The sequence below is a fragment of the Chryseobacterium polytrichastri genome (assembly GCF_900142445.1).
Lineage (GTDB): Bacteria > Bacteroidota > Bacteroidia > Flavobacteriales > Weeksellaceae > Chryseobacterium > Chryseobacterium polytrichastri.
In genome coordinates, this window is record NZ_FRAV01000012.1 from 1 (window position 1) to 115,343 (window position 115,343).

Here is a 115,343-nt window from a genome sequence, read left to right on the forward strand (position 1 = left end):
CTTTATATCTCTACCAAATCTCCAATTATCAATGTAGATATAGAGGAAAAACCAAAAGTTCTGGATAACGGAAGAAGTCCGTGGAAGATGGAGAAAAGTGAGGTGGGGAAAGCTAGTTCTACTTGTATTTGCCAAGAACAGTATAAAGATTTAATTTGGGGAGCAAAAGTAAGTTGTGAGTTTAGGAAGAAAGTGGTTGAGATTTGTAAAGATTTATGGGGGGAAAGTCGAAAAATGGAAATGGCAAATAATTTAATGGCTGTTTTCGCTTGGGAAAGTGCGGGCACTTTTAAGCCAGATGCTCCTAATCAAACAAATTCAGGTGGTACAGGGTTAATTCAATTCATGCCAACAACAGCAAAAGCTCTTTTAGGAAAAGAAGTTACCGTTGAAACAGTAAAGAATTACTACGGAAAAAAATATAATAAAGAAACAAAGAAAAAAGAAGATTGGAATTTAAAAAGAGTAAAAGAATTTGCTGATATGACAGCTATTCAACAATTAGATTATGTAAAAAAACATTTTGAACCTTTAAGAGGAAAAAATGTTGAATTCATTGATTTTTATTTACAAGTCTTGTTTCCTGCATCATCTGGATTACCAGAGCATGTTGTTTTTGCTGATAGTTTACAAAAATTAGACAGACCCTTCGAAAGTGAAAAATTGAGAAAAAAAAGAGTTTCTGCCTATACAAACAATAAAGGAATGGACATTGTTAAAGATGGTAAATTAATGAAATCTGAAATCAAAACCTCTGTTCAAAAATACATAACTGAAGGTCTTCAATATAGAAAAATTGAAAAATGTGAAAATGAGATAGAAAATAAGCCTTCTAATATAACGGGAAAATGCACTGAAGGAAATGTAGTTGATGGATTTATTGAAAATCATCTAATAACTAAGAATAAGATTGAGAGTTGCAATAAAAGTTTAATGACAAGGAAAACGGAAATTATTGTTTTGCATAGAACAGCTGGTGGTAAGGCATCTGGCACATTAAGTCATATGGAAAAGGCTGGCTATGGTGCACATTTTGTAATTGATTATGATGGAACAGTTTATCAAACTATTGGCCTTAATAAAAGAGGATCACATATGGGAGTAGCACAATTTCAATCAACAAAAAATGCTGGATGGGGTAATAATAATAGTATCGGTATTGAAACCTCTGGATACTCTTTTGATAAAGATGGGAATAAAAGGATTGGGCCTAAATATGATAAAATACCACACCATCATTGGGAACCAGTTACTGATGCTCAAGCAAAATCTGTAGCTTGTTTATTGAAATTTTTACTTAATAATTTTAATTTAACAATTGATAATGTAAAAGTTCATGAAAAGCTTTGTAGTAAAGAACCCAAAGAAGGTCAAGATGTTTATGATGCAATGTTATCTTATTTTAATACTAAATAATTAATAATGAAAAATATTATAATTTTTATTCTGTTAATACAATTTTTTTCATGCTCAACAGGGGAAAAAAATGAAAAGACAAAGATAGAATCCAAAATAATAAAAAATAGCGAAAATATTATTGTCAAAAATATTAAAAAGACATGTTATAAAAATATCAACACTAATATTTATGACTATTTATTGTGTTCTCGTTGGTTAATAAATGAAAATGATATTAAAGAAATCCTTTCTAATGGTAAAAAAAATGAAAACTCAGAAATAATAAATTTAATATCTCCCGCCGTGGATTCTTGGACATCTGCAGATGTTAATATTAATAATAAATCTTACAAAGTTGAAATAAATGCGATGTCTTACTACTATCTTACAGACAATAAAGGATCTCGTGAATTATATACATTTCCAATAGAAAATGAAAAAAATATACAAAAATATTTTATCCGAAAGCTTTCTGAAGATGATGATGATAGTTATGACAAAAAAATATTAAATACAAAAAGAGAGCTAAATACAAAAAGCATTAATATTTCGGAATGGAAAGGCGTATACACTTTCGATAATAATAATTATGATCAACTTTACAAAAAGTATAATCTTAAACTAGATTCCGAAAAAATAACTTTTTATGAAGGTGATCTGCCTGCTTGTGAAATATATTGTCTACCATACATTAATGACAACCAATTATATCTATATTATGATGGTGAAATGACAAAATGTTCAGGATATGATACAAGAATGATAGATACATTAAAAGATGGAGATTTATTGTTTAAAATTATTAAAAAAAATAGTGAAAAATATATTCAATCATCACTATTAAAATATTGGGATGAAAAAACTACTCAGTTTAAACAAAATGTCCCTATAAAATTGACAAAATAAACGATCACTCATAGTGTGTTTCAAAATAAAGATTGGCAAGAACTAAAAAAGAATAATTAAATGGGAATAAGGGCATTAATATTATTATTTTAGTTAATAGGCTTCTAAAAAAAGTACAAAAAATACTTATGATCTTTTAATTATTATCTAAAAGACTATTAATGGATTTTAAAGAAATAAAGAATGATAAATAAGATCTTAATAATTTCATGTTCAACTATATTGTTTTCATGCAATGAAAATACTCGTAAAAAAAATATAGTGTTGCCAAAAAATAAGGAAAACACTGAAAATAGTAATATAAAAAATAATCTACCTTATAGTTCTGAACAAGTAAAAAAAATCTATAGATATGATAAAGAGACCTCAGAATACAGCATTAATATAAACGAAAAGGATTTATTAGAATTTAATCAAAATGAGGTGGGACTACCTATCAAGGAAAATGATTTTGATATTAATCCAAAAGCTAATACAAAATATTTTAATATTGAAACATTCAATTTTCCTAATAAAGCTTATTGTAAACTAATTACATACAATACTTATGGTGAAAATGACATTAATATTGTAAACATACAACTTAACAGTTATAAAAATGATAAATTAATTGATCAGTTATTGCTTGATTGTAGATTTACTTTTGAAATTGAATATTACAGAACATTTGTAATAAATAAAGATAAAACAATAAAACTTACTAAATATTCTGTTAATAATATTGAAATTAATGAAAATGGAGATATTATAGGTAAAAAGACAAAACCAGAAATTACCGAAACTGTTCTTAATTATAAAATTGACAATAATGGCAAATTTATTAAATTATAAAAATAATTTCATTACATACTTTTTTGGAATTTTTGTTGCATGCTTTTTAATTTCTTCCTGCAAAGAAAATAACAATAAAAATGTTCAAAATTTTGTTCAAAAAAATAAATATTCCTCAAAAATATCAAGGTGATTTTGAAGTATCTGCTGAAACTGAATCAACGACAACGGGAATGGCTTCCATCACATATTATTTTCATATTAATGATAAAGAAGCTTTTTTAGAAACAAATACTTATCATGAACCAATTAGATGTAATGGAAAATATTTAGCAAAAGAAAAAGACAATATGTTAGAGCTATATTTTAATGGGAAAGAAGCTAATTGCTCATCTGATTATCCCAATTTTATAATTAAGATAGTAAACAATAAATATTTCATACAAGGTGTAGGAAATGAAGCAAGGTCAATAGAATGGGTGAAAATTAAGAAAAAATGAAAAAACACCTTCTAATATTTTTCTGGATACTATTTTCATGTCAAGAGGGAAAAAAAGATCTTGATAATACGCTGGATAATAAATCTATCATGAATAATGAAGAAAGACTAATCGATAGAATCACTATAGATAATACGATCTTTAAAAAAGATGATATTGATCTTAAAAAATATCAATATGAAGGTCATTATATTGAAGATTTAAAAATTAAAGATCTTCTTGATAAAAACTATAGAAATAATTTCATCAAGTATCTAAAAGATATTAAAACAGAAGATGATGAATTTAAATCCTCCTTACTTTCTCAGCTATTACTTATTAGAATTGTTCAATTATCCGATAGCAATGCTTTCTATATTTTATCAGAAGTATCTAAAAATGAACTTATTTCTTATAATGGAATTGAGCTTTATGAAAGTACTCTTATTGAAGTTTTTTTGGAAAATCCATTTTTTTTCATTCAACAAAGTGTAAAGTATAACGACTCATCGTTGGTGGATTATGCTATTAAGATGTTTGAACAATACCTTATTGATCAAGATTTTTTAGATATGAATTTAGGATATATAAAAAATTCCGCAGATAAAAAATTGTTATTATTAGATCCCAAAAATCAATCGACATTAGGATATATTCCTTTAGTTAAAAAATTAGAGACGATGCCAAAAATTCAGATACAACTAGGTCCTTCATTCTATACAAATTTTAAAACACAGGAAAAAAAGTTCACAGATATTTCACCCATTTTAGGAGAGAACTTATTAAATAAACTTAATTCATCAGAGAAAAATTTTTATGCTAAAAATATATATTCAATTATATCAAAATATATAATTGAAAATAATTCCACTCCTAATTATAGCATCCAAGATCCGGATGGCTATACCAATCTCAGAAAAGACAAAAATGCCTCCTCAGAAATCTTACAACAAATAAAGTCGGGAGAATTGATTGATGTATTAGAAAATCAAGGAGATTGGTGGTTGGTGAAAACTAATGAAGGAAAGCAAGGATATGTTCATAAAAATAGAGTGAAAGCAAATTAGCAACTATGAAAAATTTCATAAGTCTTTATCTCTTAGCATTATTATCATTTTTGGATTGCAAAAAAACTGATTCCAAAACTAAAGATTATAATAGGGGAATAGTTAAAAATGATTTTTTTCAGAAAGTAAAAGACACCACCCTTTTTATAAATTCTTCAGAAGGAGAAAATGTTAAAGTATTAATAAATACAAAAACTCAGGATTCAATTATTGAAAGTGAAATATTGGGAGAAACAGGAAAGTCTACTTATAAATTCACTTTTAATAAAACTTTAAAAAATGGAGAATGTACAACATATAGATATTCAGAACCTATTTATGTAAACTCAAATCCCAAAATCAACATTGAGAAAAAAGAAAATTTATCATCTTCTAAAGAATCATCAAATAGATTAACTAATATTTTTAATAGCTATCTTAAAGTTTTTCTTTATCAGAAAAACACATATAAAAGTTCAAATAACAAATGGTTAGGTAAATACTCATTAGTTATAAATAAGAATGATGAAGATTGGCGAGATATACATGAAATTCATTTAAATATTTCTAAAGATTCTATTACATATCTAGCAAAAGGATTTCAATTATACCAATATTATTTACTATCCCCTATTAAAAAAGATAACTCTATAAAACTTAAATATGTAAAGTCTTTAGACAATACAGAAAGTTGGGCACTAAACAAAACCAAAGATTTCGGCACATTAATTTTTGATGGTCAAAACTATATATGGTCCTGCCCTTACATTGACATTAATTTTTCAAACGGAAAAAACAAAAAATATACTTTAAGAAAAATACAATGATAAATTAGCTATGAACCTACAATCATATTTAAAATGGCTTTACATTTTATCCTTTCTTTTCAATATAAGCTGTAATGGGCAGAAAAAAGAAAGTCCTACTTTAAGCACAAAACAAGTGAAAGATAAGATGGAAAAAATAAAATTCACAGATATGTTTAATGAAGGGACAAACATAAAATTTACCCCTGATGATTTAAATAAAACAGATTCTGAAATTGAAAATTTCAAAAAAAAGTTAATGTTATATAATGAGCAACATCCATTAATTGAAGATTTTGATATTTCAAATTTATCTTATTTACTAAACAACGAAACTTTCTTCGATCTCCAACATTATACCAATAGTAGTTGGCTTCAATATTTTATCACTAAATACAAAATTGAAGGTTCAAAATTAAATGATTTAATGCAACAAGCAATTCAACAAGAAGATTATAATGCAGTAAAAATATTACTTAATAACAATTATATTGTTTCACAAAAGGACTTAAACACACTTGCAAAAACTGAAAAAGAAATCAAAGATAAAGTACAAGAAAATAAAACAGATGGCTACGAAAGCTACATAATATCAAATTCTAAAATAAATTTAATTTCTAACGAAATAAATAAAAAACTTTATTCTTATAAAGTTTCTGATCCAGATGGCTATACTAATCTCAGAAAAGATAAAAATACTTCCTCAGAAATCTTACAACAAATAAAATCAGGAGAATCAATTGATGTATTAGAAAATCAAGGAGATTGGTGGTTGGTGAAAACAAGTGAAGGAAAGCAAGGATATGTTCATAAAAGTAGAGTGAAAGTAAATTAGTAGATCTAAAATAACACAAATGAAAATCAACCATGAACTTACAATTATATTTAAAATGGATTTACATCTTGATTATGATAATTACAATATCATGTAATAAACAAAAAAACAATAAAATGGAAGAGTTAATTTCAGCTCCATATAATATAGTTAATGAAGGTGATGGTAAAAAATTCAACTATGATTCTCTCTCAACTCATATTATTACCCAAGGGCTTAAAAGTTTACAGCAATTCAATTATAAATTTCCAGAAAAAGAAGTCTTTAATAGTAGAATTAAGGACGTTTTTAGTATTGATGTCACCAAATATAAAAATGATATTGTTGCATTGAGGATTTCTGATTTTCCTGAAATTGCAATAAAAAATCAAAATTATATTTTAATTCAAGATAGTGATTCTGATAATGAATTTTATATAAATCAAAATATCTTATATTATTACAACAAATATATTTTTAATAAAGATAATCTTTCACTGAATCTTTTAAAAATGCAAGCCCCTTATCTTATAAAGGATTTAGTTGTTCATTATGGATATAATAAAGATAAAGATTTAATGAAATTTGTTTTTAAAGATTTTCCTTTTGATAATGCAATCAGCTTTCATGATCTAATTTTCAGTAAAGGTATTAATAATCAGTTTATACTTAGAAAAGGAGTATTAGATGATATAGAGAATATTGTATATGAAGGAAAAACGCAAGAATTAATGTCTGAAGCTAAAGAAGGGACTGGATATAGTTCTCTTGGAGATATATTAGAAATGATTATGAAAAAGCCTAATGAATACTTTGAAAGCGAGCAAAGTATTGCTTTTTTATGTGAGAAATCACTAAATATTGCCGACCTTGGTACTGTTCAAAGCTTTCTACATAAATACCTTACAATTAAGAATAAATTAGAAAAAAATAATTATTACAATTTCGAAAGATTAAAATTATTCACTGAAAACCTTAGCATTTTTGATAAAGATACAAACAATACTGTTTCAAAATCATTTATAATCCAAGATCCAGACGGTTATACCAATCTCAGAAAAGATAAAAACGCCTCATCAGAAATTTTACAAAAAATAAAGTCAGGAGAATCAATTGATGTACTAGAAAATCAAGGAGATTGGTGGTTGGTGAAAACAAATGAAGGAAAGCAAGGATATGTTCATAAAAGCAGAGTAAAAGCAAATTAACCAATCTTTACATAACAAAATGAAAAATTGAATTAAACTCAAATATAAAATAAACCAGAATTTTTCCCGTTTTTGCCACAAAAACAAAGGCAATAAACTATAAAATATCCATATACAAAGTATCAAAGTTAATATATGCTTTAAAAATGTGGTAGCTAAATACATGCATTTTGAAATTTTGAAGCATAAAAACGATTAATATACTTTTTGTAAACCTGCATAAATAGGGAATAAATTACTTTTGAAATTCAGATTAGCAATATACTTTCAAAAACATTCAGGTGCCTTCAATAAATTTTTGTTCTTTTGCAAATAGTTTTAATTTTAAATAATTACATGTCGAAGTTCGATGAAATCAGGCCTTTTTACGATAATGAAGTCAATGACGCATTACGTGGAATAGCTCGTGATCCTATGATGAAAGCCTTAATGAGCTTTACTTTTCCTGATGTTGGAAGACAGGTTTGGTTGAGTAAATTTAAAAACACACACTCTATCAGTGATTTTCAGAGCAATTTTATCTCCTATACCATTCGTAAAATCCTTGAAAAGAGCTCTGAAGGTTTAACGATCTCAGGATTCGATCAATTGGATAAGAATACACCCTATCTTTTCGTTTCGAATCATAGAGATATTGTTTTGGACACCTCTCTTCTTAATCTGGTTCTGCTAGAGCAAGGTCACATTATGACTTCGTCAGCCATTGGTGATAATCTTGTTCAGAAATCATTTTTACATGTACTGGCTAAACTGAACCGTAATTTCTTAGTGCAAAGAGGATTACCTCTTCGTGAGCAACTAAAGAGCTCACAACTCATGTCTGAATATATTGATCAGCTTTTACATCACGAAAAACGCTCAGTATGGATCGCACAGCGTGAAGGCAGAACTAAAGATGGAAATGATGCTACGCAGCAGGGTGTTTTAAAAATGCTTGCAATGTCTGCAGGAGATTTGTCATTGATTGATTACTTTAAAAGCCTGAAAATTGTTCCGATATCTATTTCTTACGAATATGATCCTACCGATATGCTAAAGATGCCACAGCTTCTTGCAAAGCACAGAGATGAGGAATATATTAAAGACAAGGATGAAGACTTTACAACCATGCTAAGTGGAGTCTTGGGACAAAAGAAACGAATTCACATCAATGCAGGTAAAGTATTAGATACTGAACTGGATGATATTGCCACAAAGTTTGATAATAAAAATAAACAGTTGCAGGCAATTGCCCAGATTATTGATGATTCTATCATACAGAATTATAAACTTTGGCCTACCAAATATATAGCCTACGACTTGCTTCATAACTCGAATACGTATGCCGAGCAATACACAGAAAAGGAAAAGCAATTATTTATGAGAAGACTTGATATGCGCCTCGATTTATCTGATGCCGTTTCGAAAGAATATTTTTTGGCGATGTATGCGAACCCTTTAATTAATAAAATTAAATTTGAAAACAATCTTTCTGTTTAGCAGTCAATTAAAACTCTTATTTAATTCATTGATTTAAATAGAATATACACATAAAATCCCAACTTTTTAGTTGGGATTTATTTATTTTAATAATGTTCTTTACTATACATTTTTATTCTTTTTCTATACTTAAAATTATAAATGAACATTTTACATGAATGAATAAATCCTCCTGACTTCCAATTAATGTCAAACTTTTTTCCATCCTTAGCATACATCGGCATTGCTATTTTCGAATGAAACATCGGCTGATTATCTTTAATTGTCTCGAAAAATTCTTTATCTAAGCTAGATTTCCTATAATATTGAATTTCAATAATTGTATGAAACTTTTTCGCTTTAAAAATATAAAAATTAATATCATAAAGATCAGCATACTCTTTTTCTAACATTTCAGTGGCCAAGTTTAAATCTAGAAGAGCACTTTGCTTATTAGCATTTCCACCATCTTTCTTATGGTATTGAAAATCAGAATCTTTAATCTCAGAAAGTATAAATAAATAATTATCAGATATTTTATTCCAACAATGTATTTCCGCCAACTTTAACAGATTAGCAAGAGACTGTTCGATATCCGTATTTAAGATTTTATGAGCCATTGATTAATAAACCAAAGATAAATAATTACTTAATGACTAGGGGAAAATATTTAAAAGAATGGGGCAGCACGGAAATGATAAAAGCAAATATGAATCAAATTACTGATTGATCTCATTGATTTTGCTTGCCATGCTTATATAAGAATATACAAACCCGCCCTGTAAAACAAGACGGGTTTATACTTTTAAAGTCAAAGAAGCCTTATTGCACCGTAAACTTCCCTGAAATAGTTTGGGTAGTACTTTTAGCATTATAAAAATAGACTCCGCTTCTTAAACCTGAAGTAGATACTGATGCCTTCCCTCCTCTTACGTTTTGAGAGTTGATAGTTAATCCTTCAATATTCACAATTTTCAATTCATAAGAATCTTGTTCTGGAAGATTGATATACAAATTTTCTCCCTGTTTTACAGGATTGGGATATACCGTAGATAGTTGATTGTTCTCTGTTAAAACATTGGTTGTTTCCTTCATAGCATTCCCAGAAACAGCTTCAAGCACCCATTGATGATTCACGCCTGCAGCTCCGTTCATATCCTGATCCCAAATATTGATATTGGTCCCTGCAGTTTGTGAATTGGCCGGATTATCCATCGCTTTCATATTCGACAGTGCAGTTCCAATAACAATCGTGTTTGAAGTATAAGGTCTCAATACCCATTGCTGGTTATTGCCGCCATGTTTAGAATACTGAACCAAGCTTGTTCCATTTGTAACATTAGAAGCAGGAACATCAATCGCCAAGCCGGATGCACGGTTAATGATGATATAGTTATTTCCAGTTTTTTCTAATTTCCACTGTTGTTCCAAATTGCTGTTTAATGGTTGCTGAACCATTTTTGTATTCACTGCACTACTGTAATTGGCCGGAGTAATATATTGTCCGCTTCCTACACATTTAATTCTATAAAAAGCATTAGGATCAACAGTTACAGGTTGTACGATATTGCTTACCATTAAAGAATTATATCCAAAATTAGAAGTCTGTTTAAAGATATCTTCAAGTACCACGCTTACATAATATTTTCCGGGTTGAGAATTAGCAGGAAGTGGCACTGATGCACTTCTTTGATCGGGACGAATTCCTGTCACCACCGCAACAGGCGTATATCCACTTCCCCAACTGGCTTCCGTGTATAGAGAAACTTTGTAAGAAAGCTGTGGGCTTGTTGTTTCTGAACTTGCCCAAGACACATTCATCGAATTATTGCCTGCATTGTAAGAAGGTGTTACTGTAGTTACCGTAATCGGTAAAGCGGTACTAGGTTTTGTACCATCTTGTGTAATACTATTGAAAGTTACAGAACTCCCTACAGGAGCCGGAGTTGTTCCGCAAGACGTTACTTTGATAGCGGTATTGTTAAATGCTGTTTCTGCACCCCAAGAACCTGTTCCTGCCGCTGCAGTATATCTTGCGGGCTTTGACCAGTTTCCTTGTGCATTCATGCTCCAGAAGTTCCTGAAATAACCGCAACGGGTAGCTTTGCTTGCCGTCGCATTCCAATTCTCTACAAAACTTCCAAGTTTTGTTCCGGTAAATTTAGCATCATTTTCAGGAGTAATAATCGTTACATAATGTTTCCATTTTTGGGTCCCATAGTTGTACATGAAAAATCCTATTCTGGTTTTCCCATCACCGGTTGACCATCTTCTTACAACCGTTGCATACCAAGTTCCTGGCGTCCATGGCATTGGGTTATCGGTATGAAGACCTGTTCCCTCACCACCAAAACCATCCACATAAGTATTCGGAGCAACATATTCTGTAGTACATTGCGGAACATTAGAATCCTGAAGATCCCACATAGAGAAAATATTGTTATAAATTTCGTTAGGTTTATACTGAATTCCAGCATATCCGCCTCTCGGACCTAAAGAGAAATTGAGGGTAGAATAATACGTATTTACTTTTTTGCAGGTATTATCTGCCATCGCTTCCGAATACCAGAGCTCTCCGGAATTAGCCATGTCAAAACCTTCAAGGTAAGGCCCCCAACTTGGGCATGAAGCCGTTTGCGCTTTCATTGTTTGTAAAGAACTTACTGCCAAAAAAAGCAGTAGAAACAAGGTGTTAAATTTACTTTTCATTGTGTACTATTTTTGTGGTTAGCTCCTATGAAATTAAGAATATTTTAACATACTTTATGTTAAATAATTGAATATTTTTAAAGCTAAAATAAGTCAGGGGAATTAGGTGATTCATCTCAGAACGGTTTTAATTGATTTCTCGCTGATGAAGCTGATTACACCGATCAGTATTAAGACTGAACATTATATTTTAATCTAGATATTATGTAAGAAATACCTATTGACTACTTTTTGGTTCGTTTATGTTAAGATATAGAAACAACATTCACTTTGGTCATTCCGCAGGAATCTAAATACAGTAATTCAGCGTGATAAGCCAGAATCATATACTAACAAACTTAATGAAAATTACGCTTAATCAGTTTATTATAGATCCTTCGTGAACTACATTCGTAAACCTTCAGTTTATGCTCAGGATGACATCGCTAATACTACGTGTTTGGTTACAGGAGAATAATTTGTCTGCATTGTTTTGGGCAGAGTTGAATAGTTTCAAATCTGAAATAGTATCACCAAACAAGAACCTCTTTCAAATTGAAAAGAGGTCTATGGTTTTAAGTTTAAAAGATTTTATAATGATTTCAAATACTCTTTTTTATCGAGTTTAAAATCAAGGATCTTGCCTTCTCTTTTTACCTTTATCTCAATGGTTTTGTAGTCCTTCTCTACTCTATTGATCATATAATGGCAAGCAGATTCTTCATTCAGATGATCAAGATCTACATTATTAATGCTTAGAATAGCATCACCAATCTGAATAGGCAAACCACTGTCTTTAAAGACAAACACCACCACAGGTTTCGTATCAATGAAACGATAGCCAAAGCCGAAAGATTCAAATTTTGGTGGGCTTTTTTTGATGTGCTTCATGTAGATCTTATTATTTTTCCAATCCATGATGAAGATAAAATCTTTGAAAAAATCATTCCCGATCAGGCTTGTATTTCCGGTCATCACCATTTCGTTTGGAAAGGCTTTATCTCCTATGACCAATTCATCTGTCCTGAAAATATACCCGGAAACAGGTTTTCCGGCCCCAAATGCGCCAACAGAATTCGTTCCGAAGGTTTCTACTACTTGTGTTACTTTTTTAGGATTATAATAGCTGTCTGCGATTTTCAGTTTTCCTGTGAATCCTGTATCGAAAGTCAATTCTATTTTTTTATCTAATATTTTAGCAATTACGGTTGGCGTTTTCTGCGTTTTTGCATCAAATGGAATAACCGTTTCATAACTTTTCAAATCAAAATTTGCCAAATCGTTGGTTGTTTCAATAGAATTTTCTGAGTAATTGATTCTCCAAAACAGTTTTGCCATTTGGTTCGCACCTAAAATACCATCAATTTTAAAACAACCCAATTCTCCATTAAAATCCATCACAATCGCTCCGATATTTTTGAAAACTACATTGTCTACCGTCATTTCAGGCAGCTGTGTGAAGATTTGTTCGTGCTTATTTTTCTGTGAATCTTTTACTTTGCTTGAATGCTTTTTTTCAAGATTTAGTTCGTTGTAAATCGCTGTAGAAATCACAGTTGGTGCCCCGGAATCAAACAGGAAATTATACATCTTTCCATTGATATGAACTTTTACCAAAGGAAGATCCGCTGTATAGGTTAAATTGATTTTCTCAACCGGATTTTTTAATTGAACCTCTCCATCTTCAAAGAATCTTTTGCCTTGCCCCGAAATGAGGGCTACACAGAATAGGAAAACGAGTTGAGAAATCTTTTGCATTGATCTTATTTTGGGCTAAAGTAGGGAAAATTTAGTGTTTCATTGAAATATAAAAATACTCTTGTTAAATAATTTATAAATTAGTTTTGCTTGTTTTTAAATAACATTTTTATATTATTAATATTTTCACATAGGTTTTTTACCTAATTTTTCCATATATTTTCTTATTAGCTCCTCCCAATTTTCCTTATGTACAAATCTTTTTTCGTGTAATTTTTGATTTAACACAGTCTGTTTATTATTGATAATATTATTTTCAAAATTTTTCTTTGTAAAAACATAAGTTGCATTATCTGAATACATTGTTTCTAATATTACAATATCTAAGTCAGAAAAGCAAAAAACAATATATCCAAGGAAGCCATTTGGTCCTTTACCACGTATATCAGGCTTATATGACTTTAATATTTGTAATCTCTTTTGTACCGCTTGTTGTTTTTGCTCATTTTTATTAAACCTCTTACTTATCTCTATTAATTCATCAAAATTGTTTTGATCGTCTAATGTTCCTGATGGTAAAATTAATTCATCAAATTTTGTATTAAAATGAATTGCAGGGTTTAAATCTTTATCATATATCTCAAAATAATTGAAAATTTCACAAAAAACATTTGCTATATGTGTTAGCCTCATAGTATCTTTCTTATCATAGTTTAATTTTTCTGATATAAACAACTTTTCTCCATGCAGATTTAAATTAAAAAATAATTTTGATTTAAATTGATGTAGCAAAACCTTTTTATAAACTTCATATTTTCTATCATATTTTATTCTAACCCTATCTTTTTTTCTTACATAATCAATTCTTTTCATTATTACCTCAAACTCCTCAGGAACCTTTCTTACATACTTTCCATTAAGATTAGCTTTTGTAACTGAACCTTTTGCACTTGGCATTACATTAATAGAGTTATTAGGAAATGTTTTAGGCAAATTATATTTGTCTAATAATGAACTTTTCTGATATTCATCGAAAGGAAGTCCAAAATAAAAATTTTCATTCTCATTTAAAAAAAATTTCAAGTAATTATCAATGTTCCTGATTCTTTTAGAGTACGATTTTTCCATATTAACAGAGCTTTAAATATTATATTATAAATTATGGTGAAATTTATAAACATATACTCTCTACACCTTACGGGAATCCGTACTTCTACTTAATTTTCAAACACTTACCTGTATAAAACAAAAAAAGCCGCCCTTTCGGACGGCTTTCAATATCATAAAGCTTCAATTATGGAACTTTCACAAGCTCAACATCGAATACTAACCATGCGTTTGGTGGAATCACTCCTCCTGCTCCTCTTTCTCCATAACCCAATGTTGGTGGAATCAATAAAGTAGCAGTTTCACCTTGTTTCAATAATAGGATACCTTCATCCCATCCTTTGATTACTCTACCCATTCCGATTGGAATTTCGATTGGCTCATTTCTTTTGAATGAAGAATCAAACTCGGTTCCATCTACCAATTTTCCTGCATAATGTACAGAAATATTGTCACCCGATTTTGGAGCTTTTCCATCAGTCGTTTTAGTGATTTTGTAGTATAATCCTGATTCAGTTTTTTGCATTCCTGCCTGTAAATCCTCAACCATTTTCAACTGATTCGCTTTGAATTCTTCTTCTTTCTTCTTTCTGTCAGCCTCTTCTTTAGCAACATACGCTTTATTGTTTTCAGCGATCTTAGCCTTACCTTCAGTGAAAGTTTTTGCTGCATCGTAGTGCTTGTACTCGTCTCCTTTGCTGAAAATAGATACTTTTTCAAGTACAATATCAGTTTTAGGCTTATCCTGAGCTCCTTTATCTACATTAGCAATGGCATCAATAACATCGTTACCCTTTACTACTGCTCCGAAGATTGTGTGTTTTCCGTCTAACCAAGGCGTAGCTACTTCAGTAATGAAGAACTGAGAACCGTTGGTATTAGGTCCAGAATTCGCCATTGATAAAATACCTTTTCCTGTGTGGTGAAGATCATTTCTTTCGTCCTCGAATTTATATCCCGGATCTCCAGCTCCTGTTCCTTTAGGATCACCTCCCTGGATCATGAAATCTTTAATTACTCTGTGGAAAATAGTTCCGTCATAAAAAGGAACTCCTTTAGCCTTAGATTTGTTATCGATCTTTCCTTCTGCAAGACCAACAAAGTTAGCCACAGTTACAGGCGATTTTTTGTCTTCAAACTTTACAATAAGGTTTCCTTTAGTTGTTTGAAGATTAGCATAAAGTCCGTCTTTAAGCCCTTCGTAAGTTTCTTTGTCTACGTTCATTTTTTTATAAATTGGTGTACAACTCATCAGCGAGATACTAGCCGCTGCCAGAATTATATTCTTGTTAAACAATTTCATTTATAATGCTTTTAATTTTATGATCAATGGGATATCGTTATCTATTTTTTTCTCGTCTCCAAAGGTTCCATAAGCCAGTGCAGACGGCACCAAAAGGGTAACTTCTTCTCCATCATGTATAAAACGTAACGCATTTTCTACCGCTTTTAATTCATCAAAATGTCCAAATTTGGCATCTCTTCTTGCAACAGGTTCTTCATAGATCTTGGTATCATCAAAATCATACAGATCATAAGAGTAAGAAATAAGGGAATTATCTTGTCTTGCTTCTCTCTTATCAAAACCTTCGGCAGTTACCCAGTAATTAAGCTGTGTAGGATAAAATTTCACAGATTGCATCCCGATCCATTGCTGAATCTGGTTTCTTTCTATTGAATTAAGATTCTTCATTCTGTCTTTAGAGACATCCAGATCTTTTTTACTTAAAACTCCACCCACAGGAGGATGAGACTGTGTATTACTATGACAGCTCAACAGGCTTATTACTGATATGAAGAGTATTTTTTTCATAAACTTTTGCGAAAATACGCATTTCAGGAATCATTACAAAAACTTGAAGAAGATATTAAATAAAACTTTTTTATTTTTTCTTTGTTTTAAATTATTCAAATTTTAAAGAAGGTATGAATAGTTTCACTTTATATTGCAAGGATAAACAAAGATTAAAAAGTTTTTTAACGCAAAGATTTATTTTTAATTCTGTTATGTGTAAGGGAGCAAAGAATTGAATCAATCATATTGATTCTTATGAAGCTAGCTTAATCAGCGACTTTGTCGCAACTCTTTGCTTCCTAGAAACAAAACCTGTTTATCGTAAAACTTTGCGTTTAAAAATTAATTTTAAGGTTTACACCTTATTATCATCTGGAAGAATATAAACATAGTTAATAATAGAGGCTTCGCCTCCGCTCAGCCTGACAACGCTAATACTATTCACAATATTATCCACTGTCAGGCTGAGCGGAGGCGAAGCCTTCATTAAATATTTAAAAATTCTTGCACCTTAAACTTCAAAAAAACTAAGCACTTTTTGCTCCTTCGAGATTCACCAACAACATACATTAAAAGTTTAAACTAGCTTTTACATAACCATTATTAACACACTAAAAACAAGCACAAATAGAAAACAAAAAAAAGCCAAGAAAATCTTGGCTTTAGTATATTATATGGAGGTTGAATTAAACTGTTTCTAGAACATTTTTCTCAACCAATAATCTCCATCCGAAAGTATCCTCTGCATTGTTTGTCTGAATACTTACTAAATCATTTTTAAGGGTAGCTGCATAACTTTCATTATCAGAAAGTACAGGCAACTGTAGCTTTACTCCATTATAACCTAATGCTTGGAAAACAGTGGTTACAACTGCAGTTCCCACTCCCCAAACTTCTTTCAAAGTTCCGTTCTTTTGTGCTTCTACAACAGTCTTTACAGCAATTGGTTCAACCTTTACTTCAATTCCTCTTTTCTTAGCCAACTGAATGAAACTATCTCTTGTTACCCCATCTAAAATCTTCTCAGAAGTTGGCGGCGTATAGATTGTATCGTTAATTCTAACGAACACATTCATTGTTCCACTTTCTTCAAAATATTCGTGCGTAGCATCATCTGTCCAGATAATTTGCTCATATCCTTCTTCGATCGCCAACTGAGTCGGGTAAAAAGAAGCTGCATAGTTTCCTGCTGCTTTAGCAGAACCTACACCACCACTAGCCGCTCTTGAATAATGGTCTGAAATTTTTACAGAAACCGGTTCTGTATAGTAGCTTTTTGCAGGTGTTGCAACAATAGCGAACATATATTTGTTAGAAACTCTTGCTTTAAGAACTTCTTCTGTAGCGAAGATCAATGGTCTTAGATACAATGATGTTCCTTCTCCTGAAGGAATCCATCCTCTGTCTAAATCTACTAACGCTTTTAAACCATCCAGAAACATTTCTTCTGTAACTTCCGGCATTGCAAGACGTGTAGCTGATTTATTGATACGCTCAAAATTCTTTTCAGGCCTGAAAAGGAAAACCTGTCCATCCTTATCTTTATAGGCCTTCATACCTTCAAAGCAAGCCTGCCCGTAATTTACCCCCATCATAGCAGGCGTAAATAATAGCGGACCATAAGGAATTAATTTTACGTCACCCCATTTCCCATTCTCATACTCACAAATGATCATATGATCAATGAAAGTATCACCGAATGAAAAATTATTTGGGTCGAATGTAGAAATTCTTGAGTTTTCAGTTTTTTGAATTATCATTTCTAAAATTTTTTATGATGTTCTACAAATTTAACATAATTTTCTAAATATAAAAATTTTACGTTAAATTTGACAAAAAAAAGCTTGAAACGAGAAATTAAAACCACAAACGACGGTAGTAAAACTTTGTTTATCAACGATTTAAATGAAAACTACCATTCTCATCACGGAGCCCTGCAAGAAGCAGAACACGTGTTTATTAAAAACGGATTAAATTTAGTAAATGATTACGAAATTAATATTTTAGAACTCGGTTTTGGAACAGGTTTGAATGTTTTGGTTACAATTAATGAATATTTAAAAACTGACAAAAATCATATCATCAACTATTTTTCCCTCGAAAAGTATCCCATAAATGAATCAGAAATTGAAAGTTTAGCCTACTTTGAGCATTTTGATAACCCAGAATTAAAAGAAATTTATCAAAAAATTCATCAGGCAGAATGGGGAAAATCAGTTGAAATCATTAAAGGGTTTACTTTAAAAAAGATACAATGTGACTTCTTTGACCTGAAAGACATAGAGTTACCTAAAATTAATCTTGTTTACTACGACTGTTTCGGAGCGAGAGTTCAGCCTGATCTTTGGGAAATGCCATTATTTGAAATGGTTTCCAACAAAATGAGTATTAACGGCTTATTAACAACTTACTCTTCTAAAGGAAGCGTAAGACGAATTCTACAGGAGCTTAATTTTAAGGTAGAAAAAAAACAAGGCCCACCAGGGAAAAGAGAAATGATTAATGCGGTGAAACTGTAAACCAAGAACAGAAGTTAGAAGATGAAAGATTTACATCCTTATATATAGGAGTAAACTTCCTCCATCCATCTTCCAACTTCTCATCTATTTTTAATCAAATTTCCTTAATTTAGCTTTACAAATTATTATAATATGATAGATAAGATCAACGTTAGAGTGTACGCCTGTGCCGTTAAAGACAAAAAAGTTCTGACATTATTTGAAGAATACGTAGGTGAAGCTTTAATGAAATTTCCGGGAGGTGGCTTAGAATACGGAGAAGGGCTTATTGAATGTTTACACCGCGAGTTTGATGAAGAGCTCAATGTGAAAGTAGAAATCGTAGAACATCTTTATACCCAAGAAGATTTTCTGGTTTCGCGTTTCAGAAAAAACGAACAGCTGCTTACCATATATTATATCGTAAATATTACCAACGAAGAAGATTTCCTTATCATGGATCCATGCATCGAAAAAACAGAATGGGTTTCTATCGACAGACCAGACAATCCTTTTTCTTTGCCTATAGACAAAATAGTATTCGATAAACTAAAAGAAAAATACCTGTAAGTAATTACAGGTATTTTTTTTAGATATGTTAGTCATGAGAAAAAGTCATTAATAAAAAAAACTTACACATACTGAACACAATTGAAAACAAAAATCACCTAGGAAAGAGATAAAATATTTAATTTAGTTATCCAAATCATTAACTATGATAAATAAATTTAACATCAGAACTTATGCTTGTGTCATAAAGAAAAATTCGGTTTTAGGTCTATTTGAAAGATTTCGTGGAAATGTACTTTTAAAGTTCCCCGGAGGAGGTTTAGAATATGGCGAAGGTCTTATTGAATGTCTTACTCGAGAATTTGATGAAGAACTTAATGTAAAAATAGAGGTCACTGAACATTTATATACGCAGGAAAATTTAATCCCCTCTCATTTCCGAAATGATGAACAGCTTCTTACCATATACTATATAGCTAATATTTTAAATGAAGAAAATTTTAAAATACTTGATAGTGGTATCGAAAAAGCAGAATGGATCTCTATAAATACTGCCAATAATCCATTTTCATTACCATCTGATCAAATCGTATTCAATAAACTAAAAGAAAAATACCTGTAATCACTTACAGGTATTTTATTTATTTCGTTACTTTAAATGTGCTTGCTCCAGGATACGGCTGAAGGTAGCCGGAATTCCAATTGGATTGTAGAAGAGATTCTAAAAATTCGTCTGTTCTGTTTTTATGAGGATTGTATAGGTCTTTCAAATCTATATCTGCCATTTTACCTTTTAGATTCCACCAAAATGCGTTAAACCCTCCTCTTAATTCCTTAATAATTTCAAATACACTTTGGCCTGTTGCTCTGTTCATTAATTTTGCAAAAACCTGCCCTTCCGTTGTGGTAAGATCTCGCAGTTGCTTTTCATATTGATCAGCCAGCATACTCTGTCTGTCTCTCACATATTTTCTTTTCGCTTTACTATCCAAATCCGTCATTTCCTTTTGAATATCTCTATACTGCTGAAGTGCGGTTACAAATAAAGGATAAACTCTGTATAATTTTTTATTAAGAAAATAATAATAATTTTTATCTAGCTGATTATTGAATTTAGGTTTGTTCACTAATACCAACTCATCCATCGCTACTACCGTTTCACCGTTGATCTCATAGATCCTGGCTTTTTGACTTTCGTCGTAATAGTATTTGTTTCCAAATTCATCTACTTTCAATAGCTCTTGCGGATACTGACTCAAAGGCTTTGCAATCACGGAATCCTTTTGTCCGAAAACAAAGACGCCAAAAAAGAAAAGAAAAAGACAAACAATCTTACTAAAATTCATTATTTTTACAAGTATTATAACGAAAATTAAACGCAAAAATCATTCCTTTTTATGAAATTTGAGAAGAAATCTTTGAAATTTTTAGAAAAATACTTAAACACTTCATCACCAACCGGTTACGAACACAAAGGGCAAGAAGTCTGGATGGACTATATTAAACCTTATGTTGATAAAATTGAAGTAGATCATTACGGAACATGCTATGGGATAATTAATCCCCATGCCGAATTTAAAGTAGTGATTGAAGCACATGCTGATGAGATCTCTTGGTATGTAAATTACATCACCGATGACGGATTGATCTATGTAATCCGAAACGGAGGATCAGATCAAACGATTGCCCCTTCAAAAGTGGTACATATTCACGGAGAAAACGGAATTGTAAAAGGAGTTTTCGGATGGCCGGCCATTCACACAAGAGGAGCCAATCAGAACGAACCTATTCCTAAAATTGACAATATTTTTATCGACTGCGGGGCCGTTACTAAAAAAGAAGTTGAAGAAATGGGAGTCTATGTTGGGTGCATGATTACTTACCCTGACGAGTTCTTCGAAATGAATGACCGTTATTTTGTTTGTAGAGCTTTAGACAACAGAATTGGTGGTTTTATGATTGCGGAAGTAGCAAGACTTCTAAAAGAGAACAAAAAAACGATTCCTTTTGGATTATATATTACTAATTCTGTTCAGGAAGAAGTAGGTTTATATGGAGCTGATATGATTGCAGATACCATAAAGCCTAATATTGCTATCGTTACTGATGTTACCCATGACACAACGACTCCAATGATTGAAAAGAAAAAAGAAGGCGATCAGAAATGTGGTGACGGGCCTGTAGTTTTCTTTGCACCAAGTGTACATCATGTGATCAGAGAATTGATTATTGACACCGCAAAAACTAAAAAAATACCTTTCCAAAGAGCAGCAGCAAGCAGAGCTACAGGTACTGATACAGATGCTTTTGCACACTCTAACGGCGGAGTTCCAAGCGCATTAATTTCTTTACCTTTACGCTATATGCATACAACGGTAGAAATGGTTTCCAAAGAAGACGTAGCGAATGTCATTAAGTTGATCTACGAAACAATCTTGGAAATAAAACCTGAAATGAAGCTGAAATATCATTAAGATAAGACATTAGATATGAGACACTGGATATCAGACTAAATTGTTAAGTAAATTTTTAAATCTGAAATCTGATGTCTTGAATCTAAAATAAAAGTATAAAAAGTAAAAATGAAAACGAAGCTAATTGCTCCTTCCCTTTTATCTGCAGACTTTGGGAATCTGCAAAGAGACATTGAAATGCTGAACAATTCTCAAGCCGACTGGTTGCACGTGGATGTAATGGACGGTAGATTTGTACCCAACATTTCATTTGGTTTTCCTGTGATGAAAACAATTCAGCAGCATGCTAAGAAATTTGTAGACGTACATTTAATGATCGTGGAGCCTGAAAAGTATGTGGAAGAATTCATCAACCACGGTGCCGATCTTGTTTCTATTCATTACGAAGCGTGTACTCATCTTCACAGAACAATTCACCATATCCAAAATTTGGGAGCAAAAGCAGGAATTGTTTTAAACCCATCAACACCTGTTTTGATGCTGGAAGATATTATTGCAGATGTAGATCTTGTATTATTAATGAGTGTAAACCCAGGGTTTGGAGGACAAAAATTCATTGAAAACACTTACAAGAAGATTGCTGAAACTAAAGATATGATTCTAAGCAACAACTCTACTGCTCTTATTCAAATAGACGGAGGCGTAAATTTAGACAACGCTTCTAAACTTTTCGATGCCGGAGCAGATGTTTTAGTAGCAGGAAATGCAGTTTTCTCCACAGAAAATCCTGAAAGAACCATTGAGCTTTTAAAAATCTAAGTATTTTAAACGCTAAAAAAATAGAAAAGGGCAGCTCTTTATAGGGCTGCCTTTCTTCTTTCAGTAATTTGAACTTATGATGGTTATTAGTTTCTTTTTTAAGCCTTAGTGCTTAAATCCTTATGCTCCTAATGCTGATGTAAAGATCAGCATTAATTTCAAATAAAAAATCCGTAAAAACACTGAATTTTCATTACGTATTTTTACTTAATGAAAAATTTTAACGAAAAATATTTTCATTTCCACACCCCACACAACAAAACACAATCAACTGAATACAAACTTGTTAAAAATAGATAAATTTATATTTTTTCAAAAATTGACCTATTCTAAAAATTGATTTGCATTTAGCTTCATTATTACCAAAAAACAAGCCTATATTTTATTTCCTTTAATTATTTTTAACCCTTGAAAATTGTTACAATGAAACATAAAACCGCCAAGGCTTTCTCTTTAATATTAATGATCATAACATCTTCGTTTAATGCGCAAAATCAAGAACCTGAAACTAAAAAAATGGAATGGTTCCAGGATGCCAAACTGGGGATCTTTATTCATTGGGGAATTTATTCTGTAGACGGAATTTCAGAATCCTGGTCTTTTTTCAATAATTATATCAATCATGAAAATTATATGAAGCAGCTCAACGGGTTTTCTGCTTCACACTACAACCCTCAAGACTGGGTAAAATTAATTAAAGATTCAGGAGCAAAATATGCTGTGATCACCACAAAACACCACGACGGCGTTTCTCTTTGGGACTCTAAGGCTGAAAAAGCAATAACAATTTCTAAAAATTCATTGGCTCAAAAAGACGTCTTAACACCATTTGTTTCTGAGTTGAAAAAGTCAGGGCTGAAAACAGGGCTCTACTACTCTCTTCCCGATTGGAGCCATCCTTATTACGACAACAATACCAAAACAAAAAAGCGTTACGATATTAAACACGATTCTAAGCGTTGGGGAAATTTCATCAATTATTATCAAAGCCAGCTCAATGAGCTTTCTGATCAATTTAAGCCTGATCTTTTATGGTTTGATGGAGATTGGGAACATTCATCAGAGGAATGGCAAGCACCCAAAACTTTAGAAAATTTAAGAAAATACAATCCGAATATTATTATCAATTCAAGGTTAAATACCCATGGGGATTACGAAACTCCAGAACAGGGAATTCCGGTTGTTACCCCACAAAGTAAGTATTGGGAATTATGCTATACAATGAATGATTCTTGGGGATATCAACCCTTTGATAAGAATTACAAAACTCCAAATATGATTGTGAGAACATTCGCAGACGTTTTGAGCATGGGCGGAAATTTATTATTGGATATCGGTCCAAAATCAGACGGAACTATCCCTTCTGAACAAATTGAAATCTTAAAAAACCTAGGAAGATGGACATCAAAAAATAAAGAAGCCATCTATGGAACCACAAAAGGATTACCTTTTGAAAACTATAAAGGAAAATCTGCTCTGTCAAAAGATGGAAAAAAGTTATTTCTATATTTAGAAGAAGCAAAAGATTTCATAAAAATTGATGGTTTAAATTCAATACCCCAATCTGCAAAAATTATTGGAGATCATAATGCGAAAATAAATTTTAAAGCTGATAATTACGGAAATCTGATGGTAAATCTTTCAAATGTAAAATTTGATCAGGATGTAACAGTTATTGAATTGGACTTTAATGATAAAATAAACTTTTCAAATACCATCAAAAAAGATAAACCTTCTTTGGTTCAAATTTTGGAAAATCATAATTCTAAATTAACCACTTATCAAATTGCAGAAGAACTACATGACGGAAATAATATATTCAATACATCAGGATTAACAAGTGACGGACTTGACATGAAACTTCCAAAATCATCAAAAACCAACACTGAAACTATTAATTGGATCAGTAAAAATGCTGAAGCTCTTTTTGAAACGGAAAAAGGACTGCCAAACGGACATTATTCAGGAAACAGCGCACTTTCAAAAGACAAGCAAACGATTTACCTTTTCGTAGAAGGAACACCTAGCGGCCCTATTGCATTGAAAGGAATAAAAAATGGGATTGCGAGAATACGAATTGTTGGAGAGGGCTCAATGATTGATCATAAAATTTATAATAAATTATATTGGAGTGACAGACCCGGAATTATTTATATTGACATTCCAAAAGAAAGACTTGATAAGAGCATGACAATCATTGCAATACTACTCGACAAACCTATAGAATTATATCGGGAGAAAGTGGGTGCTATTGAAAATAATTTATAAATCTGCCATAAAACAGGACAACATGTCATGAAAAATAAAAAATCCAGAATTACTTCTGGATTTTTTTTTATCGTAAAAAAGAAAATTCTTATTAGAAAATCTCTCTTCCAGAAAAATGGAATTGAGCTTCGATAAGAGCATTCTCGTTAGAGTCTGAACCATGAACAGCATTCTCTCCGATGCTTCTTGCAAACATCTTTCTGATCGTTCCTTCTGCAGCTTCAGCTGGATTAGTAGCTCCGATTAAAGTTCTGAAATCTTCAACTGCATTGTCTTTTTCTAAAACAGCAGCAACAATTGGTCCTGAACTCATGAATTCTACCAATTCTCCGTAGAAAGGTCTTTCAGCGTGTACTTCGTAGAATTTTTTTGCATCAGCAACAGTAAGTTGAGTTAATTTCAAAGCTTTGATCTTAAAACCTCCTTCAGAAATTTTACCTAATATAGCACCGATATGTCCGTCTGCAACAGCATCAGGCTTAATCATAGTGAATGTAATGTTAGACATAAATGTATATTTTTTTTAATGCCGCAAAATTACAAAAAATATTTTTGATTTTAATTTTAATTTTTTTTTAACATAAAAATAACTTTTATTAAGATACATCAAAAAATGTTGGCACAGTAATTGTTTATTCTATTCCGATTCTCATGTTTAATTTGAGTTTTCATGGTTATTAGTTTTTACCCAGCTTCGGCTGGGTTTTTTATTTCCCCTATTTTCAGACAAGACTTATCATATTTATTACAAAAAAAATAATCGATTAAAAAATCTTTATCATTTAGCTTCTTTTTAAAGCAATGAGATAAAAATGATTCTGTGTCTAATTTTATTTTCAAGGAAAAATAACAGAATATTCTGCCTTATACCCTATTTTTTATGACAGCTATTACACATTCTGTCACAAATTATAACCAATTGTCATATTTTATGCCATCTCTTTCTTTTTATAATAGATTTTACATGCAAAGCCCATTGCTATTATTCCAAGTAAGATGCGGGTAATAATCATAGGCATGATTGATTTTGATTCTAAAAACCCCACCAATCCAGACATCAAGAAAGTAATCATTAACTGCGTAAAGCCCATTAATGCTGCTGCTGTACCTCGTCCTTCCTTAAAAGGTGACAAAGCATGACCTGTTGTAATGGGAAATAAAAGTCCTATTGCAATTAAGGATAGAAACAACATAGAGATTTCTAAACTTACCGGCAGATGATAAGCAGAAATAAAGAAATGCAGACCATTAGTAGAAACCAAAAGTACTGTGGCTGCCAATAATATTTTTGTATCTTTTATTCTACGTATTAATTTTGGAGTTATGAAAGCAGCAAATATTAAGGCTAATGAATTAAATGCAAATATAAAACTGAAAACCTCACTAGAAAAACCATGGATTTCCATAAATAATAAAGGAGCATTCGAGATATAAATAATCAGGGAAGCAAAAGCAATACTTCCAATCACTGTATTAGCAATAAAATCTTTATTAGAAATTATTTGTTTTAACTGATCTTTTAATTTTGTTTCGTCTACTGCGGTATCCGGAGAAGTAATTCTTGAATTCGTTTCCGGAATATATTTAATGACCAAAAGTAGCGTTAAAGCTCCTAAAATGCTTAAAAAACCAAAAGCACTATTCCATCCCCAGAATCTTAGAAAGACACTTCCCAACAAGGGAGCTACAATAGGCGCAATGCCGCTTATTTGGGATTGTTTAGAAAAAATAGTCACCGCTTTTTCTTTGTCATAAAGATCAATTACAATAGCCCTTCCAATTACAATTCCGGCACTTCCACCAAAAGCCTGTAAAAAGCGCATGCCCCACAAGACAAAAATATTAGTGGTGAAATAAATAGCTACAGCACCAATAATAAAAAGAATCAAACCAATATACAATATTGGCTTTCTTCCTTTTTTGTCAGATAAAGGCCCCCATAATAACTGGCCTATCGCAAAACCTGCAAAAAATATAGAAATTGATATTTGAATATGCCCTATATCAGTCTGGAAAATTTGCGCCATCAAAGGAAAGGCAGGCAAATATAGATCGATGCTCAACGATTCGAGGGTATTTAAAAGAGCAAGAATAAAAACAATAATACTTAAGTTTCTCATAAAGAATTTTTAAATCATTAACCAACTGCATGAAGGCTTTTCAGCTGGCAAAATTCCTTTAAAAAAGGATAGCTTTCCATACAAGAACTGAGGGAAGTAAAGCACAAACTGAGGATTATTTTTGAGTATTTTTAAACTTAAATAACAGAATTTTTAAACTGTTCAGGATTAATGCCAGTATGTTTTTTAAAGAAACGTGAAAAATAAGAAGCATCATTAAATCCTAATTTAAAAGCTACTTCTTTTACCGTTAAAGCTCCAAAGCTCAACTCTCTTTTAGCCTCAAGCAAAAGCCTTTGGCTAATCATTTTTTTCACTGTAGTACCTCTGGAAATACGAATAATGTCATTAAGATGATGTGCACTTACATTTAATCTTTCTGCATAAAATGCCGTGTCTTTCTGTACAGTATAATGTTCTTCAATAAGGGGAATAAGCTGCTGAATTCTTAACCTGTCATTATTCATATCCTCCGAGGTAATTAGCTGGTCGGTAATAATGATACAGAAAGCTTTCAAATAAGCTTTTATTACATTGATTCGTGAACTTTCTTGATATTCCTGTGTGATGAGTTCTGTAATAGTCTGGCAGGTTTCAGAACTTTTAGGATCTAATAAAAAAGGCTGCGTTCCGCTTTCTAGAATAACTTCAACTTCAGAAACTTCCTGAAAAATCTCTCTACTTATCGCAAAAACAAAACCTTTCTCGCCACGCAGTTTCATATTAAAAACTTGTCCTGGCGCAATAATACAAATATGATTATCCTTAATAGAATATTCCTTAAAGTCTAGCTCTAACCTAGTGTTTTCATGAGTCTTCTGAAACCAGATGATTTCAAAAAAATTGTGACGATGGACATCATGAAAATTTTCAGGATGACCATTATCTAAGGTCATCACTTTAAACTTCTCAAAGGTTAGATTATGGATAGGAATTTCTTTTCCTGAACTCATAAAGGGATTATTTTTGGGCTAATTCATCTGCCTCATCCATCAGCTTTATATAAGTAGAATATCTTGAATGCTGAATTTCACCTGTTTCCAATGCATCAAGAACAGCACATTTTGGTTCATTAATATGCATGCAATTATGAAACTTACATTCTTTTCTCTTTCTAAAGATTTCCGGAAAATAATGTTGTACTTCTTCTTTTTCAATATCAATCATTGCAAACTCACGAACTCCGGGAGTGTCAATAACATTTCCGCCAAAGTTCCAGAAATGCATCTGAGCAAAAGTAGTGGTATGTTTTCCTTTAAGGTGTGTATCTGAGATTTCAGAAGTCTTTAAATTCAATCCTGGTTGCAATGCATTTACCAAAGTAGATTTTCCACAACCCGAATGTCCGAAGAAAACAGAAGTTTTATCTTTTAGAAGTATTTGAAGATCATCTAAATTCAATTGAGAATAAGACGAAATTTCCAAAGAATTATATCCTATCTCCTGATAAAGAAACTCAATATCTTTTACCAATTCTATTTCCTCATCATGAAGCACGTCCATTTTATTGAATAAAATCAAAGGCTCGATATTGTATGCTTCACAACATGCTAAAAATCGATCTAAGAACCCAAGAGATGTTTCAGGATGTTTTAAGGTAAAAATAAAACACGCCACATCAATATTAGAGGCAATAATGTGGGCTTCTTTTGAAAGGTTGACAGATTTTCTGATTAGGTAATTTCTTCGTTGGTCTATTTTAGTGATCCAAGCAACATCATCCTGCTCCAGTTGAAACTCCACAAAATCTCCTACAGCAAGCGGATTGGTTAATCTTGTTTTGATTAATTTGAATTTGCCTCGAATTCTGGCCTCGAAAATTCTATCGGTTTCCATTTCTAAAACCTGATACCAACTTCCTGTAGATTTAATGATTTTTCCTTTCATATATTAAGATGGTGCAAATATAGGGAATTAGGGCCTAGAATTTAGTAAATAATAAAATATTACATTTTAAAGTTCCCTAAATTCTAAGCCCTAAAGTTTTATTTCCTGTATCTATTTTCTATCAATCATGATGCTATTCTGTACTTCAATAGACTCTTCGTGAATTGCTTTGAAAACTTTCTCAATAAACTCCTGAGACATTCCTGTTTCTTTTGCTTTTTGATTAGCGTATTCTGTGATTACTTTCCAACGTTCCGGTTGGAAAATAGCGATATCATTCTCTTTCTTAAGTTTACCAATTTTTTCAGAAATCTTCATTCTTTGAGAAAGAAGTTCAATCAATTGGAAATCCAGATCAGAAATCAATGTTCTGTGTCTTCCCATTTCACCATCAAATCCTGCCAATCCTGAATTTCTTACTTTAAGATTTCCAATTAATTCAGCTAATACTTCTGGCGTAATTTGTTGCGATGCATCGCTCCAAGCTTCATCAGGATTACAGTGAGACTCGATGATAGCACCTTGGTAACCAACGTTCATTGCCTCCTGTGTGATATCTGCCAATCCTGTTCTGTTTCCACAGATGTGAGAAGGGTCAATCAACATCGGGATATTCGGAAACTGACTCTTGAAATCTAATGCAATCTGCCAGTTTGGATTGTTTCTGTATTTTGTTTTTTGGTAAGTAGAAAAACCTCTGTGTATCGCTCCTAGGTTTTCAATACCCTGTCCTAATAATCTTTCTAATGCTCCGATCCATAATGCCAAATCTGGATTTACCGGATTTTTCACCAAAACTGTTTTATTTGTTCCTCTCAATGCCATTGCAATTTCCTGAACAGTAAATGGGTTAACTGTAGAACGTGCTCCGATCCAAAGGATATCAACATCAGCTTCCAATGCAGCGAAAACGTGATGAGCATTAGCAACTTCTGTCGCTGTTTTGAAACCGTATTCTTCTTTTACTTTCTTTAGCCAGTTAAGACCAATTACTCCAACTCCTTCAAATCCGTTCGGTTTTGTACGCGGCTTCCAAATTCCTGCACGGAAGATAGGAACCTGTGCACCTGTTTCTTTAATTCTCCTTGCTGTTTCCAACATTTGCGCTTCACTTTCTGCACTACATGGCCCTGCAATCATCATTGGTTGTGGGAACTCGTTAATCCAATCGTTTTTTAAATCACTTAAATTCATATTGTTAATTTATTTTATTGTTAATTTATTTCAGTATTATATACAAACAGGTCTTTCCTTATAAAGTTTTCTTTATAATTTCTTTCAAAAAATGCCGTTAAAAAAATTTAGTGGGAGAAGGAATGATGATAGAAAATCAAATTATTCCTTGTATTATTTTTTGAGAAAGAAATTTAGTTAGCTATACCAATAAAATCGATAATACTCTCTAAAATTTCTAAGATAGCTAAACGATAAACCAAAATAACTGCTAAAAAAATCAGCAGTTGCAAAACCAAAAAGGTTTTTAGAGTTAGGTTTATGTGAGATAATTTGTTCCACTTTTATGGTGTGAATCTTTTATTTCTAGCTATTAAATAATAATTTATTTGATGTCGAAAAGTTATTTTTAAACAAATTGACTTTGCAAATATATAAAATTATGACAAATCAAACTTCATTAAATCATCAAGATCTTTCAACAAAGGATTTTTCTCAATGAACTTTTCAAATATACTTTTTTTTGTAACAACCTCAATTTTAAGGCTTTCGAAGTCTCTTTTGTATTCAATTTCAATAGAATAATTATGTACTTTTCTTTTGAAATGATTAAAAAACTCTCCGCTTATCTTATCAAATTCTACTTTTGCAGAGTCTGAAGGATAAGAAACCTGAATATTATGCTCATCTATTTTAACTAATTTAAAAGCCTTAATAGCATTAAAAACAAATGTATTCTTGGATTGCATTTGTTTTAGTAGCAAATTCCATTCCATTTGTAAATCAGTTTCGGTAAAATGATTTTTTGGAAGATCGTCTGTTTTAATCGCAAGATTTTCATCTTCCTTTTTTTCTACCTTCTCTTCTTTGTTCATAAAAGAATTGATGCTGAAGCCGGAAGACGCACTTTGTCTTGATAATGGTTTGGAAGTTTTCTTAATAACAACTTCCTCTGGAGATTCTGGAGCAGTAGATTTTACAACTGGTTCTTCTTTCTTTTCCTGTGGTTTTTGCGGAATGGCTACTTCAATTTTTTCATGAAGGAATGGCGCCAGTATTAAGAACTTTTTTTTTTTGTAACGTCTACATTAGCCGTTAAAGAAGCCAATTGCATTAAAGCAATTTCAACTGTAAGTCTTGGATTTTTAGAATTTTTATAATTAATATCCGCATGGTTGCAAATCTCAATAGCGTCTATTAATTGTTGGGCATTCCATTTCCGGGCCTGCTCAACAAATTTGGCTTTTGTTTTCTCCCCTACTTCAATCAAATCTATTGTTGTAGTATTTTGAGCCATCATAAGATCTCTGAAATGATTTCCCAGTCCGGCAATAAAGATATGCGGATCAAAACCTTTTTTTACAATTTCATTAAAAGCAAAAAGTACCTCAGGTATTTTATTTTCTTTCGCAAAATCTACAATCGTAAGATACTGATCGTAATCTAAAATATTAAGCACTTCAGCAGCTTTTGCCAAGGTAATATTTTTCTGAGAAAATGTAGAAAGCCTGTCGAAAATAGAAAGAGCATCCCTCAAAGCACCGTCTGCTTTTTGAGCAATTAAATATAAAGCATCATCTTCATATTGAATATTCTCTTTCTGAGCAATAGTTCTAAGATGTGACTGAATATCTTCAATCACAATTCTTTTGAAATCATAAATCTGACAACGCGATAAAATTGTTGGAATAATTTTATGCTTTTCAGTTGTTGCCAAAATAAAAATTGCATGCGCAGGAGGTTCTTCCAGCGTCTTAAGGAAAGCATTGAAGGCTGCAGAAGACAACATATGTACCTCATCTATGATATATACTTTGTATTTACCAACCTGAGGTGCAAAACGTACCTGATCTATCAACTCTCTGATATCATCAACAGAGTTGTTGGATGCTGCATCCAATTCATAGATATTGTACGCAAAGCCATCTTCTGAAACGGAACCATCTTTCTCGTTGATCTTTCTTGCCAGAATTCTGGCACATGTAGTCTTACCAACGCCTCGAGGTCCACAAAACAGTAATGCTTGTGCCAACTGATTTTCTTCAATTGCATGTTCTAACGTATCTGTAATATGAGATTGCCCAACAACAGTATTAAACTCTTGAGGACGATATTTTCTTGCGGATACGATAAAATTTTCCATTGGTCAAAAATAAGAAATATAGTTCTAATCTGAAAATTTAAGTTTTCAAAATTTCGCCAAATTTAAGTTTTTCACAAATGGAAAATTTTTAACAATTTATTTTTTTGCGTATGCAAAGTCTATTAATTCAACAATTGCTTTTTCAATCTCGGCTCTACCTTCGTCAGTTTTCATATCAATTCCGCAAAACTTGTTTGCGTTGTAGCCTGTATAAAGATTTAAGTAATATGCGCCAGAAATAATTAAAGCCATAATTGCTCGGTACCTAGTAGCATCTTCACCAAAATGAGGATCTGTAATATGCTGAAACAACACATCTCCCACTTCTTCACGTTGCTCTACTAGTTTTCTAAGAATAGGTTTACTTTCTGAAAGTTCCCAAAGAATAATCTTCTGAAGTTCTTTGTTCTTTTTCAGATTTTCAAACTGGTTTAGTACCGCTATTTTAGATAGCTCTTGACCACCATCGGAAAGATCTACATCTTCAGTCTGATTGAATTTCGTCCAATAATCCTGAGATTTGATATATTCATCAATTAACTTATCAGTACTTCCAAAATATTCATAGATAAGTTTTTTGTCGAAACCTGCAACGGCTGCAATCTTACTTACTTTTAAACCTGAGTAACCTTTTACTCTTAAAATTTTACCAACTGCGGCAAGTAATTTTTGTTTAGTTTTTTCTTTGTCCCTGATAGGGCCTTGCACTACTTTTCTGGGCATAATACTCGTATTATTTTATTTTTTTGCAATATGCAATTTTTTGTTTATATCTTCAAACGCATTTAGCGTTTTATCAAGATGTTCTTTCTCATGTCTAGCCATTACACTCATTCTGATACGTGCATCTTTTCTTGGAACAGCAGGATATAAAATTGGGTTTGTATAAATTCCCCGTTCAATGAGTAGTCTTCCGACGTCTCCTGTTACATTAGGATCACCAATTTTTACAGGAACTATGGCAGAACGTGTAATTCCCGTGTCTAGCCCCAAGTCATCCAACCCTTTTTTGAAGTAATTTATATTCTCCCAAAGCTTCTGTCTCCATATAGGTTCTTCATCAATCAAATCAATAGCCTTAATGATTCCTGCTGAAGAAGGCGGTGCCGTTGCAGAAAAAATCTGTTGACGAGATTGGAATCTTAAAATTGCAGCTATTTTTTTATCTGCAATAACATATCCTCCCAAATTACCAAAAGTCTTACTAAAGGTTCCTGTGATAATATCCACTTCGTGTAATAAATCAGCCTCTTCCAATGTTCCTCTTCCTCTTTCCCCTAAAATTCCTACTCCATGTACATCATCAACCATTAAAAAAGCATTATACTTTTTTACCAACGCATAAATCTCTTTTACGTGAGAAGTATCTCCATCCTGTGAATATACTCCATCTATAACTACGAGTTTTGTGCGATAAAGGTTTTCAGAAGTCTTCAAAATGTGTTCCAAAGCTTCTAAATTGTTGTGAGGGAAGGTTTTTTTATTGGTATAAGCACATCCTTCATGCACACTTGCGTGTACCGCCATATCTAAAATAGCAATATCTTCTTTTTGCATCAGACATTGCAATGTAGCACTATTAGCGGTATATCCGGTAGTAAAAACTACAGCTTCTTCTTGATTTCTGCCAAAAAAAGAAGATATTTTTTTCTCAAGGTCATTATGATAGTCAAAATACCCACCAATAAGCGGCGTAGCCCCGGTTCCGGTTCCGTATTTCTCTATCCCTTCAATCGCTGCCTGCTTTACTTTGGGATGCTGTGTAAACCCTAAGTAATCACTAGAAACAAAACTTACATATTCTCTATCCTGATTGGCAATATTTACATGAACCAAAGAATTAGTTCCTGTTGTATTTTTCAATCTATAGTTCATATGACCGTTAGATTTCATGTACTCTAAAAATTCGTAAAAGATTTCTGCTCTTTGAGAGATGTTGTAATCTGGGATATTTTCAAAATCCCTAAAAGTGGCTGTTGTAAAGTTAATTTTCATCCTTAATTTCGTTAGCTGTTTAAATAACAAATATAGGATTATTTCACCTTGAAGACTTTTAATTTCCCATTAAATTTTGCTATGCATACAATATTTGAACCATATAATTTGAGAATCAACGCTTTCCACTTCTACCACAACGTTTTAGCATTAATTTTAACACTCAAAAATGAGGTATATTTCACTAAAAAAAGATTAAAAAAAAACAAAATAATTCAACAAAACAGGATAAAAAAAGACAACAATCTTCGTAATCATCTCACTTCGACTTGAAATATTTAATTATTTATAACAATATATGATTATTTAACAAAAATAAATCACCGAAATATTAAATTAATATTAAATTAACTATCATAATCCAGAAAAACTATCATTAAATGCTTTTATAGAATTCTTCACATTTAATTTCTCTAAAATGTTCTGACGATGACGGCTTACAGTGTTCACACTGATGAAAAGAAAATCAGCAATTTCTTTACTTGTAAAACCCTCTCCAACAAATTTTAAGACTTCCAATTCTCTTTGAGATAATATATTTTTGTAATTCAGTTTATCTTCTACTACCACTTCTCCTTTGGAAGAATCAATAATTAAAAAATCTGATGGTGAAAGAACAGACTGCTCCAGCGAAATGCTGTATAAACACAGTGCAAACCTCAGCTTGTTATTGTAAGGGGAATATGTATAAAACATACGATGTTGCACAAACCTGTATTCATCATTTTTATCCTTCATCCTAATTCGGGATACTACATTGTGATTGATGCGGTTTTCCGGCGTGAAAGAATCCATTAATTTAAAAAAACGTAATTCGTGGATGTATTTTTTCAGCTTATCATCAGGATGTATTTTCTTTAAAATTTCTTCTTCCCAAATTGAATCTATAACGGTAGGATTTTCTTTAAAATTCAAACCTAGCTCCAAAGCAGACTTCGAAGTAAAGACGTAACTTTTGTTAGCCTGCATATCACTCAACACCGAAACGATGTTTTCAATCTGAGCATACATTGAAGCTTGTTGAATGTAAATATCAATATCCAACAAACAATCACTCCCATTTTTGTTTAACAGAGTTTTATTAAGTGTATCTAAAATTTCCATAAATGGTTATTTTTAATCATTGATGATAAGACGGTAAACTTTTACTTTTGCTAAGTTAAAAATTTACATCCAGTTACACTGATAAAGAAAGATCATGAAGAGAATAATTTTAAGTTTTTGCGTGCTACTGCTGGTTCAGAAGAGTTTTGCTCAAACTTTAGAAAAGATGACATGGTTCAATGAACCTGAAAAATGGGAAATTAAAAACAACGCTTTATCAATGGTTGTCACGCCACAAAGTGATTACTGGAGAATTTCACATTATGGCTTCACTGTAGACGATGCTCCTTTCTATTATACGACTTACGGTGGAGAATTTGAAGCGAAAGTAAAAATCACAGGAAACTACAATGCAAGATTTGACCAAATGGGATTGATGTTGAGAATAGACAAAGATCATTATATTAAAGCGGGTGTTGAATTTGTGGATGGTAAATATAATTTGAGTACTGTTGTTACCCATACAACAAGTGACTGGAGTGTGATTACTTTAGACAAAACACCTTCTGCTGTATGGATAAAAGCCATAAGAAGACTTGATGCAGTTGAGATTTTTTATTCATTTGATGATAAAAACTATATCATGATGCGTAATGCTCATTTACAGGACAACGTTCCTGTCATGGTTGGCTTAATGGCTGCGTGCCCGGATGGAAATGGTTTTAATGCCACTTTTGAAAATTTCAAGGTAAAGCACCTTCCGGATGAACGACGCCTACAATGGCTTGAAAACCACAAATAACGATTGAATTAAATTCAATATACAGTCAATTTTTATTTAACCTCTCATTTTATGGGAGGTTTTATGCTATAGGCTACTATTAAATAACTACATATTCAGATAAGTGTAAAAAACAGTCATTGCTTTTTTTTCATAAGCATCTTTCAAAGAAATACGCATCGCAGTACGGATCATATTTTTCCCTTTTATCGGGATGGTAAGCAGATCATCTTTTTCGGTAACTGTTGTTTGTGCTAAAATGGTAAACCAATTCCCACTTTTCGTGAGTTCAAGCAAAGTAGGAATATCATTTATTTCAATGAGAATTTGAGGTGATAATTTGTTGCTTTCAAAAGCTTCCGTAACAAATTTAGTAGTACTATATCCTTTTGTAGGCAATGCCAAAGGTAATTCTGTGATTTCTTTTAATGTAATGCTTTCTTTATTTTTAAAATCAGATTTTTTTGAAGCTACCAATGTCATTGGCGAAGTAAAAAGAGGAATATAATTAAAAATCTTTTCTTGGGCTCCTGTTGCAAAAGTCAGAGCAAAATCAACTTCCAAATGGCTTAATTTTTCAATTAATTCAGAAGTAGTTCCAAAAACGATATTCACTCTTACCCCAGGGTACTGTATAGAAAAGCGAATGAGCGCTTCTATTAAAGTAGAGCGCATTCCGTAGGTAACTCCTATCGTAAGTTCGCCATTTTTTAATTCTTTCAAATCCCGTAAAGCCAAGAAACCTTCCTGCGATTTAAGCAAACTTTTTTCCGCATATTCTGAAAATACAGCACCTGCTTCCGTCAATACAATACGTTTTCCTATTCTGTTAAACAGAGGAATTCCCAATTCATCTTCAAGCTGTTTGATTTGCTGAGAAAGTGTACTTTGGCTTATATATAAATGGCTGGCAGCTTCCGTAAAATTAAGAAGCTCTTTAGCTTTAAGAAAATATCGAATTTGTCTGAGTTCCATTTTACAAATTTAGAAACTTTAGCATCTGCCAAAAACTTTATCTAACTTTATTTCAGAAACATTTTCGCCATTAAAAATAAGTGATAAAACAATTTTTCGTCTCCACCAAATGGTTCCTACTTCATAGGTCCAGATTTGATTATTAAAATAATTAAACCCATCCCCCATTTCTTTCTTTATTTCATTACGTGTTTTACCCAATAAGTGGGAGAAATTTTCTTTTTTCATCTTTTGTGTGTTTAGCTCTACGTATCAAAATGGAGACCAAAAAGAAATCTGCTCTTTTACCAGATAAAGAAAGATGAACATGCAGAAGAAGAAAAAAGGTGATCAGTAAATACATTAAAGATTATACTTTTCACCTTAATTCATATATCAAAAATAAAGATCTTCATTCAAAGCCAAAAAGCCATCAACTTTCTCCGGCTATCATTAATACAGTCTTTGTACCGATAAAAAGAGTTCTCTCGTATTATCTCCTGTATTCGTATCTGAAGTTGTTGCATTACTGCTTCCCGCGGTAGATTTATTATCCACCCTGAATGCATAATATACTCTATACCATCTTGGTTCCGGTTCCTGCATGGTGATGTCAAAAGTTACAGTTTCATTATGGGTTTGTGATAAATAGACTCCATCATCAAACTGGCGGTAAGCGCCTGGCGACAATTTGATATTTCCATTATCAGAATCTCCCGTATGGGTAGACATTTCCGAAACCCAAATTTTGATATCCGAATTGCCAACATTATAAAGACGCGGATTAAATGTAGTTATTGCTCCAGTTCCTGAAGAGTTCCCGTCAAACTGAGCATCAAGCCTTACAACACCGCCCAGCACCGGAATATCATTAAGATACGTGCTCGCCAAAATGTTGGCTCCAGAAGTATTCGCTGGAATACTACCGTGATAATACACCAACTCTCCAATCACAATGTCATCATTGGCACCTCCAAAAGCAAATTTCCATGTTTCTCCATTGTACATGTAATATCCGGCTTTATCAACTTTTGCTGTTTTTACAGAAGGTAAACTTACTGGCTGAGTAACATAGACTAAAGCTCCGGTTTGCGCGGTAAGATATACCAAATCCTTTGCTTTCAACTGATCTCCTGTCATTCGTGGAGCCATCACCCCGTCTGCTGAGGTTGCTATATCAGGTTTTCCAACTACATCCAAGGTTGCCTTAGGAGAAGCTGTATTAATGCCTACTTGCGAATATGCTCCCACTGAAAAAAAGCTCAACACCAAACTGCATACCGATAATTTAATTTTATTCATGTTTTTTTACTCTGTTTTTATTTATAATGATTACAATTTCAGATCTATTACATTATTTTATTAAGTCTTTTCTATCTTTGTATTAATAAAATTTTTCGATCTGGATTTAGTGCAAAGTTATCTGCTGCATTAAATCAATTTTTAAACACATGAATGAAAACCCGAAAACAACTTACAATTAATATCAATTTATAATTCAACACTTTACATCAATGAATTTCAAAATTTGACTGATATAAAAAGTAACTGGTAGCAGTGAAATAATATTTTTAAACAACAAATGATCATTACAGATTCTATAAAGCTTCAAAAAATAGAGAAACATAAAAGAGATCTCATTCATTATTATGTCATATTAATGTCTGCTATTCTTTCTATTTATGCGCTCATTTTTACATTTTTTATTCCGGATAAAGTGATTGCATGGTATCTGTATGGTGGATTGTTTTTTATGGTCTACTCTTATTTTATCATTCGCAAGAACTATAATATCAATGCTCTGATTCATTCCTACATGATTCTTGCATCGTTTTATAACTTCTATATTATGCTGGCTTTTTGGAATAACTCTGTCGCAAGTTTTGTATGGTTCATGCCTATTCCTTTGGCTGCTTATGTTTTTTTTTCAAGAAAATACGTTATCCTCTACAGTTCATTTATTCTTCTTACTATCATTTTAGGCTATCTTATTTCTAAAAATTTTAATTTTAATTTTCAGGAACACAGCAGGGATGATGTAAAAATGACGGATACTTTTGTGGTGATTTCCAATGTTGCCGTAATCTCGCTTATCATCTATTTTAAAGACAAAATAAGAAGAGAAGAAATCTATCATGAAATTGAAGAAAAACAACAATCAGAGCCGAGAATAACAGTGTCTATAGAAAAAGATACAGCATCTGCAGACGAACTGTTTGAGAAAATAGAACAGATCATGACAGAAAAACAAGCCTATAAAGACATTAATTTCAACATCTCAAAACTCTCTACAGAACTGGAAGCTAACAGCACTTATATTTCAAAAGCCATAAGACAGCACGGTTTTCCGAATTTTAATAATTACCTTAATACCCACAGAATCAATTGTGTTAAAGATCTATTGGCTGAAAATGATCTTGAGAAAGTAACCCTTATGTATATTTATACCGAAGCAGGGTTTTCTAACCAATCTACTTTCAATCGTGTTTTTAAACAAATTGAAAAAATTACCCCATCTGAATACCTTCAAACTATTCAACCCATCAAAACTCCGGAATAAAGCAGTTCATCCTAAATCGGTTTAAACGATGAATATTATCGAAATAAAGCGTTTTAACAATTAAAAAAATATCAGGAACTTTATTGAGTATAAAAACTCAGCAAAAGGAGGTATTCCAGAAGAGTTTTAATGATGAAATTTTTATTTAACCACAAAAGGTACAAAAGCTATTCGCAGATTCTTAAACATTGTTTAATTGTTAGAAAGCAAAAGCGACTCAAAAGAATAATATTTCGACTCCGCTCAATATGCAAAGATTTTTAAAACTTATGTGACCCTATTAGCGGTTTAATAATTAACTAAAAATACTAAAGTGTTAATCTTTTGCGGTTAAATTTAAAATTAGTTTAAACAGACTTGATAATAAATAATGAATATTCCTGAAAAAGCAGATAGAAAAAGTACCCGTTTCCGATATATAAAATTCTGTATTTTTCTTTCAGGACTTTCTGTTTTTGCCCAGCTATATCTTTTTCAACCTTTGCTTCCCATGGTGGCAGAGCAGTTTCATACTACAGTTGGAGACAGCTCTCTACTCGTTTCTTCTTCCACCATAGGAATGGCCATTGGTTTGTTTTTTTTCGCCTTCAAAGCAGATAGCTATTCCAGAAAAAAACTGATGATATTTTCACTGCTTTCTTCTGCGGTATTAACCATTATTTCTAGTTGGATTCAAAGTCTGCCATTATTGATTGCTATTGGCATCATCAAAGGTTTTGTTATTTCAGGCGTATCAGCAGTTGCTCTTGCTTATCTTACAGAGGAAGTTGAACTTTCGGTAGTAGCTTTAGCCATCAGCATGTATCTCAGCGGAAATACGATAGGTGGTATGAGCGGAAGAATCTCAGCAACCATTATTGCCGGCGAATTGGGGTGGAGAAATGCGGTACTCATCATCGGGATAGAAAGTTTGATACTAGGTTTACTCTTTTGGAAGTTTTTCCCTAATTCAAAATTTTTCCATCCTCAAAAAACAGATTATTCCCTGAAAATGAAGCAAATGAAAAGGTTTTTATCAGATCCTTATATGCTTCGTTTATTTGCTATAGCCTCGCTGCTCATGGGAAGCTTTGTAAGTGTTTATAATTACCTTACGTTTCGTTTAGAATCGGCTCCGTTTTCATTGAATCATTTTCTGATTGCCTTTATATTTCTAATGTACACATTTGGCGTTTTCGGAACTATGATCACGAGCAGACTGTCAAAGAGAATGGATCAGAAATACATTTTGAAAGGCTCTATTATTTTTATGATTATAGGAATTTCCCTTCTTCTTTCTTCTCATATTTATATTGTTATTTTCGGTCTCGGATTATTTACGCTATCCTTTTTCGCTGCCCATACAATGGCCAGCCAAATGACCGCTTTACGGGCTAAAGAAGGAAAATCATCTGCCACTTCTATATATTGGCTTTTTTATTATTTTGGTTCCAGCATTTTGGGAAGTGGCACGGGCTACATTCTGCATGCTACTTCATGGAGCTTTTTTATTATTTTTCTCATTCTTGCAATTGGTTTTGCTTTTTCGCTTACCATCAACAAAAGATCAATACAATAATCAAATACCACATAAGTACCACGTTTTATACTCCATAAAACACACCCTAATGATCGTTATCAACAACAAGCCAATTATTTAAGAAAAATATTAATAATAAATTAACGAAACTTTAAATTAATTTACCGTGCAAGGCATAATATTTGCAACTCTATCATTACCAATTACTCACTTCTAGTAGAGTTTAACCTTAAACAAAATATTATGAACGTTGTAGATCTTAAAATTAAAAATTTAGTGGAATACCGAAATCAGATATTTACGATTACGGAAATCTTCCAAGATGATGAAAAAGATTATTTTGTAAAAATAGAAAATGACATTCGCAGTGTTTCAGTTCCGGCGGATTCTATTAAACCTATTGATATCACTGAAGAATGGCTTGAAAAATTAGGGTTTTTAAAAACATATACTTCTGAGCAACGCATCAGATATGAAAGACCTGAAACTTTTATCAAGTATGATATTGATTTGAGCTCTAGAAAAATCGTAGAAGGCTTAAAAATTTACGGAAATTCTATAAAGTGCAAATACATCCATGAGTTCCAAAACATATTTTCATGTTTGTTCGGAAAAGAACCGAATTTAATGAACTATGGCTTACTAAAGACCGAATCTTAATTATAGTATATTATTACGTAAAATCCACAACTCTAGAAGTTGTGGATTTTTTTAGTTAAAATCTCCTTAAATTTCAAAATTATAAGTTAAATATCAATTTTGGAAATTTTTAAATAAGTAATTTAGCATAGCATTAAAAATGCGCTAATATCTTTATGAAAAATATATTCTTTTTATTGCTTATTTCAAGTGTACAACCTGTATTATCACAAACTAAACTAGAAAAAGCAATTACGAATCTTGAGAATAATTACGAACAAGAAAAAGTATATCTACTTACTGATAAATCACAGTATGTTGCAGGTGACCAAATCTGGTTTAAAAGCTTTGTATTTGATGGTTATAACCGAACAGCATTATCTACCACTCTATTTGTTGAACTGTATAATTCTGATAAAAAATTAATAGACTGGAAAACCATACTTCTAACCAATGGTGAAGGGAGCGGAGATTTTAAACTGAATGAAAATTTGCCGGAGCAAGTTTACTTCGTAAGGGCCTATACCCCTTATATGACTAATTTTAGTGAAGATTTTCAGATTGTTAAAATGATTCCTATTTACAATCCGAACGCCACCGAAACATTAGAAATTGCTAAAAATCCCAATTGGTCTGCTAAAGTTTTTCCAGAAGGAGGAAATTTCATCAACGGGATGCCTACCAAATTTGCAGTAAGATTATCTAGTGATACCTCTTTACCCGAAAACTGGACCGGAAAAATAATAGACGCACAAAATCCAAATGTATCCATCACAACGTTTACATCATTTGATAAAAATGTTGCTTCTTTTAAAATCACTCCAACCTTAGGAAAAAAATACCAAGCTATTATTCAAGATAATACCGGAAAAAAGCAAACAATAGATTTACCACAGGTTGCAAGTACCGGTCTCAATTTAGAAGTTTCCAGTTCTAATGAAGGTGTTAGATACAGTTTAAAAGGAGTCAACTTAAAACAACAGCTCCAAAATTATAAAATTGTTGGAACCATCAATAACCATCTTGCTTATAAAGCAAATATTACTCAACTAACTAATGATGCTTCAAGTCTTATTCCTACAAAAGTAAGTACTGGTGCCAATGCTGTTTTGCAACTAGCAATTTTTGATGAACAAGATAATTTAGTTGCACAAAGACTTTGCTTTATAAAGCCCAATAATCTAAAGATTGAGAAAGCAGATATTATCAGCCAAAATTTAAAACAAACGCCAAGATCATTCAATAGCATTGATCTTTCCCCAGAATCTTATTTTAAAAATTATACCGTTTTAGTAAGTGATGACAACGGTAATAACAATCCAGAAGAAGAAAATATATTGAGTAGCCTTTGGTTAACAGGAGATTTTACAACAAAAATAGATGCACCAGCTCAATATTTTTCTAAAAATGCTAATCCTGAAGCGTTAGACGCATTACTTATTTCTGAAAATTGGAAAAGATTTGACTGGAATTCCTTACTTAACGGAGCTGTACCTACTATTAAAACCAGTTCTCAAAAATTTCTTTCTTATAAAATAAAACCTATTAAAGACAATGCCATACTGAAAGATGCTCCTGTAACTTTAGCATTAAAATTAGGAGAAAACCCACCCTCTGTTAGCTTATTTAAAACTGATCAAAATGGGTATGTTTATTTAGATAACCTTAACTTTAATGAACCATTGGGGGTTTCATTATTTGTAAATTCAGAAAAAAATAAAGAATCAAGTACAGACAATTTATTCGTCACCGTAGAACCTCTAATAAATCCTACACAATTTAAAGGCAATTTCCCCAATACAAAATACAAATTGGTGAAAGCTACTGAGAATAAAAAACTTCCTATAGCAATCTCCAGAGCTATCAACAATCAGAAAAATAACAAAAAAGAGGAGAATATTGATGTACAAATTGAAGAAGTAAAAATAGTAGGAAAAAAGCAAGATCCAAAAGAAGAACTAAACAAACAACTGTCTAGCGGAATGTTTAATTCTATGAACTCTACTATATTTGACTTTGTAAATGAAGATCAGCATGCCGCTGGGTCCACTAATATATTAGATTGGTTACAAGGAAGAGCAGCCGGTTTAACCTTTCAAAGAAACAACTCGGGTGAGAATGTACCTTACATTCGTGGTAATCAAGCTAAGTTATATTTGGATGAAACTCCCGCTGATCCTTCTATGATTACAAGTCTTCCTATAAGCAACATTGCGATGGTGAAAATTATAAAAGCATCAGGATTAATAGGTGATGCCGTAGTAATCTATACTATGAAAGGTGGTTTGAAATCTAAAAATACTGGAAAAGAAACAAAGAAAAACAACTTAGCTATAGTAAAAGGCTATGATAAACCTTCAGAATTTCCTATTGAAATGCTAGACGATAATTCTGCAACGAAAATTGAAAATGATACTCGAGAAACATTATATTGGAATCCTAATTTATTTGAGAGTGATTATGTCCCTCCAAGGATTAAATTTTATAATAATGACAGTGCAAAACAATATAAAGTACTTATAATAAGTTTTGATGAAGACGACAATCTGCTTTATGATAATAGAATCTTAAAATAATCTATTGCTTTACAGCAAAAAAATCTGTCTCATAACTGAGACAGATTTTTTTGATAATTGTACTAAATATTAGCTATTACTCTACTTCTTCATACTTCCACACCCCTGCAATTTCTAATAAAGTTAAGCCCGGTTGTTTTTCTCCGTAATTAAATATGCAGATGTACTTTGAATGGCAAGATGTACAATCTGTTCCAAAATAAAGAGTGGGCAAATCATGGAATGTTAGCTCTCCAAAATGAAACATCCTATTTGAAGTTTCTGTAACCATGTTATTTTTTAATAATTCATTCTTAGACAATACTTTCTCTTCATTGTAAATTTGAAGGATAGGAAATCCCGATTCGTAAGGCTTTATCTCTATTGCATTGTCAGAACTACAATTACAGCAAGTAAATTTTGTTACTGCAGAAGGAATGGCTTCATCATTAATAAAATGATTCTTTACCACAAGAGCCTGCTGAAGAATGTTTATTTTTTTTGATATTGAATACATCTGAATTTATTTTTACTGAATAACTGTTCCTGCTAAGTTATTGTATTTTCCGCTTGGACTTTTTTTGATGGTTACTTTTATATATCCTTCTTGCGCCAACTTATTCCATGTTTTCTGAAATCCTGTTGCGGGATCAATAGAGATCTTCCACATCGTTTGCTTTCCGCCTCCTACTTGGCCAAACCAAGGAATTACATCAGCCGTTTGAGATTTGAAAGATAATAAATTATTCAGAACATCTATTTCATAGTAGAAATCATACTTATCTTCTGCTTGGTTTAAAGCTCTTTGACTAAAAGTATAGACATATCCGTTTACGATTGGGCTTGTAAAACTTCCTCCTAAATTAGGAATTCCGGTTCCATTATAGCTTCCGATAGCACCACTATATCTATCAAATTTTTGTCCGGCGGTAAGAGGAACTTCATCCACGATATTGTATCCACCGTTGGCAGGAGGCCATCCGCCATTTAGATTATTGCTTTTAAAAAGCAATTCAAGATCACTCCATTTACCTTGCTTGTATAAATCAAATGCTTGATTTCTAATTGTCTGACTTACCGTTCCTGCAGTATCATAGGTTAGTGCAAATTCGTTAGCATCCTTATAGAATACCGTTGTGATTCCCGTGGTTTGTTCAATAATCTCTTCTCTATCTGAGCTACAAGAAGCTGACAGTAAAGTGACTGATACAAAAAAGGCATACTTAAAAAGTTTTTTCATGATGATATATTAATTTTAATTGAATTCTAAAAAAACAGTCTTTAAATCATCGATTCAAAGACTGCTTAACTATTAACCTTAAATTATTGATAACTTCAGCTTTCTGAAGATATATTTGTTATATAAAGAGTGATTTTTCTTCCGTTAGCCTAAAAAAGTTTAATAAACTGTAATTAGGTATATTAAGTTCTATGATGGGTTACATCAACAAAGAGTTTCCGACCCTATTCAATTGAAAAACAAAACATTATTAATTTATTTTTCTATAAAAAATAGTAAAAAGTGAATACTATTCACCTCAATAAACTCTAGACAGACGGTACAATTAAAAGATTATTCTTTTCGGTTATAAAAATAAAATAAAAAACTCAAATAGTAGTGAATTTTTTACAAATAAATTATTACTGGATTTTTTAATTGAATAATAATTCCTAATGACTACAAAATTCACATCTGCTTATCATATTAACAATAAAGACTAACAAACTACAAACCCCTTTAAATCAAATATTTAAAGGGATTTGTAGTACAATATCAAATAAAATTAATCTAGCTTATTTTCCATGAGCTGCTGCTGAAACTTCTTTCCATTCTTCAAAGCCAGCCAAACGTTCTTCATATACTTTTTTAACTCCTGAATACGCAATTTTACCAAGCAATAATCTCAATGGAGGATTTTCAGCATCTACCAATTTTACAATTGCTGTTGCAGTTGCCTCAGGATCTCCAAAAATATCCGGTGTTGCACTTGCCTTGAATGCTTCTTTAATTGGATTATATACATCAATTGCTTCAGTTTGAGCCGCGGAAGCTCCTGACCAATCAGTGCTAAATCCATTCGGTTCCACTAAAGATACTTTAATTCCAAATCCTGCTACTTCTGTTGCCAATGTTTCACTAAACCCTTCTACAGCAAATTTAGAGGCATTATATAATCCTAAGACCGGTAACGTAATTAAGCCTAAATAACTTGAAACCTGAATAATATGACCTGATTTTTGAGCTCTCATAATGGGAAGAACTGCCTGTGTCATCCATAATGTTCCAAAGAAATTGGTTTCCATCTGGCCTCTTGCTTGTTGTTCCGTAGTTTCTTCTACCGCTCCAAAAAGTCCATACCCTGCGTTATTGATCAAGATATCAATTCTTCCAAAATGTTCATTCCCTTTCTTTACTGTTGTAAAGCACGCTTCACGATCTGTTACATCAAGTTGCAATGGAAATACATTCTCACCATATTGATCTACCAACTCTTTAAGATCGTCTGTATTTCTTGCGGTTGCAATTACTTTATCACCTCTTTTTAAAAATGTTTCTGCCCAGATTTTTCCAAATCCTCTTGATGCGCCTGTTATTAAAAATACTTTTGCCATGTTTTTACAATTTAATTGTTAATTATTTAATTCTAGTTGAGATACCATTTGCATGAATGCTTCCAAAAGCATAATTTTGTAGTTGCAAATTGCAAGTGCAAATATAAATACAATTACTTTCATTTTGCAAGTAATTTTTAATTGATTTTTTAAATGAAAGATATATCACAACGCTCAACCTGCCCTGTAAGCTTTTCACTGGATTTCTTTGGTGACAAATGGACCTTGCTTATTTTAAGAGACATGATCTTAAAAGGGTATACTACTTTCGGAGATTTTCAACAATCGGACGAAGGTATCGCTACGAATATATTGACTGACAGACTAAAAATGCTGGAGAAATATGGCTTCATCATGAAATATCCATTGGCAGGAAAAGCCCGTACAGGATATTGTCTTACCGAAAAAGGAATAAGCCTGATTCCTGTTGTTATTGAATTGGCACTTTGGGGATCTACCTTCGAGAATACGGAAGACACATTAAACATCGCTCCAAAAATTGAAAACGGAAAAGAGGCCTATATCAATCAATTAAAAAAGGAATTAACAGCCTATTTAGAATCAAAAAGACTACTGTAAAAACAAAATTCAGATTTAGTAATTAATTCGATCCATTTTTAACGTACTGGTTTCATTGTAAAATTCACGATAGGAAATAATAAGATCATCAAGGGAAAACCCACGATTCAAGCCACTTGTATTGGGCAGAACCCAAACTGTAACACCACAAAAACTTTCAGATTGCAATCCCCAATCAATTTGTTTTTTTCCAGAGAAAGCCTTGTAAGCTGCTTTACCTAGAAAAGCAATGTATTTTGGATTGAACTTAGTCATTTTTGATTTAAAATGTTCAAAAGCTTGATCAAATTCTTCTTTTGAAAGTTCATCAGCACGGGATGTTGGCCTTTCCACAGCTGTTGTTAAACCATATCCAAAGTCTAACAAACTTCTATCATTTACAGCTTCAATCTGATAAGGTGTAAAGCCTGCTTCATGTAACACTTTCCAAAAACGGTTGCTCCTTCCAGAGAAATGATGCCCATCTTCTGAAGATTTTAAACCGGGATTAATTCCGCAAAAAATAACCGTTAGATTATTAGCAATGATATCTATAAGCATGTTTTCAAAGTAAATTGATCGATTGTTTATCTTTAAAAGTCTTAGCTCTAAAAGAGTATCTAAATTTAAACTTTTTCGATTAATAAAAAGAAATTGTTTACCCTTTTATACTTATTCAGTAGGGATTATTTTATCTTTCAAAAATTGAATTCTGTATTCTTTAGGAGTAATTCCTGCTATTTTTTTAAAAAGCTGAGTAAAATGGGAAGCGGTATGAAAATTAAGCTCATAAGCAATCTCTGCGATATCTTTACTTGAATGCAATAATGCTTTACTGTAATTGATATCCATTTCATTAATCCATTGTTTGGGAGCCTTTTGGGTTACATTCTTCACACATTTGGTAAGATAATTTTCGGTAACTGATAATTTAGCAGCATAAAAAGCAACCCTTTTTTCAGCCACATGGTATTTAAACAAAATATCCCGAAACTGAAGCGATAATTCCATGGGACGTGTTGCGGATTTATGGTGACTGTTGCAATCTGTACTTAATATTTTAACCAGAATAAGATGAAGCATCGTAACAATTACTTCATTTAAATTCAATCCATTAAGCCACAACTCCTGTTCCATAATAGTCAAAAGCTGTGTAATTGTTCCGTAAGTAAGCGTATCCAGATTCAGGAAAGGAGGCATAAAGAAAATACTGGTTTTATGCTTTGGTAATTCCTGTTCAGATAAAATATTATTTTCATAGGCTAAGAAAAAACCTTCAACATCATCAGATAACTCTATCGTTGCCGTAATTGTCCCTTGTTTGATAAAAATAACACCTCCTTTTTCAGCTTGAAATTCCTGATTCTCCAAGTATTGTTTAATATGTCCTTTGGTGATAAAGATGATAAAATTAAACGTAGTTCGGTAAGGAATTACAGGCATGAGAATCCCTTTAAGGTAATCCTCAAGCCTGTAAAGCTGTATATCTGCGTTATTAGAAAGAATTTTCTCTGTAATATTCGGAAGAAAAAGCTTTTTATATTGAAAATTGGAAAGTACTTCCATATTTTGAATTATGATTAATAAATATACATAAATTTAGCACTCAAAAAAATACATTAATGAGATACCAAACTTCCTTTAAAACTTATAAAACACGCCCATTTTTATTCCCAGAGGGATTCCAGGAGTGTAGGTAATATCTGTTATAGGCTCGGCTTCATTTTTCAGTTGCGTTTCTGTAGCAAACTGAGCTTCATTCCATTTTACGTTGAATAAGTTATTGATTTGGAGATTCGCGCCCCATTTTGCTCTGTTATAAGATAGAATCAGATCATTCACAAAATAAGATTTTGTACGAAGGCTATTATCTTCAACAGCTGGTCGGTCACCCAAATAACGGTATTGTAATCCCAGAGAAAAACCATTCAGAAAATCCCAGTTTACAGATCCCGTACTCGTTACTACCGGAGCTAAAGGAACATAATCTTCACCTTTCTTTTCTTCAATAAATCGGGCATGAGAATAGTTGATATCTGCATTCAGATACAGGTTTTCCAATGGTTGAAAACGGATTCCCAAATCTGCACCATAACGTCTTGATTTCCCTGAAGGTTCTACTACAGCATCATCTCCCACATACACAAACTCCTGTTGTAAATACAGATACCAAATGGTTGGGGTAATAATTAACGATTTAAAAGGATGCAATCTTACTCCAAGATCTCCACCTAAAGAATACGGCAACGTCTTAGCATCTTTTTCCTGAACCACCACTCTCATGTCATTTGAATGGAATCCCATCCCTGTTTTCAGAAACCACATGATCTTATCATTAGCCGCATAAGAGAAATTAAGTTTAGGACTTACCCTAGTTCCTTCAGACGATTGCCCGGAAGGCAGTTGCTCAGGATCCAATAAATTATGCATATTAAAAATAAAATGATCTACTCTCAACGCCGGATTAATCGTCCATTTTCCTGTTTTCCAGATTAATCCTGAATACGCATGAAGGTTGGTTTCTGTTCCATTTACATCTGCCATTTTATCCAACAACAAATCTCTGTGGTATACATGGTTCAGCTGTAATGTATTAATATCATCATTTCTGAATCCAATGCCTGAGATCCAGTTCAATGAGCTGTTAGGCAGAGAAAAACTTTTGGTATATTTTAGTTCAGCACCATATATATTTCTGCCGTCTTTCTGCTCAATTTCATCACCATGGTCTTTATCCTTCAGGTAAAATGTAAAATCAGAGTACAGATTAAAATTGTATTTAGAATACCAAAGCATGGCATCAATCTGTTCAGACGGAGAAATAATATGCTTATAATTCATCTGAAGATTCGTACGTGAAGTGCTTCCTCCTTCTGTAGGATCAATACTTCCCCATCTGCCAATAATTCCTTCATTTACGGCTCGTTCAGGAATTTGCCCTGAAGCATTCCATGAAGAATTGAAGGTAGAAAACTGAATATTAAAATAATCTTTATCCGTAATCCATTCGTTATATTTTCCGAATATATTTACTCTGTTGAAATTTTGTTTTACATCAAACGGACCATCTGTATAATTGTATTCTGCGGCAACGTAAGCATTCTTTCTTTTGTTCGGATCATTGATGATGTTGAACATTCCCAATATCCTTTTGGAATTAAAAGAACCTCCTTCCAACTTCACCATACTGTTTTTCAACTTATCGTAGGTTTGGAAATCTACATATCCCGCCGTATCAAAATCTCCGCGATCCATATAATATGCTCCTTTTCCAAAATCGATATTATTAACGGTTTCCGGAATGATAAAATGCAGATCCGAATATCCTTGTCCATGAGCGTGAGAAACAATATTCACGGGCATTCCATCTACATTTACACTCACATCAGTTCCGTGATCGGCATCAAAACCTCTTAAAAAAAGTTGCTCTGCCTTTCCTCCTCCTGCGTGTTGGGCAATAAATAATCCGGGAACCTTTCGTAATAAATCCTGAGCAGAATTCACCGGAAATTTATTTAAATCTACTTTGGTAATAGCCGATAAAAACGAACTGTGATTAATCTCCACTTCGGAGATCTGAAATGGTTTATGCTGAAGGAAAAAAACTTTATTTTTATCTTCTTCATTCGTCACGATCCATTTTACCTCATCGTACCCGTTATGGCTGATCACTAATGTATCCGGAAAAGATTTAACTGAAAATTTAAACGATCCGTCAGATCCTGAATGGGTATGTTCACTGCTATGATTATACTTTATCAAAGCATCACTAATTGGAAATTTGTCGTCTGCATCTTTAATAAATGATTGTTTTTCTGTACCTTTTTCCTGTGCCAAAGCAAGTCCGTTAATCATTAAGGCTAGAAAAGCAACCATTACTTGAGTTCTCTTCATTAGATATTCTTTTTATTGATTTTTTACTATTAACTATTTTAGTTTTGATTTTTGGGGATAAAAATTTTCTGGATTAATAATGTAATCCATGTTCCGGCAACAAACGGAAAAGTAAGCACACCTCCTACCATATTTAATATGTTGTGATCGACTAAAAAATCGTCTATTGCCACGGTAATTATTACAGATATTAACACCCATAACCCATCTGTTTTTTTGAAACCTGAAAAGACAATGGCAGAAAGAACGGCATTAAAACCAAACAATCCCATATGAATCTGATCAATAGGTTCCCCGTTTATGTGAGAAAGGTAAGCGCCTATTACAGAACCTATGAATCCGTACAAAGCAGCAGCTGGTGAACTGATGAAAACACCTATAAAGAAAATAGCTGCGGACAACATCCCTCCTTGAAAAATCACTTCACCAAAAGCATTGATTGGGGTTATTACGTCATCATAATTCAGATTTTCGGCTTTTGCACTGATAAGTTCAGATGGTGGAATGTGGGTAAAATGATGCAACATGAAAACACTGATCCAGATAACAATGATAAATGGAAAAGTAAATACCGGAATCTTTTTTCTGATAAAAAAATGCTGAATGATTGCTGCCAATGCGCCCCCAACAACAATCAAAATCCAGATCAAAATTGTGCACTTAAAAATGAATGAGAAAGCAACACCTACCAGCGCAGCACTGAAGCCATATAGTCCGGCATTTATTTCAGACTTATCATACTTTAGTTTCATTGCTGTGAAAGTTCCAATACTTGTAGACACCAGCACAGCCAGACCACTTTCCCAGCTTCCTAAAAAAATACCAACAAGGAATAGAAGCCCTGTCCATCTGTTCTCCTGAAGCATGATCTGCCCGATTCCTTTTAAAACGATATCAATAAAAGGATATTTTTGTAAAAACTTGTCCATAAAGTAATTTATTCAAGGTTTAAAGTTTACTATTCAAAATTTTGTTTAAAAAAATTAAGAAGCAAGAGCCGAAATACTTTCATTAAAAACTCCTTCACCATCTTAGGACTCTTGCTTCTTAACCCTTTCTTAGAGACTTACCATCCTAAAAAGACCATTCCGATGCCACATACCGTTACTACTGCTCCACTTATCACTCCCATATAACGCTCTAGCTTTTCTGTATTAAATAAGGTTGAGTATCCATATCTTCCCAATAAGACCATCCCAAGCATGGTGGCTACCGTGGTAATGGTAAACGGTACTACCAATGCAAGAATTTCTGTTATAGAACGGTTTAATCCTGAGTAAAAAAGAAGTGGCGTAAGTGGTTCACTCGGTCCCATTACAAAGATCATAAACAAGACAAAAGGGGTTACTTTTATTCTGCTTTGTGGCATTACCATTTCACTATGATTGTGTTCATACACGTAAACATCCTCTCCCATCACATCAAAATGCTTATGAGGTTTATTTCTTGCCGCCTGAACTAATCCATAAATAAGATAAGCAACACCAAATATCAACAATGCCCATCCTGAAATATTCCCTCTGATATCCTGAAACCACGCAAACTGATTAAGCTGCCATCCCAGAAAAACTCCAATAGCACCTATCACCAAAGAACTTAAAACATGGCCAAAACCGCACGCAATAGTTAAAAAAATCGTCCTGCTTCTGCTCCATTTTTTTGATTTTGACAATACAATGAATGGCAGATAATGATCCGGTCCCGTTGCGGTATGGATAAAGCTTATAGAGATGGCACTCAGCATTAATGCCCAAATAGTCGTATTCATTTTTTTATTTTATTTATTCAAGCGCCCAAAGAATCTCCTGAACGGTAAGGAAAAAATTATACATTACTTCCCCGCCGTGCCCTAAGGTTCGTATGATAAACCCGTTATCTTCCATGGCTGAAATACCAACTTCCATTTCATTTTGCAATTCGATGTGGGTATAGATGGTTTCAATGAGCGCATTTTTATCTACATGCTTTTTTGTAGTGTAGAAAATTAAAGTTCCCTGATGGGTATATTCTTCCAGATTACCAATACTTTTAATAGGAATAAGATCAGGCTGAATAAGAATATTATCCTTAACAACCAATTGGTCTTTATGGTAAATCTCGGTGAGATTCTGAAATCTTGTCAGTTTAAAAAGTTCACCGTAATGCTTTCTTCCACAGGTAATAATTTCACTAATGATAATCTGGCTGTTTTCTCCGATATTGACCTCAGCTTTGCTCTTAAAATTAGAATCTTCATGCGGAACCACAGGATGCGGAACGTAAGCAAAAGAAGTGTTATCCTGCATGGAAATATTCAGTTGCTGAACCGCCCGATCTTTCATGTTGAATAATCTCTGATAAGACTGTGACTGAAGCTGTAATGCAGCTCCTTTTTCTAAAGCAATATCCAGCTGATAGCGGTCACCATCCAGAATTCCGGGGGAAGAACTCATCACGATTTGATAGAGTTTATGATCTTTTTTCCGTTGTCCTACAGAAACTACCCGAAAAGGCGGTGATACATAAAGATCTTTCACATAAGACTTTCCTTCTTTATAGCCGGCTATGATATGTAAGCGACTATCCATTTATCTTACAAGATTCGGTTCTTCACAGTCTTCCAATAAAGCATATTTCTTTACCCAACCGATCACTTTATCCAGTCCTTCATCCGTTTTAAGATTTGTAAATACGAAAGGAGTTCCGTTTCTCATTCTTCTTGCATCATTTTCCATTACCTCAAGACTTGCGCCTACATGCGGGGCTAAATCTATTTTATTAATGATCAATAAATCTGATCTTGTAATACCAGGACCTCCTTTTCTAGGAATTTTCTCTCCTTCTGCCACATCAATAATAAAAATAGTAACATCCGCAAGATCCGGACTGAAAGTTGCCGATAGGTTATCTCCTCCACTTTCGATAAAAATAAGTTCGATCTCTGGAAAGCGAGCTGCTAATTCATCCACCGCTTCCAAATTCATACTTGCATCTTCACGAATTGCTGTGTGTGGGCAACCTCCTGTTTCTACTCCGATAATACGATCATGGGGAAGAAGACTGTTTTTAGCCATAAACTCAGCATCTTCTTTGGTATAAATATCATTGGTAATTACGCCAAGATCATACGTACCATATAATTTTCTGCTTAATCTTTCTAATAAAGCAGTTTTCCCTGAGCCTACAGGTCCTGCCACTCCTACTTTTATATACTTTCTATTTTCCATTTTTAATCTATGTTATTTTTTATGAATTGTAAAAATTGACACTGAAATTAATTCAATTTTGTTATTTTTATCGCAAAGTCCGCAAGGATTTTTTTGATTTTAGTTATGAATATTTTTAAGTTCGCAAGGGCGTTTCACTCAGCGAAGTTCTGTGGTTGTTACATTTTTAAACTCTGATTAAGACATGTAGAGCCTTGAATACAATCTTTCATGTTGCATACAACGAATATCGAAAGATGTATTACAAAGACCTACTAAATCTCTGTCGAGTTCTATGGTTTCCTGCGCTGTTTTTTCCATGATGGGATATAATTCGAACAAAATATCCTGCCCGTCAAGCTGTCCCAGCGGAACCAACTTTACAGCATTGGTGATCATTCCTGCCAATGAAGTATAATAGAATCCGAAAAGCGCTTCGTATAAAGGAATCCCCAACAAACATGTGTAGATTCCGAAGACAACACCGTAATGAGAACTTGCTTCACGGTTTTTAATAGCCTCTTCATACGCTTCCATAAACTCGAAATTTTCGTTTCTTTTGAAAATCTTGATTAAACGCAATCCCAATTTCTGACTTGCCTGTCGAATTTCTTTCGGACATTTCAATGCATTACACTCTTCATCCAACTTTAAGATAGCCTTCAAATCTTTAGATTCTGTTGCTTCATACGCCAGTTTTACAAAAGCACCATCATTGTATTTCAGGTTGTATTTGAGCATATTTTCAACAAATTCCTTTGCGGTTTCTCTGTTGTTCACTATCCTTTTTTGCACATACGTTTCCAACCCGTTAGAATGGGTATAGCCTCCGATAGGTAAAGTAGGATCTGAAATATGTAATAGGCTGGCTAAAAATTTCATGTTATTCATCTTTTGGAGCTGCCATTTTTAAAATTTTAGTAAAAATTGATGAACCTAAACTGCCATGTCCGTGAGGTTCTACGTTAGACTTAAGAAGATTCAATAGCTTTACCAATTGTTTCTCCGGTTTGTAGCCACTCACTTCCAACCATTTATACATCGGTGTTTCAAAAGGCAAAAGCACTTTATCTTCCTGTATAAAAAGAGGGATATGTTTGTTCCCAATTTCATAACATACCGTTCCCATTTCCAACATCGAAGTAGGAGAAATAACAATTGCTTCTGTTTCTAAAATATTAACAACAATCAATTTCTCTTCATTTTCGAAAAGAATATCCCCTTCTCTGAGGCGTTGCCCTTCTCTAAGAAATTTAATCGCAATATCTTCTCCATTACGTGTCTTTTTACGCTGAATCCTTTTAGTAGATTCATACCATTCAAGATCAAGATAATCTACAATTTTTGTTGTCGGATTTTGTGCGATATTTCCTATGGTTTCATTAATTATCATCTTTCTTTGCTTTTTTTCTGAAGTCTAAATTTTTAGAAATTCCTACTCCGAATGTTGAACCACTGATTCCTGCAACATAGCTTTTCGTCCAACCTTCTTTTGCCTTAGTCTGGAGCATAGAGAGCTCAGCGAATTTAAATTTCAAAGCCCAACCGCCACCTAATACAATCCCTATCAAAGGATAGGCTCGAAGACGGAATCCATTAAAGTTTTCCATAGATTCTGCAGCTCCTGAAACTTGCTGTCCCCAAACGTAATGGGCATCAACCTGAGCAATCAGTACAAAATATTTACCTAACATTAATGATGGACTGTACCAAAGTCCCGCTTCATTTTGTTTATATACTACGCTATGGTTTACCGTATTTTGTGAGTAAGCGTAATTAACACCAACAAGATCATTATTGTTGATAAAATACCCTAATCCGATAGGTGCGCTCGAAACGGTACTGCTGCTGCTTGAAGGTGTTGTAATTTTGGAGTAATCTAATGAACCATATACCATGAACTGTCCTTGTGGTCCTTCATCGTCGCTCTTCAGTCTTCTTCCTCCTAAAAACTGTCCGTTCATTCTCCCCGAAAACATCGACATTCCTGCCACTGCAAAAGAAAAAGCGGCTTTGTTAAAATTTTTCATTTCTATACTTTAATTATTTAAAATTGTAGATTAAACAAGCCTTATAGATTTCAGAAACCTATAAGGCTGCTTCATTTTAGAATAAAAAATATAACTGAGTAAGCGGAAGTTTCTCTGCAGGCTCACAAGTGATATGCACCCCATCTACGGTTACTTTGTAGTTTTCAGGATTCACCTCAATTACTGGTGTTTTATCATTATGAATAAGATCCTTTTTAGAAATATTTCTGCAATTTTTTACAGGAAGAATCATTTTTTCTAATTTATAACTCGCGATCGCTCCGCTATCAATAGAGATCTGAGAAACAAAAGTGGCACATATTCCGTATTTTGCACGGCCATGAGCACCAAACATATTTCTATAAATAACCGGTTGTGGTGTTGGAATAGACGCATTTGGGTCTCCCATTTTACTGGCAATTACAAAACCTCCTTTAACAATCATTTCGGGTTTTGCTCCAAATAATTCAGGTTTCCAGATTACTAAGTCAGCTAATTTTCCGGCTTCAATTGAACCCACATATTCTGAAATTCCGTGAGCAATAGCAGGGTTAATGGTATACTTCGCGATATAACGTTTTGCACGGAAATTATCATGCAATGTATTTTCATCTTCTTCCAGCTGACCACGCTGATCTTTCATTTTACTTGCCGTCTGCCATGTTCTGATAATCACTTCTCCCGGTCTTCCCATTGCCTGAGAATCGGAACTCATAATACTGAATGCTCCAATATCATGTAGAATATCCTCAGCAGCAATTGTTTCCGGACGAATACGTGAGTCTGCAAATGCTACATCTTCAGGAATGTTTTTACTTAAATGGTGACATACCATCAACATATCCAAATGCTCATCTATCGTGTTGATTGTATAAGGACGTGTAGGATTTGTGGAAGCCGGAAGTACATTAGGATACATTGCCGCTTTAATAATATCTGGGGCATGCCCTCCTCCTGCACCTTCTGTATGGAAGGTGTGAATTACCCTTCCATCAATCGCTCTCATCGTATCTTCCAAAAAGCCACTTTCATTTAAAGTGTCTGTATGGATTGCCACCTGAACATCATATTTATCAGCCACTTTTAATGAAGCATCAATTACCGCAGGTGTAGCCCCCCAATCTTCATGAATCTTCACCCCTAGTGCTCCCGCTTCCACCTGCTCTTCAATGGGTCCTTCTGTAGAACAGTTTCCTTTTCCAAAGAATCCTAAATTCATAGGATATTCTTCCGCTGCTTCTAACATCTTCTGCATGTTGAATTTTCCCGGAGTAACGGTGGTTGCATTTGTTCCATCATTAGGTCCTGTTCCACCCCCAATCATCGTAGTAATACCACTGTAAAGAGAGGTTTCAATTTGTTGCGGACAGATATAATGAATGTGTGTATCAATTCCTCCGGCAGTTACAATTTGCCCTTTGGCGCCATGCACTTCTGTAGAAGCACCAATGATCATATTGGGAGTAACCCCATCCATCGTATCAGGATTTCCGGCTTTACCAATGCCAACGATCTTACCGTCTTTAATTCCGATATCTGCTTTTACAATCCCCCAATGGTCTATAATTGTTGCTCCTGTAATACAAAGATCTAAGACGCCTTCATCTCTTTTAGCAGTCCCGTTTTGTCCCATCCCGTCACGTACGGTTTTTCCTCCTCCAAAAACAGCTTCATCACCATAATGGGTAAAATCTTTTTCTATCTCAATGATCATTTCTGTATCACCAAGTCTAATTCGGTCTCCTGTAGTAGGACCTAATATATTTGCGTATTGTCTTCTGTCTACGTTTAAACTCATATTACAGATTTTTATAATTTAATTGATTGGCTTTGGCTACACTTTCCGCTTTTTGAGTATCTGAATCTACAGACCCATCTACAAGATTGTTGAAGCCTATTGCTTTCTTAGTTCCTCCTATTTCCACAAGCTCTACTTCTTTTTCTTCTCCCGGTTCAAAACGTACCGCTGTGCTAGCCACAATGTTCAGCCTTTTTCCGAAAGCTTTCTCACGATCGAAGCTCATTGCTTTATTCACTTCAAAAAAATGAAAGTGAGATCCCACCTGAATAGGACGGTCTCCTGTATTGATTACTTTTATAGTCACCGTTGCACGGCCTTCATTACAAATGATAATGCCTTCTTTTACAAAAATTTCTCCTGGTATCATAATAAGTAAGTTTAACGAATTGGATTGTGTACGGTTACTAACTTGGTTCCATCAGGAAAAGTAGCTTCAATCTGAACATCATGAATCATTGCTGCCACTCCCGGCATCACGTCATCTACTGTAAGAATCTGAGCGCCTTCCTGCATCAGATCAGCAACTCTTTTTCCATCTCGGGCGCCTTCCATTAAAAAATGGCTGATTAAAGCAACCGATTCCGGATAATTTAACTTAACACCTCTTGCCTTTCTTTTCAGGGCAAGCTCTCCTGCCATATGCAGCATAAGTTTTTCTGTTTCTCTGGGGGTTAAATGCATAAATATTTTTATTTAGAATTAAACATATCGTATCTTTTTGCCTCTTCTAAAAAAGACAAATAAAAGTATCTGAAAACTAAGTTTAGGAAATATAAATCTCTATCCAGTAATCGAATACGGACAAATTAAGATTTAAAAACAAACGAAAAAATGAAAATTAACAACCAGATATCTGCAAAGAATGGTAAAGTATATACCTGGGTAAAGTAATAAATGAAAAATTATGAGCAACAATTGGTTGAGGTGAAAAATATTGGATGCTAAATAAATCAGCAACCCATTTTTCTATGAGTACCTCAACAGCAAATTGGGTCTTATTTATATCTTCTATAATAAGCTCATCCGGAATATCTGATAAATTGTAAACATCAACCTGATTTTGAACATCCGCTTTCTGTAGGTATGCAGTTGATTTAGCAATACTAGAATGCGATTGATTTTTACTTTTGAAAAGGTTCAATCCTACTAATACTATCGTCAATAAGAACACGATATTAAGGAGTAAGATTCTATTTTTTCTTTTTATCATTACGAGTATAAAATTACAACAACAAAAAGCAGATCACTATCAAAAAGGTTATTTAAAATGTTCAAAATCGTGACAAAGCATAAAAATAAACTAAGTCTCTGAAAATTTATTACTTACATTTATTATTCTTAGAATTTTCTCTAAAATTTGCTATTTTTACATTCAATCAAGCCTAATCTACTTGAAAGCATTTTTTAATCTTTAATGATGAATGGCTTAATTTTAGATAGACATTAACTTATTATCATCAGCCAAACCTGAAAAAAACTATTAAAATCAAAATTATCAATTTATGGAAAAGTTTAAAAAAATAATTTTGAAAATTTTGAAATGGACAGGAATTTCACTGGCATCAATTCTATTTTTGATGTTTATTATTCCTATTCTATTTCCGGGGACTATCTCTGAGCAGGTGAAAATATTTGCGAATAAACATCTGGCAGGAAAACTAGATTATAAGAAAACACACCTAACTTTTTTCAGACATTTCCCTTCCCTTACCCTTTCCGTAGATGATCTTATTTTATACGGATCAAAACCTTTTCAGCAAGATACCTTGCTTACGGCAAAAGAAGTTGCGGTAGGAATCAACTTGAAAAATCTGATTTTCAACCGTGAAGTAAAAATCGATGAAATATATGTTACTGATGCCTATGCCAATGTTTTTGTAAATACTAAAGGGGAAGCCAATTATAACGTTTACATTTCAGAGCCATCTGAAACGCCAAAAGATAATACAGAGACAGGCACTTCAATAAAACTGGATCTTATTAAATTCAAAAATAGCCATATAAAATATGTTGACCATGCCGCTAAGATATTAGTGGATGCAAAGGGGCTGAATTATACCGGAAAAGGAGGATTAAGTGAAGATATTTTTGATCTTCAAACTAATTTGGATATTGATAAAGTAGATTTTAGCCTTAACAGAATATACTATGCAAAGCAAAAGAAGTTACATGCCGATCTTATAACAAGAATTAATACGAATGCATTAACTTTTGTATTAAGAAAAAACGAATTAAAAGTCAATGATCTTCCTTTAAAATTTACCGGTTTTGCAAGTATTCTTAAAGATGGATATAACCTCGATATTAAAGCTGCTTCTGAAAAAACAACGATCCGTGAAATGATATCTGCATTACCTCCACAATATCTTGATTGGGCAAAAGACACCAAAATAGAAGGTAACAGTGATTTATATTTTAATGTAAAAGGAAGATTCAGTGAACCTAAAAATCTTAAACCAAGAGTGAAGGTTCGACTTTTGGTTAAAAACGGATTTATTTCGAACGGAAAAGCTCCTGTTCCAATGAACAATTTGAATATGGATCTTAATGTTGATCTCCCATCATTAGACACCAATCAATTAGCCATAAATCTAAAAAAACTAAGTTTTGATCTTGGCCCGAATAATAATTTCCTTGCTTACGTAAGTACAAAAGGGCTCAACGAAATGAATGTAAATGCCAATATAAAAGGAGCCGTAAATCTTCAGACATTGCAACAGACATTAGGCCTCAAAAACATTGAAATACGAGGTCTTATGGATACCAATATAAAAGCCAACGGGATTTTCAGCATGGATAAAAAACTGTTTCCAAAAACCAATGGATATATCAATCTTAAAGATGGTTTTGTAAAAACAAAATATTACCCCAATCCTATTCAGAATATTAATTTGGTTGCTAATGTTATCAATACCGATGGTACTTTTAAAAGCCTTGGTGTGAATTTGAATCCCTTCAGGTTTGATTTTGAAGGAAATCCGGTTTCCGTGAATGCAGATCTACAAAATACAGAAGACCTATTGTATAAAATAAAAACGAAAGGAGTTTTAAATGTTGGACGAATTTATAAAGTGTTTGCTAAAAAAGGCTTAGACATCAGCGGACTGATCATAGCTAATGTATCGCTTAACGGTCGACAAAGCTATGCAACAACAGGCCAGTACAGCAAACTTGATAACAAAGGAACCTTAATTTTAAAAAATATAAAAGCCACCACAGAATATCTCCCGAAATCGTTTTATATCAAAGAAGGAAATTTTCAGTTTGAAAATGAAAAAATGTGGTTTAGAAAGTTTAATGCTAATTATGGAAAATCAGATTTTGCATTAAATGGATATCTTTTAAATACCATTAATTATTTCATTGAAAGAAAAGGCACGCTGCACGGGAAATTTGTAATGAACTCCAATTACATTTTAGTTGATGAATTTATGGCGCTAAAAAGTGGCGACAATACAAATAAATCCATCGAACTAGAATATGCAAAAGAAGAAAACCCAAAAAGCAGCGGCGTTGTTATTATACCAAAAAATCTGGATGTTTCTTTAGATGCCAATGCTAAAAGAGTTGACTTTAAAGGCTTAGATCTTAACCATCTAAAAGGAAATGCTTCTGTAACCAATGGTCAGGTTTATCTTAAAAATACTTCTTTTGACATTATCGGAAGCCGAATGAATATGGATGCCCGCTATAAGGATTTATCACCGTTAGCCGCCAACTATGACATTGCCCTAAAAGTTCAGGATTTCAATGTTCAAAGAGCCTATAAGGAGATTGATATGGTACGCCAAATGGCCACTGCTGCTAAAGATGTTAAAGGGATTGTATCTTTGGATTATAAACTAAAAGGTGATTTAGATAAAAATATGAGCCCAATTTATCCGTCGCTGGAAGGTGGTGGTATTGTAAATCTTCGTGATGTAGAAGTAAAAAATCTTAAAATGCTATCTGCCGTAGGTGATAATATTGGAGCTAAAGCCTTTGATAATCCTGATATGAAAGGGGTAAACATCGAAACTCATATCAAAAACAACCTCATTCATATTGATAAGTTCACGTTTAAAGTTTCTGCTCTTCGGCCTACTATTAGTGGAACCACAAGTTTCAATGGCTTGCTAGATCTGCAGGTAAGAGTTGGGCTTCCACCAGGCGGATGGATTGGTATTCCGGTGGTCGTAACAGGAACTCAGGACAATCCAAAAATAAAAGTTTTCAGTAAAAAGGGTCAGGGAATAGTTGATGCTCTATATAATAAAAAATCTCACAAACTGATTCGTGAAGAACGACGTGCCGCGAAAAAAACAAGAAAAGAGCAACGTCAAGATAAAGAAGCTCAGGAACAGAAAGCAAAGAATGCGGAACAACAAATCAATAAAGATCTTAAGAAAAAATAGAAAAGTACTGTCTGAAATATGACAGTACTTTTTTGTGAAATTTAGATTATTCTATTACCTATTTAAAGTATAATCATCTAAAACAGTATTGAAATAATGATCAATACTTTCTTTAGCATTTTTACACATCATTAATAACTCTTCTTGTTTAGCATCTTCAAATGCAAAATCATCTTCAATTTCAATGATAAACTCGGTTACTTTTTCTGTATTCATTAAATTGAACGCCATTAAATCGTTCAAAGAATTAAGTTGGTTTTCTTCTTCAAAAAACGGCATTTTACGGCTGATAGAATCTTTATATTGAAAGAGCTGTATTATTTTCATGACTAGCAATATAGATAATTTATTGTTATTTTAAGTGCGTTAATTTTTGTCAATATTTCAAAAAAAAGGATAGAGACTCATAAGCTTCTATCCTCTTATTAAAACTCGTTGAAAACATATATACTATTTCCTCTTAGTTTTAATGAGTATTTGAAAATAGTTTATGAAATATTTAATTCTTTTATAATATCCATCACTTCTTCACGGTTTTTTCTTAATCTGTTTCCCACTCTGTCAAGAAAATCAATTTCTTTGCCTTCATCAAATCTGAGATCAAAATCTGTTAACTGTGAAAATTTATTTTTCAATAGTCTTGAATTGATGGTTCGATCTCCTATAATTTTAAAATTATTATTGGTTATATTTCGATTTACTTCCATGATAAGAACTATTTGTATAATTATTATACAAATATCGACGATTCGGAGTATAAAACATTGTAAATCAATTAAAAAAAATTACATATTTCACACAATTAAATGTCTTCTAGATTTTGGGTTCGCTTTTGTTTCAGCTGTTTATAAAAAGAAGGCGAAAGGCCTGTTATCTTTTTAAATTGGTTAGAAAGATGAGCAACGCTGCTGTAATTGAGTTTATAGGATATCTCCGTAAGATTAAGTTCGTCATATAAAAGGAGTTCCTTCACCTTTTCAATTTTATTCATGATGATAAAATGCTGTATAGTAATGCCTTTTACTTCAGAAAATGTATTGGCCAGATACGTATAATCATACCCTAATTTTTCACTTATATAATCCGAAAAATTTTCTTTCGGCAATTCGTCAGAATAATGAATCATTTCTGTAATCACATTCTTTATTTTCTCGATAAGTATACTTTTTTTATTATCCAGCAATTCGAGACCATATTTTAACAGGTTTTCCTTTAAAATTTCTCGTTGTTGTTTCGTTATATCATTCAATATTTCAACAATACCAAGATCAACCACCGCATGCTTTATGCCGAGGTTATTAAGTTCTTCGTGTACAACCATTTTGCATCGAAGGCTTACCATATATTTTATATATAATTTCATGGAAGTATTGAATAATTGAGTAATCTTATTATTAATAAAATTGTTTAATTCATCATCTATAATACACTCAAAGTTACACCTTTAATCATTTAGCACTTTATAAGGTGGTAAATGATTCTAAACTCATTGGATAATATCTATGATTTATGCAACAAATAACAATCTATGTATAAATCTTTCGTTTCTTTTAAAGCGAACTTTACCCTAAAGTAAAATAGTATTATGTCAAAAGAAAAAGACGTCAAAAAGAAATCTGATAAAACAGCTCCTTTGAAAACGGCAAAAGAAAAAAAAGCAGATAAAATCGCTAAAAAAAATGATCGTGATAATGAGAGCAAAAACACAAGTGCTTAAATAAATAACTAAAAAACCTTGTTGGTAGTATTACTCACAAGGTTTTTTGTTTTTTATCTAAAATGATCTCTGTAAAGAAAAGGGCTGTCTATTTCTTAATTGCTTTGCTGTTAAGCGTAATATCAGCAACTTTTGACAATAGCTTATCACATATTTTCTCTTCATTTAAAGTGGCTAAGAGATTTTTAAGACATGTTTTTTCTTTAAGAACTTTAGCATACGCAGCAAGTGTACCATAAGTGGCAATTTCGTAATGCTCTACTTTTTGTGCTGCTGCTATGATTCCTGCGTCTCTTACCGCTCCAGGCTCAGTTTCTTCCATGATGCCTTTTCCTTCGTCTAATAATCCTTGCATCGCATCACATTTTTTAGCCTGTGCTTTTTTACCAAGTGAGGCAAAACATTCTTCCAATCTTTTTACATGCACATGGGTTTCAACAAGGTGAAGTTCAATCGCAGATTGTAGCTTTTTATCCGTCGCATTTTTATACATTTTTGGAAGCGCTTTTGTCAGTGCTTTTTCTGCCCAATAAATATCCTGTAAAGAATCTTCAAACAAATCTTTTAATTCTTTGGCTGCATTTTTCTTAGCCGGAATTTTCGATTGAGTTTTTGTTTGAGTTTTTGAAGGTGCCGTTTTTTTAACCGTCGCTTTCTTAGCTGGTGTTTTAGTTTTCATAGGATTATAATTTAGTGAGTATTTGTAGAATTCGTCCTCTAACTCTAACAATTATGAGACCAAAGACGATAAAGGTTACTTTCATCACTCTTTATAAATTACGTTGTCTTTTAGAGCTTATTTAGATTTTAATAATTTCATATTTTATAAACAATTTATTGTATTCATTCTTGATTTTCAATAGTAAGATTACTTAAGATTTTTAGAATATTAAGTATGAGCTCCGCTTTAAGACGGCACGCTTAAGACAATCTATAGATTTTTTCTTAATTTCCATAACAATTAAAATTATCCTTAATGGTTTAAAATTTAAACAGCTTCTTAATTTTTCAATCTGAAACCAAGGTTCTAACCCCATCCAAATAAACATTATATTTGGAAAAACTAATCCAATGAACTCCCAAACACATTATTTATAAGACTTCATTAGAAATCATAGTAATAAAATGAGAAAATCACTTTTAATTTTAAGTTTATCATGTCTCAGTATCTTTTGTTTTAGTCAAAACGCTAAACATCAAAAAAGCAATCTACAAGAACAAATCAACACGTTAGATAAGCTCATGAAAACCGTTCATGAAAACGGAATCTTTAATGGAAATGTACTTGTTTCACAAAACAACAATGTCATTTACCATGCTTCGTTAGGATTTGCAGATGCAACAAAAACGACTCCATTAACAGATGACTATAGGTTTCATTTAGGGTCCATCACGAAAGAGTTTAGCGGCGTTGCCTTACTTCAGTTAGAAGAGCAGGGAAAACTAAAATTATCTGACCCTGTTTCCACTTTCATTCCTGAACTTCCTCAATGGGCTAAGGAAGTGACCATTAAAGATCTATTACAATATACAAGCGGAATTCCTAATGTCAACTGGAAGAAAATTAAAAATGACACCGATATTTTTAACGACTTATTATTGATTGATAAGCTATCTTTTAAACCCGGTACTGAATATGATTATAATAACAACAATCTTTTCCTGAGACAATTTATTATTCAGCGTATCACGGGAATGCCTTATAAAACGTATATTCAAAAGTTCATATTCCAACCCTTGAAAATGAATGCTACCTTAATGACTCCTTTTGAAAATGAAAAAAACATGGCCAAAGGATTTAATAATCAATGGGTACAAGATCCTGTAGAATTACCTATAACAGGTGGAACTTACACGACAACCACTGATCTGTTGAAATGGGCAAACAGTCTGCATACTAAAAAAGTAGTCAATAAAAATTCTTTATATAAATTAGGTCAAAGTTTTAACATAGCAGACAGCCAATCTGCATTGGGAAATACCAAATTTGAAAATAAAGAATTAACAGAACATTCTCATGATGGAAGAGCCGGAAATTTTGAAGCACTCCTGTTCTCAGATCTTAAAAGTAAAATAACCATCATTTTATTATGCAATAATTACAACGGAAAGCTTTCTGATATTTCAGAGGCAATCCTTGCCATTTTAAAAAATGAGAAATTTACATTTCCGCAAAAATAATCAATCATTAAAAAGCCAAATAAAAAATGACCGTTTTCCCCGTAACAACTTCCACGTTATCAGAAATAGAATTAGGTAAGTTTATAAAAGAAAAATATCCTTTAAAAGAAGATATTGATTGTAAGTTGTTCAGAACCGGAGTAAATCACACCTATTTTATTTCAGATAGTGAAACCAAATTTGTTATTCGGGTGTACTGTTATAATTGGAGGACAAAGACTGAAATTAAACAGGAACTCGAACTTTTACTTTTACTCAAGGCTGGTAATCTTTCGGTATCCTATCCAATTCCTGATAAAAACGGAAACTTTATTCAGGAAATTAATGCACCCGAAGGAATTCGCTATGCCGTAGTTTTTTCATTTGCAGAAGGTGAAAAAATGCGATTCATGACTCATGAAACCTGCTCTGCCATTGGATCATTGATGGCAAAAATCCATAGCCTAACAGCAGATAAAAAAATTGATAGAATACATTATAATTCGGAGGTTCTGTTACATCAGGCTTATCAGTATCTGAACTTGTATTTCGACAAAGATTTAGAGGAAATGAAGTATATCAAAAAAATTAATGATACAATATCAAGCAAGTTCAAAGAAAGTAATTTATCGGAAAATCAAAACGGTATCATTCATCTTGATATTTGGTATGATAACCTGAGTGTAAACAACGAGAATCAAATCACGATCTTCGATTTCGATAATTGTGGAAATGGAGCGCTCATTTTAGATGTAGCTTATTTTTGCAAACAGCTGTTCTTTATTGAATCTGATAAAAAAGAATATGAAACCAAGGTCCAGAGTTTTCTAAACGGTTACCAAAAAGTAAGAAATTTATCCGATAAAGAAATTGCATTAATCCCAGAAGCAGGAGCATCTATATTCGTTTTTTATCTTGGGGTACAAGCGCAAAGATTTGATTGGTCTAATATATTTTTTACTGAAAACTATCTTAAAATGTTTGTGGGAAGAATAAAAAACTGGCTGGATTATTATGCCATACAGAAATAGTTTAGGCTACATTCCAATCCTAAAGATTTGTGTTTATTTTTTTTGAAGTGCAATGAAACCTTTTTCAGAATTGTTCTATTAGACAATTTTACAAGTCCTTTTGCCTTGACGCCAACGGACAAAAAAGTCAAGACTGGAATCCTACACTAAAAGTTATTTATTGATCAAAAATAAGATATTTCACAAATTTGTTATTTATCAATCTATTTTCTTCACAACTTATATCTTATTTTTGCAAAAAAACTAATGGACAAATTGAATTTTCTGGAGGTTATTGCAGCGATTGCCGTTTTTATATCGCTGCTGCTTGCTGTATTTTTATTAACGGTAAAAACAGAAAGAAAACTGGAAAACAGATTATTTGCAGCATTCCTTATCATTAACGCCATTGATATCAGCGGACTTTTTATGCACCTTTTTGTTGATAGTTATAATCTAAAAACGTTCAAAATATCTGCTTACCTATTAGTGATACCTCTTTTCTATCTGTACGTTAATGCCGTTTGTTATTCAGATTTTAAATTGAAAAGAAAACATTTACTGCATCTTATTCCTTTCATTGTTGCCAATTTAATTTTAGTTCCAAGGCTCTATCTAGCAGAAGGTCCTGCTAAAGAAGAGTTCTTTAAACAAATGTGGAACTCTCCCGAAATGTTTTTTTATCAGCTTATCGGGGAACTGCAGTATTTCTTTTACATCATTGCCATATTCCTCATCCTTAAAAAATACAAGAAAATTTATTCTGAAAACTATACCAATCCCAATACTTTGCTATACAAATGGTTATCTCAACTTACTATTATTTTCTTAGTCATTCATGTATGTATTATTCTAAAAAACATCGTAAGGTATACACAACATAAAGATCTATTTATCTGGTTAAATATTGTTGCAGGAACCGTGTTTTTATTGGTTGCCTGTTGGTTTATATTAAAGGCATTAAATTATCCTGAGCTTTTTCGCAGAATTGATTCTACCTTACAACCAACAAAAAATTTTGCTGAAACGCTGGAAACTGAAAATAAAACCGACGAAACAAAACGTTTTCAGATTGAGCAGCTTAAAAATTTCATGGTTGAAAAAGAGCCCTTCTTAGAACCTTCATTAACGATTCAAGAGCTGGCAGATCAGGTGAAAATTCCGGTTCGTGATTTGTCTGTTTTAATTAACCATCACATCAATCAGCATTTTTTTGATTTCGTGAATGAATACCGCGTTAAAAAAGCAATGAACATTCTAAAAGATCCTTCGAAAAAAGAATATACAGTGTTGGAAATTTTATATGAAGTGGGTTTTAATTCAAAATCTTCTTTTCATACCTCGTTTAAAAAATACACGAACCAAACGCCAACATCTTTCAGAAACACCTGATAATAAATAATTTGCACATACTCAAACTTCGATTTGTAAAAAGTCGGACTCATTTTAATCCATAAAATGAGTCCGACTTTTTTTACTTGGACTTATCTCAAAACTTTCTAGAGCATCTTTGTATCAACATATTTAAAGTCAAATTAAAACTTAGAAATCATGAAAAAAGTAAGTCTTTTTATCCTAACATTATTATCAATATTTTGTTTAGCACAATTACAGCCGGTAAAAATTGATACCCTTTTAACTACTGAAATTGGTGGAATAAAACAAGTAATAGAAATTAAAACCGATGATGCCAATAAACCTATCCTTCTTTTTTTATCGGGCGGCCCGGGAAGCTCAATGATGAAAAACGCGGATGCTTATACCAACATTTTAAAAAATAAATTTACCATTGTTCAATGGGATCAAAGAGATGCGGGAAAAACATTAGCCTTAAATCCTTCGCCTGTTCAACCCTCAGTTGAGCTAATGGGAAAGGATACATATGAGGTGATTAATTTTCTATTAAAGAGATTGAATCAGAAAAAACTTTATTTATTAGGCAGCTCTTGGGGGAACGCTTTAGGCTTTTATATTGTTAGACATCATCCCGAATTATTACATGCTTATTTTGCTGTAAATCCTGTAATCAGTCAATTAGAAAGCGAGAAAGAATTGCTTAAAACACTGAAAGTTCATTTTAAAGACAACCCTGTCGCTATGGAAGAATTGGAAAAAGTACATTTTCCTTTTACCAATGATGATGATATGTTTTATTTAAGAAAATGGCTTTTTTACAAAGATGGAAAAGAATATGTAACAAGTGATGATTTCAAAAAGGGCTTTCTTCAATGGTCAAAAACCTGGTCACCTGCATGGAACGAAGTCATGAAAATTGATTTACCAAAGACGTTAAAGAAAGTAGCCTGTCCAATTTATTTCTTTGTTGGTAAAAACGACATTCAAACATTAACATCCATTACAAAAGGATATTATGAGCAAGTGAAAGCACCTAAGAAAGATTTATTTTTATTTGAAAACTCTGGACATCAAATTCATAAAGATGAAGCAGCGAAATTTCAAAATACAATCCTTAAAACATTAAACTAATACACTTTATATTAAACTATAAACTATAAATTATGACTATAAAATATTTAACCCCTATTTTATTTTTTGTCTTAGTTGGTTGTAAAAATGTTCAGCAAATCAATACACAAAATATTGAAAACGCGATTACAAAAAATGCTCTTCAATTATTAGAGGACAAAAGATTTCATTCTGTTTCCGTTGCAGTGTTGAAAGATGGGAAATCCACAATAAAACATTTTGGAGAGTTAACTATTGGAAAAGGCAACAAACCCAACGATTCTACACTTTATGAATTAGCTTCTGTAACTAAAACTTTTACAGGTTATATAGCCGCTAAAGCTGTACTTGATAAAAAAATAAATTTAGATGATGATGTTAGAATCTATCTTAACGAGCCTTATCCTAACTTAGAGTTTAGAGGGGAACCTATTAAAATTAAACACCTCATCACCCATACAAGTGGATTTCCTAATATGCCTCTAAAAAGCGAAAATAAAGAGGCTTTTTTTGAAGGATTAAAACTCATTAAAATTGAAAGAAAACCTGGAGAACTTTATTCCTATTCAAACACGGCTCCGGAGTTGACAGCCTATATACTTGAAAAAGTGTACCAAAAACCTTTTGAGGAATTGGTCATTGAATTTATTTTGAAACCTAATAAAATGAACCAAACTAAATTTACACTCAATGAAAATGACAGAAAAAGATTGGTAAAAGGTTATAACGATAAAAACGAGTTAATGCCTAACTTCAATAGAACTTTATGGGGTGGAATTTCAGGATTACATTCTACGACTACGGATTTAGTAAAATATATGAAATTGCAACTTAACAAATCAAATCTTATTGTAAACGAATCTCATAAAAAATTATATAAAGAAGGTTCTGATTTTTGGGAAGGTTATCATTGGTACATCATAGAAAATGATAATAAATTAATGTATAGACATCACGGTGGTATATACGGAATGCAAAATTGGTTTGTGATTTACCCAAAACAAAATATAGGAATATCCATATTGACAAACACCAGCTTTAATGAAGCAGGAAAAATTTTACAAAAAGTAGTTGATAGCTTGTATGATGATATAAAGGTAAACTAAAAAATAGTTTGATATAATCTTGGAAATGTAGTCATCAACATAAAGGATTTTCACTCTATTCAATGTCATATTTTTTGTTTAGTTTTATCCGTGTTTTTCCGTGGAAGAGAAGCCTTCAAGGAAACCAAAACATTCGCAATAATAAAACTAACCTAAAACAATCCATGAAAAGAACCATTTTAGCTTTTATCATTCTACTTTCCAATCAATTATTTTCTCAAAAAATTCCGTTTCAGTTATTGCCTTCCGGTCATATTGTGGTAAAGGCCAATATCGAAGGAAAAGAAGGTAATTTTATCTTTGATACGGGCGGTGGGATCAATTTATTTTTCACCGATTTTGCTAAAGACTTAAAACAGAAAACAAGCTATAATTTTTTCACCGCCTTCAGAGCAACTGGTGAAAGAATTGATGTCCCACTCTTTAAAAGTGATGAAATAACTTTTGCAGGAACACAATTTAAAAACATGCCCTATTCCACTTTTGATATGAAGTTGGACGGACTCAACGGATTGATCTCTTTACCCATGTTGAAAGATAAAGATTTTATCATTGATTTTAATAAAAAAGAAATTGAGCTCGTACCCATTGATCCGTTGAAGAATAAAAAGTCTTTTGATATTCAGCTCTCAACCCATGCAGACCATTCTATAGATATATTTACCTACATCCAATTAAATGATCAATACAAAATCCAAGTGATGCTAGATTCTGGTGCAGGGAATAATTCATTTTGGCTGAGTGATAAGTTGATTCCATTATTGAAAATAGATAAGGATAAATTAAAGCTCACTGAACGAAAAAGTGAATTTAATGAAAATGTAATGACTAAATACTATTCTGGAACAATCAATTCAATCTCAAATGAATATGCCCACCTCAAAGACCCTAACGTTGTTTTTGTTGACGGATTAATTTATGAAGGGAAAACAAGTATCAATTGGCTGGGGAATAAGCTAGGATTTAGCCTTAAAAATAAGAAAATCTATGTTTTAGACTAAGATTTCAATTGTAAGGAAAATTCAATAACACTCAATTTATCAACCCTTGAAAAGAAAAAAAAGGAGACTTCCGTCTCCTTTTTTCTGTATAAAATAATCTTCTGCAAAACTAATTTTCGCTGTTTTACTTATCTAAATTTGTGTTTTTTTTTAATAAAAAGCTCCCAAAAAGTCGCTTAAAGATTATTTACATACTGCGTTTTCATCATTTGTGTTTTAGTTTCATCATTTGTGTTTTGATCTCATCACTTGTGTTTTTTATGTCGTCACCAATATTTTATTCTCACCATTTGTATTTTACTATAATCGTCGTTTATTATTTTATAGTTAAAAAAAATACTTATCTGAATTATTTAATTAAAATTAAAAGTCAAATATTTATTTTTAATTATTTTTTTCTTTCATCAGATTTTCTATTACAAAGTAACAACATTAGTCTAAAAAATGATATACAAACAACGTAGATATATATCGATTTCCTCATAGATATTTATCTACAAGGACGCATAAACAAAGAAAAAAAGGAAAAAGGACCTTTGAAAATCCTAAAGGGTATAATGTGTTTTGATAAACTCAAAGAGTTCATCAAAATTTTCTATTTTTTTAATTTATCGAATATAATTTTTTGATTGTGTTTACATTATTTTGCTTTACATCCAATGGATTTTTAATTTACAGATTTCTGCTATTTATAATTTTTCAAACGCTCATTAAAGCTTTCAAAATCAATCATTACAAAAATCATATGTATCAGTAGATAACATGCTGCACCCTATTTTTTTGAACTTAATATAAAGCATTTTCAGGCTGTTGATTTGAACAAAGAAAAAAAGGAGACCTTTGCCTCCTTTTATCTGTATTAAATAACCTTCTAAAAGACTAATCCCGCTTGTTCATATATAAATTGTGTTTTTTTAATAAATAGCTTCCAAAAGTCAGTTAAAGATTATTTAGATACGGTATTCATCACTTGCGTTTTTTGTGTCAAAACCTAATTTTTATTTTCACCATTTGTATTTTACTATAATGATTGTTTATTATTTTTATAGTTAAGAAAATTTACTCATCTGAATTGTTTAAATAAAATTGAGAGCTAAAACATTTACTTTCAATTGTTATCATGTTTTTCTTTCAGCAAATTTTCTATCACAAAGTAACAACATTAGTATAAAAAATGATCTACAAACACCATAGATATATATCGATTTCCTCGTAGATATTTATCTACAAGAATTTATAATTGGTGAAAAAATTGAGAATAGACTTGCGAAAATCTACAGCGTATGATGTGTTTTGATGAGCTCAATGAGTTCAACAAGATTTTCTATTTTTAGTTTATCGAATATATTTTTTTTGATCGTACTTACCGTATTTTGCTTAACATCCAGTTGATTTGCAATTTCCAGATTTCCATATCCTTCCGCATACATTTCTGCAATTTGTAATTCTCGCTTCGTTAAATGATGAAGAGGATTCATTGAGTTTGGGTCATTAGCAAATTGTACCAATAAACTCTGTGAAACAGCAGAAATATACTTTCCTTCTTGTATAATGCTCACAAGAGCTTGTTTTACTTCTTCCTCTTCACTTAGCTTGCTTAGGTATCCGTTAGCTCCCGCATTTATGAACTTGAGAGCGTACAAATGTTCTTCAAGTCCTGAAAAAATAAGGATCTTAATATCGGGACTAGCCGCTTTTATATCAGATAAAATATGCACACTGTTCCCGTCTGGAAAATGAGCATCAATGATAAGAATCTCTATCGCCTTGGAAGTTACTTCTTCTACCACCTTTTGTAAAGAAGATGTATGATACACAACAGCATTCGGAGCAATTTCATCAATCATAATTTCCATTCCGTGTCGTACAATGCTATGATCATCTGCTAACAGAAACTTGATTTCTTTATTTTCAATTGGTAGCTCCATCCTTACTCATATTTAAATTAATTCTGAATATCACTTTTGTTCCAACATGTAATTCACTTGAAACCGATATTTCACCATTAAAAAGTTCTATAATCTCCTTGCATAAGTTAAGCCCTAAGCCCGCACCAAGATTATCAATCTCATTAGAAATCATTCCCTGATAATAAGGTTCAAATATTTTTTCCAGATCAGATTGTGATATTCCTACGCCTGTATCAGCAACTGTTGTGGTTAAGGAAATTCTATTTTTATCAATTAATTCAGTGGTCATCGTAAGATTGATCTGTCCATTTTCTGTAAACTTATTGGCATTCCCCAGAATGTTCATGAAAATCTGATTAATTTTGATATTATCCGAATATACGATTGTACCTGCAGGTATTTCATCGGTTACGATGAACTTATTATTTCGGGTTTCTATATAAGGCGTAATAGCCGTTACAATAGAAGTGATCTCATCTTTGAGGTTAAATACATTTTTGATAAGTTTGGTATCAGCTTCCTGGTTTTTTGTATATTCTAAAATCTGGTTAGACTGTATCAACAATGTGCTGTTCGTAAATTTTATTGATTTAAGATATTCTTTTATCGTCTCGTCTTTTGTAGTTCTGTTAATCTTATCAATAAAAATATTAATGATTTTTAAAGGAGATCTTAGTTCATGACTCAGCATTCCCAAGATTCTGTTTTTGAAATTAAGATTATTTTTAATCTCTTTATTTGCTGCGTTCAGTTTCAATTCGTAAATGAAAGCAAGCCTTGTAAAATACATAATCAGAATTGATACAAAGAACATTAAAATCATTAATCCCAATACCAAATAAGTTCTGATTTTATTATTGATTAAGCTTTGTTTATTGTATTCTTTCTCTAATTCTGATTTAAAACCTTTAATGGCCCCTTCATAAACATCTATCAGCCCGTTACTGTACACCAATAATTTATTAAAATCACTATAAAACTCTCTGCTATCTTTTTGATTTTGAACAGCAGATAATTGGATCTTCTTAATTTCAGTTGTATAATGTTTATCCATAGACTTTATGGTATTATTCATTTCTGTTTTTACTGTAGAAAGATCCGCTGTCTTTTTATTTTTTAAAGTGATGACTGTACTTTCTTTTTGTACATCTACTTTACCCGAAATTGCATCTCTTAAACGTCCTACAAAACCCTTCTTTTTTATGGTATCAGAATAGGTCTGCGTCTGTATATCCAAATCTTCAAACTTATTCTTATACTGCTCCGGGCTATACTCTTTATCCTGAATCTTTGCGGGTGGTTTTAGTGAATGTTTGTATACAGAATCTATTAATACCTTTAATCTTCTAATCTGTAAAGTATCTTTTTTTTGTAAAGCAATCTTACTTTTTAACTTTGGAGTTTTATCTTCAAATTCATTAATCTTATCAAAATTTCCCTTAAGTTTTCCAAGTGATTCAAAATAGAGTTTAAGGTCTTTATCATCTTGGCTTATCATGTATTTTTGAAGGTAATTTTGGGCATTCATGAAGTCCTTTTTTGAATTATCAGTAACCCCTTCTAGTTTTCTGCTTTCCTCCAACTGATTTTTGATAAATGTCAATTTTTTCTCATTGATAAATTCATTATAAAAAAACACTGCTATAATAATCTGTATCAATAGAATACAGAAAATCAGTGAGTAGTGAACAATTTTCCTCAATTTAAAATTTAAGAATTTATATTTCATATTTATTTACCATCTAAATTAATCATTCCCAACAGCTTACAAGTTTTTAATATTTTTATATAAAAGATATAATAATATTCTTAAAAAAACGAGTAATTGTTGTGGAATATTCGATTATAACAAAGTTAAAGTAATTTTTGTTTTTTTATAGGGGTAAATATCATACAAGAACAGATAATTTAATTCTGTTTTATATAAAAAATGTAATAAAAATTCAGTATATCATAATGCGCAAGTTACTTTTGTAACTCGTGGAAAATAAAACACTTAATTCATGCAAAAAACCAATGATTTTCATTGGTTTTAAAAAATACTAAAAAAAATAAATGCCATAATGATTACATGATGAAAAATAAGGAAAATCCCTTCAAACAAAATGATATTAAAATGAATTGTTTACGAAAGCTAAATTTATGTTTATAGAATAAGTATAAAACCTTTTATCCAAATAGTTTTTTAAACTTATTTTTTAATGAATTTAAATCCTTTAGACTGACCCTCAACTTTTAAAGTATACACTCCGGATTCCAGATTCTGTACATTTATTTTTTCCAGATTTACCTTTTCAGATGTAATCAATTGCCCGCTTATACTGTAAATAGAAATATTTTCAGATTTTTTAAGTCCTTTAACCGTTAAGATATCTTTCACAGGATTGGGGTAAATTTCAATGCCCGAATGATTTGTAGAAACTTCATTGGTAGCTAACGTAGATAAAGCCAAATGATGCGCATAAATTACAGAATTTGCATCTGCCGACTTTTGTTCCAAAAACACAACTACGCCTTGCCCATTGATAGGTTTTAAAGAAGTTACAAACGTTTTACTCCCTGCGTATGTAGCCATAGGAACAGAGTTTTGAGGCCATAAAAAATTTCCATTATTATCTAAAGCAACTGCATCTAAGGAAGTATTTACATTAGAAGGTGCCATTCTTTTCTGAACAACAAAGTAAGGTTTATCATCAGCCAGATGTAAATTTCCGGTATGAAATATCTGATTGTCATCCATCGGAAATACCTGCTTTGCATTATCTGTAAAAAGTCTTGCGCCTGTATTTTTATCAAATTTCTGAACAAACTCTCCGTTTAAACCTTGTGCGGAATTGCTGTAATTGGCTATCGACCAAATATAAGGAGAGCCCTGACTATAAGCAATTTTCATATCTTTTTGACGATAAGTCATCGTATTGTCAAAGTCTGAACCGTCTACTCCCCAAGGCAATGTACCATCGGTATTTATTCTCTGTAAATAACTATGATGCCAGCCACCCTGCCCACTGGTAAACCCAAAATAGACCGTATTTCCGTCAGCAACTCCTTGATACAAAACATTCCATGAAGTGGTTTTTGTTGAAATTTGTTTTGCACCATCCCAAAGCAATGCACCATCAGCAATACTAAGTTTCTGAGCAAAAGGATAACTGTATGTTCCCGTTGTTACTTTATTGAAAATAATTTCTACCTCGTTATTAGGTAACTCAAAAAGAGCAGCAGGAACAGTATTGTTTGTTGTGGTATCAGATAAAATCTGAACAGATGCCGACCACACCGCTACCCCATTCGCATTAAATCGCTGTACCCTTGCATATTTCTGACTTTGAGGCCAATAACTCACAATTACATCACCATTCGATAATGGGAGAATGGTTGGAAGATACCCTTCTCCCAGATTAATTCCGTTAGGCCAAGCCGACACTCCTTGTGGATTTATTTTAAAAACATATCCTAACGTACCGGCACCAGTACCCGTAACCCCAATATATAAATTGTCTGCAGCATCAACCGCTGTTCTTTCAACAATCGTATAGCTTCCCATGGGGATTTGGTTACTAAGCATAACGCCATTAGCACCTAATTGTTTATTCCCGTTTTGATCTAAAATCTGCAGCCATAATTCGAAATTTGCAGCCGTGGATAGCTTTTTCCAAAACCCAATATATGTTTTTCCATCTTTTGTTGTTGCCGAAAATGCAGACCCTCCCGATCCGGGATCAGTGACAAGAAGATTTTGAGCCGTATTAGGATTCCATTGTGCACTTACTTCAAAATTTGCGCACATCATTGTGATAACAGTAAATAGTACTTTCTTCATAACCAAATGTTTTAAAATTCTTATTCGCAAAGAAATAAAACACTTATCCATGATTCGTAATTAGCACCACACAAAGAACACTTACCTCAAAAAAAGCACCACACATTAACCACACACCTACTGAAAATCAATAATTTAAAATCCATTCAAATAAATTGATAAGTCTTCTTTACTATTTGTAAGATTCATTTTCTTCCTTAATCTTGTTCTTGAATTTTCAATTGTTTTTGAAGTAACATTTAAAATATCAGAGATTTCTTTGGTTGATAATTTTAACTTTAACATGGCTGCCAGCTTTTTATCATAATTGGTAAGGCCAGGATGTTTCTCATCTAAATTTTTATAAAAAGACTCATGAATATTCAGGAAATGGTATTCAAAACCTGCCCAATTATTTTGTTTTGTATTGAGCTGAATTTCATTGATAATATCAGAAACCTCATTCATATATTGATCATTATGGGCAATCTTTAATTTATGAATCTGATCCAGAATAGATTTAAATATTTCTTCAATCCTAGACTGTTCCATTGATTTTTGTAAAAGAAGTTTTTCCTTAAGATGATTATCAAAATCCAATTGTTTCTCCCGTGCTTCAATTAATTTATGTTCCAAACGAAATTTTTCCGCTTTATTTTTATAATTAATTAAAAGTAAAATACAGATTATGGTAATTAGCAATAAACCAATGACCACTAAAGCAATCAAAGTATTCCTTTTACTATTTTCCAGATCTTCTATCTTTTTTTGAACCTCATAATCATGCTTTATTTTAATTTTTTCAACATTTACCGCCTTTTGTTCTATATTCAAAAGCTCTCGTATAGAATCATATTTTTTAAATGTAAAAGAAGCATTTTTATAATCTGCATTCAACAAGTAAGCATTATAAAGCGTCTTTAAATAATTAATATTATCAAAATTCACTTTTTTTGTATCTGTATATTTCCCAAGCTCTTTTGCATACAACAATGCCTTTTGTGCATTATTGGTTGAAGCATAAAAATTGGCAAGAGTGTAGTAGTTTGTAGAACGGTATCTTTCATCTTCAATAGAGTCATGATCCAGAATACCTTTGGCTTCAAGTAAATAATTTTCGGCCTCTACAGAATTTCCTTTAAAAAATTTAAGCTTACCTAGATTCGAATAAATAAAAGATTTTAATGCCGGATCATTATAATGTTTGAAGACCGGTAATGCTTGCTCAAAATAATATTGCGAAGAATCTAATTTAGAAATTGCAAAATATGCATTGCCTAAATTATTTAAAGATTTTATAATTCCCTCTTTATTATGGATTTTTTCATGATACATTAAAAGCTTTTTATAATAAGATATCGCCCGTTTTGTATCATTCAATTGAGAATAAATGAAAGCAAATACTCCATATACTTTTGCTAGTTTTTTGTCATTTTTCTGTTCGATAAAAATATTATCTGCTTTTACACAATAATCCAACGCTGTATCAAAGTGTCCAACATTTTTATATATTTCAGAAGATTCTAAGTAAAAATCTCCAAGATCTTTTGTTAAAGTTACCTCTTCTGCTTTTTTAATGTTGAGCTCTGCGTTTTTCCAATCTTTATATTTTAATTTATCGGCAACATCAATATAATGAGAATAAGATTTTACAGTCTGGCCAGAAAGTAAAACAGCACAAAGTAGAAATATAGAAAATAGAATTTTATTCATTATCGTATTTTACGTTATAAAATTAACAAAATAACAATATTTCTATTATTGAAAAATAGAAAGTGCATAATCTATCCCTTTATCAAGGCTAATCTCATATATTAAACCTTTCAGTCATTTTTTTAAACTATTTAAATTTAATGTACATTCGCTTTATTAATGGATAATACAAAATGAATGAATCTCCTATTCTCTTTAAAGAATTTGCCAACTCTCCTGAATTAATAGAGCAACTTTACCAATATGGAACAATAAGAGAATATAAACAGGGAGAGGTTATTTTAGATGAAAAAGCATCTGTTCAGGCTATTCCTATTGTGATGAAAGGAATGATGAAAGTAATTCGGACAGAGGAAGACGGCCGTGAAATTTTGCTCTATTATATCCAAGCGGGTGAAAGCTGTATTATGTCTTTTCTTGGAGGAATGCATAATGAGAAAAGTATTGTGAGAGCTGAAATAGAAGAAACTTCTGAAATTCTCTTTCTTCCGGTAGACAAAGTTTCTCTTTTTATTCAACAACATCCCGAATGGCTGGATTATATTTTCAGGCTTTATCATAAACGGTTTGAAGAGTTGCTGGATATTATCAATGCCATTGCTTTCAAAAAAGTAGACGATCGATTACTGAATCTTCTTCATAAAAAATCTGAACTCTTACAATCCAAAACCATTATCATTACCCACGAACAACTTGCTAACGAACTAGGAACCGCAAGAGTTGTGGTATCAAGACTGTTAAAACAACTCGAAGATATGGGAAAAGTACAATTGGGAAGAAATAAGATCACCCTCCCCGATTGATCTTGAAAATTTCTTATGTAACAAAAGTAGCTGTAGCATTTCATAATAATCTCGATCTTTGCTTTAAGAAATTAACTACATGCTAGATATTATTAAAGAACCATGGCCTTGGTATATTGCAGGCCCTCTTATAGGTCTCACCGTGCCTACCTTGCTTATATTAGGGAATAAATCTTTTGGAATAAGTTCATCATTAAGACAGATTTGTGCCGCATGTATTCCTTCCAACATCAGCTTCTTCAAGTATGATTGGAAAAAAGAATCATGGAATCTTTTTTTTGTTTTAGGTATATTTTTCGGAGGAATGATCGCTGCTCAATTTCTTATGAATTCTCAGGAAATCATCGTAAACCCAAAGCTTAAAGCAGAATTAACGGGTTATGGAATTACAGATTACACCCATCTTGTTCCTGCTCAGTTAATGAATTTTGAAAGTCTCTTTACCATCAAAGGTTTCATTATCATGATTGTTGGCGGATTTTTAGTCGGCTTCGGAACTCGCTATGCAGGAGGTTGTACCAGTGGGCACTCCATTATGGGACTTTCTAATTTGCAATGGCCATCTTTAGTCGCAACAATTTGCTTTATGATAGGTGGTTTTTTAATGGCTAATTTCATTTTACCTCTTATCCTTTCACTTTAATATTTACCTTATGATCAATACAGAAACAGATATTCAAAACTCACATTCCACTCTTGAAAATAATTCTAAGCCTGCGTGGTATCATTATTTAAAATATCTTTTGGTAGGAATTCTATTCGGAATTGTATTTGTAAAAGCAGAAATCATCAGCTGGTTCAGAATTCAGGAGATGTTCCGTTTACAGTCTTTTCATATGTATGGAGTGATTGGAAGCGCTGTTGTAACGGGCATTATTTCTGTTTGGCTCATTAAAAAATTCAATATCAAAACCATTAATGGAGAACCCATCACAATATCCTCTAAAAAATTCAGCAAAGGTCAAATATATGGAGGTTTGATCTTTGGTTTTGGATGGGCTCTTACCGGAGCTTGTCCAGGTCCGTTATTTGCTCAAATCGGAAGTGGATCTTTAGTTGTTATATTCACTTTGTTAAGCGCTGTTTTGGGAACTTGGGTGTATGGATATTTTAGAGAAAAGTTGCCGCATTGATTCATTTTTCATTGAACTTTTTATTTTAACCGCAAAAGGTTCAAAAGATTATTGCATAAATTCTTTTTAAGAACACATAAGTTTTTCAAAAATCATTTTAAATCCCAATAATTCTTCAAATCTGATATGCTTTTTATATTCAGTTCTTTTGATTGTTCTCTGCGCATCATTAATGCATACGAATTATTAAACCCAAGTGGTTTCAGCCATTGGATTCCATATTGTTTTTGAAATTCTGAATTAACGTATTGGTAGGTCTCATCGGCACTTTGACTTACTTTTTTAATGGTTTCTTCGGTAGGTTTTAATAGTACTAAAAGGCCGGTTCCTGTATATTCGGGGTAAAAATCAATTGCATCATTCATCAAAGCATCAAAACAGATTTTGGTTCCTCCCAAGCCTGTTTTTGTTTCTACTTTATAGTTGGTATTGCCTTCAATCAACATTTTATACATTTCTGTGAGAATATACTGTTCTCCAAAGATCTTTGAACCAATTCGCACCGTTCCGGAATTGCCTTTTCTAGAAATTGTATATAACTTGTTTTTAATTAAAAAGTCTTTGGCAATTTTTTCAGGAGTCTGATGAAGATAATCGGATTTATAATTTAAATCCGTCATAATCGAGTCATTAAATTTACCCGATAATAAATTCAACGTTTTTTCTAATTCAGGAAACTTTTCTAAGGTTTTGGTTTTAATGATCGGTGCGGCAAAATAGGGCGGAAATATTTTCTTATCGTCATTCAACACATACAAGTCAAATGCTTTAATTCTGCCATCTGTAGAATATCCGCTGATTAAATCCAATTCTTTTTCATAAGCTGCTTTGTACATAATGGCGTCGCTTACCACAACAGGATTTACATTCAATCCATACACCGAACGTAAGCCAAGATCGCCATCTTGTCTGCCCATAAATTCGGGCGTAAAACCCGCTTTAAGTTTCTTGTCTGAAACAGAAGTCAGAAGGTAAATACCACCAACAATAATCAAAATCGCAGGAACTATATATTTCAATTTTTGTAGTAATTGATAGCCTGATTTTTGTAAAACAGCAATCGCCTGATCCAACACAACAGCCAATAATGCTGCGGGAATTGCGCCTGCTAAAATCATATTGGTATTATTAAGGGAAATTCCACCGAAGATGAATTCTCCCAAACCGCCCGCAGCAACAAATGAAGCCAACGTTGCTACTCCCACATTAATTACTGCTGCTGTTCTTATTCCTGCAATGATAACGGGCATTGCCAAAGGAAGTTCAACTTTAAAAAGAAGTTGAGTCTTATTCATTCCCATTGCTTTTGCCGATTCAATAACGGTTGGATTTACTTCTGTAATTCCTGTATATGTATTTCGAATGATGGGTAAAAGTGCATAAATTAATAAGGCAGCAATAGCTGGTGTAGCTCCAATTCCAAAAGCAGGAATCATAAAGCCCAGTAAAGCGATACTCGGAATGGTCTGTAAAATCCCTGCAACACCAAGAACAGAACTTGAAAGTTTTCTTTTTCGGGCGATCAATATTCCCAAAGGTAAACCTACAATAATCGCTAAAAGCAATGACAAGAAAGTTAAGCCAAGATGTTGAGTAATTTGGGTTAATAACTTTTCATGCTGTTCAATAATAAATTGCCAAAGACTCTGCTGCGTCATACGATCTGTAGTTTTCGATATTCATTAAATGCTTTGATCAACATTTCGTAATGCGTTGTATTTTTATGATTTGAACTTAATTTTTGTAATGCATTCCAAACACTGGTGGTTTCGTCAAAATTAAATTCTTTATACTCATTTTCTGAATCCATAAAGCCATTCACATCTTTTAAAGTAGCTACTTTATATTCCAATAACAATCGGTTTTCGGCAAAAAAATCAATCACAAAATCATTGGTTGGTTGATAAAGCATTTCTTTTGGGGTACCGATCTGAATAATTTCACCCTTATCCATCAAACATACCCTATGTCCTAATTCAAAAGCTTCCTGCACATCATGGGTAACTAGGATTATTGTTTTATTTTTAAGCTCTTCCAACGATTTAAATTCGGAATGAATATCTGCTTTGGTAATATTGTCTAAAGCTCCAAAAGGTTCATCCATCAATAAAATCGGTGAATTCGCAATCAATGCTCTGGCAATTCCTACTCTTTGTTGTTGTCCACCACTTAATTCGCCCGGAAAACGATGAAGGATATCTTCAGAAAGATGAAGTTTATGGAGAAGTTCTTCGGTTCTGTTTTCTGTCTTTTTTTTGTCCCATTTTAATAATTCCGGAACTACCGCAATATTTTGTTTAATGGTGTAATGAGGAAACAATCCTGAATGCTGCATCACAAAACCAATTCCCATTCTCAACTCTTCTACTTTTTGATCCCGGACGTTTTTACCATCAATCAATATATTTCCGGCATCTGCTTCTATGAGACGGTTGATCATTTTCAGCGTTGTTGTTTTTCCGCAACCGCTGGTTCCCAGAAGCACCAATATTTCTTTATCTTTAACCTGAAAAGAAATGTTATCTACTGCTGGTTTTCCGTTAAAATTCTTTGAAATTGATTCTACTGTAATCATCGGCAAAAGTTATTGAGCAAGTCGGATTCCGGTGAATTGCCATTGTAAGCCGGTCTGGAAAAAGTTACGATAGGTATTTCGGCTATGTCCAAGAGGAGTTGCTTCCGAAGCACCGCGCAAAACCATTTGATTGACCATGAATTTCCCGTTGTACTCTCCCACTGCTCCGGCTTCTTTTTTAAAATCAGGATATGGTAAATATGCAGAATTGGTCCATTCCCAACGGCTTCCCCAATTGAAATGATCGGAAGCCACTTCCCATTCGGCTTCTGTAGGTAAACGCATTCCTTTCCATGATGCAAAAGCTGAAGCCTCAAAAAAATTGATATGACAAACTGCTTCATCAAGATCTAATTCCATCAAACCATTCAACGTATAATACATCCATTGATCATCAACCATATGCCAATATAAAGGGGATTTGGCAGTATTTTGTTTTACCCAATCCCAACCTTCGGCGTGCCAATATTTGAAATCGGTATAACCTCCCGCTTCTATAAATTGTAAATATTCTCGATTGGTCACTAATTGATTGGCGATTTTAAAATCGTTCAGAAAAACTTTATGTCTTCCTAATTCATTATCGAAACAGAAACCTTCTCCATTAAAACCAATTTCATATATTCCTTCCGAGAACCTCAGCATTTCAGCATTTCCTGAAGATATTTCTTTAGTAATACATTCCTTTTTATACGCCGGAAAAAGTGGATTATGTCCTAAAATATATTTAATATCTGTAATCAATAATTCCTGATGTTGCTGCTCATGATTAAGCCCAAGTGCTAACAAAGGTTCCACCGCTTCTGTCATAAATGCACTTTGAAGAAAGGCCTCCATGTGTTCGTCAACGTATTTTCTGTACTTGTAAATATCTGAAACTGAAGGTCGACTTAAATTTCCCCGATCAGTACGGATAACTCTTGCACCAATGGTTTCATAATAGCTATTGAAAACAAAATTATATTGTGCATCAAAAACTTTATAATCCGGAAAATTGGGTTGCAAGATAAAGGTTTCAAAAAACCATGTGGTGTGACCCAAATGCCATTTGGGCGGGCTCACGTCTACAATAGGTTGTACGACGTAATCTTCAATTTCCAAAGGCGAACATATCTCTTCAGAATGCTTACGAATATCTGTATATTTTTTAACTAAATCTGTTGTGATTGGATTGGGTGTCATCTTTTTCAGTTTTTTAGTTCATTACTTTACTTGCCAGACGGTATCTACAAACCATTTTTTGGAATCTTTAATTTCTCCGATCATTCTGAAACCGGATTTTTCGCCTAATTCCTTTATTTTCTCCTCTGAAAATTTCTGTGAAATTTCCATATCAATCAATTCATTTTCTTTAAATGAAATGCAGTCGTTTCCTATGTTGATATTTTGCTCTGTTAAACTTACTAAAAAACTTTTACACGCTCCACTTACCGGATCGTAGGTTTGATAATGTTGAAATTGTTGTAAATTAAAATTGGCATCAAGTTCTGTATTGATACGAGTTAAAAGATTAAGGTTAAAAGCAGCGGTAATACCTTCTTTATCGTTATATGCATTTAATATCGTGTGAGGGTTTTTCTTCATATCAAAACCTATTAAAACGACATCGTCAGAAGCTAGATTCTGGTTTAAAGCTCTACAAAAGCTTTCTGCTTCTTCGAGACTCATATTCCCTATATTACTTCCTAAAAACAAAATCACCTTTCTTCGGGAAGATAAGGTAGCGGCTTTTTGTAGCATTTCAAAATACTCTCCTTCCAGCTTCGTGATTTTTAAATTGGGAAGTTCATTGCTCAGTTTTTCATGTAAGATAGAAAGAATATTTCCCGAAATATCAATCGGCATATAGGTAAAATCAATTCCCTTTTCAACCAAATATTTTAGTAAAAAGGTTGATTTCATTGCATCACCAGCTCCCAGTTCAATTAAATCAAAAGGTTCGTTGTCTGGGGTAATTAAACGGGCTAAATCTGCTGTTTTGTTTTTGAAAATATCCAGTTCACATTTTGTCAAATAATAATCCGGCATTGCCATGATTCTCTGGAAAAGATGATCTCCCGTTTTATCGTAAAAATATTTTGAAGATAATTTTTTAGGATGGCTTTTTAAACCTTCCAAGACGTCAAATCGAAAACTATCCGTATGAAAATTTTCCACTTGAGAATCTTGATTTAACTGTACGTTCATATTTTATATTTTGTGTGGTTCTTACGTAGCTACAACTATCTTGCCGTCAACATCACTCTTCATAAAATTTATTTTCCTCTACAATATTATTTACTAAATATCTTCTTAACTTAAACCTGTTTAAACTTTTTTTATTTAAATAAGTTTAAACAGGTTTATGATAATACTTCATTCTTTTACAAAACTTTGTGTTGAATTAACAATAGATATTTTACCCCCCACAGAACATTGGCATGTAGAACTATCTAGGAGTTCTTTTTTACCATCAATTTCAAAAACAGAAGTATCCTGCCATTTTACAAGAGAGGGTGTACAGGAAGATTTTAAAACACTACATATTCCAAAGGGTTTTATATTACTGTTAGGTTGCTTGTCTTCCTCTGTAGCTTGTAACTTTCCTCCAATACTCATAAAAGATTGGCTTGTTACTGTGATAGGTGCTGGTGTTGTTCCTTTATCACATTTTAATTCTGTATTATCTGTTAAGCTATAAGACATATCTATAATGATTTTATTTATAACATTTTTTCGGTAAATCTATAATTTTCTCTTTTTTAGATTCATAAAATCCATCTTTCATCATAGGTATTCTACATATGAAGCAACATTCAGATATTCCAAATTTTAAATATTTATCTCTTTGAGTTTTGTCAGTAAATGAATTTGCATATATATATGTAGCTGGTGAAAATTTCTTTTGGGTTAATTTTTCTAATTCTTTAAGTGCTATTTTTTTATTACCATTCCTATAATTAAAATAAGTAGTTTTAAAAATAGGAATCAGATTTCTATCATAAAAAGGTTTCACATCTGAATCTAATAAACTATCAATAACTTTAAACTTATATTCAAAATTTATCTTTAGATTGTATTCACGATTTAAACTATCAATTTGTTTATCTGTGGTATCAGCATAAAAAGCTAAAGCATTTAATAGTGAGTCAATCTTAGTAAGTTTCAATTCATGCTTTTCTTGAGCCTTCATAAAAGATAAGCCTAATCCTATTATAAGTATTATTAAAATTTTATTTCTCATTATTTTTTTCACTATTTCCAAAAATATTCAAAATCCTTTGTATAGTATATTCTTTTACAAGTATTATTATCTGTGGAAGTAGGAAATATTCTAATGAAATTTTCACCTACTTTTTTTTCAATCTTATATCCAATACACTCTGAATCTAGAGTACAGTCTTGTTGTGGTCGATAATATATCTGTATTGGATTCCCTTTTAAATTATATATACCATCAATTTCTAATGGTATATTTTTATTTTGTAAAAATACCTGATTATCAATCTTCATATCTAACCAATAACTTCCTCCCATTTGAGCTTTCTCATCTTCTTTTGTTCTAGAATAATTACTTTTCACAATGATACCTTTAAAACTTATTTTTTCAAAAATATTTGTATTGAAAGTTTCTAATGGTAATGTCGCTTTTTCATTTCTAACATTTTCTGTTTGTTTAATTTCTTCATTAAGATTACCAAATATTAACTTTCTATTAACAATCAGAATGATAATAATTATTGCAAATAGTGTATGAAAAATATAGAAAATATCTTTGAGGGTTATTCATTATGCTAAATCATTATTATTGTTATCATTTATTGATGCAAAGAATTCAGTATTATATCCTTTACTAGCTAATGCTATTTTATATTCATTATCTAATATTTCTTTATTTGCAAGCATATCATAATCATCAACAGATTTAATATCGTTTTTAATTGCAAATGAAGTAGAAATATTGATTACATCTTTAAGCCACTGAGGAAATTTTATTCCCAGTACCTTCTCATAAAATTGTATTGAATCAGGCTTCAACTTTATAAATTGATACCATCTAATACCAAATGCTAATCCATCTTTTTTCCAACTATGAACCCTATCTTCATCCATTAACCAATATTTTGATGCGTAATGTAATCCTACTTCCACAGCAGGAGTTCCTCCAGCTACTCCTATATCAATAGTCCCACCATACCAAACTTTACTTTTCCTTGCTTTTTCAAAATCAAAATTTAATGGTTCCCATCCCCAATCAGCATAAGTTCCTGCAAATACAGAACCACCAAAGTTTATACCTAATCCCGCTCTTGCCTTTACACTTAATGTGTTTGCAACAAACCAACCTGTCCATGAATTTGGTGTAATCTCTTCGCTATTTAGCCAAGCAGCAAATGAAGATACTCCTGCGCTAACTCCTCCTCCTGCCAATTTCAAAAGGTCTTTTGCCTTTTTTACATTAAGTAAATTTTTAATTGTGTTTTTTAAATCTCCTGTTAGCACAACAAAGTTTAAAGAGTAGCCTGCATATACATACTCAAAGGGGAACCAACTGTATATACCTTTTGTAAAAACGACATAGTTTAGACCAGCTTTACCATATGCTCCCGCAATGCTAAGAAGATTTATATTTGCACTTAATTCTACACTATATCCGAATGCTTTTGGTAAATACTCTTTAATGTCAATTGTAATATTTTGAAATTTTCTTTTCGTTTGATTCTTATCATCAAACCAAACTTTATTTTAAGAATACTTATTCTCGTTATAATCGGTTTCGTTAGTAAAAAAGTTCCTGTACCATTCTTCATTTTCAAAACGTATCTTTTTTATTATTCCATACTTAGTAGTATCTTCCTCATCGGACCAAGTTTCATATTTAATCAAATAAATATTATACACTTTATTATCTACATCCTTCAATTTAAGTAAATGAATATCTTCATCTAAACAGTGAAAAAATCCTGTAAAAATATATGGTCTCGACTTTATATTATCTAAGCTTATATTTCTTATATCCTCAAAAGCCTGCCTAGAAAGCATAGGATAGCTATATATTACATAATTATATAAGTTTTCTCTCAACCATTTCAACTCATTATAGTCAAAAATCATTGGCTTTGGATTTATCAGACGATTTTCATCAATATAAGTATATCCATCATCTATAATTTTATTACTTACGTCTTGATAACCTAGGTCTGTATTGATAAAATATTTTGTCTCCATAGTATATTAAAAGTAAAAAACTAAATTGATTATAATTATAAGAGTTAAAAGAACTAATGACCAATAATTCACTTTTTTCTTATTTATCAAGTATTTATTTGGAAAAATATTTAAAAAGAAAATATTCAAAATGTTAAGTATAATTAAAACTGCTAAGCAAAACTCATTAGTTAATACCTCTTCTGGAGGTGCATAACCATCATCACTCCATTTTTTAACTGATATAAAGTTTATCAAAGTATCCACTTCCTGTATATTACTTTCCGAGTAAAGTAATATTGACATATAAATAGTTATAAATATTACAGTTATTGCCAAATATAAAAGTGGTGTGATTTTTTTATAAAAAGTAAAGAATTTGAAAAAAAAATATCCCAGTATAAAGAAAAGTATCAAAGTGAAAAATGCCAATAATGGATTTGAATCTTCAACATTATTCTTTTCGGTTGATTGGCTGATTATTTGTACAAAACCAACTATAAATAATAAGAAAGATGATAGTAGTGCCATCAAAATGGCCCATACAGTTGAATTTCTATTTGCGAAGTTTTTTATTTTTTCTTGCATTTATTTTTGCTTTATATAAGTTTTCATGTCACTAGGTACTCCAACTGGGGTAGTACCGCCTTTTACGGGGTATCTTGCTCCTTCTAAATCTAATGCCCCACCATCTATAATGAGCCGCCTGTTTCTAATTGCAATAAGTTCTTTATGTCTTATAATATCAGTATCTTTTCTGTTTTTTTTATCTAATAGATACTCGTAAGATTTATTATTTCTTATCGGTTTTTTTCCTTTTTCTCCTGCTTCAAAATAATCAAAAAAATCTAATTCATCCGAAGTATTTAATGTATCCTCATAATCAGAGCGTGAACAATAAGCATAAACCATTGCTCCAGTTTTATTTGCAAATTTCTGAGCGAGACTTTTCTCTCCAAGTAAAGGTAGGGTGATTGTTTTACGATAAGATTTTGATAAAGGAGGTACAGGCAAAGGAGAAAAAGAAACACCTCCTTCCGCATTATCACTATACACAATTTCTTCATTTATATTATTTAAATCTTCAATTCTCTTATTTCCTAATCCTGTTTTACAAGAAAAACTATATATTTTTGCAGTATTAGAAAATGCATTTTGATTTAATTTGTTTACAACATTTTCATCCCAATCTAAGTCAGTATCACCTGTACTTATATTTGTTAAACCCATTGCAAGCTTTCCAACAAATCCATGGCAATATATAAAAACCCTTTCTATTGCTTGCTTTACTCTTAGTTTGTTATCATCATTAGTTTTACTCTTATTTTTAGTATTAATATAATTCACTGCTTCAGTATAATCAGCAATCTTTATAAAATTACAATCAGGAGCAAATTTTTGGAAAGCTTCTTTAGTTTTATTTAATTGTGCTTCAGTGTAACCAAAACTGTATATTAAAACAGTCCAATTAAAACCAAATTCTTGATTCATTTTGACCCTGCGAATTCCTTGATGTACAAACATAAACTTCCCATTTTCTCCCGCATTATTTCGCCATAAATTTCTCATATTTTTTGCGGCTCCCTTTATTGAATTCCATTGGTCACCATGTTGATATTTTTGAGGGGCTATGATGATGATATATTCTTTATCAATATCATTGTTTAATATTTTATCTGTAAATAATGTTTCATTACCTTTTATGGTGGCTTTCTTTATTGAAAATACAGATGTAGCTTTTTTCGATTGTTTTTCCATAAGTTCATACATTAATTATGTTTTACAATTTTTCTTAACAATGCCTTACTTTCACCATCAACCTGCCCTGCGTATGTGTTTATAATTTCCTCACCTTCTTTATTTATTTCCTCGACTTCAACACTTATTTCTTCTCCTTCATTAGCATTTCTGGTCATTACTAAAATACTGGCTTCCTCTTCTTTATAAAGTTTTTTAATGTTCTTTTCTGCGTTATCATTAAGCCAAATTGCATCTATTATCTTAGGTTCTTTATCATAATTAAATTCCCCTTTCTCAGGTAATTTATTCATCTGTGGAGCTTTATACTCAATCTTGTCTTTGGCAGTAAGCAGTGAATTAGCTCCATACACATGCATTCTGTCTTTTGCTCCAAACTCTGCCTGTCCATCTGTGTAACCAATAAATCTCTCTTTACCATACAAGTCTAGGTGAGATTTTGCTGATATTTCAGTATTGGTTCCAGCATTGATAATAGTTTTCTTCCCACTGTCTTGGCTGATTTCCTGTCTTGCAATAATCTTAATATTCTGTCCAACATTTGTATCCATATTTTTACCTACTTTGGTATCAATGTCTTCTTCAATATCAAATTTTAGATTCTTGGCTTTTATCGTAATAGTTCCAAGAGATGTAATATTGATGTTACCTCCCTCGGTATCAAGCTTGATTTCATTTGTCTTCTTATCTGCTAATAAAATACTTTCACCTTCTGTTAGCACTAATCTATGTCCATCGGGTGACTGGATAGACCTTACACGGTTTCCACTACCTCCCCCTAATCCAATTTTTCCATGAAACATGGCACCCATTGCAAAAGGAAAATCTGGATGATGATATTCAAACCCTACCATTACTTGATCTCCAACTTCTGGAATAGACACAAAGCCTCTGTTCTGGCTGATTAAACCACTTCCTCCTGCATCAGGACTCATCATTCTGATAAAATAGGTAGAATCAGCTATTCCCTGCCAATCAAACCGAACCTGTATTCTTCCTTGATTTAGTGGGTCTATGTTGGAGATTACGGTGGCTACTTGCTGCTCTGCTTTGGGCATAACAAAATCAGGTTTCGGCATAAAGCCTGTTCCTTCTGCTATCCCTTCAAAACTTCCTGTATAATATCCTCTGGCATCTACTTCGTGGTAAGCTTCTGTAATCATCAAAGTCGTGAAATGTTCACTTTTATTGGTATCAGCCTTCCTCATGGCTATATCTGCCACACAGCCTATGTATAAGAAAGGAATGCTTGTATTTCCTGAGACCTTCATAACCTCTACAGCAGCACTTCCCATAGCACCCTTCTGAGAATCATTCACATCTAAATACATATTTGGATTCACAGGGCATGGAATAAGTGAACGTGTTTTGAAAATATTGTTGTTCAGTTCATAAGCCTGAGACGATAAATCTCCTAAATGTTTGATAGGATTATTAAAGCTTTCCATTTTTTCATGGGCACTGCTATTATACCCAAAAAATTCAGGTTTTGTGTGGATAGCTTCTAAATCTACCCGTACATTAGTCACATTACTTTTATCGGTCAATTGAATTCGTTTTTCATTGGCCGGGAGATTTCCGAAATGAAGGACTTCACCATCATAGTAAAACTGCTCTCCATAGGCTTCTGCAAGTCTTGCGAGGTAATTATAATGGGTTTCACAATATTGAGAACTGTAATGGATACGTACTTTGAATTTAGCATCTACTCTGAAATCAAAATTACTTGTTCCTAAAGTTTCTTTAATGATGTTGTTGGCAATGATACCCGTATTTACAGGTTCACTTCCTCCAAAACTTTGAGTATGGGGTGCCGAGTCCATCAGGATACTTGGGCTGTAACCACTAATTATAAGATTTCCAAGACTCATTTCCTCTTGACTGAATCCCACATTGGTCACTACTCCTGCAAAGTTTCTTTCAGGACTTTCGTTTTCGGGGTCTTTGTAGTTGAATGTTACTGTGATTCTTGTTCCTAGAAACTTTTTTGCCTGTTCAAGATTGTAGTTTTGGATTTCTTCTAAAGAATCATGAGCAAGAATAAGCACAAATTGATGATGTCTCCTTGCACTTTGCCATAAACGAAAGTGTTTAAATCCATTGACTGTTTTACGATTAATAACAATGTCTAATTTTACAACACGGTTAATACCAGAGATGTGATTCTCTGAAATTCTATCAGAATTTGAAGTGTATTTTTCCATAACATTTGTGTGTGTTTGATAGTATATCACTAAAATTAGATAAAAATATCATGCCAAATGTAATGTTTCATGTTAGATCTTTGAAATTGTAGTAAAACTACGATTCATCTAAATATTTTTATTTGAATCGTAGTATCTAAATAATAATTAATAACTTAGATTCAAATAAGCTATTCTAGCATTGCTACCTCAAAAAATTTAACAATAACATTCCTTAATTAAAACAATTCAAGATTATTCTGTTAATTCAACCCAGTTTCCTTCAGGGTCTTCTATCACACTTTCATAATATCCATCTCCTGTTGTACGAGGTTCACCTATTATAGTGTAACCGTCTGCCCTTAATCTATTGGTTAAAACATCTACTTCTTCTTTACTTCCTAAAGAAATCGCCAAATGAGCAAGCCCCATTACCATTCCTCTTTTATTTGAATTTTCCAGAATGTCAGGACGCTGCATCAATTCTAATCTTGCAGATGTATCTTCTGATAAAGAAGATAAGAAATACGAAGTATAATGCTTTGTTGGGTTTACATACTTTTCGTTGCTTTTCATATTGAAATAATTCATGTAAAAATTACGGGTCAGTTCAAGGTCATTGCACCAAATGGCAATATGTTCAATTTTCATAATTTTATTTTTTAATTCATTTTATTTTGCAAACTTATGCAAATTTGCATAAGTTTGCAAAATAAATATTTAATCTTATGAATGATTTGAAAACAATTAGAGCTAAAAGAGCAACCCAATTGATTTTCTTGGTATGTGGTTTAGGAATCGCAAGCTGGGCACCAATGGTTCCCTTTGCTAAAGACAGGTTATTATTAAATGAGGCTAATTTGGGAATGCTTTTATTATTTCTCGGTGCCGGAGCCATCCTGATGATGCCTATTTCAGGTATACTAATTAGAAAAATTGGGAGTCGTAAAGTGATAGCCGCAAGTGTGGTTTTAAGTGCTTTCATTTTACCTTGCCTCCTTGTTATTTCCAATGTATATCTAATGGGGCTATTTCTTTTTGCTTTTGGTTGTGGAATAGGAACAATAGATGTCGCCATGAATACCCATGGTGTACAGGTTCAAAATTTATATGACAAACCCATCATGTCTTCTTTGCACGGACTTTTCAGTGTTGGTGGGCTTTTCGGATCATTAGGATTAGGGTTTCTGATGAAAATGGGACTTAACCCTATTTACGCTGCAATTACGATTTCATCCTTGTTAATATTACTGCTAATTACCCAATATAAAAATCTTTTCACTCTTGAAAAAGAACAAGAGATCATTCTAAAATCAGCATCTGAAGATAAAAAGGAAGAAAGCAAAGGAAAAATGCAGTGGCTGGATTACAGAGTTTTAGTCTTAGGACTTATGTGTTTTATTGTATTCTTATCTGAAGGTGCCATGCTAGATTGGAGCGCTATTTTCCTGAGAGATAACAGAGGGATAGAAAATGAATTTACGGGAATAGGATATGCTGCTTTTTCCGTTGCAATGGCAGCAATGAGACTATCCGGAGATTCATTGGTTGGAAAATTAAACAGCAAAATAATTGTGGTTGGAGGAAGTATTTTAGCCGCTATAGGAATCGGGATTATTGTATTGAGTCCATGGCTTCTTGTGTCTATTTTAGGATTTGTTTTATTGGGAGCTGGTGCTGCTAATATTGTTCCTGTATTTATTACGGAAGGGGGTAAAATTAAAGGGATATCACCCACAGTTACCATTCCTGTGATCACAACTTTAGGGTACGCCGGTCAACTTGCCGGTCCTGCATTGTTGGGAATAATTGCTCATTATTTTTCTTTGTCAATTGCTTTCGAAATAATAGCTTTGCTTTTTATTCTTGTTGCCACTATCTATCAATTCCGAAAAAAATAAATCATTATGCTAAAAGAAGAACGTTTTGAAATCATTTTAAAACAGCTTAAAGTCAGTAATAAAGTGACGTTTGAAGAGTTGGCAAAAGAACTTTTAGTTTCAGAAGATACGGTAAGAAGAGATATAGAAATTCTGTATAAAAACGGTTTATTATCTAAAGTAAGAGGAGGTGCTATTCTTCGCGAAAAAGATCCACTCTCCTTTTCTGACCGACAAACTTTCCTGAGTGATGAAAAAAATATTATTGCATTAAAAACACAACAATTTCTTAAAGATGGAATGACTGTTTTTATGGATGGTGGTACCACCGTGGGGAAAGTTATTAGCTATATGCCAATTGATATACAACTAAGAATTATTACTCACAATCTATCATTGGTTCCTTTGCTTCAAGGCTATAAAAATGTGGAATTAATTATTTTAGGCGGACAATTTGATTTTGATTTAGCCATCAATACAGGAGCCATTACCTGTAATGAAGCTTCGAAATATATTGCAGATGTATTTATTTTATCAACCTGCGCAATAGACGAGAATTTCGGAATTTCTTCTACCTCAGTGAAGGATCTGGAAACAAAAACGGCTATGCTGAAGTCTTCAAAAAAGATCATCACGCTGGCACATCAAAATAAATTAAGGAGAACTGAGGCTTTTAAAGTTTGCAATGTAAGTGACATTACTGTTCTAATTACTGACTTGCCAGGAGATAGTCCTGACCTTAATTCTTTAAGAGATTCGGGAATTCAGATTGTATAGATTTTTACTTTAAGTATTTGAACATAAAGCTTCAGAAGTAGAATACAACTCAAGATAAAGAAATAGGCTGTCTTTCGAAGACAGCCTATTTTTATGGTCAAATTAGAAAATATTGAATTTTCAATATTTCATTCAATATTTATTTCAAAATACTTCTTATTACTGGATTCACAATTGCCTGGCAAGCATTAATCTTAACAGGAACATATTGCGCTTCTCCAACCAAACAATTACCTCGCGAAACATCAACCTTCATGTATAAATTATCTACTTTACTATACAATTTATACATTCTATTCAATTGATAATTAAGGTTATCAGCTGTAGAACCACTAGGTATTAAATTAATTTGAGAGTTTGGAATATCTACCCAAGCCGTAATATTTCCAGTCGAATCTTTTTGCGCATATGCAAAAGATAAACGATAAGAAGTACAAGGCTCCAATAAGCTAAAAGAAAGCGGAGTAGATAAACATAATGATTGCTCATTTTGTACCACATCAAAATATGGTAATATAGAAACATCATATACATACGTCTTACTTCCTAACAGATTCGCTGAAACTACATTATTTAAACGTAATTCTATACGGTCAAAAGAAGCTCCGATACCGTCTAAGATAATCGCCGTCTTTGTAGAAGCTTGATTGGCAATCAATTTCAAAAGATCTAATTTTATAATCTGAGAATCAGATGCTTTAATTTCATCACCAATAGGAATATCTCCTAAATATCTTTGAATCGTAAAGCCGCCTAATACATTCACATCCAAAATAGGTAATCCTTCAGAACTCATTACAATTCTTACTTTATCACCAGGTCTCGCAATATTCTTGAATTTAACGGTTAGGATCTGCTTATTTAAAACTCCTACAGAAGTATTAAATATTGCTGCTGTATCGTAATTTGGAGAACCATGTAGTGGAGATGTACTGTTATTGATAGCATCAGTTGCTAAATAAGGATATAAAACACCTGATAGCACCGTAGCAACTCCTAACCCTGCATCCTGAACTCCGTATAAAACATCTTTCGTAGAACGGTTCAATAATACTTGGGCATTTAAGTTACCCGGAATTTCAGCACCATTCACCGTCATATTGGCATCACAAGCCGTAGATTGAGTTACAGGAGTACGGTCATCCACATACGCGCCATATATTCTTGCTGAATTAAACAACCCTAATACACTTCCTACCAATACCCTTACACCACCATATTCTATGTTAGCTCCGGCAGCATCTTTAGGGATAAAAGTAACATCTATAGTATTATTACCCACCAAAAGATTCAGAAGATCTAATTCACCAATAGATTTCAATGGTCCTACAGGAGCTCCACTTTTATTTAAGGTTTGAACAGTAATTCCTCCTAAGAGTTGTAATACTCCATAATCCTGGCCCAATTTAATAGTTATTGGAGTACCCGCCGTAATCGGAACTGCCTGTACATTATTAAAAGTCAGGTCAATCCATGAATTTCCTATTCCCGCTAATGAAATAGCGTTGAAAATAGTTCCATATGTTGACAAATCATTATCTACAGCCCTTTCACTGTTGGTGCTTCCTCCCGTTAAAATAGCTCCGGTACTTTTTATCGTAGCCATACGCTGAACATATTGATATTCGCACTCTAATTTATCATAAACATATACGGTAATTCTTTTAACGATATCACATGTACTTGATGAGTTAGCAGATTTTGCATAGAAATTATATGTTCCAATTTTCGGAAAGCTAATGGTTTGTCCCGTCACTTCCAGATTGGTTAATTCATCATAAATTTTAACTCCTGTACTTCCCAACAACTGACTTTGATAATTGGCAGCAGCAAAAATAGTAGAAGCATCCGGTACTCCATCGTTATTAGCATCAAGGGGTAAGCTTATTGCTGCATTTCCCACAATCTGATATTGCTTATCTTCCGCTGCGGTAAAGCCAATGTATTCATTAGCGCAATAGCCTGTAGCATTTAATCCCTTAATATAATAGGTTCCTAAAGGCTGCCATCTGTTTGCTAATTTATCTGCTGCTGTTTTGAAAGGAATTTCCTTTTGGTTTCTATCTACAACAATATATCCTGCATAATTGGCATCGTAATTTGGAATAAGCTGGGTAATATCAAACTTACGTTGTCTGATGTTGTTGTTTAAAAATTCAAAAGAGCATACTTTTTTAACTTCCGGACTATCATCCACATATGCAACATCATACACTCTGATGTCTTCTGCATTCAATAGATTTACCGATAGAGGTTTGAAAACACGTATTCCCACTTTATCAAATGGTATAATTTTCCCATTTGCATCACGTGGAGCAGCAAGAAAACTAAACTCTGCATTGTTCTGATTAATTAATCCTAACAGATCTAATCCCAACACGCTCGTATCTAACTTCACGGTTGAAACTTCCACTCCGTCTTTGTAAAATACCACTGAAGATTGGTTTCCTACATCCAACTTTAAAAGTCCAGATGGCATGCGGATTTTAAACCTCATCACTTTATCATTTATTGCTTTAGGTAGGTGGAAGAACTGTTCTACCGTTCCCGATGCATTTAAATTAAGTAAAGCAGTAATCCCAATTTTTGAGTACGTCGTAAGATCATTATCTATTGCATAATGTGCATTAACTACCGGTTCAGAAGCTATTAAACTTAATAACCCTCCACCAGCAGTATAAGACGTAAGCAATGAAACATCACAGTCTGACACATTATCTTTATAATAATATGAATCATAGACCTTGAAATTGTTAAGACCTCCAAGCAATACAGGAGATGATGTCTTATCATTTACTTCAATGGTCTTTATAGGTTCCTTAGGATAAAAAATAGCATAATAGTTCTGCGATGCATCTTTAGCAATGGTGATTTTATCCTGATTTGCATTAGAATTGACTGTAGACACAGAAATTGCATTATTTCCGGCTGCATTCTTCAAATTAAAAGTAGTAACATGCTCACCACCAATCACAACTCCTAAAACACCTTTAAGTAAATTCCCTAAACTACCTCCCAATAAAGCGTCTAGTAAGCCTACTTCATTGGAATTTACTTTTAGATAAAATTTAGAATTGGCAGGAACATATGATGTAGGAGCAGTATATCCCAACGTAAGTGTTCCGGAATATGCCCCTATTCCTAGTGCAGCCCCACCGTAGCTATTAATCTGGCCAAAGGTATTCACATCCGCATCATTTGAAAACTCAGGATTATCTACACGAGTTCCTGATGAAGTATCTGGTTTTATTTTCTGTACTACCTGCCCGTAGGATAAACTCCCTAACAACGGACAACATAGCAAGAGAAAACCTTTTAATATAGTCTTTCTCATAGTTTTTATCATTCAAAATCTATATTTATTTCACCACAAAAACGATATTCACAAAAGAATAATCTGATCCTATTCCTATAACATCATAAGTAAGAATACCATTTTCATCAATACTTAAATTAGCCAATGACGTATTATCATAATCTGTAACGTAATAATACAATCCGTTTGAAGCTGGGATGTTAGCAATGGTATCAGGAGCATTAGTACTTTTCACAAAAGTATTTCTTATTTCTGTACCTATAGTACCCCCGGTAGTAGAACTAGGAATAAACTTCTTATTGGTAAACTGAGATTTATACTCTGCATATAAATTTCTTTTTAGCCCCGTCCCCATCGTAGAAGTATTAAACACAATAGATGGCATATAAAAAAACTTAATCGGAGCATCTTGGGCAGTATTAAGCTTCACCCATTTACCTCCGTTACTTAATGAAGGTTCGTAATAGTAATACCCTGGAGCTGTAACATCTACTGTTTTACCGTCTAATGCAGACGTCACCCCTGACGTAACATACACCATAGAAGCTTGTTGGTTATTCGTATAAACAAGATCTTTAGCTTTTAACTTATCTCCTGTTACTCTTGGAGGAATAATTCCATCTGCCATATTTTCAGCGTCCGATTCTTTAACCTGCAAAGTAGCCTGAGGGTTTGTCGTATTAATTCCTATTTGCGCGCTCATAGCAATAGAGGCAAGTAACCCAATGAATGAGTAGTAATGTTTGTTCATAACTTAATCGATTTATATATCATTTTTATTCAAAAGTTCATTATCATAAAAACAATTATCATAACCGCATAACATCAAAGAGTACAAACTATAAATTCATAATTATTACTTCTCTTCTATATTCAAAAAGCTAAATTTTCTCATGTAGCGATTGAGATCATCAACAACCTTCATTTGAAAAATTTTCACATTAAAAACTATTAGTTAGATTTCAATATAATTAAATCATACCTAAATCATAATACTATATTAAATCAAAATGATATAGTAAGGATGATATAATAAAGGATTTGCTTTCGAAGTATCGAAATATAATTAGAAAGAAAGCATCGAGAGTATGTACAATATTTTGTACTTGAAGGAATATTTTATGTTAATAAAACACGTCTTCAACTCCATGTGAGTTATTTCATGGCAATGAGTTAGTTTTTGCCAAAGGTAATTATTTTATTTATAAAAACCACCAAACAAGCAACATAACGGAAAATAATTAATATTAAATCAAAAAATAAAGAATTACGTATAGTGAATTAATCTGTCATAAATTTAAAATTCAAATCGTTTTCCACTTACTACTAAGCTGATTACTCTACTTTTACCCGTTATATTTCATATACCACAAAAGAATAAAATCTACTAAAAAAAGACTATTTTAGTAGATTTTATTCTTTTCAATTTTAATATAAATTTAATAATTCAGACCTGTTAAGGTAAAAATCAAAAATTCCTTTTATCTAAGAGTGATTTATCATCAATTATTTCACAGCAGTTGCCTCTAATTCAACCATTAAGGTTTCAAATAGACCATTTACTTCAAGCATGGTGACAGCCTGTTCAATGTTATACTTTGCAATCCATTCCTGTAAAATTGGGAAATGGGGCCAAAGTTCTTTTGTTGAAGTGGTATAAATATTTAATCTTACAATATTTGCACATTCATAACCCGCCTTTGAGATCACCTCTTCAAGATTAGCAATAGCCTGCTGAAGCTGAGACTTCATATCTTTGTCACTGGATGTACCATCAGGATCAATAGCTGCCTGTCCTGAGCAATATAAAGTACTTTCCACATTTTTTACTTCTACAGCCTGCGAATAGCTGCGTTCGTTTTGCCAGCTCCAAGGATTCACTGTTCTTTTTTCCATTTTAATTGATTTTAGAGAAGGTCATAAGACCTCTTGTTATATATTTACTCTGCAAAGTTGTAAATTATACACAAGATCATCTCTTGATTTCAATCACGATTATGATGTGATGACGATCACATATTAAGAAGATAAGCGACTCAAGGTTTCTCTTGAAACTCCCAGATAAGCAGCCAAAAGCGACTTTGGAACCCGCTGAATAAGTGACGGATGCTTTTCTAATAATTGATTGTAACGCTCTTTAATACTGGAGGTCATGGTAGAAATAATACGTTGCTGAGCAGCAATAAAACCAAAATAAGCCTTCTCGAGAAAGAAATGTTCAATCTTTGGAAGAGCAGCGCACAACTTCTTATAATCATCAAGCTGAAGACACAATACTTCGGTATCTTCCACACATTCTAATGACATCGTAGCTTTCGTCTTGGTATAAAATGCCTGAAAATCACTTTCCCACCAATCTTCCATCGCAAATCCTACAATATATTCTTTTAAAGATTCATCTGTATACACCAGCTTCAAAAGTCCTTTTACCACAAAATAATTATAATGCACGTCTTCACCTTCCTGTATCAAAAACTGATGTTTTTTATATTTTTTAGCAGTAAAATAAGAAGATACCAAAGCAAATTCTTCATCTGTAAGAGGTACTAATTTTTCAATATGGGTGCGTAATGTATTCAGCATTCTTTAGGTATGAAACAATAAAAATACTCCTTTTCTTTGTAATAAGTTGAGGATTGATAAAGAATACGAAATGATTTCCCCTATCAATTTACACAAAAGAAGCCCGAGAAAACTCTCGGACTTCATCACTAATCATTACTATTTACATCTCTTTATTCGGCTTTATTTTTAAGCAACATCAGAAGGCTATACGCTCCTTTTTGAACGATTTTTTTATCTTTCAAATAATTGGCTTTCAGAACCTCTGTAAAACTGTCATCTGAAATTCCGATGGTCACAGGAATCATTTTATACTTTCTGTTTCCCAGGTCTTCAAAAACATAGTTTTTATTTTCAAAAGAAACCACCGATTCATTTGGTAACCCTAATGTATATCTGCTATTCACACTCACTTCAGCATTGATATACATTCCCCTGATAAAATCAGGATTTGGAGAAGAAAGCTTGGCAACCGCAATAGAAGCTCCTCCATTTTCAATATTCGGAACCATGCTTACAATTTTCGCACTTGATTTTTGTTCTGTATTTTGATTATTATACACCAAAATCTCCTGCCCTATTTTCACATCATCCACATCATTTTCAAATACTTTTAATTCTAACAATAAGCCTGTAGGATTAATCAGTTCAAACAACGTATCAGACGGGTTTATGTATTGTCCGTTATTCACCAAAATCTTGCTCACAAAACCACTGAACGGTGCATACACATTAATTCGGCTTCTAATATTTCCTGTACTCAACCCTTTTGCATTGATACCGATTATTCTCAATTTTTCTTCCAATCCTTTTAACGTCGCATTCAAAGTAGAATAATCTGCCTGTGCGGTTTGCAAGGTTTTATCACTACTCGCCTTACTGGTATTAAGATCTTTTTGACGGTTTAAATTTAATCTTGCAGATTCCAATTGAGCCTTCGTTACCAAATAATCCTGCTGCAACTGAATAAATTGAGGATCTTCAACCACTGCCAATACCTGCCCTTTATTGAAATGACTTCCGTTGATGACATTAATTGATTTGATATGCCCACCCATAATACTGGAAACAGAACTGATATGAGAAGGCGCAATTTCTACTTTACCATTCAATCGCACCAATTTTTGCATGGTTTTGTTTTGAATGTTCGTAGTAGTTAACCCAACCGATTGAATTTGTTTCTCAGATAATTGAACCGTATTTTGCTCTGTTTTTGCAAACTTTTTATTTTCATATACCGTTTTTTCTTCTTCTTTTTTTCCTGAACAAGAAGATAAAACCAACCATACACTTAGACTATATATTGATATATTTTTGAAATACATTTTCGTATTATTTTGAAATTAAGAAATTAAGTTCCGCTCCGATTTGGTTGAGCCTTTCCAGATTATCGATATAATCAACCTTTGTTTTTACCGCCTGATTGGTAAGAATTACCCAATTCAGATAATCAATCTCACCAACTTCCATTTGCTTTTGTGCGGTTTTTAAAATTATTTCAGATTTTGGCAATTGTTTTTGTTCATAATTTTCAACAATCTTTAATTGATTGGTATAATTATTAACCTGCTGTTTTAATCTGTTTTTAAGTTCAATTTCTTTTCGTTGATATTCATTCTCCGCAATAGCAACCTTCGTTTGGGTAGCTTTTGCCAACGCTCGTTGCCCTTTCGTAAACAAAGGAATTCCAACCCCGATTTGTACTGAGTTAAAACGATTGCTGTTAATATTTTTCATACTCTGATTCGTATACCCCACCAAAATATCCGGAAGAAGTTTAGATTTTTCAAGCTGAGCTTCTGCTTGGTTGACTTTAATTTGTTGATTTAAATATTGCAATTCAGGATGTTGCTTGATCTTTTCCTCTGAAACCTGAAGATCAATATTGATAATAGATTGATCCGAAATTGGTTGATATTCATGCTCAGATTGCAGCAATAACTGAAGCTGAAGTTTCGCAATATCCAAGTCATTTTCAAGCATATTCAATTGAGATATCGCCTGCTCTCTCTGAATTTCGGCGGTAGATTCTTCTAAAATATTAGCCTCTCCTTTTTTCAGTCGTAAGCTTGCTTTATCTGCAAAACTGCCATACAATTTGGTGATGTAATCAATAACTTTTTTCTTTTCCTGAAGAATCAGTATTCTGTAAAAAACCTCTGAAACCTGTTTGGTCAATTGAGATTTTGTAAGATTTTGATTTATAATACTTGCATTCCATTCTGCATCCAGCATTTGTTTTCTTTTAGAATACACAGTCGGAAAACTAAATCGTTGGGTAATTGAAAAAGAATTATCTGTTTCTTCACCCTGAATCTGCCCAAAACCTGCGTTCACCTCCGTCTGAGGAATATCCAGATAACTTGCCTTTAATTTCTCCTGATATTCTGATACTAATTTCGAATTTCTAAGACTTCCATTATATTGAAAAGCCTGCTCCAAAGCTTGTTCGTACGTAATATTTTCCTGAGCATTTACCATTCCTAACGAAATAAGAAATAGGAATGCCGTGAGTTTTTTATGATGATTTGAAAATTTCATTTTGTATTGATTTTAAATGCGATAGGCACTAAGATTTTATGTATGGAGAATGTATTTCCCGTTAGTTAAGAAACTCTGATTTTGCAATTGACGCTGTTTTATTAAATTTTTTCTTCTTACTGACCCTTTCAAACAGGACGTAAAGAATAGGTAAAACAAACAGGGTTAAAAGAGTGGCCAACATCAAACCTCCAATAACTACAGTAGCTAAAGGTCGCTGCACTTCGGCACCTGCGCCATCGCTCAATGCCATCGGCAGAAATCCTAATGAAGCTACAAAAGCCGTCATTAAAACAGGACGAAGACGAATTCTTGTTCCTATTAAAACAATTCTGCTTGTGTTTTTTATTCCGTCTTTTTTCAGTCGGTTAAATTCTGAAATCAAAACAATTCCGTTTAAAACCGCAACGCCGAAAAGAGCGATAAATCCAACTCCGGCACTGATACTGAAAGGCATTCCTCTCAATGCCAGAAAATAAATACCTCCGATGGCCGATAATGGAATCGCCGTATAAATCAATAAACTATGTTTTACAGAACCGAACGCGAAAAACAGCAACAAGAAAATCATCACCAATGAAATGGGAACCGCGATTCCCAATCTGGCCTTCGCTTCATTTAAATTTTCAAAAGCTCCACCATACGAAATCGTGTAACCTGCAGATAATTTCAAGTCTTTATTTACCTTTTGCTGAAGGTCTTCTACAATACTTTGAACATCTCTACCGCGCACATTGAAACCTACAACAATTCGTCTTTTGGTATCTTCTCTCTGAATCTGATTCGGACTTTCTTTTAATTCTACTTTTGCCAATTGTGACAAAGGAATCTGTTCTCCATTCGGAGTCGGAACCAATACATTCTGAATGCTTGTGATGTCTTTTTTATGTTCACTATCCATTCTTACCACTACATCAAATTTTCGTTCACCTTCATACAAAGCCCCAGCGGTTTGTCCGGCAAAAGCCATATTGATCACTCTGTTGATTTCAGCAACGGAAATATTGTGACGGGAAAGTTCAGAACGGTTATAATCAATCACTACTTGCGGAGCGCCTACTACAGGCTCTAAATATAGATCCTGAGCACCTTTTACCGTATTGATAATTCCACCCAATTTTTTCGCATATGTTGCCAGACTGTCTAAATCTTCACCATAAATTTTACAAACGACATCTTGTCTAGCACCCGTCATTAATTCATTAAAACGCATCTGAACAGGAAATTGGAAACCTGTCGTTAATCCTGGAATAACCTTTAAAGCAGTACTCATTTTTTCTGAAAGTTCGGGGAATGATTTTGCGGAAGTCCATTCTTTTTTAGGCTTTAAAACAATAATCATATCGCCTGCATCCATCGGCATTGGTTCGGTTGGGATTTCTGCACTTCCGATTTTGGTAACTACTTTTTGAACTTCCGGAAATTGCTTTAAAAGGATTTTCGCAGCTTCAGTAGTTACTTTTTTAGTCTCATTGATATTACTTCCCTGGAGAATACGCATTTCAACTGCAAAATCTCCTTCTTCTAATGAGGGAATAAATTCTCCGCCCATTCTTGAAAGTACCAAAACAGCTCCGGCAAAAAGAATAACAACAGCTATAATGATTGTTTTTCTAAACTTTAACGCTTTCATTAATAGTTTCTGATGACCAATTTCCACCTTCGTCATCACTTTATCTGAAAGATTATCTTTTACTTTTTTCTTTCGGCTCAGTACCAAAGAACTCATCATCGGAATGTAAGTCAGTGATAATAAAAAAGCCCCAACCAATGCAAAAGCAACCGTTTGTGCCATTGGCTTAAACATTTTTCCTTCAATACCCTGAAGTGTAAAAATCGGGAGATAAACTATTAAAATAATAATTTGACCGAACACGGCACTGTTCACCATTTTTGTAGCGGAGCTCGAAACCTGCTCGTCCATTTCTTTTTTAGAAAGCATATTATCTTTCCCGAAATGTTTTTTGTGAGCCAACTGATGTAAAACTGCTTCAACAATGATTACGGCGCCATCTACAATCAATCCGAAATCTAAAGCACCAAGGCTCATTAAATTCCCTCCGACCCCGAAAATATTCATCATAATAATGGCAAAAAGCATCGCCAAAGGAATTACTGAGGCTACCAATAATCCCGCTCTGAAATTCCCAAGGAAAAGTACCAAAATGAAAACCACGATCAACGCCCCTTCCATTAAATTGGTTTTTACAGTACTGATGGTATTATTGACCATTTTCGCTCGGTCTAAAAACGGCTCGATCACCACTCCTTCCGGTAAAGATTCCTGAATCTTGTCTAATCTCTGTTTGATATTTCCAATAACTTCATTGGCATTTTCCCCTTTCAACATCAAAACAATAGCTCCGGAAACTTCGCCTGTATCGTTAAAAGTCATGGCGCCATATCTCGTGGCAAAACCTATTTTCACATCTGCTACATCTTTGATATGCACAGGAATTCCTTCTTTCGTATTTGAAACCTGAATGTTTCCTATATCTTCTGAACTTTCCAATAATCCTTCACTTCGGATAAAAAGAACCGTCTCTTTCTTTTCAATATAAGCTCCACCCGTATTTTGATTGTTCTTTTCAAGTGCATCAAAAACATTGTTTATATTGATATTAAAAGCCTGAAGTTTATTAGGATTAATGGCAATTTCGTATTGTTTTAATTTCCCTCCAAAACTACTGACATCGGCAACCCCTTTTGTCCCCAACAACTGACGACGAATTACCCAATCCTGAATTGTTCTGAGTTCAGTTTCATCATATACATTTTCGTATCCTTTTTTGGCTCGTACAACGTATTGAAAAATCTCTCCTAAACCTGACGAAATTGGTCCTAATTCCGGTTTCCCAATTCCTTCAGGGATATTTTCCTGAACCAATTGCAGACGTTCCTGAACTTGTTGACGAGCCCAATACACATCGGTATCATCATCAAAAACAACAGTCACCAAAGACAATCCGAATCGTGAGAAGCTTCGTAGTTCTGTAATTCCACTAATATTGCTGGTTGCCTGCTCAATAGGAAAAGTCACCAACCGTTCAATATCTGCAGCCCCGTAAGAAGGCGCAACGGTAATCACCTGAACCTGATTATTCGTAATATCCGGCTGTGCATCAATGGGAAGTTTGGGGGTTTCATAGATCCCAAGCAGGATGAGCCCTATGGTAAAAAGGCCGATAATGAGTTTATTCTTTACAGAAAACTCAATAATTTTATTTAACATGAAAAATTGATTAATTGATAATTAACAAGAAATGACCGCCTTAAGAGAAAATCTTAAAGCATTAATTTTTAATTTGCATCAATTAACAAAACCGTGGTGGCTGGAAAATCCGTGAAAGATAGGTATTGGAAAAGTCTTTTTCCTGATAACTCGTGGTTTTTTGAGAAACCTTAAATTCTTTGATTTGTTCGAAATGAAAAGTAATTTGAGGAAGCTGTGCATGAATCATTAACACAACGGGAGGATTAATAAATGGAAGCTTTTGGTCTGTATTCCAATCAGAATCGGGCTTATGGTTATCATAGTGCTCTACCATGAATTCCATAAAATTCCCTTCATACTCCATGAGATGTTCTATAAAGACAGGGACCTTCAACACCTCCGCTACATTGGTTGTTGCTAGTATATAAATCATCGAACATAATATGGAAAACCACCTCAACATGGCCGCAAAGATAAGGCTTAATTTTTCTTGGTGGTAATAATTTTTGTTAATCTAATAGGAGCTTACAAAGCTAAACATCACAATAAAGAGAAACTGCTTCAAAAGAATGTAACTTTTATTTAGAAGAATACTAATTACTTTACAGAATTTAAAACTGATAAAGCATCCTATTTTTTAAAATTCTCTATTAAAAGAATCAAACTATAAACGTTTCTGTTCTTCTGTTTTCTGCTTTGCTTCTCTTCCTTTTATCGTACTTTTTCCAAAATTATATTTAAAACTCAATCTGAACCTTTGGGTATCCCCATAATAGGTGTAATAATTACTTTGATCTTTATAATAAGAACTTACTTTAAATTTTTGACCTCTATAAATATCCTGAAGACTTAAGGTAATTTCAGCTTTGTCTGCAAAAAGTTTCTTTTTGAATCCTAAGCTCAGGTTACTAGAACTTCCTGCCACCGCCGGACCTTGTAAATGAGAGGTATTAAACATAAAATTGACATCCGCAGTAAGTCCTGATTTTTTACTGAGCGTAAACTGAAAATCTGCGTTGCCATCTGCTCCCCATATGTGTTTTTTAAGATTGCTGCCATCATCAAAAATAAAATTACTGCTTTGTAATGAAGGTCCTCCCTGAAGGTTAACTGACCACCAAGGAGCCAGATCCACAGAGGCACTTAACGTAAGTCCAAAATAAGTACTCCCCGGTATATTGGTTACCTTTTGGATAAGGATATTATTTTCATTATCCTGAATACTGAGCTGTGATGTTGGATTTTTTTCATGAATATAATATAACTCAGCACCGTACTTACTTTTATACGAATAAGATATGCTAAGCTGATCGGACAAAGCGGGTTTTAGCTCTACATCACCAATAAGGTAAGAGTTTGGACTGAAATAGGATTTGGATGGATTTAGATAATTGTACGCCGGGCGGGTAATCCGTCTTCCATAAGAGAAACTTAACTGATGATTTTCTGACAACTTATTCTGTATAAAAAGAGTCGGAAAAAGATTGAAATACTGTTGTTTATTTCTTTGTGCGGGATTAACGGAGTTGCCATCAATAGATGTTAATTCTCCACGAAGTCCGGTTTTCACAGTCCATGTTTTCCAGTCTTTTCCGGCACTTATATATCCTGCCAATACTGTTTCATCATACCGAAACAAATTACTCAAAAGCGGATCATTAATCAACGTTCCATCTACATCTCGGGAAAAATCCAGATTATTTTCAGCCTTTACTCTGCTATATTTTAATCCGGATTCTAAGGTTGCCCATTGATGAGCTCCGCTATAATCCATCTGTGCTGTAAAAATACGGATATGTTGTTCGTTATCTGTGAAGAATCTCTGGGATTGGGTATCTGTAACAAAGTAATCGGTTTTTACATCTTGGGTTGTTTCGTAGCGGTAATCTGTGTAAGTACTTGAAGCAGTAAGCTTTTCTTTGGAAGAAAACAGATGTTCATATTGAATATTATAATTGATATTGGAATTGGGCGTAAGCCGATTATTCTTAGTAACAAAATAAGATTGAAGCTCTTTATCACTGGTAAAAATATAAGTAGGAACATTGTAAAGAGCATGGTTATTTTTAGAGATATAACCGTCTATTCCAATGCTTAGTGTATTCAGACTGTCAATTGTATAGTCTGTATTAAAGCGGTAAGTATGTTCGGCGTCCCTTTTATTTTTACGGCTAAGAATATTCTCCCATTGTTGTTGCTGTTCAGGATAATTGATGACTTCATTGATCTTGTTGTAATATACACCCGAACCAAAGTTATAGCTACCAGACAAAGAGAATTTTCCCGATTTGTAATATTGGCTTATACCTACATTTTTACGGGCATATATTCCCTGTTCATAAGCAGTCGTTACCGATCCCTTATACCCTGCTGTTTTATTGGCTTTTATTTTAATATTAATAACAGCACTTCCGGAGGCATCATATTTAGCAGGAGGATTTGTAATAACTTCCACGGATTTAATATCTGTCCCATTCATGCTTTGCAGTAAAGCTTTAAGCTCATCTCCGGTTAAAGAAACCCTTTTATCATTAATGGTTACAATGATAGACTGACTGCCACGGATTGACAACTGATCGGCCGAAGATTGTACATTGGGTGAACGTTTTACAATTTCCCATGCATTGCTGCTGGATAGAATCGTATTTTCTACATTAAATTCCACACGGTCTGCTTTACGGATAATTTTGGGCTTTTTATAATCAAGAGAAAGTTCTTTTAGTTCAGTTGTTTTAATTGTATCTGGTTTGGTTTGAGCAAAAGAATAACTTGATAATAGTAAAGCAATGCTTAATAAAATAATAGGTGTTTTCACAAGATGTTTGTTTCCAACAAATGTAGATGATTCGCTATATCACATGGGTTAATGCCCGGTTAATCCTGGGTTAATGAAATGTTAAAGCAATTCAAAACTAAAATATCAACCGATGATCTTAGTATCTTTAGCTTATGAAATCGAAAATAAAATATCTGATCTGGAGTTGTATACTCGTTATCTTGGCTATGACTGTAATGCAGGCTTATTTTATTTATAACACCTTCATGTTGAAGCAAAAACAGGCTCAAGCTTCTGTACGTTCTGAACTGATCCTAATGGAAGAAAAAATCAATATCACAGCGCTTCGCAGCGAATGGATAAACCATATGGATTATTATGCTAAAACAAAACAACATGAAAAGATGAATTATGCTGCTTTGCTTAAGGCTTCTGAAATTTCAAAAAAAGTAAAAGACTATATTAATCATAACCCCGTTCTGTCTGAGTATAATACTGCATATAACGTAACGATAAAAGATGCAAAGCTCGCTGCTTCCGGCTCTAATTCTCCTTTCGTTCTAAAAAATAAAATTTGGTTCGGAAACGGAAAAGCATTAGAGAACCCTCAAATTATTCACGATATGACCTCTCATATAGATGGCGAAACCAATACTATGGTCAAGGAGTTTACCACACAATCTAGTTTTAGTATAAATGATTGGCAAAGAAAAATTTTAGGACAAATGCTTGGTTTGCTTTTATTCTCTTTATTTGTTTTCTGTCTGCTAATATTCCTTTTCTATTTTTCTATCCGAAGTTTAATTTCGCAGAAAAAAATTGCTGATATTCAAACTGATTTTATTAATAATATCACTCATGAGTTCAATACACCTTTGGCGACATTGGGAGTTGCAATCAGTACTATTGAGGAGCAGACAAAACCTATTCAAAACACAGCCGTTAATCATGCTATTCGTATTGCTCACCGCCAACATCGACGTCTTAAAAAACTGATTGATCAGGTTGTTGTCCATGCCTCCGGACAGGAAGATATAACATACAAAAAGGAAAAAACAGAAATGAATATGTTTCTTTCGCAAATTATTACAGATTTTAATACTGTTTACCCTACAATAATGCTGGATTTTGTATCCAAACACGAAGAGGTTGATCTTTATGTATATCAATTCCATCTGACTACTGCTATCAATAACATCTTAGATAATGCAGTTAAATATGGAGCTCAACATATTAAAATTCAAACCCATACAGAAGATAATTATTATACCTTAATGATTGAAGACAACGGTATCGGAATAGCTGAAAGTGAACAGCATAAAATTTTCGAGAAATTTTATCGCGTAGAAAGAGGTGATATCCATAACACGAAAGGATTAGGACTTGGCCTCTATTATGCTCAACAAATTATTTTCGCCCACGAAGGAAAGATTACCGTTGCATCTCTTTTACCAAAAGGAACTATATTCACCATTTATTTGCCTTTATCATGAAACATATCCTTTTAACTGAAGATGATTTTGATTTTTCAGATATTTTAAAACATTATCTGGAACTCGCAGGGTTCAAGGTAACCTGTTGTTTTAACGGGCAGGAAGCTCTGCATTTCCTGAAGTCTGCAAAATCTCCAAAAATAGATATGTGCATTCTCGATGTAATGATGCCGATTATGGATGGATTTACCTTAGCAGCAGAAGTGATTCAGATGTTTCCGGAAATGCCCTTTATTTTTCTTACAGCCCGAAATCAGAAAGAAGATAAACTTAAAGGGCTAAAACTCGGAGCTGATGATTATGTGGTAAAGCCGTTTGAAGCAGATGAACTTATGTTGAGAATACGAAATATCTTGAAACGATCTGAACCATCGATATCCAAAGTAATTTCAGAATTGATAAGCGTTGGTTTTTATTCTTTTGATTACAAAAACCTTCAGTTAACTTTAGGAGACAACTATACAAGACTTACAGAAAAAGAAGCTATGCTTTTATTGTATTTCACTCAAAATCCCAACCGAATCATAAAACGTGAGGAAATTTTATTATACATCTGGAAAAGTGATGACTATTTTTCAGGAAGAAGTCTTGATGTTTTTGTAAGCAGACTAAGAAAATATCTGGCTAAAGACCTGAGAATTGAAATAGAAACGATACGAGGGATGGGATTTGTATTTCATTTGGGATAGCGCTCGATAATACAAGGTCGATATTTTAAACTATAATTTTCCGTGTAGGTTCTGACAAATTCGGTTACCTTAATTTTCATCTATGCATGATACTGGAATCTGACTATAAATTTAATTTATCTAACGCATATGCCATTATATTATGTAAATACTTTTCCTGATCCGTATCCACATAAGTTCCTGAAATACTTCCGTTTCTAAACACGCCTTCATCCCAAAAGAAAATAACCCTTCCATTTGGCCCAGTTGTCCAAATACCAGCTTGAGATGTTCCTATTCCTCCTTCTGTGGCTAAAATTGTAGAAGCAGGTGGTAGTTGAGAATTGTAGACCCTTCCTGCAGTTTGAGCTCCGGAAATAACAGTATTTCCGGCTATATTTCCAAAAACACCACTAGAACCTGTAGATCCGGCTATAGAATAAGATACTCCAGTCCCATTTGTTACATTACCGCTCCCTCCAAAAACTTGAAAAGCCAGAGTATTTGTGGCAGAGTCAAGAAGAATAATAACCACCCCACCCAATTGTGCAAAATCCTTGATCTTTGTAAGTACTGTAACATCCAATCCTCCTCCAGGGATAAGGCCAATACAGAAAATATCCACCATCCCTTTTAACTGTGCTGCAGTATAGTTATTAATTTGTCCTTCAAATTGTAAGAAATCAATGCCAGATATCTTATTGTAGAAACCATTGGCTCCATAATTAAGCTTACTTTGAAGCTGAGAATTAAACGCAGGAAAACCTGTACCTCCAATTGCATAAAGATTTCCATCCCATAAACTTGCTGAATATCCTATTGTTATGTTCCTACGTGAAGAACCTATATCACCAGACAATCCATCAACATATCCCAGCACACCGTTAGCATCAGCTACTACCCTTCTAGTGGCTACAAAAGTTTGGTCTTTATTATCTGACCTAGACCCATCAGGTTTTGTAAAAACAGCATTTGCCATTTGATGTTTCGGAAGTTCTCTAACTCTCTCTGTTCCATTAATATCAAGGAATTCTGTTGGGTTTTTTGTATTTATTCCCACCTGACCAGAAGCCATTGTGAATAAAAAAACAGCAAGTAAACTTTCTTTTTTCATGTAAATTGTATTATATATTTAATTAAATGTGTTTTTTATATGACCATTGTTATAGTCCGTACATTCAACTTGTTTAAACTTTTATTTTAACGCAAAAGTGACAAAAGATTAACACATTAGTCACTTTAAGTTGAGTATTAGGCTACAAATAAGAGCACATAAGTTTTTAAAAATCTTTGCCTATTGAGCGGAGTCGAAATAGTATTCTTTTGTAGACTTTTGTTTTCTCAATAACCAATCATTAATAAATCAACGATAGCTTTTGATTCTTTTGCGGTTAAATTTTTAATTAGTTTAAACAGGTTCATTATTAGCCAATTCAAGAGCACTGATCCTTCCACGCCTACCTGCCATCAAGCTTGTATTATTAATCTTTCTCATTCATATTTATGTTGATGCAAATTTCGTATATCTCTGAATATCTCCTGTTCGCCAAACGTTCAATACTTTGTTTCCAAAGGGTTCAGTGGTAAAAAATTTAAACCAAAAACGTATTTTCAATTTTGTGGAAGAATTATATAATGGACATAATATTATACTGCATAAGCATGCTAAATCAATAAAAACACAAGAATACACTAACTTATCAAATATCATTTCGCGTATAACTTCCATACCAAATTTCTAAATTGCTGTAATACCTGTTATTAAAGAAATTCTAATCATTTCTTATTTTGATGAAAGCCAAATTATCATTCAAATCTACAGGCATTTTAAAGATATCATTGATTGATTTTCGTTCATTTTCATATTACCAAAACATTCATTTTTTATCAAAAAAATATCATATCACATTTAGTTTCACTACAAAATGTAAAATATGTATTATGTATGTTCCAAAAAAGACAGAAATTGAACCTTCAAAAAACACATAATTGAACTGTGCAGAAATATTAAACAATTGTAGCTGGTGTAATTTTACAAAATCTTAAAAACAAAGAAATGAGTAAAACAATTTTAATCACAGGAGCCGCAAGCGGTTTTGGAAAAATTGCTGCATTTGAATTAGCAAAAAAAGGACATAAAGTAATTGCTACCGGGCAGGTTTACCCACAGGTTAGCGATCTTATCCGCGAAGCAAAAGAACAGGGAATTAATCTTATCGTTGATAAACTTGATGTAACTGATTCTCGCGATCTTGCTTATATTCATAAAAAGTATGATATTGATATTTTAATCAGTAATGCGGGTATTATGGAAGGAGGCCCAATTGCAGAGCAGCCAATTGAACTTATTCGTTCGATGTTTGATGTTAATGTATTTGGTGGACTTGAACTTGCTCAAGGTTTTATTAAAAAATTTATTGAACAAAAGAAACCGGGTAAAATAGTCTTTACGACATCTATGGGAGGACTATGGACGGTGCCTTATGTAGCAGCCTACTGCGCATCAAAACACGCTATGGAAGCTATCGCGGAGGGTTTAAAAACAGAATTAGCAGATTTCAACATCAAAATTGCAACCTGTAACCCAGGTGTTTTTGGTACTGGATTTAATGATCGTGGTGTGGATAGCATATTCCGATGGTATAACCCTGAAACCAATTTTACCCCATCTAGTGTATTTGATGGTACAGCAGAATCATTGAATCATCAACTTGATCCACTCTCAATGGCTGAATGTATCGTGAATGTAGCATTAGACGACAATTCTAATTTTAGAAATGTGCATCCTAAAGAAACAGAAGATTTTGTGAAACAACTTCAAGTTGAAGCCTGGACAGCAAAAAGTTAATTTAAGAATCCTGTGAAGCACGGATATATCAATCCGTGCTCTAATTTTACATAAAGACAAAAAAATGAACATAACTTATAATGAAGCATCCCAAATTTTGAATGCTTCAATTGAAAAGGCCAAAGCAATGGGTATCCCTGTTAGTTTAGCAGTGGTGGATACAGGAGGTCATTTGGTAGCTTTTGCCAGATTAGAAAGTGCTTTTGGTGTTGTAGA

At 32.8% G+C, this 115,343-nt stretch carries 106 protein-coding genes and 1 pseudogene (1 of these 107 running past the window's edge); 39 read left to right on the forward strand and 68 right to left on the reverse strand.

Features of this window, described 5'->3' with window-relative positions:
• The 9 genes from BUB80_RS09090 to BUB80_RS09130 all read left to right on the forward strand — a co-directional run.
• The coding region (locus tag BUB80_RS09090) for an N-acetylmuramoyl-L-alanine amidase (RefSeq protein ID WP_175549585.1) at positions 1-1,416 on the forward strand (1,416 nt) is incomplete at its 5' end.
• Between the two features lie 6 nt (positions 1,417-1,422).
• On the forward strand, positions 1,423-2,304 hold the full coding sequence (locus BUB80_RS09095; RefSeq protein ID WP_073292618.1) for a hypothetical protein: 882 nt from the start codon (positions 1,423-1,425) through the stop codon (positions 2,302-2,304).
• 183 nt (positions 2,305-2,487) lie between these two features.
• Complete coding sequence (locus BUB80_RS09100; RefSeq protein ID WP_073292619.1) at positions 2,488-3,135, forward strand: hypothetical protein; 648 nt, start codon at positions 2,488-2,490, stop codon at positions 3,133-3,135.
• 80 nt (positions 3,136-3,215) lie between these two features.
• Positions 3,216-3,575, forward strand: a complete 360-nt coding sequence (locus tag BUB80_RS09105) for a hypothetical protein (RefSeq protein ID WP_073292620.1) — start codon at positions 3,216-3,218, stop codon at positions 3,573-3,575.
• Entirely contained in the window at positions 3,572-4,621 is a 1,050-nt protein-coding gene (locus BUB80_RS09110) for an SH3 domain-containing protein (RefSeq protein ID WP_073292621.1), read from the forward strand. Before BUB80_RS09105 ends, BUB80_RS09110 begins: the two co-directional genes overlap by 4 nt.
• 5 nt (positions 4,622-4,626) lie before the next feature.
• Positions 4,627-5,427 carry a hypothetical protein gene (locus BUB80_RS09115; RefSeq protein WP_073292622.1) on the forward strand — a complete coding sequence of 267 codons (801 nt, stop codon included), beginning with the start codon at positions 4,627-4,629 and terminating at the stop codon, positions 5,425-5,427.
• 127 nt (positions 5,428-5,554) lie between these two features.
• Entirely contained in the window at positions 5,555-6,241 is a 687-nt protein-coding gene (locus BUB80_RS09120; RefSeq protein WP_175549587.1) for an SH3 domain-containing protein, read from the forward strand.
• Positions 6,242-6,357: 116 nt separating this feature from the next.
• Positions 6,358-7,428, forward strand: a complete 1,071-nt coding sequence (locus BUB80_RS09125) for an SH3 domain-containing protein (protein WP_175549588.1) — start codon at positions 6,358-6,360, stop codon at positions 7,426-7,428.
• 336 nt (positions 7,429-7,764) lie between these two features.
• Positions 7,765-8,907: a 1-acyl-sn-glycerol-3-phosphate acyltransferase gene (locus BUB80_RS09130; RefSeq protein WP_073292625.1), complete on the forward strand. Its 1,143-nt coding sequence runs from the start codon at positions 7,765-7,767 to the stop codon at positions 8,905-8,907.
• A gap of 86 nt (positions 8,908-8,993) precedes the next feature.
• Here the strand turns inward: BUB80_RS09130 and BUB80_RS09135 are convergent, their stop codons facing one another.
• The 7 genes from BUB80_RS09135 to BUB80_RS09165 all read right to left on the reverse strand — a co-directional run bounded on the left by BUB80_RS09135 (position 8,994) and on the right by BUB80_RS09165 (position 17,934).
• Positions 8,994-9,506, reverse strand: a complete 513-nt coding sequence (locus BUB80_RS09135) for a hypothetical protein (RefSeq protein WP_073292626.1) — start codon at positions 9,504-9,506, stop codon at positions 8,994-8,996.
• Positions 9,507-9,708: 202 nt separating this feature from the next.
• Positions 9,709-11,595, reverse strand: a complete 1,887-nt coding sequence (locus BUB80_RS09140; RefSeq protein ID WP_073292627.1) for a DUF3472 domain-containing protein — start codon at positions 11,593-11,595, stop codon at positions 9,709-9,711.
• A 570-nt stretch (positions 11,596-12,165) separates the two neighbouring features.
• Positions 12,166-13,332 carry an aspartyl protease family protein gene (locus BUB80_RS09145; RefSeq protein WP_073292628.1) on the reverse strand — a complete coding sequence of 389 codons (1,167 nt, stop codon included), beginning with the start codon at positions 13,330-13,332 and terminating at the stop codon, positions 12,166-12,168.
• 126 nt (positions 13,333-13,458) lie between these two features.
• Entirely contained in the window at positions 13,459-14,400 is a 942-nt protein-coding gene (locus tag BUB80_RS09150) for a hypothetical protein (RefSeq protein ID WP_073292629.1), read from the reverse strand.
• Positions 14,401-14,566: 166 nt separating this feature from the next.
• Positions 14,567-15,604 (reverse strand): peptidylprolyl isomerase, encoded by a 1,038-nt coding sequence (locus BUB80_RS09155; protein ID WP_228433754.1) that lies wholly within the window; start codon positions 15,602-15,604, stop codon positions 14,567-14,569.
• Positions 15,605-15,682: 78 nt separating this feature from the next.
• On the reverse strand, positions 15,683-16,192 hold the full coding sequence (locus BUB80_RS09160) for an FKBP-type peptidyl-prolyl cis-trans isomerase (protein WP_073292631.1): 510 nt from the start codon (positions 16,190-16,192) through the stop codon (positions 15,683-15,685).
• 668 nt (positions 16,193-16,860) lie between these two features.
• On the reverse strand, positions 16,861-17,934 hold the full coding sequence (locus BUB80_RS09165; protein WP_073292632.1) for a branched-chain amino acid aminotransferase: 1,074 nt from the start codon (positions 17,932-17,934) through the stop codon (positions 16,861-16,863).
• An 84-nt stretch (positions 17,935-18,018) separates the two neighbouring features.
• Here BUB80_RS09165 and mnmD point away from each other — a divergent pair, with 84 nt between their 5' ends.
• From mnmD to BUB80_RS09180, 3 genes are all read left to right on the forward strand, one after another.
• Positions 18,019-18,693 (forward strand): tRNA (5-methylaminomethyl-2-thiouridine)(34)-methyltransferase MnmC2, encoded by a 675-nt coding sequence (gene mnmD, locus BUB80_RS09170; protein WP_073292721.1) that lies wholly within the window; start codon positions 18,019-18,021, stop codon positions 18,691-18,693.
• Positions 18,694-18,825: 132 nt separating this feature from the next.
• Positions 18,826-19,242: an NUDIX domain-containing protein gene (locus BUB80_RS09175; RefSeq protein ID WP_073292633.1), complete on the forward strand. Its 417-nt coding sequence runs from the start codon at positions 18,826-18,828 to the stop codon at positions 19,240-19,242.
• A 145-nt stretch (positions 19,243-19,387) separates the two neighbouring features.
• The gene (locus tag BUB80_RS09180; protein ID WP_073292634.1) at positions 19,388-19,804 is read left to right on the forward strand and encodes an NUDIX domain-containing protein; all 417 of its coding nucleotides are present in this window, start codon (positions 19,388-19,390) and stop codon (positions 19,802-19,804) included.
• Between the two features lie 19 nt (positions 19,805-19,823).
• Here the strand turns inward: BUB80_RS09180 and BUB80_RS09185 are convergent, their stop codons facing one another.
• The gene (locus BUB80_RS09185; protein ID WP_073292635.1) at positions 19,824-20,528 is read right to left on the reverse strand and encodes a DUF4294 domain-containing protein; all 705 of its coding nucleotides are present in this window, start codon (positions 20,526-20,528) and stop codon (positions 19,824-19,826) included.
• 51 nt (positions 20,529-20,579) lie between these two features.
• On the opposite strand from BUB80_RS09185, the gene chrP reads away from it, so the two are divergent.
• The 3 genes from chrP to BUB80_RS09200 all read left to right on the forward strand — a co-directional run bounded on the left by chrP (position 20,580) and on the right by BUB80_RS09200 (position 24,683).
• On the forward strand, positions 20,580-21,656 hold the full coding sequence (gene chrP / locus BUB80_RS09190) for a chryseobasin maturation metalloprotease ChrP (protein ID WP_073292636.1): 1,077 nt from the start codon (positions 20,580-20,582) through the stop codon (positions 21,654-21,656).
• Between the two features lie 108 nt (positions 21,657-21,764).
• A complete protein-coding gene (rpe, locus tag BUB80_RS09195; protein ID WP_073292637.1) occupies positions 21,765-22,415 on the forward strand; it encodes a ribulose-phosphate 3-epimerase in 651 nt (216 codons plus the stop codon).
• Between the two features lie 423 nt (positions 22,416-22,838).
• Positions 22,839-24,683 carry an alpha-L-fucosidase gene (locus BUB80_RS09200; protein ID WP_073292638.1) on the forward strand — a complete coding sequence of 615 codons (1,845 nt, stop codon included), beginning with the start codon at positions 22,839-22,841 and terminating at the stop codon, positions 24,681-24,683.
• A 91-nt stretch (positions 24,684-24,774) separates the two neighbouring features.
• Here BUB80_RS09200 and BUB80_RS09205 read toward each other — a convergent pair whose 3' ends face one another.
• From BUB80_RS09205 to BUB80_RS09230, 6 genes are all read right to left on the reverse strand, one after another.
• A complete protein-coding gene (locus BUB80_RS09205; protein WP_073292639.1) occupies positions 24,775-25,191 on the reverse strand; it encodes a nucleoside-diphosphate kinase in 417 nt (138 codons plus the stop codon).
• A 421-nt stretch (positions 25,192-25,612) separates the two neighbouring features.
• A complete protein-coding gene (locus BUB80_RS09210; RefSeq protein WP_073292640.1) occupies positions 25,613-26,803 on the reverse strand; it encodes a multidrug effflux MFS transporter in 1,191 nt (396 codons plus the stop codon).
• Between the two features lie 137 nt (positions 26,804-26,940).
• Positions 26,941-27,756: an AraC family transcriptional regulator gene (locus BUB80_RS09215; RefSeq protein WP_073292641.1), complete on the reverse strand. Its 816-nt coding sequence runs from the start codon at positions 27,754-27,756 to the stop codon at positions 26,941-26,943.
• A gap of 7 nt (positions 27,757-27,763) precedes the next feature.
• Positions 27,764-28,690 carry a ribosome small subunit-dependent GTPase A gene (gene rsgA / locus BUB80_RS09220; protein ID WP_073292642.1) on the reverse strand — a complete coding sequence of 309 codons (927 nt, stop codon included), beginning with the start codon at positions 28,688-28,690 and terminating at the stop codon, positions 27,764-27,766.
• Positions 28,691-28,801: 111 nt separating this feature from the next.
• Positions 28,802-29,884: a chorismate mutase gene (locus BUB80_RS09225; RefSeq protein ID WP_073292643.1), complete on the reverse strand. Its 1,083-nt coding sequence runs from the start codon at positions 29,882-29,884 to the stop codon at positions 28,802-28,804.
• Positions 29,885-30,303: 419 nt separating this feature from the next.
• On the reverse strand, positions 30,304-30,738 hold the full coding sequence (locus BUB80_RS09230) for a hypothetical protein (RefSeq protein WP_228433747.1): 435 nt from the start codon (positions 30,736-30,738) through the stop codon (positions 30,304-30,306).
• Between the two features lie 10 nt (positions 30,739-30,748).
• Between BUB80_RS09230 and BUB80_RS23610 the strand changes: the two genes are divergently transcribed.
• Positions 30,749-30,904: a hypothetical protein gene (locus tag BUB80_RS23610; protein ID WP_175549589.1), complete on the forward strand. Its 156-nt coding sequence runs from the start codon at positions 30,749-30,751 to the stop codon at positions 30,902-30,904.
• Positions 30,905-30,920: 16 nt separating this feature from the next.
• On the opposite strand, the gene dnaX is transcribed toward BUB80_RS23610, so the two are convergent.
• The 4 genes from dnaX to BUB80_RS09250 all read right to left on the reverse strand — a co-directional run bounded on the left by dnaX (position 30,921) and on the right by BUB80_RS09250 (position 35,105).
• Positions 30,921-32,006: a DNA polymerase III subunit gamma/tau gene (gene dnaX, locus BUB80_RS09235; protein WP_073292644.1), complete on the reverse strand. Its 1,086-nt coding sequence runs from the start codon at positions 32,004-32,006 to the stop codon at positions 30,921-30,923.
• A 96-nt stretch (positions 32,007-32,102) separates the two neighbouring features.
• A complete protein-coding gene (locus tag BUB80_RS09240; protein ID WP_073292645.1) occupies positions 32,103-32,729 on the reverse strand; it encodes a TetR/AcrR family transcriptional regulator in 627 nt (208 codons plus the stop codon).
• A gap of 15 nt (positions 32,730-32,744) precedes the next feature.
• Positions 32,745-34,001 carry an aminotransferase class I/II-fold pyridoxal phosphate-dependent enzyme gene (locus tag BUB80_RS09245; RefSeq protein ID WP_073292646.1) on the reverse strand — a complete coding sequence of 419 codons (1,257 nt, stop codon included), beginning with the start codon at positions 33,999-34,001 and terminating at the stop codon, positions 32,745-32,747.
• A gap of 354 nt (positions 34,002-34,355) precedes the next feature.
• Positions 34,356-35,105, reverse strand: coding sequence for a response regulator transcription factor (locus BUB80_RS09250; protein WP_073292647.1), 750 nt, complete (start codon positions 35,103-35,105; stop codon positions 34,356-34,358).
• Between the two features lie 94 nt (positions 35,106-35,199).
• Here BUB80_RS09250 and BUB80_RS09255 point away from each other — a divergent pair, with 94 nt between their 5' ends.
• Positions 35,200-35,847 (forward strand): DUF1349 domain-containing protein, encoded by a 648-nt coding sequence (locus tag BUB80_RS09255; RefSeq protein ID WP_073292648.1) that lies wholly within the window; start codon positions 35,200-35,202, stop codon positions 35,845-35,847.
• 87 nt (positions 35,848-35,934) lie between these two features.
• Here the strand turns inward: BUB80_RS09255 and BUB80_RS09260 are convergent, their stop codons facing one another.
• The 3 genes from BUB80_RS09260 to BUB80_RS09270 all read right to left on the reverse strand — a co-directional run bounded on the left by BUB80_RS09260 (position 35,935) and on the right by BUB80_RS09270 (position 38,082).
• A complete protein-coding gene (locus BUB80_RS09260) occupies positions 35,935-36,801 on the reverse strand; it encodes a LysR substrate-binding domain-containing protein (RefSeq protein WP_073292649.1) in 867 nt (288 codons plus the stop codon).
• Between the two features lie 18 nt (positions 36,802-36,819).
• The gene (locus BUB80_RS09265; RefSeq protein ID WP_073292650.1) at positions 36,820-37,029 is read right to left on the reverse strand and encodes a hypothetical protein; all 210 of its coding nucleotides are present in this window, start codon (positions 37,027-37,029) and stop codon (positions 36,820-36,822) included.
• A 204-nt stretch (positions 37,030-37,233) separates the two neighbouring features.
• A complete protein-coding gene (locus BUB80_RS09270) occupies positions 37,234-38,082 on the reverse strand; it encodes a hypothetical protein (protein WP_073292651.1) in 849 nt (282 codons plus the stop codon).
• Positions 38,083-38,362: 280 nt separating this feature from the next.
• Here BUB80_RS09270 and BUB80_RS09275 point away from each other — a divergent pair, with 280 nt between their 5' ends.
• The 4 genes from BUB80_RS09275 to BUB80_RS09290 all read left to right on the forward strand — a co-directional run bounded on the left by BUB80_RS09275 (position 38,363) and on the right by BUB80_RS09290 (position 44,074).
• Complete coding sequence (locus BUB80_RS09275; protein WP_073292652.1) at positions 38,363-39,340, forward strand: helix-turn-helix domain-containing protein; 978 nt, start codon at positions 38,363-38,365, stop codon at positions 39,338-39,340.
• A gap of 370 nt (positions 39,341-39,710) precedes the next feature.
• Positions 39,711-40,898, forward strand: coding sequence for an MFS transporter (locus tag BUB80_RS09280; RefSeq protein WP_073292653.1), 1,188 nt, complete (start codon positions 39,711-39,713; stop codon positions 40,896-40,898).
• A 204-nt stretch (positions 40,899-41,102) separates the two neighbouring features.
• Complete coding sequence (locus BUB80_RS09285) at positions 41,103-41,519, forward strand: hypothetical protein (RefSeq protein WP_054508669.1); 417 nt, start codon at positions 41,103-41,105, stop codon at positions 41,517-41,519.
• Between the two features lie 155 nt (positions 41,520-41,674).
• The gene (locus tag BUB80_RS09290; RefSeq protein ID WP_073292654.1) at positions 41,675-44,074 is read left to right on the forward strand and encodes an alpha-2-macroglobulin family protein; all 2,400 of its coding nucleotides are present in this window, start codon (positions 41,675-41,677) and stop codon (positions 44,072-44,074) included.
• Positions 44,075-44,150: 76 nt separating this feature from the next.
• On the opposite strand, the gene BUB80_RS09295 is transcribed toward BUB80_RS09290, so the two are convergent.
• The 3 genes from BUB80_RS09295 to BUB80_RS09305 form a co-directional block, all read right to left on the reverse strand.
• Positions 44,151-44,570, reverse strand: coding sequence for a hypothetical protein (locus BUB80_RS09295; protein ID WP_073292655.1), 420 nt, complete (start codon positions 44,568-44,570; stop codon positions 44,151-44,153).
• Positions 44,571-44,582: 12 nt separating this feature from the next.
• The gene (locus BUB80_RS09300; RefSeq protein ID WP_073292656.1) at positions 44,583-45,293 is read right to left on the reverse strand and encodes a glycohydrolase toxin TNT-related protein; all 711 of its coding nucleotides are present in this window, start codon (positions 45,291-45,293) and stop codon (positions 44,583-44,585) included.
• Between the two features lie 554 nt (positions 45,294-45,847).
• Positions 45,848-46,666: an SDR family oxidoreductase gene (locus BUB80_RS09305; RefSeq protein ID WP_073292657.1), complete on the reverse strand. Its 819-nt coding sequence runs from the start codon at positions 46,664-46,666 to the stop codon at positions 45,848-45,850.
• A 153-nt stretch (positions 46,667-46,819) separates the two neighbouring features.
• On the opposite strand from BUB80_RS09305, the gene BUB80_RS09310 reads away from it, so the two are divergent.
• Complete coding sequence (locus tag BUB80_RS09310; RefSeq protein WP_073292658.1) at positions 46,820-47,245, forward strand: winged helix-turn-helix transcriptional regulator; 426 nt, start codon at positions 46,820-46,822, stop codon at positions 47,243-47,245.
• A gap of 15 nt (positions 47,246-47,260) precedes the next feature.
• Here BUB80_RS09310 and mug read toward each other — a convergent pair whose 3' ends face one another.
• The 14 genes from mug to BUB80_RS09380 form a co-directional block, all read right to left on the reverse strand.
• A complete protein-coding gene (gene mug / locus BUB80_RS09315) occupies positions 47,261-47,785 on the reverse strand; it encodes a G/U mismatch-specific DNA glycosylase (protein WP_073292659.1) in 525 nt (174 codons plus the stop codon).
• A 111-nt stretch (positions 47,786-47,896) separates the two neighbouring features.
• Positions 47,897-48,790 carry a helix-turn-helix domain-containing protein gene (locus BUB80_RS09320; protein WP_073292660.1) on the reverse strand — a complete coding sequence of 298 codons (894 nt, stop codon included), beginning with the start codon at positions 48,788-48,790 and terminating at the stop codon, positions 47,897-47,899.
• A 75-nt stretch (positions 48,791-48,865) separates the two neighbouring features.
• On the reverse strand, positions 48,866-51,118 hold the full coding sequence (locus BUB80_RS09325; protein WP_073292661.1) for a TonB-dependent receptor: 2,253 nt from the start codon (positions 51,116-51,118) through the stop codon (positions 48,866-48,868).
• 38 nt (positions 51,119-51,156) lie between these two features.
• Positions 51,157-52,047, reverse strand: coding sequence for an urea transporter (locus BUB80_RS09330; RefSeq protein WP_073292662.1), 891 nt, complete (start codon positions 52,045-52,047; stop codon positions 51,157-51,159).
• Between the two features lie 137 nt (positions 52,048-52,184).
• The gene (locus BUB80_RS09335) at positions 52,185-52,886 is read right to left on the reverse strand and encodes a hypothetical protein (protein ID WP_073292663.1); all 702 of its coding nucleotides are present in this window, start codon (positions 52,884-52,886) and stop codon (positions 52,185-52,187) included.
• Between the two features lie 13 nt (positions 52,887-52,899).
• The gene (locus BUB80_RS09340) at positions 52,900-53,685 is read right to left on the reverse strand and encodes an urease accessory protein UreD (protein ID WP_073292664.1); all 786 of its coding nucleotides are present in this window, start codon (positions 53,683-53,685) and stop codon (positions 52,900-52,902) included.
• Entirely contained in the window at positions 53,686-54,324 is a 639-nt protein-coding gene (ureG, locus tag BUB80_RS09345) for an urease accessory protein UreG (protein ID WP_073292665.1), read from the reverse strand.
• Between the two features lie 177 nt (positions 54,325-54,501).
• The gene (locus BUB80_RS09350; RefSeq protein WP_073292723.1) at positions 54,502-55,185 is read right to left on the reverse strand and encodes an urease accessory protein UreF; all 684 of its coding nucleotides are present in this window, start codon (positions 55,183-55,185) and stop codon (positions 54,502-54,504) included.
• Position 55,186: 1 nt separating this feature from the next.
• Positions 55,187-55,696 (reverse strand): urease accessory protein UreE, encoded by a 510-nt coding sequence (ureE, locus tag BUB80_RS09355; protein ID WP_073292666.1) that lies wholly within the window; start codon positions 55,694-55,696, stop codon positions 55,187-55,189.
• The gene (locus BUB80_RS09360; protein WP_073292667.1) at positions 55,686-56,333 is read right to left on the reverse strand and encodes a hypothetical protein; all 648 of its coding nucleotides are present in this window, start codon (positions 56,331-56,333) and stop codon (positions 55,686-55,688) included. The genes ureE and BUB80_RS09360 overlap by 11 nt, the downstream gene beginning before the upstream one ends.
• A gap of 76 nt (positions 56,334-56,409) precedes the next feature.
• Entirely contained in the window at positions 56,410-58,131 is a 1,722-nt protein-coding gene (gene ureC / locus BUB80_RS09365) for an urease subunit alpha (protein WP_073292668.1), read from the reverse strand.
• 1 nt (position 58,132) lies between these two features.
• Positions 58,133-58,501: an urease subunit beta gene (gene ureB / locus BUB80_RS09370; RefSeq protein ID WP_073292669.1), complete on the reverse strand. Its 369-nt coding sequence runs from the start codon at positions 58,499-58,501 to the stop codon at positions 58,133-58,135.
• A gap of 11 nt (positions 58,502-58,512) precedes the next feature.
• Entirely contained in the window at positions 58,513-58,815 is a 303-nt protein-coding gene (gene ureA / locus BUB80_RS09375) for an urease subunit gamma (protein WP_073292670.1), read from the reverse strand.
• Between the two features lie 157 nt (positions 58,816-58,972).
• Positions 58,973-59,296 carry a hypothetical protein gene (locus BUB80_RS09380; protein ID WP_139262631.1) on the reverse strand — a complete coding sequence of 108 codons (324 nt, stop codon included), beginning with the start codon at positions 59,294-59,296 and terminating at the stop codon, positions 58,973-58,975.
• 340 nt (positions 59,297-59,636) lie between these two features.
• Here BUB80_RS09380 and BUB80_RS09385 point away from each other — a divergent pair, with 340 nt between their 5' ends.
• Positions 59,637-62,528 (forward strand): AsmA-like C-terminal region-containing protein, encoded by a 2,892-nt coding sequence (locus tag BUB80_RS09385; protein ID WP_073292672.1) that lies wholly within the window; start codon positions 59,637-59,639, stop codon positions 62,526-62,528.
• A 54-nt stretch (positions 62,529-62,582) separates the two neighbouring features.
• On the opposite strand, the gene BUB80_RS09390 is transcribed toward BUB80_RS09385, so the two are convergent.
• The 3 genes from BUB80_RS09390 to BUB80_RS09400 all read right to left on the reverse strand — a co-directional run bounded on the left by BUB80_RS09390 (position 62,583) and on the right by BUB80_RS09400 (position 63,891).
• A complete protein-coding gene (locus tag BUB80_RS09390) occupies positions 62,583-62,855 on the reverse strand; it encodes a heme oxygenase (protein WP_073292673.1) in 273 nt (90 codons plus the stop codon).
• A 161-nt stretch (positions 62,856-63,016) separates the two neighbouring features.
• On the reverse strand, positions 63,017-63,235 hold the full coding sequence (locus tag BUB80_RS09395) for a hypothetical protein (RefSeq protein WP_073292674.1): 219 nt from the start codon (positions 63,233-63,235) through the stop codon (positions 63,017-63,019).
• Positions 63,236-63,330: 95 nt separating this feature from the next.
• A complete protein-coding gene (locus BUB80_RS09400; protein ID WP_228433750.1) occupies positions 63,331-63,891 on the reverse strand; it encodes a helix-turn-helix domain-containing protein in 561 nt (186 codons plus the stop codon).
• 222 nt (positions 63,892-64,113) lie between these two features.
• Between BUB80_RS09400 and BUB80_RS23995 the strand changes: the two genes are divergently transcribed.
• Positions 64,114-64,245: a hypothetical protein gene (locus BUB80_RS23995; RefSeq protein WP_257737073.1), complete on the forward strand. Its 132-nt coding sequence runs from the start codon at positions 64,114-64,116 to the stop codon at positions 64,243-64,245.
• 88 nt (positions 64,246-64,333) lie between these two features.
• Here BUB80_RS23995 and BUB80_RS09405 read toward each other — a convergent pair whose 3' ends face one another.
• Positions 64,334-64,924 (reverse strand): YciE/YciF ferroxidase family protein, encoded by a 591-nt coding sequence (locus BUB80_RS09405; protein ID WP_073292675.1) that lies wholly within the window; start codon positions 64,922-64,924, stop codon positions 64,334-64,336.
• Positions 64,925-65,487: 563 nt separating this feature from the next.
• On the opposite strand from BUB80_RS09405, the gene BUB80_RS09410 reads away from it, so the two are divergent.
• The 6 genes from BUB80_RS09410 to BUB80_RS09435 all read left to right on the forward strand — a co-directional run bounded on the left by BUB80_RS09410 (position 65,488) and on the right by BUB80_RS09435 (position 71,988).
• Positions 65,488-66,426, forward strand: coding sequence for a serine hydrolase domain-containing protein (locus tag BUB80_RS09410; protein ID WP_139262633.1), 939 nt, complete (start codon positions 65,488-65,490; stop codon positions 66,424-66,426).
• A 26-nt stretch (positions 66,427-66,452) separates the two neighbouring features.
• Complete coding sequence (locus BUB80_RS09415) at positions 66,453-67,436, forward strand: phosphotransferase (RefSeq protein ID WP_073292677.1); 984 nt, start codon at positions 66,453-66,455, stop codon at positions 67,434-67,436.
• Positions 67,437-67,682: 246 nt separating this feature from the next.
• Positions 67,683-68,807 carry a helix-turn-helix domain-containing protein gene (locus tag BUB80_RS09420; protein WP_073292678.1) on the forward strand — a complete coding sequence of 375 codons (1,125 nt, stop codon included), beginning with the start codon at positions 67,683-67,685 and terminating at the stop codon, positions 68,805-68,807.
• A 159-nt stretch (positions 68,808-68,966) separates the two neighbouring features.
• Positions 68,967-69,902, forward strand: a complete 936-nt coding sequence (locus tag BUB80_RS09425; protein ID WP_083547130.1) for an alpha/beta fold hydrolase — start codon at positions 68,967-68,969, stop codon at positions 69,900-69,902.
• 32 nt (positions 69,903-69,934) lie between these two features.
• Positions 69,935-70,987, forward strand: a complete 1,053-nt coding sequence (locus BUB80_RS09430; protein WP_073292680.1) for a serine hydrolase domain-containing protein — start codon at positions 69,935-69,937, stop codon at positions 70,985-70,987.
• Positions 70,988-71,151: 164 nt separating this feature from the next.
• Positions 71,152-71,988 carry a retropepsin-like aspartic protease gene (locus tag BUB80_RS09435; RefSeq protein WP_175549590.1) on the forward strand — a complete coding sequence of 279 codons (837 nt, stop codon included), beginning with the start codon at positions 71,152-71,154 and terminating at the stop codon, positions 71,986-71,988.
• Positions 71,989-73,262: 1,274 nt separating this feature from the next.
• Here BUB80_RS09435 and BUB80_RS09440 read toward each other — a convergent pair.
• From BUB80_RS09440 to BUB80_RS09455, 4 genes are all read right to left on the reverse strand, one after another.
• Positions 73,263-73,916: a response regulator gene (locus BUB80_RS09440; RefSeq protein ID WP_073292682.1), complete on the reverse strand. Its 654-nt coding sequence runs from the start codon at positions 73,914-73,916 to the stop codon at positions 73,263-73,265.
• Entirely contained in the window at positions 73,900-75,501 is a 1,602-nt protein-coding gene (locus BUB80_RS09445; protein WP_228433752.1) for a sensor histidine kinase, read from the reverse strand. Before BUB80_RS09445 ends, BUB80_RS09440 begins: the two co-directional genes overlap by 17 nt.
• A gap of 588 nt (positions 75,502-76,089) precedes the next feature.
• Positions 76,090-77,721: a T9SS type A sorting domain-containing protein gene (locus tag BUB80_RS23240; protein WP_175549591.1), complete on the reverse strand. Its 1,632-nt coding sequence runs from the start codon at positions 77,719-77,721 to the stop codon at positions 76,090-76,092.
• A gap of 135 nt (positions 77,722-77,856) precedes the next feature.
• A complete protein-coding gene (locus BUB80_RS09455; RefSeq protein ID WP_073292684.1) occupies positions 77,857-79,413 on the reverse strand; it encodes a tetratricopeptide repeat protein in 1,557 nt (518 codons plus the stop codon).
• A gap of 173 nt (positions 79,414-79,586) precedes the next feature.
• Between BUB80_RS09455 and BUB80_RS09460 the strand changes: the two genes are divergently transcribed.
• From BUB80_RS09460 to BUB80_RS09470, 3 genes are all read left to right on the forward strand, one after another.
• Positions 79,587-80,216, forward strand: coding sequence for a Crp/Fnr family transcriptional regulator (locus BUB80_RS09460; protein WP_073292685.1), 630 nt, complete (start codon positions 79,587-79,589; stop codon positions 80,214-80,216).
• A 79-nt stretch (positions 80,217-80,295) separates the two neighbouring features.
• Positions 80,296-80,859: a YeeE/YedE family protein gene (locus BUB80_RS09465; protein ID WP_073292686.1), complete on the forward strand. Its 564-nt coding sequence runs from the start codon at positions 80,296-80,298 to the stop codon at positions 80,857-80,859.
• 10 nt (positions 80,860-80,869) lie between these two features.
• On the forward strand, positions 80,870-81,349 hold the full coding sequence (locus BUB80_RS09470; RefSeq protein ID WP_073292687.1) for a YeeE/YedE family protein: 480 nt from the start codon (positions 80,870-80,872) through the stop codon (positions 81,347-81,349).
• Between the two features lie 92 nt (positions 81,350-81,441).
• Here the strand turns inward: BUB80_RS09470 and BUB80_RS09475 are convergent, their stop codons facing one another.
• From BUB80_RS09475 to BUB80_RS09535, 13 genes are all read right to left on the reverse strand, one after another.
• On the reverse strand, positions 81,442-83,007 hold the full coding sequence (locus BUB80_RS09475) for an ABC transporter permease/substrate-binding protein (protein WP_073292688.1): 1,566 nt from the start codon (positions 83,005-83,007) through the stop codon (positions 81,442-81,444).
• Positions 83,004-83,924 carry an ABC transporter ATP-binding protein gene (locus BUB80_RS09480; RefSeq protein ID WP_073292689.1) on the reverse strand — a complete coding sequence of 307 codons (921 nt, stop codon included), beginning with the start codon at positions 83,922-83,924 and terminating at the stop codon, positions 83,004-83,006. Before BUB80_RS09480 ends, BUB80_RS09475 begins: the two co-directional genes overlap by 4 nt.
• Before the next feature lie 9 nt (positions 83,925-83,933).
• Positions 83,934-85,106, reverse strand: coding sequence for an ergothioneine biosynthesis protein EgtB (gene egtB, locus BUB80_RS09485; RefSeq protein ID WP_073292690.1), 1,173 nt, complete (start codon positions 85,104-85,106; stop codon positions 83,934-83,936).
• A gap of 21 nt (positions 85,107-85,127) precedes the next feature.
• Complete coding sequence (locus BUB80_RS09490; protein WP_073292691.1) at positions 85,128-86,111, reverse strand: L-histidine N(alpha)-methyltransferase; 984 nt, start codon at positions 86,109-86,111, stop codon at positions 85,128-85,130.
• Between the two features lie 168 nt (positions 86,112-86,279).
• Positions 86,280-86,609 carry a DUF4280 domain-containing protein gene (locus BUB80_RS09495; protein WP_073292692.1) on the reverse strand — a complete coding sequence of 110 codons (330 nt, stop codon included), beginning with the start codon at positions 86,607-86,609 and terminating at the stop codon, positions 86,280-86,282.
• A 13-nt stretch (positions 86,610-86,622) separates the two neighbouring features.
• Positions 86,623-87,147, reverse strand: a complete 525-nt coding sequence (locus BUB80_RS09500; RefSeq protein WP_073292693.1) for a hypothetical protein — start codon at positions 87,145-87,147, stop codon at positions 86,623-86,625.
• A gap of 11 nt (positions 87,148-87,158) precedes the next feature.
• Positions 87,159-87,485: a hypothetical protein gene (locus BUB80_RS09505; protein ID WP_073292694.1), complete on the reverse strand. Its 327-nt coding sequence runs from the start codon at positions 87,483-87,485 to the stop codon at positions 87,159-87,161.
• Between the two features lie 207 nt (positions 87,486-87,692).
• Positions 87,693-88,406 (reverse strand): hypothetical protein, encoded by a 714-nt coding sequence (locus tag BUB80_RS09510; RefSeq protein WP_073292695.1) that lies wholly within the window; start codon positions 88,404-88,406, stop codon positions 87,693-87,695.
• Positions 88,407-88,649: 243 nt separating this feature from the next.
• On the reverse strand, positions 88,650-89,132 hold the full coding sequence (locus tag BUB80_RS09515) for a hypothetical protein (RefSeq protein WP_073292696.1): 483 nt from the start codon (positions 89,130-89,132) through the stop codon (positions 88,650-88,652).
• Between the two features lie 6 nt (positions 89,133-89,138).
• Positions 89,139-89,699 carry a hypothetical protein gene (locus BUB80_RS09520; RefSeq protein ID WP_073292697.1) on the reverse strand — a complete coding sequence of 187 codons (561 nt, stop codon included), beginning with the start codon at positions 89,697-89,699 and terminating at the stop codon, positions 89,139-89,141.
• Complete coding sequence (locus tag BUB80_RS09525; protein WP_139262635.1) at positions 89,700-90,869, reverse strand: hypothetical protein; 1,170 nt, start codon at positions 90,867-90,869, stop codon at positions 89,700-89,702.
• A gap of 11 nt (positions 90,870-90,880) precedes the next feature.
• On the reverse strand, positions 90,881-93,073 hold the full coding sequence (locus tag BUB80_RS09530) for a phage baseplate assembly protein V (RefSeq protein WP_073292699.1): 2,193 nt from the start codon (positions 93,071-93,073) through the stop codon (positions 90,881-90,883).
• Positions 93,074-93,307: 234 nt separating this feature from the next.
• A complete protein-coding gene (locus BUB80_RS09535; protein ID WP_073292700.1) occupies positions 93,308-93,703 on the reverse strand; it encodes a VOC family protein in 396 nt (131 codons plus the stop codon).
• A gap of 77 nt (positions 93,704-93,780) precedes the next feature.
• Between BUB80_RS09535 and BUB80_RS09540 the strand changes: the two genes are divergently transcribed.
• Both BUB80_RS09540 and BUB80_RS09545 read left to right on the forward strand, forming a co-directional pair.
• On the forward strand, positions 93,781-94,953 hold the full coding sequence (locus BUB80_RS09540) for an MFS transporter (protein WP_073292701.1): 1,173 nt from the start codon (positions 93,781-93,783) through the stop codon (positions 94,951-94,953).
• A 6-nt stretch (positions 94,954-94,959) separates the two neighbouring features.
• On the forward strand, positions 94,960-95,709 hold the full coding sequence (locus tag BUB80_RS09545; protein WP_073292702.1) for a DeoR/GlpR family DNA-binding transcription regulator: 750 nt from the start codon (positions 94,960-94,962) through the stop codon (positions 95,707-95,709).
• A gap of 139 nt (positions 95,710-95,848) precedes the next feature.
• Here the strand turns inward: BUB80_RS09545 and BUB80_RS09550 are convergent, their stop codons facing one another.
• The 8 genes and pseudogenes from BUB80_RS09550 to BUB80_RS09590 form a co-directional block, all read right to left on the reverse strand.
• On the reverse strand, positions 95,849-99,043 hold the full coding sequence (locus tag BUB80_RS09550) for a hypothetical protein (RefSeq protein WP_139262637.1): 3,195 nt from the start codon (positions 99,041-99,043) through the stop codon (positions 95,849-95,851).
• A 25-nt stretch (positions 99,044-99,068) separates the two neighbouring features.
• The gene (locus BUB80_RS09555; RefSeq protein ID WP_073292704.1) at positions 99,069-99,776 is read right to left on the reverse strand and encodes a hypothetical protein; all 708 of its coding nucleotides are present in this window, start codon (positions 99,774-99,776) and stop codon (positions 99,069-99,071) included.
• Positions 99,777-100,531: 755 nt separating this feature from the next.
• Positions 100,532-100,921 carry a RidA family protein gene (locus BUB80_RS09560; RefSeq protein ID WP_073292705.1) on the reverse strand — a complete coding sequence of 130 codons (390 nt, stop codon included), beginning with the start codon at positions 100,919-100,921 and terminating at the stop codon, positions 100,532-100,534.
• A 123-nt stretch (positions 100,922-101,044) separates the two neighbouring features.
• A complete protein-coding gene (locus BUB80_RS09565) occupies positions 101,045-101,608 on the reverse strand; it encodes a Crp/Fnr family transcriptional regulator (RefSeq protein ID WP_073292706.1) in 564 nt (187 codons plus the stop codon).
• Positions 101,609-101,760: 152 nt separating this feature from the next.
• Entirely contained in the window at positions 101,761-102,912 is a 1,152-nt protein-coding gene (locus BUB80_RS09570; RefSeq protein ID WP_073292707.1) for an efflux RND transporter periplasmic adaptor subunit, read from the reverse strand.
• Positions 102,913-102,919: 7 nt separating this feature from the next.
• Positions 102,920-107,360, reverse strand: a pseudogene (locus BUB80_RS09580) (CusA/CzcA family heavy metal efflux RND transporter).
• A gap of 82 nt (positions 107,361-107,442) precedes the next feature.
• Positions 107,443-107,775 (reverse strand): hypothetical protein, encoded by a 333-nt coding sequence (locus tag BUB80_RS09585; RefSeq protein WP_073292710.1) that lies wholly within the window; start codon positions 107,773-107,775, stop codon positions 107,443-107,445.
• A gap of 231 nt (positions 107,776-108,006) precedes the next feature.
• The gene (locus BUB80_RS09590) at positions 108,007-110,157 is read right to left on the reverse strand and encodes an outer membrane beta-barrel family protein (protein ID WP_073292711.1); all 2,151 of its coding nucleotides are present in this window, start codon (positions 110,155-110,157) and stop codon (positions 108,007-108,009) included.
• A gap of 134 nt (positions 110,158-110,291) precedes the next feature.
• Here BUB80_RS09590 and BUB80_RS09595 point away from each other — a divergent pair, with 134 nt between their 5' ends.
• Both BUB80_RS09595 and BUB80_RS09600 read left to right on the forward strand, forming a co-directional pair.
• On the forward strand, positions 110,292-111,611 hold the full coding sequence (locus BUB80_RS09595; protein ID WP_083547132.1) for a sensor histidine kinase: 1,320 nt from the start codon (positions 110,292-110,294) through the stop codon (positions 111,609-111,611).
• Positions 111,608-112,300, forward strand: a complete 693-nt coding sequence (locus tag BUB80_RS09600; RefSeq protein WP_073292713.1) for a response regulator transcription factor — start codon at positions 111,608-111,610, stop codon at positions 112,298-112,300. The genes BUB80_RS09595 and BUB80_RS09600 overlap by 4 nt, the downstream gene beginning before the upstream one ends.
• Before the next feature lie 103 nt (positions 112,301-112,403).
• Here the strand turns inward: BUB80_RS09600 and BUB80_RS09605 are convergent, their stop codons facing one another.
• A complete protein-coding gene (locus BUB80_RS09605; protein WP_073292714.1) occupies positions 112,404-113,393 on the reverse strand; it encodes a hypothetical protein in 990 nt (329 codons plus the stop codon).
• A gap of 942 nt (positions 113,394-114,335) precedes the next feature.
• On the opposite strand from BUB80_RS09605, the gene BUB80_RS09610 reads away from it, so the two are divergent.
• On the forward strand, positions 114,336-115,127 hold the full coding sequence (locus tag BUB80_RS09610; protein ID WP_073292715.1) for an SDR family oxidoreductase: 792 nt from the start codon (positions 114,336-114,338) through the stop codon (positions 115,125-115,127).
• Positions 115,128-115,191: 64 nt separating this feature from the next.
• Positions 115,192-115,343, forward strand: the start of a protein-coding gene (locus BUB80_RS09615) for a GlcG/HbpS family heme-binding protein (RefSeq protein ID WP_073292716.1). It continues 250 nt past the right edge of the window; 152 of the gene's 402 nt are visible here — the first part of the coding sequence; the start codon lies at positions 115,192-115,194; its stop codon lies off the right edge, out of view.

Coding starts and splice junctions, on each gene's coding strand:
- ureB (WP_073292669.1), bottom strand. CDS start 58,501: ATGATACCAGGAGAAATTTTTGTAAAAGAAGGCATTATCATTTGTAAT.
- ureG (WP_073292665.1), bottom strand. CDS start 54,324: ATGGAAAATAGAAAGTATATAAAAGTAGGAGTGGCAGGACCTGTAGGC.
- BUB80_RS09150 (WP_073292629.1), bottom strand. CDS start 14,400: ATGGAAAAATCGTACTCTAAAAGAATCAGGAACATTGATAATTACTTG.
- BUB80_RS09520 (WP_073292697.1), bottom strand. CDS start 89,699: ATGCAAGAAAAAATAAAAAACTTCGCAAATAGAAATTCAACTGTATGG.
- BUB80_RS09285 (WP_054508669.1), top strand. CDS start 41,103: ATGAACGTTGTAGATCTTAAAATTAAAAATTTAGTGGAATACCGAAAT.
- BUB80_RS09255 (WP_073292648.1), top strand. CDS start 35,200: ATGAAGAGAATAATTTTAAGTTTTTGCGTGCTACTGCTGGTTCAGAAG.
- BUB80_RS09135 (WP_073292626.1), bottom strand. CDS start 9,506: ATGGCTCATAAAATCTTAAATACGGATATCGAACAGTCTCTTGCTAAT.
- BUB80_RS09545 (WP_073292702.1), top strand. CDS start 94,960: ATGCTAAAAGAAGAACGTTTTGAAATCATTTTAAAACAGCTTAAAGTC.
- BUB80_RS09360 (WP_073292667.1), bottom strand. CDS start 56,333: ATGAAAAATTTTAACAAAGCCGCTTTTTCTTTTGCAGTGGCAGGAATG.
- BUB80_RS09570 (WP_073292707.1), bottom strand. CDS start 102,912: ATGTATTTCAAAAATATATCAATATATAGTCTAAGTGTATGGTTGGTT.
- BUB80_RS09415 (WP_073292677.1), top strand. CDS start 66,453: ATGACCGTTTTCCCCGTAACAACTTCCACGTTATCAGAAATAGAATTA.
- BUB80_RS09300 (WP_073292656.1), bottom strand. CDS start 45,293: ATGAAAAAACTTTTTAAGTATGCCTTTTTTGTATCAGTCACTTTACTG.
- BUB80_RS09145 (WP_073292628.1), bottom strand. CDS start 13,332: ATGCAAAAGATTTCTCAACTCGTTTTCCTATTCTGTGTAGCCCTCATT.
- BUB80_RS09120 (WP_175549587.1), top strand. CDS start 5,555: ATGGAAAAAATAAAATTCACAGATATGTTTAATGAAGGGACAAACATA.
- mug (WP_073292659.1), bottom strand. CDS start 47,785: ATGCTTATAGATATCATTGCTAATAATCTAACGGTTATTTTTTGCGGA.
- BUB80_RS09295 (WP_073292655.1), bottom strand. CDS start 44,570: ATGTATTCAATATCAAAAAAAATAAACATTCTTCAGCAGGCTCTTGTG.
- BUB80_RS09325 (WP_073292661.1), bottom strand. CDS start 51,118: ATGAAGAGAACTCAAGTAATGGTTGCTTTTCTAGCCTTAATGATTAAC.
- BUB80_RS09385 (WP_073292672.1), top strand. CDS start 59,637: ATGGAAAAGTTTAAAAAAATAATTTTGAAAATTTTGAAATGGACAGGA.
- BUB80_RS09550 (WP_139262637.1), bottom strand. CDS start 99,043: ATGAGAAAGACTATATTAAAAGGTTTTCTCTTGCTATGTTGTCCGTTG.
- egtB (WP_073292690.1), bottom strand. CDS start 85,106: ATGACACCCAATCCAATCACAACAGATTTAGTTAAAAAATATACAGAT.
- BUB80_RS09500 (WP_073292693.1), bottom strand. CDS start 87,147: ATGAGAAATAAAATTTTAATAATACTTATAATAGGATTAGGCTTATCT.
- rsgA (WP_073292642.1), bottom strand. CDS start 28,690: ATGAAAGGAAAAATCATTAAATCTACAGGAAGTTGGTATCAGGTTTTA.
- BUB80_RS09420 (WP_073292678.1), top strand. CDS start 67,683: ATGGACAAATTGAATTTTCTGGAGGTTATTGCAGCGATTGCCGTTTTT.
- BUB80_RS09320 (WP_073292660.1), bottom strand. CDS start 48,790: ATGGAAGTACTTTCCAATTTTCAATATAAAAAGCTTTTTCTTCCGAAT.
- BUB80_RS09245 (WP_073292646.1), bottom strand. CDS start 34,001: ATGAAAATTAACTTTACAACAGCCACTTTTAGGGATTTTGAAAATATC.
- BUB80_RS09425 (WP_083547130.1), top strand. CDS start 68,967: ATGAAAAAAGTAAGTCTTTTTATCCTAACATTATTATCAATATTTTGT.
- BUB80_RS09610 (WP_073292715.1), top strand. CDS start 114,336: ATGAGTAAAACAATTTTAATCACAGGAGCCGCAAGCGGTTTTGGAAAA.
- BUB80_RS09535 (WP_073292700.1), bottom strand. CDS start 93,703: ATGAAAATTGAACATATTGCCATTTGGTGCAATGACCTTGAACTGACC.
- BUB80_RS09160 (WP_073292631.1), bottom strand. CDS start 16,192: ATGAAAAAAATACTCTTCATATCAGTAATAAGCCTGTTGAGCTGTCAT.
- BUB80_RS09430 (WP_073292680.1), top strand. CDS start 69,935: ATGACTATAAAATATTTAACCCCTATTTTATTTTTTGTCTTAGTTGGT.
- BUB80_RS09095 (WP_073292618.1), top strand. CDS start 1,423: ATGAAAAATATTATAATTTTTATTCTGTTAATACAATTTTTTTCATGC.
- BUB80_RS09130 (WP_073292625.1), top strand. CDS start 7,765: ATGTCGAAGTTCGATGAAATCAGGCCTTTTTACGATAATGAAGTCAAT.
- BUB80_RS09335 (WP_073292663.1), bottom strand. CDS start 52,886: ATGAATACGACTATTTGGGCATTAATGCTGAGTGCCATCTCTATAAGC.
- BUB80_RS09200 (WP_073292638.1), top strand. CDS start 22,839: ATGAAACATAAAACCGCCAAGGCTTTCTCTTTAATATTAATGATCATA.
- BUB80_RS09275 (WP_073292652.1), top strand. CDS start 38,363: ATGATCATTACAGATTCTATAAAGCTTCAAAAAATAGAGAAACATAAA.
- BUB80_RS09565 (WP_073292706.1), bottom strand. CDS start 101,608: ATGCTGAATACATTACGCACCCATATTGAAAAATTAGTACCTCTTACA.
- BUB80_RS09540 (WP_073292701.1), top strand. CDS start 93,781: ATGAATGATTTGAAAACAATTAGAGCTAAAAGAGCAACCCAATTGATT.
- BUB80_RS09175 (WP_073292633.1), top strand. CDS start 18,826: ATGATAGATAAGATCAACGTTAGAGTGTACGCCTGTGCCGTTAAAGAC.
- BUB80_RS09140 (WP_073292627.1), bottom strand. CDS start 11,595: ATGAAAAGTAAATTTAACACCTTGTTTCTACTGCTTTTTTTGGCAGTA.
- BUB80_RS09560 (WP_073292705.1), bottom strand. CDS start 100,921: ATGGAAAAAAGAACAGTGAATCCTTGGAGCTGGCAAAACGAACGCAGC.
- BUB80_RS09105 (WP_073292620.1), top strand. CDS start 3,216: ATGTTCAAAATTTTGTTCAAAAAAATAAATATTCCTCAAAAATATCAA.
- BUB80_RS09525 (WP_139262635.1), bottom strand. CDS start 90,869: ATGGAAAAACAATCGAAAAAAGCTACATCTGTATTTTCAATAAAGAAA.
- BUB80_RS09595 (WP_083547132.1), top strand. CDS start 110,292: ATGAAATCGAAAATAAAATATCTGATCTGGAGTTGTATACTCGTTATC.
- BUB80_RS09155 (WP_228433754.1), bottom strand. CDS start 15,604: ATGAACGTAGACAAAGAAACTTACGAAGGGCTTAAAGACGGACTTTAT.
- chrP (WP_073292636.1), top strand. CDS start 20,580: ATGAAATTTGAGAAGAAATCTTTGAAATTTTTAGAAAAATACTTAAAC.
- BUB80_RS09600 (WP_073292713.1), top strand. CDS start 111,608: ATGAAACATATCCTTTTAACTGAAGATGATTTTGATTTTTCAGATATT.
- BUB80_RS09490 (WP_073292691.1), bottom strand. CDS start 86,111: ATGAACGTACAGTTAAATCAAGATTCTCAAGTGGAAAATTTTCATACG.
- BUB80_RS09230 (WP_228433747.1), bottom strand. CDS start 30,738: ATGAACAAAGAAGAGAAGGTAGAAAAAAAGGAAGATGAAAATCTTGCG.
- BUB80_RS09165 (WP_073292632.1), bottom strand. CDS start 17,934: ATGATAATTCAAAAAACTGAAAACTCAAGAATTTCTACATTCGACCCA.
- BUB80_RS09440 (WP_073292682.1), bottom strand. CDS start 73,916: ATGGAGCTACCAATTGAAAATAAAGAAATCAAGTTTCTGTTAGCAGAT.
- BUB80_RS09265 (WP_073292650.1), bottom strand. CDS start 37,029: ATGAAAAAAGAAAATTTCTCCCACTTATTGGGTAAAACACGTAATGAA.
- BUB80_RS09410 (WP_139262633.1), top strand. CDS start 65,488: ATGAAAACCGTTCATGAAAACGGAATCTTTAATGGAAATGTACTTGTT.
- BUB80_RS09125 (WP_175549588.1), top strand. CDS start 6,358: ATGGAAGAGTTAATTTCAGCTCCATATAATATAGTTAATGAAGGTGAT.
- BUB80_RS09210 (WP_073292640.1), bottom strand. CDS start 26,803: ATGAGAAACTTAAGTATTATTGTTTTTATTCTTGCTCTTTTAAATACC.
- BUB80_RS09330 (WP_073292662.1), bottom strand. CDS start 52,047: ATGGACAAGTTTTTACAAAAATATCCTTTTATTGATATCGTTTTAAAA.
- BUB80_RS09115 (WP_073292622.1), top strand. CDS start 4,627: ATGAAAAATTTCATAAGTCTTTATCTCTTAGCATTATTATCATTTTTG.
- BUB80_RS09215 (WP_073292641.1), bottom strand. CDS start 27,756: ATGAGTTCAGGAAAAGAAATTCCTATCCATAATCTAACCTTTGAGAAG.
- BUB80_RS09470 (WP_073292687.1), top strand. CDS start 80,870: ATGATCAATACAGAAACAGATATTCAAAACTCACATTCCACTCTTGAA.
- BUB80_RS09390 (WP_073292673.1), bottom strand. CDS start 62,855: ATGAAAATAATACAGCTCTTTCAATATAAAGATTCTATCAGCCGTAAA.
- BUB80_RS23240 (WP_175549591.1), bottom strand. CDS start 77,721: ATGAAGAAAGTACTATTTACTGTTATCACAATGATGTGCGCAAATTTT.
- BUB80_RS09225 (WP_073292643.1), bottom strand. CDS start 29,884: ATGAATTTAAGTGATTTAAAAAACGATTGGATTAACGAGTTCCCACAA.
- BUB80_RS09205 (WP_073292639.1), bottom strand. CDS start 25,191: ATGTCTAACATTACATTCACTATGATTAAGCCTGATGCTGTTGCAGAC.
- BUB80_RS09110 (WP_073292621.1), top strand. CDS start 3,572: ATGAAAAAACACCTTCTAATATTTTTCTGGATACTATTTTCATGTCAA.
- BUB80_RS09185 (WP_073292635.1), bottom strand. CDS start 20,528: ATGAATTTTAGTAAGATTGTTTGTCTTTTTCTTTTCTTTTTTGGCGTC.
- BUB80_RS09350 (WP_073292723.1), bottom strand. CDS start 55,185: ATGAAATTTTTAGCCAGCCTATTACATATTTCAGATCCTACTTTACCT.
- BUB80_RS09280 (WP_073292653.1), top strand. CDS start 39,711: ATGAATATTCCTGAAAAAGCAGATAGAAAAAGTACCCGTTTCCGATAT.
- BUB80_RS09555 (WP_073292704.1), bottom strand. CDS start 99,776: ATGAACAAACATTACTACTCATTCATTGGGTTACTTGCCTCTATTGCT.
- BUB80_RS09305 (WP_073292657.1), bottom strand. CDS start 46,666: ATGGCAAAAGTATTTTTAATAACAGGCGCATCAAGAGGATTTGGAAAA.
- BUB80_RS09405 (WP_073292675.1), bottom strand. CDS start 64,924: ATGAAAACTAAAACACCAGCTAAGAAAGCGACGGTTAAAAAAACGGCA.
- BUB80_RS09260 (WP_073292649.1), bottom strand. CDS start 36,801: ATGGAACTCAGACAAATTCGATATTTTCTTAAAGCTAAAGAGCTTCTT.
- BUB80_RS09605 (WP_073292714.1), bottom strand. CDS start 113,393: ATGAAAAAAGAAAGTTTACTTGCTGTTTTTTTATTCACAATGGCTTCT.
- BUB80_RS09465 (WP_073292686.1), top strand. CDS start 80,296: ATGCTAGATATTATTAAAGAACCATGGCCTTGGTATATTGCAGGCCCT.
- ureA (WP_073292670.1), bottom strand. CDS start 58,815: ATGCATTTAACCCCCAGAGAAACAGAAAAACTTATGCTGCATATGGCA.
- BUB80_RS09395 (WP_073292674.1), bottom strand. CDS start 63,235: ATGGAAGTAAATCGAAATATAACCAATAATAATTTTAAAATTATAGGA.
- BUB80_RS09475 (WP_073292688.1), bottom strand. CDS start 83,007: ATGACGCAGCAGAGTCTTTGGCAATTTATTATTGAACAGCATGAAAAG.
- BUB80_RS23995 (WP_257737073.1), top strand. CDS start 64,114: ATGTCAAAAGAAAAAGACGTCAAAAAGAAATCTGATAAAACAGCTCCT.
- BUB80_RS09530 (WP_073292699.1), bottom strand. CDS start 93,073: ATGGAAAAATACACTTCAAATTCTGATAGAATTTCAGAGAATCACATC.
- dnaX (WP_073292644.1), bottom strand. CDS start 32,006: ATGGAAAATTTTATCGTATCCGCAAGAAAATATCGTCCTCAAGAGTTT.
- BUB80_RS09495 (WP_073292692.1), bottom strand. CDS start 86,609: ATGTCTTATAGCTTAACAGATAATACAGAATTAAAATGTGATAAAGGA.
- rpe (WP_073292637.1), top strand. CDS start 21,765: ATGAAAACGAAGCTAATTGCTCCTTCCCTTTTATCTGCAGACTTTGGG.
- BUB80_RS09435 (WP_175549590.1), top strand. CDS start 71,152: ATGAAAAGAACCATTTTAGCTTTTATCATTCTACTTTCCAATCAATTA.
- ureC (WP_073292668.1), bottom strand. CDS start 58,131: ATGAGTTTAAACGTAGACAGAAGACAATACGCAAATATATTAGGTCCT.
- BUB80_RS09270 (WP_073292651.1), bottom strand. CDS start 38,082: ATGAATAAAATTAAATTATCGGTATGCAGTTTGGTGTTGAGCTTTTTT.
- BUB80_RS09290 (WP_073292654.1), top strand. CDS start 41,675: ATGAAAAATATATTCTTTTTATTGCTTATTTCAAGTGTACAACCTGTA.
- BUB80_RS09480 (WP_073292689.1), bottom strand. CDS start 83,924: ATGATTACAGTAGAATCAATTTCAAAGAATTTTAACGGAAAACCAGCA.
- BUB80_RS09585 (WP_073292710.1), bottom strand. CDS start 107,775: ATGATTTATATACTAGCAACAACCAATGTAGCGGAGGTGTTGAAGGTC.
- ureE (WP_073292666.1), bottom strand. CDS start 55,696: ATGATAATTAATGAAACCATAGGAAATATCGCACAAAATCCGACAACA.
- BUB80_RS09400 (WP_228433750.1), bottom strand. CDS start 63,891: ATGAAATTATATATAAAATATATGGTAAGCCTTCGATGCAAAATGGTT.
- BUB80_RS09455 (WP_073292684.1), bottom strand. CDS start 79,413: ATGAATAAAATTCTATTTTCTATATTTCTACTTTGTGCTGTTTTACTT.
- BUB80_RS09515 (WP_073292696.1), bottom strand. CDS start 89,132: ATGGAGACAAAATATTTTATCAATACAGACCTAGGTTATCAAGACGTA.
- BUB80_RS09340 (WP_073292664.1), bottom strand. CDS start 53,685: ATGGATAGTCGCTTACATATCATAGCCGGCTATAAAGAAGGAAAGTCT.
- BUB80_RS09180 (WP_073292634.1), top strand. CDS start 19,388: ATGATAAATAAATTTAACATCAGAACTTATGCTTGTGTCATAAAGAAA.
- BUB80_RS09460 (WP_073292685.1), top strand. CDS start 79,587: ATGAATGAATCTCCTATTCTCTTTAAAGAATTTGCCAACTCTCCTGAA.
- BUB80_RS09310 (WP_073292658.1), top strand. CDS start 46,820: ATGAAAGATATATCACAACGCTCAACCTGCCCTGTAAGCTTTTCACTG.
- BUB80_RS09250 (WP_073292647.1), bottom strand. CDS start 35,105: ATGGAAATTTTAGATACACTTAATAAAACTCTGTTAAACAAAAATGGG.
- BUB80_RS23610 (WP_175549589.1), top strand. CDS start 30,749: ATGCTGAAGCCGGAAGACGCACTTTGTCTTGATAATGGTTTGGAAGTT.
- BUB80_RS09100 (WP_073292619.1), top strand. CDS start 2,488: ATGATAAATAAGATCTTAATAATTTCATGTTCAACTATATTGTTTTCA.
- BUB80_RS09240 (WP_073292645.1), bottom strand. CDS start 32,729: ATGCCCAGAAAAGTAGTGCAAGGCCCTATCAGGGACAAAGAAAAAACT.